Here is a 98,259-nt window from a genome sequence, read left to right on the forward strand (position 1 = left end):
AATGTGGTATTGAACATGGGCGGTTTGCATAATGTTGAAAATGTAACAGCCGCTATTGCCATCGCCCATCGCCTGGGAATTGACAACGAAAAGATCAAAGCAGCGGTAGAGGCTTTTAAAGGTGTGAAGAGGAGATTTGAGTATGTAGTTAAAACGCCTGCCGTCACTTTTGTTGATGACTATGCGCACCACCCCGAAGAGTTGCGCGCATTGATCAGCGGTGCAAAAGGATTGTTTACAAACATGCATTGTACGGTGATTTTTCAGCCGCACCTGTTTACGCGAACAAGAGACCTGGCCACAGAGTTTGCCGAAGTGTTGAATATGGCCGATGAAGTTGTGTTGTTGCCGATTTATCCGGCCCGGGAATTACCCATAGCAGGTGTAACAAGTAACATGATATTGGAACTAATGACAAATGAGCATAAAAGTGTAATGAATAAAGAGGAATTGATACAGTGGATTGGCCCTGTTGCGAAAAGTAAAATGAACGGTGGGAATGGTTGGTTATTAATTACGGCTGGCGCCGGCGATATCGATACGCTTGTGCAGCCCATAAAGAAGATCATTGAATCAAAATAACTAACCCAATTGTGTTCGGGAATTTTTTACCCGGATACCTTGTACCCATCTGACGGTCATATCCAGGGCCGTTGGGTGGGTGCCTCGAAGGAAAAATGGCAATGGGCAATAGGCAATAGACAAAAGCAATGAAGCTTGTTTTCACGTTTGCCGTTTCACTTTTGCCGTTTGCCGTTTCACGATTGACCATTGACCATTCACAATTGACCATGAAAATGAAACGCCATATCAGGAAAATGATTTTAGCATGTATCTGGCTGTCGCTGGCAGCCGGACTCATGGTATTACTGGTAGCGGCGGTGAATTCGCAAAACAATAAGATCTGCAAAGGCTATTCAATAAAATTAAAAGGCAAAGCAGATCAATGGTTCTTAGATAAAAAAGATATAGCGGCATTACTCATAGGCCAGGGGGGCATCAAAGGCCGGTCGATAAAAGCCTTTGATCTGCGCCTGATGGAAAACCAGCTGAAAAATAATGTATGGGTAAAAGATGCCGAACTGTTCTTTGATAACAGCCACATTTTACAGGTGCTTGTTGAAGAACGCATTCCCGTAGCAAGGCTCTTTACAGTTAGTGGTAATAGTTTTTATATCGACAGCAGCGGCGAACGGTTGCCCCTGTCGGATAAGTTTTCGGCCCGGTTACCTGTATTTACCAGCTATCCGAACGAAAAAGATAAACTGATCAGTTCTGATAGTGTTTTGGTACGCGATATCATTCATGTTAGTGATTATCTGGTGCACGATGAATTTTGGATGGCCCAGATTTCACAGATAGATATATTACCCGATCGCACATTTGATATGATACCGGTGGTAGGTAACCATATCATTGAATTTGGCGATGGTACCGATTGCGATAAAAAGTTCAAACGGTTATTGCTGTTCTATCAGCAGGTGTTGAGCAAAACAGGAATGGATATTTACCAGAAGCTGAACGTACAGTACGATAAGCAGGTTATTGGGGTGAAGAAAGGCTGAGAAATATTGAATGATGAATATTGAATGTAGAACGTTGAATGTTGAAGTAGGAAGCAGGAAGGTGTTCATTATTCATAAAGAAAAGATTAACGAATTGAGACTATAGCATAACACGGCATTTGGGAAGTTCGGTAATTATTGCCTATTGCCCACTGCCCATTGCCTATTGATGATAGTACCCCATACAACAACTAAAAACAGGATATTATGTACAATGAACAACAACCCATTATTGTCGGACTGGATATCGGTACGACAAAAATCGCCGCGATTGCCGGTCGTAAAAACGAGTTCGGCAAGCTGGAGATACTTGGCTTCGGCCGGGCTAACTCAAACGGCGTAAAGCACGGACAGGTGCTCAACATCGACGAAACAATCAAGGCCATTGCTATGGCGCTTGAAAATTGCTATGCATCAAACCCTGGTTTGGAGATCAGCGAAGTGTACGTGGGTATTGCAGGCCATCACATCAAAAGCTTACAAACCCGGGGCGATATAGTACGCCATCAAACCGAAGAAGAGATTACACAACGTGAAATTGATCAGCTTATCGCCGATCAGTATAAAACGTATATCCCTGCCGGTGATCAGATCATCGACGTTATACCCCAGGAGTTTACCGTAGATAACTTTCAGAACATTCCCAACCCCATTGGGTACGGTGGTGTGAAAGTGGGCGCTAACTTCCATATCATAACAGGCGATAAAAATGCCATCCGCAATATCAACCGCGCTGTTGAAAAAAGCGGACTAAAAACAAAGGATCTCGTATTGCAGCCATTGGCTTCTGCTTCGGCCGTTATGGGTACCGAAGACCTCGAAGCGGGTGTAGCCATTGTTGATATCGGTGGTGGTACTACCGACCTCGCTGTTTTTTATGAAGGTATTTTAAAACACACAGCGGTTATTCCGTTTGGCGGCGAAAACATCACCAACGACATCAAAACCGGTTTGGGCGTGTTGAAAACACAGGCCGAGCAAATGAAAGTACAGTTTGGCAGCGCCCTGGCCAATGAGGCTCGCGGCAATGCCTTTATTACTATTCCGGGTTTGCGTGGTATGCCTGCCAAAGAGATCAGTGTAAAAAATCTGGCCAACATCATACAGGCACGTATGAGCGAGATCATGGATTTCGTTACCTATCATTTAAAACAGGTAGGACTCGATAGCCGCATGCTCAATGGCGGTATTGTATTAACCGGTGGCGGTTCACAATTAAAACATCTGATTCAGTTAACAGAATATGTAACCGGCTTGAATGCCCGCATCGGTTATCCTACCGAGCACCTCGCTGCCGGCCATATCGAAGAACTGGCACGACCAACTTATTCAACCTGTATCGGTCTTATTTTAAAAGGCTACAGCGATTACGAACACAATCGCAAACAGTTCGAAAACCGGTTCAGTAAAATTGAAATACCCGAAAACCTGCGTAAAGCAGAAGAGGTAGATGAGGAAGTGCTTGATGATGAAGAACTGCAGGCCCAAAAGGTAAGGAACCGTAAGGGTATTAAAGATTTCTGGGGCAAGTTCAAAGACGGAATTATTGAACTGTTCAAGGAAGAAGAAGACCACGCCCTGTAAGTTCCAGGTAATAAGTTTTAAGTTCGAAGTCTCGTATAATCATGAACTCAGAACTTATAACTCAGAACCTACAACTTATAACTATTTAATAACAGACCACAGATACAATCAACCTTTTGAAAAGAAAATCCGGGGAATATGAAAAAAACCAGCATGAAGATGGAACGTATGTTTGCAAACAGCATTTCATCGATATGCAAAATTGTTACACTAACCCGTTATTCTTAATCTGGTCTCAGCAGCGAGTGAGGGTAGGCTGGTGGGGCTGTTAAACAGTAAGCTATGATTCATTTCGATTTACCGAAGGAAAAATCATCTATCATCAAAGTAATTGGTGTAGGTGGCGGAGGCAGCAATGCGGTTAACCACATGTACAGCCAGAATATTGAAGGTGTGAACTTTATTATTTGTAACACCGATGCACAGGCGATTGCTCAAAGCCGTGTGCCCAATAAAGTGCAGTTGGGCCCCCACTTAACCCAGGGATTAGGCGCAGGCGCCAATCCCGAAATCGGCCGCCAGGCAACAGAGGAAAGCCTGGAAGAGATTAAGCGCATATTGGAAGTAAATACAAAGATGGCTTTTATTACCGCTGGTATGGGCGGTGGCACCGGAACCGGTGGCGCACCTATTCTTGCCAAAATATGTAAAGAGCTTGATATACTTACAGTAGGTATTGTAACCACTCCTTTTACATATGAAGGAAAAAAACGACAGTTGCAGGCCGAATATGGTATTAAAGAACTGAAGCAATCTGTAGATACATTGCTGGTGATCAGTAACGATAAACTGCGTCACCAGTTTGGTAACCTTAAAATGAAAGAGGCGTTTGCCAAAGCCGATAACGTGCTGGCAACGGCCGCCAAATGTATTACCGATGTAATTAACAGCACCGGACAAATCAACGTTGACTTTGCCGATGTATGCACTGTAATGCGCAATGGTGGTGTGGCTATTTTGGGAAGCGCTTCCTGTGGTGGTGAAGGCAGAGCTTTACGCACCATTGAAGAAGCATTGAATTCGCCATTGCTGAACGATAACGACATCCGCGGCGCCAAATGGATATTAATTAATATTAATTCAGCCGAAGGCGAGCACGAGTTTACAATGGATGAGGTTGAGATCATTCAAAACTATTTATTAAACCAGGCCGGCGAAGGTACCGATGTAATTCTCGGTATGGGGTACGATAACTCACTGGGCGACCAGCTGGGTATAACCCTTATTGCCACTGGTTTTGAACATAAGGACCCATTTAAAAAAACGGCTAAGAAAACCGAGCCGAAAAAAGACGATAAGATTCTTCTTACACTTAATCAGCAGGAAAAACAACCTAAGAAAGAACAACCGCAGGCTGAAAAGAAGGAAGAAAAACCAGAGGAGCAGGTTATAAAGCCCGAACTGGCGCCGAAGCTGGTTGATACTGATAATACAGCATCATCAGTTCCGCTGGAGCTTTTTACGAGTGATGAGTTTGGTAAAAGTACTGTGGACAATAGCGTGGAAAAAAATAACGTACCGGAAAAAATTGAATGGGTACTTTCGCAGCCATCTGATCCCGTTGAGAATATTTCCACGAAGTCAATAACCCAGCAACAACAGCAACCACAAAAACATCAAAATAATTCTTCGATGTCTGCAGCATCCGGAGGATACTTGGCCAAGCCTTCCAATATTTATGCAGAACCAAAAGCAGAAGAATCCAAACCTGAACACCCCCCTGTGAAGGAACCCGTCCGTAATGCCAATGCAAACTCAAATCAGGACGATGATCCGAATGAACTGCATCTGGTATTCAAAGATGATATTCCAGCGGCGGATGTGCCTGGGGCCCATCACACTCTACCCCCTGTTAGTAGCGGCAATATTTCTGCTGAGGATCTTGCGATGCTTGACGAAGCAGAAGAACAAAAACGCCGTGCAGCTGAACGAATACAGAAATTGCGCAATCTTTCGTTCAACATTAATGGAGCTGACCCTAACAATGAGTTTGAAACTGTGCCGGCCTACATCCGCCGCAATTTGGAATTGTACAATACAATCTCAAGCGTAGAAAACTTCTACAGTAAGTATGAAGTAAGGACCGACGAAAATAATAACACCCAGATTTCCACGCTGAACACGTTTTTAGATGGAAAGAAACCTGATTAATAATTGTTGTTTTGTACCCTGTCCCTCCCTGTGTGCGGTAAAATGCACCGGGAATAAATCGATTGTTTAAACACAGCGATTGTTGTTTTTAGTTGTAGTCCCCCCGACTTATCGGGGGGATTTTTATTATAATATCGAATATTGAATGTCGAATGAAGAATGTTGAAATGAAATACAGGTTTTGACTTCGAAATTCAACATTCAAAATTCGATATTCAATATTGTACCTTTGCTTCATGGCAACCATCCTAATCACCGGCGGAACAGGTTTAATCGGAACTGCGCTGAGCAGCTTTTTAACCGGTAAACAACACGATGTAATTATTCTCACCCGCCATCTCCCGCGCGAGCGAGGGACCGGCAAACCGAATGTTTCATATGCCGCCTGGGACCCTGCCCAACAAACTATCGATGCAGAAGCTATACAAAAAGCTGATTATATAATTAACCTGGCGGGCGCCGGCGTGGCCGATAAACGCTGGACAAAAAAGCGAAAAGAAGAGATGTTGAATAGCCGGGTGCAAAGCGGACAGCTGCTGTCGAAAGCATTACAGGAAATTCCCAATAAAGTGAAAGCCGTAATCAGCATTTCAGGTATTGGCTGGTATGGCGATGATGATAAAAGAGCCCCCAACCAACCGTTTTTTAAAGAACAGGACCCTGCCGATACCGGATACCTGGGCGCCACCTGCGTGCAGTGGGAAAATGCCGTACAACCTGTAACAGCTTTGGATAAACGATTAGTGATCTTTCGTTGCGGGGTTGCATTAAGCAAAAAGGGTGGGGCCTTTACAGAATTTGCAAAGCCGGTGCGTTTGGGCCTGGCCACCATTTTTGGAAGCGGTCGTCAGGTGATGAGCTGGATACATATCGACGATGTGTGCCGCCTTTTTTTGTATGCCATTGAAAATGAAAAAATGCAGGGCGTATACAACGTAGTAGCCCCCGAACCGGTAACCAATAAAAACTTTATGCTTGCCCTTGCTAAAAAAATGAAGGGCAGCTTCTTCATACCACTTTATGTGCCTTCTTTTATGCTGAAAATAGTATTGGGCGAACTAAGTGTTGAAATATTGAAAAGCGCCACCGTAAGCTGCGAAAAGATCAGTGCAGCCGGTTTTCAGTTTTTATATCCTTCGCTCGATGTGGCATTGAATGATCTGGTAAAAAAATAATCAACCTACAGATCATCCGTTTCGAACTTTCGGGTAACAAAGAATAAATATGCTGCCAGATAAACCAGTGCAACGATAAACATCAGGTTATAATCGGGTGGCGTTGAAGTTATCTTATTTACAATTTCTTTAATACGGGGAAAGGGAACTAAAATATCGGTTGTTTCGAGCGGCATAAAGCGGCCGGCATAATTCAGGTATCTGTTCATCAGCAATACAAGAATTTGTTCAAGCACCAACGCATAGCTAAAGAAAACACCAATGGCCAGTCCGCCCCTTTTAAACAGCACTGCCATTAATAAAGCAACCATAATATAACTCATGGTTTGTAAAAAAGAGAAACCGATATAATAAAAACCTTCAAGGCTAAACGAACTACTGCCATCCATAAAACCAAAAATCATGGCAGTAATGGCTACTACAATCACCGTTACCACCGACAAAAGGGCCGCCATCATTATTTTGGCGCTTATAAACTGCCGGCGTGTTAAGCCATCGATGATATTCTGACGATGGGTTTTAAAGCTGTATTCGTTGGTTACTGCAATGATCATAATTAAACCCGGAATAAATAACAGGTAACTGCTTACATGCGCCGTTGCCTGCCATACGCTGGGAAACGAGTAGGGGGGATTGCCCAGTATCAGGCTCGCCATGCCTTTTGCCTGTTCTTTTGAGTATATCTGTTGCTGTATGTGAAATACAATGTAGTTAGCTCCGAAAATAGTAGCAACATACAGGCAAATCAAAATCCAGAATGCCCGGTAGTTTTTCAGCTTCATCCATTCGATATGTAACAACCTGCCCATATTTATTTGCCGTTTGTAAGTTCAAAGAATTTGGTTTCAAGACTTTTTTTGCGAAGCCGCAAGTGGTTCAGCGCTATGCCGTTTTCGAAACAAAAGCGGTTCAGCGAATCGAGCGTGGCGGTGCCGGGTGCAAATGATAATTCAACATGATGCTCATTCAGTTTTACCTGCAGGGCGCCGGGGTATTGATGAAGCACTTTTTGCAATTGCTGCACATTAGCAGCGCCGGCTTCCACCACATCTTCGGTTACCAGAATTTCATCAACATGGCCGTGGGTTATCAGCGTTCCTTTTTGCAGAATGGCCACATGCGTACACACTTTCTCTACTTCATCGAGCAGGTGACTGGCCATGATAATCGTTTTCCCTTCTTTGTTCAGCTTTTTGATCAGTTCTCTGGTTTCGGCAATGCCCACCGGATCGAGGCCATTGGTGGGTTCGTCAAATACCAGCACTTCGGGGTTGCCCAGCAGGCTCGATGCGATGGCCAGCCGCTGTTTCATACCCAGCGAATACGTGCTGAATTTTGAGAATTTGCGTTGTTCGAGATTAACCATTTTCAGTACATGGTCAATGTTTTCAGTACCGCGTTGCTTAATGGCTGCCGCGATTTTTAAATTCTGTACTGCATTCAGGTAATGATAAAAGTTAGGTGTTTCGAGCAGGGTACCTATCTGGCTGCGGTGCAAATGAGTGGGTGTTTCATCGAACAGTTTATAGGAACCTGCTGTGGGCTTCAGAATGTCCATGACAATGCCCAGTAATGTCGTTTTGCCGCTTCCGTTAGGGCCTAAAATGCCAAATACCGAGCCCCGGGGTACAGTAAAGGAAACTCCTTTTAATGCGTTTACCGGGCCATAGTTTTTATAAAGATTATCTACGGTAAGAATAGCCATAATTTATATGTCGTGACAGTAAGGTAATTGTTACATAATAGAAGAAGTTAAGAAAATTTGGTTCTAAAAGGCACTAATGTTTGTTGTTTGAGGTTTGTTGTTTGAGGTTCTTTCGGTGAATCTTGCCCTGCAATTTTGATCCTGTTAAACAGTAAGGTGTTTGATCTTAATAATGAAACCCCAAAGCGCGGTAGCAACTACAAACCATAAACCTCAAACCACAAACAAACAAATTTGTGGCTTGCGTGATTATTTCGTAACCACCGGTGTATGTTTTTCGTGGTAAAGGCTCGAAAAATCGCCTAAAACGGCCCTGCCATTGGTAAAAAGCAACCGGTGCAGTTTCAGTTCCTGAATATCGGCGGACAGCACTTTGCGGTGAAACGGATTTAAGGTACCGCCTTTGTCGCCGGCTCTTGCCTGCGGATCGTATTGAAAAACCGGATCGCACAGGGTGCCGCGTGGGTACATGATGCCGGGTGCATCCTTTCCCCTGATATCGAGGTTTTGCGGATGGTCGAGCCCAATGGTATGTCCGTACTCATGGGCCGCGGTGGTGGAAGTTTGCAATAAATTGTCAAGCATAAAATAACCGGTATTGCTTCCAATGCCATCTACAAAAGAAATATTACCCGTTGCAAATTCTTCGATGCGAAAAAAATTAAACCGGGGATTATCGTTGTACCATACTTTTTCGGGATCAAGATCGGGTTCATAAATGCCGTCGATATCAAATAACACATCGAACCATTTGTCCTTAATTTGAATGGTTGCATTCGGTTCATTCCAGTGGGTGCTGATGTCGTTGGCAACTTTCCACGACAGTTCGCGGGTAGCCGCATCTCCGTAAAAGAAGATCACCGAGTGAATGACAAGCTTGTGCGAAATGATCTGTAATTCGGCTTCACCCATGGCATAGCGTTGTTTGGGGTTGGGAGTTGCGATTGCTTCGCAACCATGTGTAAATTAATTAAAAATCAGTTACCGGTTACCAGTTACCAGTTACCGGGATCCGGAAACCGGTAACAAATAAAAAGGCGTAGCATTTCTGCCACGCCCGTCTGCTTTCTCATGTGACGCCTATTGTTCTTTAATTGCGGATAGGCTTACCGCCCTTTAAAACACTTTGAATTCTTTCGAGGGTTTTCTTTTCACCGCAAAGCGATAAGAAGGCTTCCCTTTCAAGATCCAGTAAATATTGTTCAGATACCATTGTTGGTTCGCTCAAATCGCCGCCGCACATTACATAGCTCAGTTTTTTAGCTACCACCACATCGTGATCGGTTGCATAACCTGCGCGCCACATGCCATTGATGCCGGCGTATAAAGCACCCAACGCCGAACGGCCTAATACTTTTATGTCGTTGCGTTGTATGGGAGTAACATATCCGCTTTCAAAAAGTTCAATAACACTCTTTTTTGCTTCGGCAATTCTGCGACCCTGGTTCAACACTACTTCATCTTTTCCTTTACGTAATATACCCAGCTCAAATGCTTCGTGTGCCGATGTGGCTACTTTGGCTGTGGCAATGGTAAGAAAACGATTCTTTAAAGTAATGGTTTCCGGTTCATCTTCATGCATTTCATCTGCCGCGCGCAACACAAATTCCTTGGTGCCGCCGCCACCGGGTATCAATCCAACACCCAGCTCAACCAGGCCAATGTAGCTTTCTGCAGCCGCACAAACTTTATCAGAGTGCAGGCTCAGCTCACAAGCGCCGCCCAATGTAAGCGCATGTGGCGCCACTACTACCGGAACAGCCGAATAACGGGCCCGCATCATGGTGTTCTGGAACATGCGTACGGCCATATCCAGTTCGTCGTACTCCTGTTCAATGGCCAGCATGAATATCATACCTACGTTGGCGCCCGCACTAAAGTTGGGGCCTTCGTTGGCGATAACCAACCCTTTATATTTTTCTTCGGCCAGTGCAATAGATTTTTGTATCCCTTCAAGCACTTCGCCGCCGATACTTCCCATTTTTGTATACCACTCAAGCCCCAGCACATCATCGCCCAGGTTATAGAGGCGGCAACCGCTGTTTTTCCACACGGTCTGGTTCTCAAAATTTTTCATCACTATAAATGCATCACCACCGGGTAATGATTTATATGACTTTGACGCCACATCGTAATAAAGCCTTTTGCCGTTCTCGACTTTATAAAAACTTTTTACACCGGCTTCGAGCATATCGCTCACCCAGGGAGCCACTGCGTAACCGGCTTCCTTCATTTTCTTTACCGTTGATTCAACACCCAGCACATCCCAGCTTTCAAAAGCGCCGATTTCCCAGCCAAAGCCGGCCATCATGGCGTCATCAACCCGGTAAATTTCGTCGGATATTTCAGGTATACGGTGCGATATATAGGAAAACAACCCAAAATGAAAGTGGCGGTAAAATTCACCGGCCTTATCGGTACCGGCGCATAACGCCTTTAACCTTGTTTTAAGGTCATCGATGGGTTTGGCAGTTTCTACAGTTGCGAACTTTGCCTTTTTGCGTGGTTCGTAATCAAAGGTTTTAAGATTTAAGGTGAAGATTTCCTTCTCCCCTTTATCGCTTTTCTTTTTTGCAAAGAAACCCTGACCTGTTTTATCGCCCAGCCAGTTACTGGTTACCATTTTATCGAGCCAGGCAGGTATGATAAATGTATCGCGATGTTCATCGTTCGAACAATTATCATAAACTCCCTTTGCCACTTTTACCAGCGTATCGATACCTACCACATCGGCTGTGCGGAACGTAGCCGATTTGGGCCGGCCGATGATTGGACCTGTTAATGCATCTACTTCATCAATGGTTAAACCCAGCGTATCAACCAGTTTAAAAATAGCCATAATGCCATATACTCCTATGCGGTTGGCAATAAAAGCTGGTGTATCCTTACACAATACAGTGGTTTTGCCTAAATACAAATCGCCGTACTGCATCAGAAAATCTACAATGGCAGCATCGGTATATGGCGTTGGAATTATTTCGAGTAAACGTAAGTACCTCGGCGGGTTGAAAAAGTGTGTACCGCAGAAGTGTTTTTTAAAATCATCGCTTCTTCCTTCGGTCATCAGGTGAATGGGAATACCCGATGTATTGGAAGTGATAAGGGTGCCGGGTTTGCGGTATTTTTCAACCTCGGTAAATATTTGTTGCTTGATATCAAGACGTTCCACAACTACTTCAATGATCCAGTCGTACGCGGCAATTTCCTTCATGTTATCGGTAAAATTGCCGGTAGTGATCTTCTTCACTACGTCTTTAGTGTAAACAGGAGAAGGGTTACTTTTTATGGCAGCCTGCAGGGCATCGTTAACCAGCTTGTTACGGGCTGTTTTATTGGTACTGTCTACGGCGTCTTTTGGCACCATGTCGAGCAACAACACCTGTACCCCTATGCCGGCAAAGTGACAGGCAATACGGGACCCCATAACTCCGCTTCCCAACACAGCTACTTTTTTAATGATTCGCTTAGTCATAAAAAATAGTTAGCTAAACAACTATTTTCAAAGATAACACAAAATCGGCAGCCTCCAAGAGCTTTTTATATTTTAGCATAAATAAAACAGGGGCCACGGATTTTGAAATTCTGCCTTCGGCAGAATGAATCAAATTTGCCGCAGATGCCAGCGTGGCGCCACAGGCGTAACGATTAAAGAATACAAGTTGCCACGGATCCTTTCCCGCTGATTGCGGGACTCAGGACACGAATGGACATGGATATTTTTCGGCGCAAACACCAAAACATATATCAGTCATTCTCAAATTTTTGAGAAGTACCTGTACAGAATTGCACGGATGAACACAGCTATTTTTCGATACAAACACCAGGACTTATATCAATCGTAATCAAACTTTTGAAATGTACCTGTACAGAATTGCCCGGATGAACACAGATGTTTTTCGATTCGAACATCAGAATATAATTCAATCGTTATCAAAGTTTTGTCATATTTGTACAGCATTCTTCCTCCTGACTCGTGAGGTAAAAAGTGAACCGTGCTTTGTATGAATCAATATCATTTACGATTAGGAATAAATGAAAAATCGCTATTAATTTGGAATTCGGGAACTGAAGTACATCTGTGTTAATCCGTGCAATCTCCCGATCCCGCATTAGCGGGAGGACAGGCTGTGGCGATATTATCGCCGAAGGCGAGTCCCCTTAAATCTGAGGCAAAAAAACACTACCACCTATGCGCGAACATGCCCTGCAAATATTTTCTGCCGCTGTAAAGTCGGTACAACCTTATTACCTGCTGCCAAAGCATATGCGATGGCAACAAAACGATCTGTGCCTCGGTGAGCAGGTTTTTAAACAGGGGGCATTCGGCAAGTTGTTTGTAATCGGGGCCGGCAAAGCCAGTGCTGCCATGGCCCGCGAAGCCGAGATCATTCTGGCCAATCATATTCACGACGGAATTATTGTAACCAAATACGATCATGTATTTCCGCTGAAAAAAATACGCTGTATTGAAGCAGGGCATCCTGTACCTGATGAAAACAGTTTGCAGGGTGGCCGCGAAATTGTTCGTTTGTTGAAAACAGCCGGTGAAAATGATGTGGTGATAGCGCTGATCAGCGGAGGAGCTTCGGCTTTAATGATCGATTGTCCGCCCGGAATTTTGTTGCCCGAACTGCAACAGGTTTTTAACCAGCTGCTGCAATGCGGCGCCACCATTCAGGAAATGAACACGGTGCGTAAGCATTTGTCGGCCGGCATCAAAGGCGGACAACTGATGCGAACAGCCTGGCCGGCTACAGTGATCAGTTTTATATTGAGTGATGTGATCGGCGATCCGCTTGATAGTATTGCCAGCGGGCCTACGGTTCCCGATTCGTCGACTTTTGCCGATGCATGGGAAATTTTGCGCAGGTACCAGCTGATTGATAAACTACCGGTGAGTATTATCCGCTGGCTGCAGCTGGGAATGAATAAACAGATTGATGAAACACCCAAACCCGGCGATTTGATTTTTGGCAGAAGTTTCAATTACCTCATCGGCACCAATTGCATTGCGTTGGAAGCAGCTGCGGGTGCGGCCCGTTCGCTGGGATATTCGCCGGAAATCATCACCCATACATTAGAAGGAGAAGCCGGCGATAAAGCCCGCGAACTGGCGCTTCAGATAAAAAACTATAATGGTCCGCGCCCTGCCTGTTTGTTGCTGGGTGGCGAAACTACGGTAACTATAAAAGGCAATGGCAAAGGAGGCCGTAACCAGCATTTTGCATTGGCTGTGTTATCGGCATTTGAAAAAGAAAATCTTTCTGCTGATAATATCCCTGTGATTGTATGTGCCGGCACAGATGGCACCGACGGACCAACCGATGCGGCCGGTGCTATTGTGGATGATGCTGTACTGCAAACGGCGAAAAAGAAAGGTCTTGACCCCGATGCATTTCTTGCTCAAAACGATTCATGGCATTTTTTTCATGAAACCGGAGGACATGTTATAACCGGACCTACGCATACGAACGTGATGGATGTGGTTGTAGTGCTGGTGAAGTAAGAAGCAGGGAGTAAGTAGTAAGTAGGGGCGTAAGAAGTCGGATGTCGGAAGTCAGAGGTCCGAAGTGAATTGCAAAAAACAAGGAATTACGAATGATGAAGTAAATTCAACTTCCACCCATAATTCCTTGTTCATTATTCAAAGTAACACTAATAAAGTACGAATTGATACTGTCAGCGTATCGACAGGAAACATGGCTACTTTCCCGATGATAATAACCTCCTGAAGCGGATGATTGGGTCAGTTGTTTTTCCCTTTTGCTGTTGTTCTTTAACCGCCGGCATGCAAGACGTTAATGAATACGTTGTGTAATAATAGCGTTTACAGGCACCGGTTAAAGATGAAGCAAAAAGGTGTGCGGAGGTTGTTTGTAGCTTTCAGAAGAAGGTTGTTATGCGGGGCTTCTAAAAACAACAAAAGAAAGTTAAGAACAAAGTTTGGGACGGCAAAAAAAATCAATTGGCAACAGACAATTGACAATTGACAATAAAACCTGGCAGTTTTTGCAAATTGCCAATTGCTCATTGCCTATTGCTCATTGGCCTGGGCAACTGCGCTCCAGTCAATAGCTGCACCCTTTTTTTCGATCATCTGCTGCATATTATGCTGCAGCAAATTTGCCAGGGGCATTTTTTGATGAACCTGCGCGGCCTGTTGTAACACCAGGTTTATATCTTTCAACCCCAGTTGCATCGTAAAGGCTGCCGGTTCAAAACGGCGATTCACAATTATGTTGCTGTAGTTTTGATACACAGGATTGTTGAAAATGCTTTGAGTAAAAAACTCCCACATTTTTTTGGCGTCAACACCGCTGCGGGCGGCCAGTGCAGCGCTTTCGCCAATGGCTTCCAGAGCAGCAGCAATGGTAAAGTTGCCGCATAGTTTAATGGTATTGGCAGCAGTGATCAAATCGCCGAAATCCCATACACCCACGCCGCCTGCATCTTTAAGTATGGGTGTTGCCTGCTGACGTATTTTTTCTTCGCCACTCAAAACAAAATTCAGTTTACGCGCACGGGCTGCCTCGGGCCGTCCGAATACCGGTGAAGCGAGGTAATGCAATCCTTTTTGCGTATGCTGTGCCGCCAGTGCTGAGGCAGTCTGGGGCAGTATAGTGCTCAAAGATATATGTACACTACCCGGAGCAAGATGCGCTATCAGTCCTTCATCGCCCTCTGAAATACTCTTCAGCGCTTTATCGTCGGATACTATACTTAAAACAATCGTGCACTCCTTTGCCAACGCCTGAATGGTAGGGCAGGCAGTGGCCCCTTTATCGGTTAATGCTTTTGTTTTGGATATTGTGCGATTATATACGAATAACTGATGACCGCTTTCAATTATATTTTCGGCAATGGGTGTACCCAGATTACCGAGGCCAATGAATCCGAGTTTCATAAAAATAGTTTTAATGCCACAGATTTAAGTTTGCCGCCTTCGGCGGCAACAATACACAATGCTATTAGTTAAGAAAATATCTCGCGAAGGCGTCCCGCCATGGCGGGAGCGCCTCTGCGAGAAACTTAAAAGCTTAACACATTAACTCACCGATGATCCGTTATCAATAGCATCAACAGGATTTATAAAATGCAGTTTGCCTGTTTTATCTTCTGCCATTAAGATCATGCCATTACTTTCAATACCGCGCATTTTGCGGGGAGCCAGGTTGGCCACCACCACCACCTGTTTGCCGGTTATTTCTTCGGGTTTAAAATGTTCGGCAATTCCCGATACAATAGTGCGGGTTTCAAAACCCAGATCAACCTGCAGCTTTAACAGCTTATCGGCTTTCTGTACTTTTTCGGCAGTAACTATAGTGCCTACGCGAAGATCGAGCTTTGCAAAATCATCGTATTGTATCTGCTCTTTAAGTGCTGCAGCCTGAGGTTCTTCCGACTTCTGACTTCCGACTTCCGATTGCTGATTTTCGGCTTCAGCTTTCGGTTTTATTAATCCTGCTTTTAATTTTGCTATCTGCGCCTCTATCTCTTCATTTTCTATTTTTCTGAATAACAATTCCGGTGCGCGTAAACTATAGCCTATGCTTAACAGCTTTGTTTTACCGGCATTTTCCCAATCCAGCATTTTTTCAACCACCTTCATCAGATGAATCATTTTTTTTGCTGTGAACGGCAAAAACGGGTTGATAAGAATAGCCAGGTTGGCCGTGAGTTGCAAACAAACATGCAAACAGTTATCGATCAGCTTTTGTGCTGAAGGATCTTCTGCCAGTCGTTTTGCTACAATCCAGGGCTCTTTTTCCTGCATGTATTTATTGCCTTTTCTGGAAAGGTCAATCACTTCAAACAAGGCATCGCGGAATTTAAAATTCTCCAGATGTTCTTCAACTCTTTTTCTGGTTGCCTCAAATTCGGCCAGGGTGTTTTTATCAGCTTCATCCAGCACATCTGCATGCAGGTTAGGCACTTTACCTCCGCACAACTTGTGCATGAGCACAAATGCGCGGTTTACAAAATTGCCGAAGATCGAAACCAGTTCGCTGTTATTGCGATCCTGAAAATCTTTCCAGGTAAAATCGTTGTCCTTTGTTTCAGGTGCATTGCTGCACAGTACATACCGCAATACATCTTCGCATCCCGGAAAATCTTTTATGTATTCATGCACCCACACGGCCCAGTTACGGCTGGTAGATACTTTGTCGCCTTCGATATTCAAAAATTCGTTGGCCGGCACGTTGTCGGGCAATACAAAGCCACCGTGCGCTTTCAACATCGCCGGGAAAATGATGCAATGGAAAACGATATTGTCTTTTCCGATGAAGTGTACCAGCTTTGTATCTTCTTTACACCAGTAATCGGCCCATTTATCGGTTAATTCTTTGGTGGCTGAAATATATCCAATCGGCGCATCAAACCAAACATACAATACTTTGCCTTCGGTATTTGGCAGGGGCACTTTTACACCCCAACTGCTATCGCGGGTCATGGCGCGACTTACCAAACCGCTATCGAGCCAGCTTTTGCACTGGCCGTATACGTTATTTTTCCATTCTTTATGTCCTTCCAGTATCCATTCTTTCAGCCACGGCTCGTAGTTCTGCAAGGGGAAATACCAGTGCTTTGTTTTTCGTTTTACGGGAATCGCATCGCTCAGCGTACTGCGCGGATTGATCAGTTGTTCGGGGCTGAGTGTTGAACCGCAGCGTTCGCACTGATCGCCGTACGCATTAGGATTGCCGCAAATGGGGCAGGTGCCGGTGATATAGCGGTCGGCCAAAAACGTATTTGTTTTTTCATCATAAAACTGCTCGGTTTCTTTTTCTTCAAATAAACCGTCGTCGTACAGCTTTTTAAAGAAAGCGGCAGCGGTTTCGTGATGAACTTTGTTCGATGTACGGGAGTAGATATCGAATGAAATGCCCATTTGCTCAAAACTTTCTTTGATCAGGGCATGGTATTTATCTACAATTTGTTGCGGGCTTACGCCTTCCTTCATGGCGCGGATGGTAATAGGCACCCCATGCTCGTCACTGCCTCCGATAAACTGAACATCTCTTTTTTGGGCACGCTGGTAACGCACATATATATCGGCCGGTAAATAGCAGCCGGCCAGGTGGCCGATGTGTACCGGTCCGTTCGCGTATGGTAATGCCGCTGTAACTAAATAACGCTTAAAATCTTTCATTTTGTAATCCTCTTTTGTAATTCTACTCATCGTCCCTTGCGACGCTCCCTTGTGCTGTATATCAATATGCAGCAGAGGCAAACACGAAAGGGCAGTTTGCAAAAGTAACTATTCGGCGCCAAGGGATAAAATCGGTCTGGTTAGCGGTAGGTACCGGGTTGCGTACCTGGTTTAAGCGGAGCATTCCGGCTCATTTGGTAGAAATGGCTTTCCAGTTGCTGTTTGAATTGTTCAGGTGTTATGGGATCAAATGCCAGGTTGTTGATTTCATCAGGCGAAGCATTGACCGACCGCGAACAGCATACCAGCTTACCATCTTTTACAGCGGTGAGAATGATTTGCACCGGCTCATTGGCCGGAATATTATTGAACCGGATGATATGACCGGTTTGTGCACCATATACTATGGACGGAAATCGGCTGAATACCAGCTGCGAAAAAACAGGTGCATCAAAGCCTTCGCCTACATTCACTATTACTGAAAAAGTGGTTCCCGGATGATCATAATAGCGATCACAATTGATCCATCCCAAACTATCGATGGTGAAGAGGTAGGTTGACCTGGGTATTTTTTTGAAGGTGATAAAACCGCTGATCAATTGCAACGCATCAGCAGTCGATAGCATATTCGGATCTTTGTTCGCCGGCGGTTCCGGCGCAGGCGGCTGCCTGTCATCACCTGGCTGAACAGGCTGTAGTTTCGTAATGTTGTATAAAGACCGGTATTTTTGTTGAATTTTTTGTATCACTGATTTATTCGTCGAAAGAATTTGTATCACTGATTTGTTGGTCGTAATAATTTCATTAGAAGAAAGGATTTTTGTAACATATTTATTATACTGCATATCGGTTGCCTGCTGTGGTTGCATGTCGGGGCCCTGCATTTGACCCATGGGTATCCAGTTTACCTGTGAACGGTCTTCGTGCCACACACCAGAGAACAGCATCATTTGTTCATCGTATTGAAAGGCAGGCATACTTATTCGTATTGTTTTTTGCGGAGTCATTACCAGGTCTTCGCCATCAGCCGTTGCTTTCAAATGCAGCATCCCGCCTGTTACCAGTTGCCGGTTACCCGATGCAGTGCTGAGCCTGGCTGCTATAATATCAGGATAGGTGTAATATTCCTGCAGGGTGATCTGTACAGTTCCTTTCACAATGCCGTTTTTGTTGCTGAAACAGTCGGCCGGTATGTTCAAACGGGTGCCTTCTTTGGCTACCAGTACGGCAACCTGTTCTGCATTCACGGTAAATACCTGCTCTTCTTTATCAAGCTGGTTAAAAAAATTCTTCAGCAGTTGTGTTGCCTGCATGACTTTCAATTGCTGCCAGTGTGCAGACAAATTGCTGGTATCAGGCATAAAAGCCTGTTCCTTTGTGCGGAAGAACTCATCGATATGTTGATTGTCAGATTTCATTGTAATAGGTTTCTTTTTTCAACAAAATTTCGAGTTTGCTTTTCAGTAAACGGCGTGCTTCATTCAGATGCCACTTTGATGTACCGGCTGAAATGCCCAGCAGATGCCCGATCTCTTCGTGTTTAAAGCCTTCCAGTACAAACAGGTTAAATACCAGCGCTGTATTGCGGGGCAATTCGTGCAGTAGCTTAATTACATCATTGACCGAAAGCCGGTCGTATATTTCGGGGTTTATCGAAATGGTGACATCGGCCACTTCTTCTACAGGGCATTTAATGAAATTTGTTTGCCGCCGGCAATGATCTATACAGGTATTTACTACAATGCGCCGTATCCAGCCCATAAATTCGCCCCGGGCTTCGTATTGATGTATTGTATTAAAAACTTTCAGCATGGCATCGTTGTATAGCGCTGCTGCTTCATGCAGGTCGGTGGCATACCGCATACACAACTTCATCATACCGGTATAGCAAATGCGATACAATTGTTCCTGGCTTTGTGCATCTTGTTGTTTACAACCTTCTATGATATTATTCCACTGTACCAAAAGGAAACGGTTTTTAAATAGTTACAGGCATTATTCTTTTACCGGCGCCATACTATTGACGAAGGGAAATAGCATAAGGGTTGGGAAAAACGAATATTTATATAAATCACCGTAAAAGGCGTGCGGTTACGCAGGAGGGAGGGAACGGCTTAATTCATCAGCCAGTAAAATATGCCCAGCCATACGCCTATAAAAAAAACGATGGCTACCACATCATTACTGATTTCTGTAAATTTCTTTTTGCGAATAACAAGCTGGTATACAATCCAGCCGGCAAAGGCTATAGAAATGAGCAATGCCTGAAACATGCGAATGAACATACCTTAAAAATAAACAAATGTTTTAATTTTTCTATCTCTTTGGGGTATATTGGAAGATATTGTATCGACATGAACCGAAAACGATTTTTATCCTCTTTTGTAGTTGCGGGCATTCCGGTGGCCGGGTTCCCTTCTTTCTTTATAAAAAATGAAGACGATGCCCCGGCGCCCATTGTTCCCCGGTACCTGAAACCGGGAGATACCATTGGTATTACCTGTCCGGCTGGTACTATAACTCCCGAAGAAATTCAACCAGCCATGGTGCAGATGGTTGAATGGGGGTTTAATATAAAAGTGGGCGAAACAGTAGGTAAAAAAGATTTTACATTTGGCGGTACCGATGAAGAGCGCGCCCGCGATTTTCAGCAAATGATCGATGACCCCAAAGTAAAAGCCATCATGTGCGCCCGCGGGGGCTACGGTTTTGTACGTATTATTGATAAAATTGATTTCACCAGGCTCGTTACCAAACCCAAATGGATCATTGGCTTCAGCGATGTTACTGTGCTGCACGCTCATCTTAACCGTAATTATGGCATTGCTTCCATTCATTCAAAAATGTGCAACAGTTTCCCCGACGACTGGAACAAGGCCGAACCTATACAAATTGAAACCATTCTTTCTATAAAGCAGGCATTAACCGGGCAAAAGATGAAGTATACCGTGCCTGCCAACACGCAAAATAAACAGGGCAGTGCCGAAGGTGTGTTGATTGGCGGTAATTTAAAAATGATCGAAACGCTGGCAGGAACGAAGTCGGATATCAGAACCACCAATAAAATTTTGTTTGTGGAAGATACGGGTGAATATCTGTATAGCATCGACCGGATGTTCTGGAACCTGAAACGCACCGGTAAACTCGAAAAGCTGGCCGGATTAATTGTAGGTGGTTTTAAAGTAAAACCTGATGATCCCGGCGAAGATTTTGGTCGTACCGTGCAGGACATTGTACTGGAAAAAGTGAAAAACTATCGTTATCCTGTTTGTTTTGATTTTCCGGTGGGACATCAAAAAAATAATTATGCGTTAAAATGCGGGGCCAGGCACCGGCTGGTTGTTGGCGCCGAAGAAGCAACGCTGAAAGAAGTTTAACGGGTTTGTGCCCGCCCGAACTACGTTCAGTCAGGCGGGGTTTGATGGTTTCATGGTTTTTTGGATATTCGTTTTATTGAACTAACAAAAACAACATGGTAAAAATTCCTCCCTATTTGCAGCCCGGTAATACGATTGGTTTGGTTTGTCCGGCCGGTTTTATGGCAATGGAAAAAGCGCAAACATGTATTGATGTTTTACAGCAATGGGGATATAAAGTAAAGGTTGGCGCTACGGTAGGCAGTGCATCAACCACCTATTTTTCGGGTACCGATGAAGAGCGGCTGAACGATTTTCAGCAGCTGCTCGACGACGATTCGGTGCATGCCGTTTTATGCGCCAGAGGCGGTTATGGCGTTAGCCGTATTATTGACCGCATCAGTTTTAAAAAATTTAAAAAGCAGCCCAAATGGATCATCGGGTTCAGTGATATTACTTTGCTTCATGGACATATTTATTCCAATTACGGCATCAGTACTTTGCATGCACCCATGGCCGGTGCATTTAATGACGAAGGATACAAAAATGAATTTGTACAGTCATTAAAGAATACGCTCGAAGGAAAAAAGATCCGGTACGAATGCGAAGCACATGCGTTTAATAAAAAAGGCGAAGCGGTAGGCGAACTTGTAGGAGGTAACCTGGCATTGCTGGCTCACATGATAGGAACGCCATCGGATATTAAAACAAAAGGCAGAATTCTTTTTTTAGAAGATATAGGCGAATACCTGTATAATATCGACCGCATGTTGCGTCAGTTAAAAAGAAGCGGTAAGCTTGAAAAACTGGCCGCACTGATCATTGGCGGTTTTACCGATAACAAGGACACCGAACGGCCATTTGGACAAAACGCCTATGAAATCATTAATAATATCGTGAAAGAATACGACTACCCCGTATGTTATGGTTTTCCCGTGAGCCACGAGAAGGAAAACTATGCATTGAAAGTGGGAGCGGGATATAAGTTGAAGGTGGGGAAGTCGAAGGTAACTCTTGAAGAGTAGCAAGTGGTAAGTGGCAGGTAGGGAGTGGGAAGTAAGATGTAAGAAGTAGGAAGTTGGCAAGTTGACCAGTTGATAAGTTAACAGGAAGCAGAACGATTTGCCGTTTGCCGGTTCACGTTTGCCGTTTCACAACCACGTTTCACGTTGCTTTCTCATGTTTCACCCCTGATATTCACCATTGACCATTGACCATTCACGATTCACCACGTTCCACGCTCCTTAACAATTTGGTAATACATCGATGCTTGCGCGGTTGATAAACTCCGTTATACCTTTGTATAACCAAAGACAGAAAATATGAAAATTGAAGAACACAGTAGCCTTTGGAGTGCAATTCAACAATTTCCCCTCGATGACCCGAATGCAGAAATTACCTTCTCCCGAAAATTATCTGCAAAGCAAAACTGGTCGCCCACCTTTACTGAACGGGTTGTTGAGGAATACCGGAAATTTCTCTTCTTATGTTGTATCTCTCCCAAAGGCGCTTCGCCTTCACAGGTTGTTGACGAAGCATGGCATTTACACCTTACTTACACACAATCGTACTGGATTGATTTGTGTAAGAACACATTAGGCAAAGACGTTCACCACCATCCATCGCGGGGAGGAGATGATGAGGATCACAGGCACATTGAGTGGTATAAAGACACGCTCGCTTTATACCAGTCGGTGTTTGAATCACCTCCGCCCGATGACATCTGGCCGCAACCGAAAGAAGATTTGTTTATTCCCGAACCGGCCTGGAAAATCAGAAATGAAATTAAAGCTCTTATCATCCTGTTGTTACTGCTTCCTCTTGTTATTAGTGCTTACCTGCACCAAACACTTTCTCCTTACTCACTTACAGGTCTGCAGTTCTTAAGCTTCTTCCCATTACTTGCTATCAGTTGTATCATTTGTTTTGTTTTACTGCAACACGAAAAAGGCCGAACGTTAAAAAGCCTTGTTACAGAACATTTTCCTGCAGAGGCCTCCATTTTTCAAATCGCTCAGTTTTTATACGGAAAACACCGCGCCATACAGGCGGGGATCGTAGACCTGATGCGAAGAAATCTGATCGGGCTAACTGCTGAAAAAAGGTTCATCTTTCACAAAAACCGGTACAGTCAATCTGCCAATGAACAAAATCCGCTTATCACCGGATTTTTAAATGAGCAATATGATAGTATCAATTATGAAGGAATTGTCAGTGACTGGTATAACGAAGAAACCGCCCAACATCCAAATCTGCAAAAGTTGTACTGGCTGGCTTATTACAAAGAGTCGTTGTTAAAAAGATACCATATGCTCATTGTTCCCCTGATTGCCGGTATTGCCCGGATTTTTCAGGGACTTGCAAACGGAAAAGCAATTAGTTTTCTTTTGTTTGAGTTGATAGCTTTAATAATAATAGCTCAGATTGTTGAAAGTATGTATTCACGAAAAAACATCGTGATTAAAGCAACAAAGGAGTTATCAGAATTGCACAACGAAATGAGTTCACCGTACAACGATCATGTGGTTTCGGAGTTTGCCACAAACGGAGAGCAGGCCATACAATGGTTTTCGGATGGGTTGGTGCTGGCAACGGTGTTTAGCGCTTACCCTGTAATCAATCATACCAAAATCATCAATGCAAACGGGGCATGCAGCAGTTGCAGTGGTTGTAGCGGTGGAGGTGGTTGCAGCGGAGGTGGTGGTTGTGGAGGCGGATGCGGAGGTGGTTGCGGTGGTTGTGGAAGTTGATATAAGTAGTAAGAAATAAGTAATAAGTTGTAAGTAAGAAGAAGCCCATTGCCCGCTGCCTATTCGCTTCAGATGACCGCAAAAGATTTTTGCGGTTTTGTGTTTATAGGGGGTAATAAAAAAATAAGGTGGCCCTCACTTGGAAAAGTACAGCACACCTTACACTTTAAACCTAAAACTATAATTTACTCATGTGACCTGTTTATGAAAATGATGCCTATCTTTTTTATTTTTTACTAACGTCGATACCTTTCATTGAATCTCCATTTTGCTCACTTATTCATAATCAGTACCCAGGCGGTAACGATGTGCATCAGAATAGGATAAAATACGGCCCTTAACATTTTATCGGGTGAGTAACTGATACCATCTACCACGTGGGCGGGTGCAAAGGCAGCCTTTTCCGCCTCAGCAAAGAACTTCCTGAGATTTTCATTCAATTCCATCACACCTGCATCAAACAGCGGAAAATCTTTCCGGCCCGGGGTTTAGGTTTAATCAAAAGGATTCCTGATGTATTCATTTCAAAGGGTAAAGATTGTTTCCATGGCAAAACTTCAATTATTTTGATTATAAATCAAATTGATTAATTTTATAGAATTATAGACAAAATCTATTTATGACTTTTGTACAATTAGAGTATGTGGTGGCTGTTGATACTTACCGGCATTTTGCCACGGCCGCCGAAAATTGTTTTGTTACCCAGCCCACCCTCAGCATGCAGGTGCAAAAGCTTGAGGAAGAACTGGGTGTTAAGATATTCGACCGCAGTAAACAACCCGTGGTACCTACCGAAGTAGGTATCGAGATCATTGAACAGGCCCGTCGTATTTTATCGGAAAAAAATGTGATCTCCGAGCTGGTGCAAACAAAAAAAGGCATAATTACCGGCGAGCTGCGCATCGGCATTATTCCAACCCTGGCGCCTTATTTATTGCCCCTGTTTGTTCAGAGCTTTGCCAAAAAATATCCGCATATTAAGCTCATCGTACAGGAAATGATGACCGAATACCTTATAACCCGTTTGCGCGAAGGTCGAATTGATGTGGGCATACTGGTAACTCCTTTGCAGGAAAATGGTATCAAGGAACACGTTTTGTTTTATGAAGAGTTACTGGCATATGTATCGAAAAAAAATTCGGCATACAAAAAAACGTATGTACTGGCGCAGGATATTGATCCCGAAAAATTGTGGCTGATGGAAGAAGGGCATTGCTTTCGCTCGCAGATCGTAAACCTGTGCGAATTGCGCAGGGCCAGTGAAATGGGTACCCATTTTGAATATGAGGCGGGCAGTATTGAAACATTGCGGCGTATGGTTGATATGAATGATGGCATCACCATTTTGCCCGAACTGACCACTCTTGATATGACCGCCCGGCAATTACAGCTGATCAGACATTTTAAAAAACCGGCGCCCATGCGGGAAGTGAGCATTGTAGTGCACCGCGATTTTGTAAAGAAGCGCCTGATCGAAGCCCTCAAAGAAGAAATCATTGCGGCGATACCGGAAAAGATTAAGATGAATAAGGATCAGTATGTAGTTCCTATTTAGAAATGAGAAATTAAAAATGAAAAATGTGAAATTAAAAAGTAAAACAGCTTACTTTCTCATTTCTGATTTTTCATTCCACATTTTTCATTTCAGGAGAGAATCCAGCGTCTGCTTATACTGCTTAAAATCTGTAAGATCATTATGATGTCCGCCATCGATGGTAATAAATTCATCGTGCGGCTTTAAATACGGTTGTAATTGTTTGCAGTTACCGTAGGGGATGGTAATATCACTGGTGCCATGAAAAATAATCACCGGGTTGGTAACTTCCTGCAGATACTGCCAGGTAGGAATTTTAAAATGGATCATTTTATTAACCGGGTATATGGGCAGGCGGCTGCCTACAAGCGAAGGAAAACTGTAATAAGGCGCTTCGAGCACCAGGGCTTTGCAATCGCGTAGGGTTGCCAGTTGGGAGGCAATACCGGTACCCATCGATTTTCCGTAAATGATAATGCTGTCGGGCGAAAAATGGGTGCGCGCCAGTTTATAAAATACCAGCGACCAGTTGTACAATTGCTGCTCGGTAAATTCGCCGGTGCTTTTTCCGAATCCCGGATAGTCGATCATCCACACTTCGTAACCACGACTGGTAAAATCGGGGGCGAAAGGCGCGTATCTTCCTATATTTTTTTTATTGCCATGAAAATACAGTACCAGGCCTTTAGGCTGTGGCCGATTGGCCGCAAACTGAATGATGTTGATGTTGGCGTTTTGTGAATAAGGAAGATTCACTTCTTTATACGGAACCGAAAAATTGTATTTGTAATCGGCCGGTAGTGGTTCAGGATGAAACAAAAATTTATCCTGCAGGTAATATATGACGATACCGATAATACAGTATATAAGGATGATAACCTTTAACCAGCGGAAAATAATTTTTTTCATAACAGGGGTGCAAGATAAGACGTCCTGAGCGAAGTCGAAGGATTAGCATTTACCCTGAGCGTAGTCGAAGGGTGAACCTACGAAAACGTTTCTTCGACTACGCTCAGAAACGCAAGATGACCTCCTTCGACTTCGCTCAGGAACTCAGTACTTCAAAATATCCCGCACAAAATTATGATACTCCGGAAAAGTGGGCAGATTGTTGTGGCGGCCGCCTTCGATGCGAATAAGCGTGATTTTATTGGGGTTCAGCGCCTGCAGTCGCTCGCTGTGGCGAATGGGGATCAGCCGGTCTTTGGTGCCATGAATGATATAGGTATGGCAATTTACATGGCGAATCCATTTATCGGTGCGCAGATGATAGCGTAAAACATATCGTATCGGCAGAATGGGCAAAAAACGTTCTACCACTATGCGAAAATTGTAATACGGCGAGTCGAGAATGAGGTAACGCGGCTTATTATCTGCGGCTATTTTGGCGGCGAATCCGCTGCCGATGCTGCGTCCGTATACGATGATGTGATGCTCAGGGTATTGTTTAATGAGCGTATTGTATACAACCTGCATATCGTTCAGCATATCTTTTTCACTGCGTTTGCCGGTGCTTTTGCCAAAGCCGCGGTAATCTACCAGCACCACATCATAATCATAGCGGTAAAAATCACGGGCGTATTTGGCCCAGCCTTTTATACTCCGGGAATTACCATGAAAATACAGGATCAGTCCTTTGGGTTCTTTTCTGTAAAAATGCAATCCGTTGATGCGAACGCCGGGCGAGATATCAAAATTCAGTTCATGAAAAGGAATATCGTAGCGGAACTGAAAATCGGCTGGTAATTTTTCGGGTTTGAAAATAAAACGGTCCTGAATTAAATAAGCAATGACGCTTAGCAATAGCAGGCTACCGATGATATACCATATGACTGAAGGCAAATTGTTTGTGGTTTATGGTTTGTGGTTTGTAGTTGTTCAGGTTCAAACAAGTTGAGTAATTGCAATCATGCCTGGTTCAAAACAACAGGTTAAATTTAAAAAGAAATTGTAAAGCGAAGCACAGGAAACATTGAATTGCGGCCGGTAAAAAATTACAGAAAAAGAGCAAATCGCGGTAGCAACAATAAACCAAAAACCTCAAACCAGAAACCATAGTGTCGCGGCACCAACTACAAACCAGAAACCACAAACTACAAACCACTCTCTTCCGGGTCAAACACTCTTTTCAAATTCAAATTAGGCACCGGTGCTACAATAAGCGGGAATTTTTCGATGGTAACGTTGCTCACGTCGAGGCCGAAACCGCGTTCTTCAGATAAGCTGTATTCTTTTACCGTGAAGTAAAGGCGCATGATCATTTTTTCGAAGAAGGGCAGTTCAATATCCTGGCTCAGGTATTTTTCCATCACAATAAACTGAAAGTCGCCCACCACATTGTTACGTTCGAGGCTTTCGTACCGGCTGGTTATGTTCACCTCTTTATTGGCAACCAGGTCGGCCACTACCTTACGGAACATCAGGTTGATCTTGGGCTCCATTCTAAAGCCCAGTCTGAATTCTACCCTGATGATATCATTGGGAATAATGTGTTCTACCGTGTATTCGCAGGTATACGGGTCGTCGAGCGTATCAACGTGCACAAACCAATAGATGTCGGCCCGTTTGGGTTTCTTATTCAGGATAGAATAAATGATCTTATGCTCAATTTCCTTGGGGTTATTGGCGCTGGTAAGGTATACCAGGTGTGTGGCGTATTTGGGAACTGTTTTATCGTTGCTCAGTTCCTGAATTTGTGGAATATAATGTTCGAGCCGTACAAATTCAACATAGCGGTTTTTGATCTTGCGGCTGCGGTACCAGATATACATTACAAAGAACAAAACGCCGCCCATGATAAGGGTAACAAAACCACCATGCGGGAATTTTTCGAGATTGGCAAACAGGAAGGATAATTCAATGGTTAAATAAACAATCAGGAATAAATATATCCATATTGGTTTCGCTCTTCGTGATACAAGGAAGTTGGCGAAAAGCATAGTGGTGGCAATCATGCACACAGTTATAGCCAAACCATATGCCGCGCCCATATTGGAAGATTTTTTAAAATACAACACAATACCACAACAGCCCAGGAATAATAACGTATTGATACCCGGAATATACAATTGGCCTCTTTCTTCGGTAGGGTAATTAATTTTCAGCTTCGGCCAAAGGTTCAGGCGCATGGCTTCACTAATAAGCGTAAACGATCCGCTGATAAGGGCCTGGCTGGCAATAATAGCCGCCGCCGTGGCAATTAAGATGCCGGGTATAAGAAACCAGCCGGGCATGAGGTTGTAAAATGGGTTAAAGCCGGCTTCGATCATTTGTTTCGTGATCTTTTCGCCCGAATGAGCCGAAAGCAGATAAGCCCCCTGCCCCAGATAGTTTAGGATAAGACATATCTTAACAAAAATCCACGAGTACCGGATATTTGCCCTGCCGCAATGCCCCAGGTCGGAGTATAGGGCTTCGGCCCCGGTAGTACAAAGGAAAACCGCACCAAGCAACCAGAATCCTTTGGGATAGGTTGTTAATAATTCAATAGCATAGTAAGGACTGAATGCTCTAAAAATATGCAGATCATCCAACAGGTGCGACGAGCCCAGCAGCGCCAGCATAAAGAACCAGCACATCATAATGGGACCAAACATTTTTCCAATAGAGGCTGTTCCAAATTGTTGCAGGAAAAACAACACACTCAAAATAGCAAGAACAATATATACGATAGTTGAATCTTCAATACGTCCCAGCGCCGAAATATTGCGCAAACCTTCAATAGAGGAAGTAACAGAAATTGGCGGGGTGATCATACCATCGGCCAGCAGGGCGGCGCCTCCCAACATGGCCGGCAATACCAGCCATCGTTTTTGGCGGCGAACCAATGCGTATAAGGAAAAAATTCCTCCCTCACCGCGGTTATCGGCCTTTAACGTTAGCACAACATATTTGAGGGTAGTTTGCAGGGTAAGTGTCCAGATGATGCAGGACAGGGAACCCAGAATCAGTTTTTCGTCAATTATCCGGCCGCTGATAATCTCATTCAGAACGTACAATGGAGATGTGCCAATATCGCCATAAATAATTCCTAACGCAATGAGTAAGGTGGCAACGGTAACTTTGTTAATTTGTTTGCCCACGGTAGTGTTGCTTATCCCGTTATCAAAGGGTTTTTTAAGTAAAATAAATGGCACCCCGCTTTAGCGGGGCGCCGGTACAAAGGTATACGTAAAAAAATTAATTATCCATTGTTTTATATTTACATTGTGCCGGCCCGACGTAAATTGTACCTATTTGGTTGCCTGTATATTCATAAAAATGAATGATTAAATTTCTGTCGAAATTTTGGGTAGGCGTTTTACAATCAGTAATTTGGCATATAACATGCATTGCAGCACCATGATGAAATTATGCAAAAAATACCTGCAGCAATTGCTGCTTGTGGCACTGTTGCAGGCCGTTTTTCCTTTTATCATTTCGGCCCAGAAAATCACCTATTCTGAACCGGAAAGGGAAGATAGCCGCCGTACCGATTTCGAGATCATCGGTAAAGTAGGCAGCAACACCCTCATATTTAAAAATAATCGCAATGATAATGCCATTAGTGTGTACAACAGCGAGTTAAAGCTGCTCGACCGCGTGAAGCTGGATTATTTGGACGACCGTTGGATTAATGTGGATTTTGTTCCTTACGCCGATCATGTTTGGATGATTTATCAGTTTCAGCGCCGCAGCATTGTGTACTGCATGGGCGTAAAGCTCGATCCCAACGCCAAACGCATGAGTGACCCAATTGAGCTCGACACTACCCGCATAGGCTGGGCGGCCAGCAATAAGCTGTATACTACCATTTACAGCGACGACAAGCAAAAGGTCATGATCTTTAAGATCAATAACCGCAACCCAAAAAACTTTCTGTTTACCACCCTGCTTTTCAACGCCGAATTGCAACTGCAGTATAAGCACCATATGAGCATGAATATGGAGGAGCGGAATGACTATTTTACCGATTTTTTGTTAGACAATGATGGCGATATGGTGTTTGGCAAATTCGTTCGTAAAAACGGCAGCGATTATATCAGCAACCTTCAACTGATCACCAAAAAAGCCGGCGAAGAAAGATTTTCGGTACGCGATTTAAATAAGCAGGACGAACGGGTGCTTGATGAGGTGAAGGTTAAAATCGATAATACTAACAAACGTTATTTATTTTCGGCCCTTTATTACAAACAAAAACGGGGTAATGTAGAAGGTTTGTATTCGGTAATATGGGATAAGGCCGCCGATTCAATTTATAAAGAAACCCTTCAGGTTTTTAACGACGATTTACGCAAGCAGGCAAAAGGCCCCGATGCCAACCTGCGCATTGCTTTTAATGATTATTTTATCAGCGACATCATTATAAAACGCGATGGGGGGTACCTTCTTACCGCCGAATCGATGTACACCACTTCGCGTGGAGGTACCTTTAACCGGTGGGATTACCTGTACTGGAACAATCCCTGGGCTTCTCCGCTCGATTACTACTACTGGTCGCCGTATTACAGTCCATGGCGATCGCCCTGGAACCGTTACGGAGGATCATCGGCTACCCGCTATCATGCCGAAAATATTATGGTGCTTTCATTCGATAAGGACCAGAACCTTGAATGGAGCAATGTGATTTCAAAAACCCAGTTCGACGATGAAACAGATGCCCTCGTTTCGCATTCTTTAATGAATACCGGAGGCGAATTACACTTTCTATTCAATTTATATGAGCGCCGTACGTTATTACTAAACGACCACAGCATTGGTCCCGATGGTAAAATTACCCGGCATCCTACGCTCAAGAACCTCGAAAGAGGGGTAGAGTTTATGCCGAGGCTGGGTAAGCAGGTAAGCGCAGGCTCTATGATTGTTCCCTGTCAATACCGAAACTATCTTACTTTCGCCAAAATTGATTTTTAAATTACTGTTTGAGTGACAGGAATATTTAAGCAAAAATCCTCCAGTAATATTCTGTTATTGCTGGTTTATGGATTAATATTAAAGTTCAATCGTCTTTTGAATCCTTTGGGTCCGTTACAACAACCCGAAGATCATTTCCTGTATACCTGGCTCATTGGCTTCATGAAGCCTTTGCATATGTCTCCGGTACTGTATGTATTAATGGCTTTTTTATTATTATACAGCCAGGCTTTGTTGTTTAACCGCATTTGCAACGAACAAAAGCTGCTGTCGAGGCCCAGTTACCTGCCGGCCATGGCTCATATGCTGTCGACCTCGCTTTTTGTTGATTGGAACTATTTTTCGGCGCCGCTGCTGGCCAATTCTTTTTTGATCTGGATTTATTACCGCATGACCACCCTGCCGAATATTCAAAAACCGGCTTCCGCCATTTTTAATATCGGGGTACTGATGGGTATTGTAACCCTGTTATACCGGCCGGCGGTTGTTTTTGTTGTGCTGGTATTGCTGGCCCTGTTTATTATGCGGCCCTTCAGGCTGCGCGAATGGGCTATTAATATATTGGGTATTACCATGCCGTATTATTTTCTGGCCCTGTTGTTATACCTCACCAATCAGTGGGACTGGAATAAAATAAAACCGGTTTTTAGCATTTCTTTGCCGGCCATTCCGTCTTCGATTGATATCACCATCAGCATCGTATTACTGATTGTACCGTTTATGATCGGCGGTTATTTTGTTCAGGCCAATCTTAATAAAATGTACATCCATGTACGAAAAAGCTGGAGCCTGCTGCTGTTATACCTCATTATAGCTATGTTGATCATTATGGCCGAAGGCAACAGCATTAATGAAAGATTTTATGTACGTTGGTTGCTGTGCTCGGTTCCCATCACAGCCTTTCATGCGGCTGCTTATTTTTATCCCAACTCGCGCCGTTTTCCCATGATTTTGCACTGGATATTGTTTGGGTATGCTATATACTTAAATTATTGGATAAACTGATATTAGAAGGCAGTGGGCAGCAGGCAATAGGCAGTGCAGGTTTCAGGTCACCGGTTGCCGGTTTCCTGTTCCCCGGTACCCGGAAACTGGTAACAGGTAACATTTGCACCTGTGAAGAACCACAAACCATAAACCACAAACCACAAACAATAACTATCTTTGCCCCTCATCTAAATACCCGCTAAATGAAATTTGGTGTTGTAGTTTTTCCCGGCTCCAATTGTGATCGCGATATGCAGGATTCGCTGCAAAATGATCTGAATCAGGAAGTAATCATGTTATGGCATAAAGAGAAGGATCTCAGTATGTTTTCAACTGATGACTGTATCATATTGCCCGGTGGTTTTTCGTATGGCGACTATTTACGCTGTGGTGCCATTTCAAGGTTCAGTCCGATGATGCAAAGTGTAATAGAATTCGCCCAAAAAGGCGGAAAAGTATTGGGCGTTTGCAACGGGTTCCAGATCCTATGCGAAGCGCATTTATTGCCCGGAGCGTTATTACGCAATGCCAATCAACAGTTTATATGTAAAAATGTGTATTTGAAGGGCGTTGGTTCACCCGATAAAGCGTTAAAAATACCAATTGCACATGGCGAAGGAAGATATTATGCCGATGAAGCAACATTGAATAAGCTGGAAGAAAATAATCAGGTGATATATCGTTATTGCGATGAAAACGGAAATATTACTCCACAGGCCAATCCCAATGGCGCCATTCGCAATATTGCCGGAATCTGTAATGCCCAGCGCAACGTATTTGGTATGATGCCGCACCCCGAACGAGCCACTTCCGAATCGTTGGGAAATACCGACGGTCGCATCATCATGCAAAACCTGATCATGAAGGCAACGGCGGGGTTTGTCACTGAAAAAACGGCGTTGATCAATTTTTAAAGAATTATTAGGATTATTTCTTAGACTTTTGAGACAGGAAAACTGTTTTAATAGTTAAACAAAAACAACATGAAGTCAACCCTACTTTCTCTTTTGGTAATGGTGATTGGTGTAGCGGCATTTGCACAATCAAGTAAAGAAGTAAAATGGACGTTTTCGGCCAAAAAAATAGCCGATAAAACGTACGAAGTTCATTTAACCGCAACAGTGAACGGCGACTGGCATATTTATTCGCAAAATGTAGGCGTAGATGGTCCGATTCCTACTTCATTTACGTTTACCAAAAACCCGTTGGTAGTATTTGACGGAAAAGTAGCGGAAAACGGAAAACTGATAAAGAAGAACGAAGAAGTGTGGGGTGGAGAAGTGCATTATTATGAAAAAACAGTTGATTTTGTACAAAAGGTGAAAATAAAAGGTGGCAAAACCAATCTGGCCGGCAAAGTTGAGTTCATGGTATGTAATGATGAAAAATGCCTACCGCCTGCCGAAACCAATTTTTCAGTTGCTATCGGAGGATAATTCCTGCATGAAAGTAAAATATCATAAAACGGGTTCTTGCTGAAAGAACTCGTTTATTTTTTTAAATATATCCAATTCATTAAAGTAGCGTGATGAAGCCGATTTTTACGTTGTTCGCTGTTTTGTTCCTGTTTTTTTCAACAACTGTTTCTGCACAGGACTCAAACGGAGTGAAGTTCTCATATTCGTACCAGCGTTTAAATGATAAAGAAGTTTTGTTAACTATACATGCCCATGTAAACGCGGGTGGTAAATTATATTCTGTAAACAAAGTTTCTGATGATGCTCTTTATTCTACAGTCTCTTTCGATTCAACGGTACACCCGCTGCTGAAAGGAGCACTTACTGAACAGGGATCGGTAAAAACAGAAAAAGATAGCTCTATTGGCGGTATTGAAGTAAAATTTGTTACAGACTCCCTTGTATGGCAGCAAAAAGCATTGTTGCCGGATACTACTAAAAAAAGTTTTGAAGGAAAGGTTACTTATCTCGTTAAATCGGGTAATGATTATAAATCAGGTGAAGAGGAATTTACCATAACGGTTATGCCAGGCAGCGGGGCTTCGAAAGATGGCGCCTATAAAGATGCAGATGATAAAAAGAAGATGTCAATGTGGTCTTTCTTTTTGGGTGGCTTACTGGCCGGGTTTGGCGCATTCATTATGCCTTGTATTTACGCTATGGTTCCTGTAACCGTAAGCTTTTTCACCAAACGAAGCACCAGTCGCCGGCAGGGAATTAAAAATGCGTTGATATATTCATTATCGATCATTTCAATTTTTACAGGAGCAGGCTTTTTAATAACTCTTTTGTTCGGGCCCGGCGCTTTAAATGCATTGGCCAGCAGCGCCTTTTTCAATGTATTCGTATTTCTGATGTTTGTGCTGTTTGGTATTTCGTTTTTGGGTGCCTTTGAAATAACGCTGCCTGCCTCGTGGAGCAATAAAATGGATTCAAAAGCGAACTTCAGCAGCTTTTCAGGTATTTTCTTTATGGCGCTTACGCTGGTGATCGTTTCGTTTTCGTGTACGGTACCGTTTATTGGCTTATTAACGGTATGGACTTCGAAAGGCGGTATGCTGGCGCCTTTGATCGGTTTTCTGGGCTTTTCTTTAGCCTTATCGTTGCCTTTTGCATTGTTTGCATTTTTTCCGGCGCTCTTAAATAAAATGGCCAAATCGGGTGGCTGGTTAAATACAGTTAAAGTAGCGTTGGGATTTGTTGAACTGGCTTTGGCCTTGAAGTTTTTATCAAGCGCCGACCTGGCCTATCACTGGCGTTTGTTAGACCGTGAAGTTTACCTGAGCTTATGGATCGTGATTTTTGGATTACTCGGTTTATACCTGTTGGGTAAACTGAAGTTTCATCACGATGATAATTTGCCAAAGAACGATTATGGTCATCCGTATTTAACGGTGACCCGGTTGTTTTTTGCTATTGCAGCATTAACATTTACCGTTTACCTGGTGCCGGGTTTATGGGGTGCGCCGCTTAAAGGCATCAGCGCCTGGTTACCCGAAATGCGCACGCAGGATTTTAATCTGAACAAAACGGTGGTACGTGAAGCAGAACCTGCAACCGGTGATCCGGCTATTCAACCGAAAAAATATACGGATATACTTGAGTCGGAAGTACCGGGTGTAAAGGCATTTTTCGATTATGAAGAAGCAGTGGCGGCTGCAAAGCAGCTGAAGAAGCCTTTAATGATCGATTTTACAGGGCATAGCTGTGCCAATTGTCGTAAAATGGAGCAGGAAGTATTAAGCGATCCTGAGATAATGAAACGCCTGCAGCAGAATTTTGTAGTGGTATCGCTTTATGTTGATGATAAGTATAAGCTTCCGGAAAATGAATGGTATAAATCGAAAGACGGATCGATGATAAAGAATCTGGGAACAAAGAACCTCGATTTTGAAGTGAACCTCACACAAAACGGCGCACAGCCGCAATATGTTTTTGTTGATGGAAATGGGATCCTCATTAAAAATGCAGGTGGCTATGTATCGGATATTCCCAGGTTTATTAAAATACTGGATGAAGTAAAAGGGGCTTATAAGCCGTAAAAAATATTTTTCAATAAAACAAAAGGGTGGACGCTTTTCAAAAAGGTGCCCACCCTTTTAGCTTTTTTACTGGCAATCGTAATAGTAATAACGGGCGTATCTGCTCGAATCTGTAGTGGGAGTATATGGCATCCAGGTAAAAACACTCTGTGCTACTCTGCCTGAATCTAATTTGTAAGTAATATAGTATCCCTCTCCGTCATATCCACCCGGATTGGTGGATGTTCTCTTTTTAAGCATGTTTTTATTGAAGGGAATGGTTTCCTCAAATAAACCCAGGGGTACAGTCCATTGGCTTATCAATGACAAGGTGATATTTATATTGGGAATAGTGTCGTATTCGTATGTTATTTTATTTTTCGAAATACCGCCCACGAAAATTTCTTTTGCAGTTATGTTGCCATTTTGAACCGTGTAGCGATACTCCACACTATCCCATTGACCATTCCAATAGGAACGTTGATACTCTATACATTTTTCGGGAATAGAAGTTGAGCCATATACATACCGTCTGCGTATTGAATCGGCAAATTTGAAACTGTACATGTTACTAACAAGACCATTGCCCGTGTATGTATAGGTTGCAGGAGCCCCGGGAGACGTTACCTGTATTAAACGGCCGGAATCATCATAGTTTAATAAATAGTCGTCATTCTCATTCCAATAAGGAATTTGAGCATTCACTTTTGTTAGTTTACCCGAAGCATCATATGAAAACGTAAAAATGGTGTCGGTGCCGGTTCCATTATGTATGCCCTGGATCATTTTAACCAGCTTGCATTTTTTGTTGACTTCAGTTGGCGTGTTTTCCGGGTCAGTCAGGGAATTATCATCACGCTGACAGGAAATAATAAAAAGCAATACCGAAAAGTACAGAAACTTTTTGTGCATATAATAGCATTGATTATGATTAATTCGCCTGTACTTTTTTCTGGTAATACTTTCTGGTTTATGCGCAGCAGGGAATGTAAAAATGCTGGTTATACTATGGTGGAAATTGAGAGGATAGTGGAATAGGCGGGCAAAGGTAAATAATAGTTGATATGTTTTAATGGAAATCAGGAAGCCAACGCTATTTCTTCAGCAATGATTAACGGGCCAGGTTAAAAATCATCGACACTGCATATTGGTGAACCTGCAGGCTGCATTAAGTTGTATGCACAGTGAGCTCAGGTTTCGGCTCGTTGAGTTGATGCTTTAATAACCTGAATTATTATTACTGCAATGCAAGTGTTAGCTGTTACCATTTGATTTAACCTCACTGCAACGCGCGTTTGGGGTGTGGTAAAGCTAATTGTAATTGCTGCATCTTGAAATGAGGATAGTGCATGTCAGTTAATAGCCATTGTATGGCGTGTTATAACCTCTGTCTTATCCTGCAGGAGGTAACACCCGGCGGGTTATTGGTACTAACGGCCTGGCCATATGAAAGGCCCGGCAGGTAAGGGGTATTACGCAGCTGGCTGTATGAAAAAAACAGCTGGTTGAATGATACAACCCGCCTGGCGAATGAAACACCCGGCGGGTTATTGGTACTACCGGCCTGGCCATATGAAAGGCCCGGCAGGTAAGGGATATTACTCAGCTGGCTGTATGAAAAAAACAGCTGGTTGAATGGTACAACCCGTTTGCGGAATGAAATACCCGGCGGGTTATTGGTACTACCAGCCTGGCCATATGAAAGGCCCGGCAGGTGAAGGGTACTACTCAGCTTGCTGATTCAAACACCCGGTGGGTCATAGTTAAAACTCAACATGCGGTATGAAAAAACAAACAGGTGAAATGATCAACCGGGCTTACAGTATGAAAAACCAGACAGGCGTAGGGTACAATTAAATTTGCGGTATAAAAATCAGGCAGGATGATTCAAACACCCCATCAGCAGGCGGGGACGGGCGTGTGGGGCGGGCATAAAAAAATCCCGCTCGGCCCGAGCGGGATTTCAATTAGGCGTCATTCTGTTCCAGCCTTCCGGCAAGCAAGCAATTCAGGAAAATGGGCCCGGATGGAGGGCCAGAATGACAATATTTTTTACTTGGTTTGTCAAATTTAATCAGCTTACCGTTCCCTTTTTTCGATGTGCTGTTAAATTTTTTCACAAAACACAACGTAAGTACCCAAAGTAAAAAAACTACAATGCGATCTTCTTTTGTAACATCATTTTGCGTAAGTTAATCAGGCCGTAACGCATTCTGCCTAAAGCAGTGTTAATGCTGCAATTGGTGAGCGCTGCGATTTCTTTAAAACTTAAATCGGCATAATGACGCAAAATTATCACCTCCCGTTGATCATCGGGTAACAGATCGAGCATCTGACGAACGCGGTCATAGCTTTGACGTTTCATCATTTTCTGATCTGCACCGTCTTCTGTGAAATTAATCACTTCAAATATATCCCTGTCGTCGCTGGTTTTAATGGCAGGGGTACGTTTTACTTTACGAAAGTGATCAACACACAGGTTGTGAGCAATACGCATTGCCCAGGGAAGGAACTTTCCTTCCTCGGTGTACCGGCCTCCGCGAATGGTGTCAATAATCTTGATAAGTACATCCTGGAAAATATCTTCTGCGAGATATTTGTCTTTCACAAGGAACAAAATGGAAGTGTACATTTTTTCTTTGTGGCGCAGGATTAATGTTTCAAGAGCATACAAGTCTCCATCCTGGAAGTCCTGGATTAATTCATGGTCTGTTTTTTTACGTAGTGAACTCATAAACTTCTACGGTTTTTGAAGGTGATAGGATATTTATTAAATGGATTTTTATTTTGAATGGTTTTTCTGAGTAGAAGTGTCCGTGTCGATAGGCGGTGTGATTTAGTTTTCAGTTTCGTTGTACAAATTACCAACTAAAGATAGAGACTTTTTTGAAAAAAGCAAACTTTATAGAATATTTAGATTTTTTTACCCAATAACCGCTAAAGAAACTATTTATTAAAAGCCCCCATAATGCAATAAATTTGTAGTCTTTTATTTTTTATGGCAGTTACAACAAGTAAAAACCCGGTAGCAGGCCCTGCGCCGAAAGCTTTAGATAATATATATATAAAGGGAGCGCGGGTGCATAACTTAAAAAATATATCGGTCGAAATACCGCGCAATAAATTAATAGTGGTAACGGGAGTGTCGGGGTCGGGGAAATCTTCTCTTACTATCGACACCTTATTTGCCGAAGGTCAGCGCCGTTATGCCGAAAGTTTGAGTGCGTATGCCCGTCAGTTCATGGCCCGCATGGTAAAACCCGATGTGGATTATATCAAGGGACTTTGCCCGGCTATTGCGATCGAACAAAAGGTAATTACCCGAACACCCCGAAGCACTGTAGGTAGCATGACGGAAATTTACGATTACCTGCGTTTGTTATACGCACGTACGGGTAAAACCATTTCCCCTGTTTCAGGACGTGAGGTAAAAAAAGATGATGTAAATGATGTAATAGGGGCCATCGCAGCTTTAAATACGGGCGATAAAGTGCTCATTCTGATACCGTTTAAACAGCACAAAAACCGGAAAGCGCAGGAAGAATTAAGCATTTTGATGCAGAAAGGCTTTTCCCGATTGTATAACGGCGAAATACTACGCATTGAAGAGTTGATGGATCCTTCGACTTCGCTCAGGACTGAATTTAAGCCTTCGGCCAATACCTATGTGCTTATCGACCGGCTGGTAGTAAAAGATTTTGATGAAGACGACCGCCATCGCATGGCCGATTCAATCGGCACCGCATTTTATGAAGGCGAAGGTGAATTGCAGCTCGAAGTGAACGGCAGCAAAAAATTACAATTCAGCAACCGCTTCGAGCTCGATGGAATGCAGTTTGAAGAACCGGTGCCCAATTTATTTTCGTTTAATAACCCCTTCGGCGCTTGTCCTACCTGTGAAGGTTTCAGCCAGGTGCTGGGCATCGACGAAGACCTTGTTATTCCCGATAAACGTTTAAGCGTTTATGAAGGAGCGGTAGCACCCTGGAAAGGCGAAAAGCTGGGGGCGTGGAAAGACCAGTTTATACGTGGTTCGCGTAAATTTAATTTCCCGGTTCATAAAGCGATCATCGATCTTACCAAAGAACAGTACAAAGTATTGTGGCAGGGCAATGAGTTTGTAAATGGCATCAACGACTTTTTTAAAGAGGTTGAACAGAATTTGTATAAAGTACAATATAGGGTTTTGCTATCGCGCTACCGGGGTAGAACATTGTGTCCTGATTGCAATGGGTATCGTTTACGCAAAGAAGCTTTGTATGTAAAAGTAGCTGATCGTCATATTGGCGAGTTATGCGAAATGCCGGTATCGGAGCTTACCCAATGGTTTGCATCGCTGCAGCTGAGCGATTACGACAAAAAAGTAGCCAAACGTATTTTAATAGAAATACATCACCGGTTAAAAACCCTGCTCGATGTGGGCCTGGGATATCTTACGCTGAACCGCCTGGCCAATTCGTTAAGCGGCGGCGAAAGTCAGCGTATACAGTTAACCCGCTCGCTGGGCAGTAACCTTACCAATTCATTGTATATTCTGGATGAACCTTCAATAGGCCTGCATTCGCGCGATACACAACGGCTGATACGGGTATTAAAAGAACTGCGCGATCTGGGCAATACGGTAGTGGTGGTTGAGCACGACGAAATGATGATGCGCGAAGCCGATTATATTATTGATATGGGCCCGCTGGCATCGCACCTCGGTGGTGAAGTGGTAGCACAGGGTAATTATGATGCTATTATTAAGAACGAAAAAAGTTTAACCGGCAAGTACCTGCGCGGCGATCTGCAAATTGAAGTGCCCCGAATAGTGCGTAAATGGAACCGGTCGGTAACTGTGGAAGGCGCCCGTCAAAATAATCTGAAAGATATTAACGTACAATTTCCGCTGAACCTGTTGTGTGTAGTAAGCGGCGTGAGTGGAAGCGGCAAAACAACGCTGGTAAAACAAATATTATATCCTGCGCTGAAAAAACTGAAAGGCGAACCTGTTGATAAATCCGGTTTGCACAAAGCTATCAGCGGCGATGTGGATTACATATCGCAGATTGAAATGGTTGACCAGAACCCCATCGGTAAATCGAGCCGCAGCAACCCGGTAACTTATATTAAGGCATGGGATGAAGTAAGGGACCTGTTTTCAAAACAACCCCTTGCCAAAATGCGCGGATTTCAACCCAAGCATTTTTCGTTTAATGTTGACGGTGGCCGCTGCGATACCTGTAAAGGCGAAGGCGAACAGATTGTTGAAATGCAGTTTCTGGCCGATGTGCATTTAACCTGTGAAGTATGTGGTGGTAAAAAATTCAAGGAAGAAGTGCTGGAGGTGACCTACAAAGAAAAGAACGTGTATGAAGTGCTGGAGATGAGCGTTGATGAAGCGCTTGAATTTTTTAAAGATGAAAAAGACATTGTTTCCAAAATAAAACCGCTGAGCGATGTAGGTTTAGGTTATGTGAAACTGGGGCAATCGTCCGATACTTTATCGGGCGGTGAAGCGCAGCGTGTAAAGCTGGCATCTTTCCTTGGCAAAGGCCGTTCGCAAGGTCACATTCTTTTCATATTCGACGAACCAACTACCGGTTTGCATTTTCATGATATTAAAAAGCTGCTTGCTTCTTTCAATGCATTGATCGAGCAGGGCCACTCCATTTTAGTGATCGAGCACAATACCGATGTGATCAAAAGCGCCGACTACATCATCGACTTAGGTCCCGAGGCCGGCGATGGCGGCGGCAGCCTGGTATATGCCGGCGTACCTGAGGGATTGAAGAAAGTGAAGGAGAGTTATACGGGGAGGTTTTTGGCGTAGCAGGAAGTAAGAAGCAGGAAGTAAAAAGTAAGATAATCGATAAGGGTGAGTTATTCGTTGAATGGCGGATGGCTCACCCTTAACTGTTTATTAATGTATGCATAACAGATAGGTAACATACTTAAGCGTTTAAGAACGTGTATGTTTATGCGGTACATATCCTACAAATTTAACAAGCACCTCAGGAGATAGAATAGTCGTTAGTGATATATTATGGATATATAAATTTTTTTTAATCCGAAAGCTGCACGTCTATTGCCAAAATCTACACGGTTATGGGCAAAATCAACACGCTTATAAAATTTATTGTATGAATTATTTTTTAATCGGGATTTAATTCTAAATTCAACATGCCTAACTGCTTAAACCTTGATCGCCAAAACAACCATAACCTTAACAGTAACCTTTCTTATTAACCTTACTTATAGTAAGGCATTCTCTCAAACGGAGAACAATGTACCTCACATTGATACTACGGTTACAAAAAGCAATCACCTCATTCACGGTGTAGACAGTATTGCCAAAGGCAAAATCAATAATTACAAGAGTTCTATAAAGGATGTGTTCACCCTAAGAACACCTGGTATAAAATCAGATACTACGCCCACTCGCTTATTGGCTCCTTATTTTCAGATGAAGAACAGCGTACTTTCTAATTTGCAGGCACAACAGCGAAAACTCACCGACATGACCAGGGTAAATAACCTGTTGCCTTTGTCGGCCATAAATAAGAATCCTATCGCATTGAACCATACTGCTGCAGAATATAACAGAACCGATAACGAAGGCTCATATGTTACTCCCTCTGGCCGTACCTGGTACGGCGATTTTGAAGTAAGCAGCAGCTGGTCGATTGCCACCATACCTTTTGATGTTCATTTTAATAACCAAACCTGGAACGATGTTTCAAACAATAATTTTTCTAACCTCGCTGTTCAATTCAATAAAGAGGACTATTTGCAGCAGCTAAAGAAAAATCTGAAAGATAAATTCAATCCTGAAGAATTTTTAGCAACTGATATACGCAACCAGATTAACGGCATGAAACAACAGGCAGAGCAGTCGTTAAAAAAAGACCTCGAAAAAATAAACGAGGGCTTTGGCGATCAGCTGAAAGATAAGATCGGTGAGCTCGGCGACTTAAAAACAATGATGTCGAAAGATGTTCATTCTGTGCGTGAGCAATTGCTGAATAGCCAGTATATACAATCTGTTGCCGACAAAGAAAAGCTGCTGGCCGAATTGCAAAACAAAAAAAATACAGGCCAGCCCGTTAATGAAAATGAACTGCAGCAATTACAACAGGATGTAGCAAAAGTAAAAGGTGTAAATGCGTTGGTTCAAAAGGTAGAAGAGTATAAAAGCAAATGGGAATCATCGGGCGTAACGAAAAAGATGAAGCAACTGGAGTTGCTTGATAAAAAGCAACTCGATAAAATTGCAAAAGACCCTGCTACTACAGTTAAACTGGCCAAAGAACATTTACAGCTCAACGGTTTACAAAAGCTTTTTTTGAAGCTCAACACACTTAATATCGGTCAAAATACTTTATCTGAAAGCCGGTTATCGGTGCAGCATTTGCTGAACAAAGGCATCAATACCGAAATCTTTGATAAGAACCGGTTTATGATGCTGGGAATGGGTAAGCTCAAAACCTTTAATTCGATACTCGATCAGCCATTTAGCAACAGCGTGCTTTCGAACGATGGTAATGCCAAAATGATCAGTGTGGGAATAGGCAGTAGTTCGGCCGCCAACTCACGCGTTTCGATAATGACCTATAACCAGTCGCTTGGTTCGTTAAACAATTTTGCTTCGCTGAGTGGCTTAACGGCTACCAACAGTTTTCGCAGCACAGTAGTTACCACCATCAGCAACGAAATGCCTGTTGGTGAAAGAGGTAGCATCACCGCTGAGCTATCGCGCTCGGCCACTACATACAACCAAACGGTTGAATCTGACAGCACCTTGCCTGGCAAAACTGCCACACAACGTATGTTGAATTCAGACAATTTATTGAACAGCATGGCCTTTGCCCTGAAGTACGAAGATGAACTGGTTGATCAGGATTTATCGTACGGAGTGCATGCGAATATGACTGCACCAGGATATACCAATCCCGGTAATTCGTTCTTAACCTCGGGTGGTAAGGAGTTTGGATTAAATGTTAAGAAGTCGTTCTGGAAAAGAAAACTTCAGGCATCGGTAAAAAGCGATATGCGCGAATATAACTTTAGCGATGAAGGCGATAAAGTGTGGCGAAATTATTATACGGTGATGGATGTGCGTATGAAATTAAGGAAGGGGCAGTCTGTTGGCCTCCGCTACATGCCCAATAAAATGATCAGGGTACAGGATGGTCAAAAGAGTACCGTGACCTCATTGGAAAGATTAAGTGCCGATGGTACTGTGGCGCAAAGGATTGCAGGCATTTATTATCGTAACAATGTTACCCTTGCCTGGCAAAAAAATAAGTATGTATTGGGAAATGATCCGGTGTTGAATACTTCTTTAACCATGTCGAGCTTTCAAAACATAACACTCAACAGCAAATTGCTTTACCTGAATACGCAGTACGACTATGTTAATAATCATTCGCAGTACGTGTATTTCAATTCCTCTTTTTTAACAGAGGCCGGAATGACTTATCTGTTATTGAAAAAGATCAGTTTATCATCATCGCTTTCATATAACAGTGTAAAAGGCTGGTACAGCCAGGTAGGCATTAAACAATCTGTTTCTGGCCATCTGAATGACCGGTTTAATTTCAATATCTATGTTGATGCCAGAAAGAATTTGAAATTATATCAGCCATTGTTATATGGCTTGTTCCGTACCGATATCAGCATTAATTATTTGATTAAGAAATGAAATGTTGTAAAAATATAGTAGCGTTTTTTGTTTCCTTCCTGCTGTTGCTGGCAACGCAGGGGGTACGGGCACAGATTGCTGTTAATTTTTCACCGGCGATATATGGTCAATCGCTCGATGGGTTGGCTTATGCACAGATCATCAGCACATCACCCACTGATCTGCATGCAAACCTGACCATCAGGGTACGGCAGGGCCGGATGAATGTAGTTACTGTGAAAACGGGCTCGTTATTAATTCATCCCGGCGCCAATGAAATAAACAAATCCGCATTTGCTACAGCACGCTTTGCGTTTGGCAATAATAATTTTGGATTAACAGCCAGTCAAACCGGAAAGTTTCTGGAAGGCGAGTATGAATATTGTTATGAGTTAGATATTTCTGATGCAAAAGATCCGCGTTTGCCGCCTGTATTCGAAAATTGCTTTGTGCAACAGTTGCAGGCGCGAACACCTTTGTTGCTGATAAATCCTGTTGATGGCGATGAAATTTGTAACAGACGGCCGCAATTCATATGGCAGCCTCCTGTGCCATTGCCCGTAGATGCGCGCTTTCGGCTGGTATTAACCGAAGTAAAAGATAAGCAGGATATTGTAGAAGCCATCACCTTTAACCCACCTGTTGTTAACCAGGCAAATATTGCAGGTAATACTTTGTTTTATCCTACCAATGCTCCCGAATTAAAAGAAGGGCAAAAGTATGCATGGCAGGTTGTGGTATATGCTGCGCAGGCTATACTGGCTCGTTCAGAGGTTTGGACTTTTACTTATAAATGTCAGGATAAGGGGAGAGATGTAACAAAGGATAGTTATCGCGAATTAAAAGAAACCGAAGGAGGTGACTTTTATATTGCCGATACCTGGTTGCGTTTTTCGCTGAACAATCCGTATGCTGCAGGGGAGCTTAATTATTCTATTGCCGCTATGGATGATCCGGGTAAACCTGTTAAAGGGTTACCAAACCTGAAACTGATGCCGGGTCTGAATAAGTATGATATTGATCTGTCGGAGAAAAAAGATTTTAAAACAGGCAAAGAATATATACTGATCGTTCACCTGCCTAATAACAGGGACCTGCGATTACGGTTTATTTATAAAAACGAATAAATGCTTTTAAAGAGGATTATCGGTTATTTTTTGAGTACGCTTATTATCAGTTGTACACACCGGTCGCCTCAGCAACGGCTGGCCGATTTTATCAATGACCCTGACAACAAAATAGTGCAGTCGATAAAAGTTGGCGATGTAAAAGTAATTGCCAAATGGCTGCCTGATCAATATCGCAACAACCAATTGGCAACAGGCAATAGTCAATTGGCAAATAACAATCCGCAACCCGATATCCATCCATCCCATGAAGACTACTGTTATTTTAACGTAAGGTTTGAAAAAACGACAGTTAAAAAAACGGCAAACGACAAAGTGTTGTACCTGAATTTCGATATGCAAAACGACTTTAGGTTGGTGTGTGCAGGTGATTCATTAAGCCCGGTAATATGCCAGAAAATTGAAAATGGCATTTCTGGTAGCTATGAATATATGGTAGCATTTCAAAACGACGACACCCGGTTGCAAAAGAGTGATTTTACTCTTTACTACAAGGATAAAATTTTTGGCCTGGGGGATATAGCGTTTGTGTACAGCCAGAAAGATATCCAAAAAATTCCTGGTCTTTAAATCCTGAGCGAATCCGGTAGCTATCGGATGAGCGAAGTGAATCCTGCGATAGTTTAAAAACCATCGTAACAGGATGCAGGGAGCCTATTGTCTAAAAACTAAGCTGAGTGGCTCCGTGATGAATGGAGTCGAAGCGTTGCAAGACTATAAAAAGCACTGAGCGAAGCCTGCCCGACTGCCGGCGGGTCGATGTGCCCATCAATATTTTTCTAATGAAACTAATTGCAAAATACCAGAAACCAATTGCTGCATTTCTATTGCTGGTTATGACCCTTGAACTGATAACACCGGCAACAGTATATGGATTAACCTCAGGTCCTTCACAGCCCGAAATGCATGGCTTTGAACCAATAGGCAATTCCGACATGGTGGATCTTTTCACCGGCGACTTTTCGTATAACATTCCGTTACTCGATGTAGGAGGGTATCCGGTAAACCTGGCCTATCATTCCGGCTCCGGCATGGATGATGAAGCCAGCTGGGTAGGAACAGGCTGGAGTCTTAATACCGGTTCGGTAAACCGACAACTAAGAGGGTTACCCGATGACTTTAACGGCAGCGACAAACAGGAACGCGAATTGTCGATGAAAGATCATATTACTAAAGGTGGAAGATTTTCTGTATCACTCGACCTTTTAGGAATACCGGTTTCAAAAGTTAATAAGAAAAAGAAAAAGAAGAAGCTCAATTTAACGCTTACATTAAGCGCGGGCGTTAAGATTGATAATTACAGGGGGGTAGGAGCCGAAATAGGCGCAAACGCGGGTGCATCGCTTACTGATTACGTAGCGGGTGAGTACACGCAGAAAAAAGAAGATTCTGCGGCCTCAAAACCGCTTGGCTTGCCTTCTGTAGGGGTGAACCTGAGCTCATTCGATGGCGCCAGCGTTTCATTAAATGCGAACATTCTGAAAAAAAGTTTTGACCAGAACGATAAAACACATAGCGTATCAAAGTCTATTGGATTCGGTTATAACTCGAGGTCGGGTTTAACCGGTATGACGCTAAGCTCTTCCTTTAGCTCAGCCAAAGAGATAACAACTGATAAGGGCGTTAAAAAAATGGTCAACACTTACGAGCAGGGCAGTAACGCATTTATTTCCTTCAACAGCGATTCCTATACACCTACTATCGATCATGATATGAAAAACACCTCCTACACTTTATCGGTGAATGGAGGCGGTGAGTTATTTTTTGCATATCTGGGAGCAGGTGTTACCGGTTTTTATTCAAAGCAGGAAGTGGCAAATCACACAAAAAGTTCTGCTGCCTACGGTTATTTAAACAGCGAAAAGGGCGCCAATGATAATTATTCGCTGATGGATTTCAACCGGGAAAAAGATATTCCGTATAACAATCAGGTAAAGTATTTACCTATACCCATACCTACCTATGATTTATTCAGCGCTTCGAGCCAGGATGGGGGAGGGCAGTACCGGTTGTATCGCGGAAGTTCAGGTGTGTATTTTGATCCGCGTGCCGAAAATAAGAGCAATGATTTTACCGTAGGTATTGAAATAGGAGGTGGCGCCTACTTTGATGTAGGAGCCGATCTGTATTTTCAACATATAGAAACCGTATCGCGCAAATGGAAAGACCGGAATAATTTTCTGGGTAAGGGAGATTTTCTGGGCCGGTCAACAGCTTCTCCATTGTTTGAGCCGGCATATTTCAAAAGAATAGGTGAGCCGGTTCCATACGACAACGGTTTCATCAACAAAATAAAAGGCACCGATCCGGTGGCGGTCAACCTTCCCGCTAAAGTATCTGATGCTATCAATGGTCCGGCAGCTTCTGATCTGCTCAGAACAAAAAAATCACCAAACGGCGAAAACACCGAAGTGCTGAAAAGAGATAAACGCGAAGTGCGCAATACTGATTTCAGTTATTTAACGGCTGCAGAAGCAACCAACCATGCACTGGATAAAACCATTAAAGATTATCATCCCGATTCATTGGTGCTGAACGATTGCAATACCAGTGGCATCAAAAATACTTTTTCAAGAGTAGGCGATTATCGTAAAGCCAATCATTTTTCAGAGATCACTATTACCGGCGATGATGGCAAACGATCGGTATTCGGTATTCCGGTGTATAATACCTATCAGGAAGAAGTATCGTTCAGCATAGATCAAAACCTGTCGATGCGTAATAAAGGGCTGATTCAATACAACGATGGTTCTGATAATACTACCGGTAATTCAAAAGGACTGGAGCATTATTACAGTAAAGAAAAAACGCCGTCTTATGCAACGTCTTATTTGCTTACTGCTATCCTTTCGCCCGATTATGTAGATAAAACGGGCAATGGGGTAACCGATGATGACCTGGGTACTGCCGTAAAGTTCAACTATTCAAGGTTAGATAATCTGTATAACTGGCGCACGCCCTTTGCTTTTGGGCAGGACACGGCTAATTATAACGAAGGTTTCATGAGTGATCCTATGGACGACAAAGCCAATTATGTGTATGGCCAAAAAGAAATCTGGTATTTACATTCCATTGAATCAAAAACCATGGTGGCGCATTTTATAATGGGCGATCGTGATGATGCTTTGGGGGTACAAAATAGTCGTGGAGCTGTAGATGTCACACACAAATTAAAATATTTAAAAGAGATCAGGTTGTATTCGAAATCTGATCTGCGGTTGAACAATAATAACCCGGCTATAACAATACCTATAAAGGTGGTTCATTTTGAATATGATTATTCGCTGTACAGAGGTTTGCCCAACAGTGTTAATCATAACGGTAAACTAACGCTAAAGAAGGTATATTTCACATTTGGCGTGAACCAAAAGGGAAAGCTCAATCCTTACGAGTTTACATATGATACAACGGCCTACAATCATTACGATTACCGTCAATACGATCGCTGGGGCACTTTTAAAAATGCTGCCGATAACCCGGGTGGTTTAAACAACTCTGAATTTCCTTACACACTGCAGGATACGGGGCTCACTAATAAATATGTTTCAGCCTGGCAAATGACCGATATAACATTGCCATCGGGTGGAAAGATCCATGTTGCCTACGAATCCGACGATTATGCCTGGGTGCAGGATCGGCGCGCTTCGCAAATGTGCATGCTGCAGGGCGTTGGTACACAGGGTTCATCCACAGGTCTTGCCAATGCAGATTATATATATGTTACGCTGCCTAAAACTGTTAACAGTCAAAGCGAAATGCTGGAGCGATATTTTGAAGGAATTGAAAATTTGTATTACAAGTTTCTGCTCGACCTTGATAACAAGGGCCACAAGGAGTTCGTTCCAGGCTATGCGAAAATTATAGGTACGCCTCAGTTGATCGGCAATAATATTGCAAAAATACAGGTTGAAAAAAAGAGTGGTACAAACACCATTGCCAAATCGGGCTGGCAGTTTGTGCGTATGAGTTTGCCAAAATATGCTTACCCCGGTTCTGATAATTATTTAGATGATGGTTCAAACCTGAAGAAAGCGGTAAAAGCCCTGGTAACAGCGTTTGGCACCATCAAGGAATTGATTTATGGTTTTGACAAAAGAGCTAAGAAAAATCATTATTCCGATAATGTTGATCTGTCTAAGTCATGGGTTCGCTTGTGTTCGCCTGAGTGGAAAAAACTGGGAGGTGGCAGCAGGGTAAAAAGAATAGATATTTCTGATGACTGGGCTGCCATGTCGGGTGCCAGCGGGGCAAAAACAGCAACCTATAGCCAGATATATGATTACACCACTGTGGATAGTAAAGGAAGAACTATTTCAAGTGGCGTTGCTTCGTACGAACCATTGCTGGGTAATGATGAAAACCCCTTCCGTCAGCCCATTCGCTATAAGCAAAAGGAGTTTCTGGGGCTTGATAATTATTATTACATCGAAGAACCTTTCGGCGAATCGTTCTTCCCTGCAGCCAGTGTGGGATATAGCAGAGTATCTGTAAAATCAATAGGGGCCGGTGATGCAGAAACGGTGAATCGAACCGGGGTTACTGTAAGTGAATTTTTTACTGCCAAAGAATATCCTACTCAGGTTAACATAACAAGTTTACAGCAACGCAATCCCGGCACCGGTAAATTGTTTAAGCTCATCAGCAATAAAGAAGTTGAAAACACCGGGCTATCGCAGGGGTATTCTATCGAATTGAATGATATGCATGGAAAGCCCAAATCGGTGAAGGTATTTAACAAGTCGGGCGAGAATATTTCAAGCATGGAATATTTTTATCAAACCGAGAATGAGCTGGCAGAAAAGAAAAAACTCCGGAACAATGTAAAAGTGATCGGCAGCAATGGAGTTGTATCCGACGGCACCATTGGCATGGATGTGGAAATGTTTAACGATATGCGCCAGCAAACCACCGATAACCTGGGGATTAGTGTAAAAGTGAGTGGTGGCTCAGGCATGATCCTTATTTTCCCCCTGCCTTTCTTTTTCCCTGGTATTGGCGTGAACTACGACAGGCGCTGCTACCGGGCTGCTTCAACCGTAAAAATTATACAGCGGTTTGCCATTCAATACAAAACCCGCAAAATGGAGAATGGTTCTTCCATTACCAGCGAAAATTTATTGTGGGATGCCGAAACCGGCAATGTTTTACTTACCAAAACACAAAATGAATTTGACGATCCGGTGTATTCCATGGCTTACCCGGCGCATTGGGTATATGATGGAATGGGGCAGGCATATCAAAACCTCGGAACCATATTCAGTAACTTTTCTACGGGCAGCAATGGCGAAATAACCAATTCGGCTTATAGTTCCATATTAGTGCCCGGCGATGAACTGATTGATATCGATGCAGGTGCGAAGTATTGGGTAATAAACTCACCTGTCAGCAGCGTATACAGCAAACGGTTAATCGACAAAGACGGCAACCTGCAACAGATCAGCAATCAAACGTTAAAGGTGCTTCGTTCGGGCCGCAGGAATATGGCCAATGCAGGTATTGCTACTATTACTTCATTGAATAATCCCATTGTTGGCGACAGGCTTGATGTAAGCCAGCTTACCAAAGTGCTGGATGCAAAAGCTACCGTGTTTAATGAAGAGTGGAGCGTGCCTTTTTATTGCGTTACCTGTCCTGATGGATACCAGAAGTCTGCTGATGGAAGTTATTGCTATATAGAAACACATCCTGATTCAACAGCAGGTTGCTTTACTGTATGCCAGGGTAGTCACGACGGCAGTTACTCATCTCAGGGAACCTTTATATATGCTCCCGGATATAATACCAACGGTACAGGTACAGTAGTTGACTCCGTTACAAATCCTTATAATGAGATTTGGGTGGGTGGTTCATGTAGCAGAGGTAATGCTTCATTTGCAGCCAGGATGGCTGTACAACAACCGGCAACAACCGGTACAGATTCTTCGCAAATGACCCTGATGACCGCCCGCTCTGCGGTTACTACTGCTGATGCCAGTATCGCTGCAGCGCCTACAGGTTGTTTGGGTGATCCTGATACAGCCTGGAACACAAGTTACTGTGGTCCTTTACACCGCAGCGGTATCTGGACCTGCCAGAGTTATGTTTCTTCATCTAACCGCACTCCAACCGGCCAATGGCTTGGTTTCTCGAGGTGCGTTACTGTTAATGCCACTAAAACATATTATGTAGGGATTGCCGGTGATAATATGATTAAGTTTACTGTAGACGGAAAAGTGATGTTGGATATTGAAACGTGTAGTAGCCAGAGTCCTTTTAACAGATGGCGTATTTATCCAATTGAATTAACTGCAGGACAGCCTCATATCATTGAATTAATGGGTTATAACTGTGGAGGCCCTGCTTCTTTTGGCGCTGAAATATATGATAATACAGTTTCGGAACTGGTTAATGCAACAAGTGTTGATGCATTGAACCTTGTTTTCAGCAGCCGGCAAATGGTGGGGCATAATTTAGATATAGGATTATATACCTGTCCCAGTGGTTATGCGCTGAATGCATGCACATCACCCTTTACCTGCCGGCTAATTCTGCCGATCAATAAAACAATAAACCCCTACTATACCGGATTAAAAGGTAACTGGCGTCCACAGTCCCAATATGCTTATCAGGTAGCCCGCGAAAACATAACCGGTAACACGAATGTTTTTGGCAGCACGAATATCAGGAAATCAGGCGCCTATAGCATATTCAATCCATTCTGGCAATATAATTATACATCCTCCGCATGGCAAAGCAATCCGGCCAGTGATCAGCGCTGGATAGCTGCGAATGAAGTCACCTATTTTAATACAAAAGGGCTGGAAGTTGAAAATAAGGATGCATTGAACCGGTACAGTTCTGCTTTGTTCGGATATCTTGAATCGTTACCTGTAGCGGTGGCATCAAATGCACAATACCGCGAGATTGGGTATGACGGATTTGAAGATTATGGGTTTACGTTGGATTGTTCGCAACAAAGCTGTGATTCGGGTCACTTCTCTTTCCGTAAACTGTTAAACGGCTCAACGATAACTACTACAACCACCAATGCACATAGTGGTAAATATAGTTTGCAATTGAATGGTTCTGTAACCTTAACCAAATCAGTGTACACCGCTTCTACTGATCCGCTGTATGCTTTTGATAATGGCAAATATGTTTACAAGACGAACGAACTGGCAAAAGGCTTTTCACCCATTCCCGGCAAAAAATACGTACTGAGCTTTTGGGTGAAAGATGGCAGCCCCCGCGATGCAACTACCCAGGTGCAGGCGATAGTAAACGGAACCAATCTGGTTAATAGTTCTGCCAAATGGCCCATCGTAGAAGGCTGGAAGCGCATAGAGGCGTCGTTTGTATTGCCATCGATGGCAACCGGTTTTTCGTTGCAGTTACAGGGTAGCGGCACCATTTATATCGATGATATACGTATACATCCGTTCGACGGACAGCTGAAATCATTTGCGTATGACCCATCGAGCCAGCGCCTGTGGGCCGAACTGGATGAAAACAACTTTGCTACTTTTTATGAATATGATGATGAAGGCATTTTGATACGGGTGAAAAAAGAAACCGAGCGCGGCATTATGACGATACGCGAAACGCGGTCGTCGTACAGGAAGAGGTAATAGAGCTCCGGCCTTCAGGCCGGAGAAACAAAAATTAAAAACATGCAAACAGGAAACAAAATATTGAAAACAGCAGGCTGGATAGCAGGCATCGGCGCGCTGGTGTTGATTTGCTCGGTGGCCGTTACGCAATATCAGAAAAAGTATGCAGCACAGAAAAACCAGCCGGTTGCTGTTAACAATGCCAAAGAACCCGAAAGGTCTGCTGTGCAGGACGAAGACAGCGTTGAAATAGTGGGTACGCCAACAGGCGATGATCCGTGGAAGGAAGTGGCCAAACTGGTAGATGCCTATTACTTAAAAACCGGTATGGAATACAAAGGGTCTATTAAAGTAATTGACGATAATGGCGATAAGGAAAAGGTGCTCGAAGTACAACCTTTTGAATACACCATACTGAACCAGGATTATTATTACCGCCTGGCGCACATGGAAGTGGTAAATAAGAAGAACCTGCTGATGGCCGTGGATAATGAAAATAAAACGGTAAGCATTGCTAAAAGCACGGTATTGCATAAAACCAATAAGATGTTCGATATGCGGGCCTTTAAAAAAGTAATGGAAAAAGGAAAAGCGCATGCACTGGTTACCCGCTACGGAGATGAAAAGATACTGACCATTGATAATATTGGCGATGCCGACATACAGGGTTATCGTATTTATTATTCTCCACAAACCTATCGTGTTCATAAAATGCTCATAGGCATGGTTCGGTTAAGCCCCATTGATGATGACGAAAGCAGCGATCAGGATGCGGACAATGAGAGTATACAAAAAGCTCCTGCTGAACCCAAACAAAACAGTGAAGAGGAGGCAGAGATCACAAGCTATTATTATTATCTGGAGGTGCTGTTCACACAGGTGCAGCCATTGGCATTGAAGGAAAAAGATTTTAATCCTGAAAATAAATTTATACAGGTGCAAAATGGCGGTATAACATTAACGCCTGCTTTTAAAGAATACCAGTTATTAAATACCATTGAACCCTAACTTATGTTATCTGGCTACGTAAAAAAATATTACCTGCTTCAGGCAAAAACCTTACTGGTTATTGTTGCAGGCCTTTTATTGACCATAAAAGCCCGTGCTACTGAGGAGCCCTATATGAATGAATTAAGAGGTGCTCAGGTAGCAGTGAATAATTCTTTTACAGTTGCAGATGAAAAATACGGGAATGCAACCGCATGGGGAGCAATCAGTCAAACTATTTCTGTAAATAATATTGTTTCCTTTGAGATAAATTTTGATACCTCTATTTACTTTTATAATCAGCCTTTTGACTGTACGGTTAATTTTAAAATCTATATTTATGGTAATTCAGCCGATACCAGCCTCATAACCGATTCGGTTACCCACTCCAATATATCGTTACAGGTACGTTACGATACAACAACCGGTAAACCTTATAAGGGTATTGCCATGTACAAGTTTACCGGCGCTTATAAATACAAAGTAAAGATACTTAGCATAACGTCTCCGCAGCTGAGTCCTATACTGGCTATCTTCCGGTTGAAAGGACAGATCATAGTTGGCAGGCAGTATACCTTTGCTGATAATAGTTCGGATGTAACCCGGTATTCCATTGTAAATGGTAATCAGTTGAAGCTTGAATGGACGCCTTCTGCTTACCCGGGGTCTGAGCAATTCGACCTTGAATATACGCATATAGATGGCGCCAGTATGATAGCCGCATCTATCAGAATTTACAGTGGTAGTGGTGGATATACCGTACCGGTAGATTCACTGAATAAATGGTTTTTAAACAACAACACAAGGATTACCACAGCTGCATCAAATTATTTATTCAATATTCCGTACGACAGCGGATTTATTTTGTTCAGGATCCGCGGGGTGCAGATCCATTATCCCGATGGGGTTCGCTGGGAAGGCAACTGGAATTACCTGGCCCATGAAGCATCGGCCGCCTGTACGGCGCCTGCCTGCCCTTCGGGAGTGGTGTTTTTCAATCCGCATGAAGCCAATCTCAACTGGCAGTATACCGTAGCTTTTGCCGAAGAAGGAAAGAAAAAGGAAGTGATTAGTTATTTCGACGGAAGTTTGCGCAATCGCCAAACAGTTACTATAAATAATACTGATAATAAAAATGTTGTTCAGGAAACCATTTATGATGCCCTGGGCCGGTCTGCTGTAAACATTCTACCAGCGCCTACCGACGACAGCACCATTCATTATTTCAGAGGATTTAACAAAAACAAAAATGGTGAACCCTACAGTTATACCGATCTGTTATATGGGACTAATTGTTCAACCGCTGTTGATTCTGTCACCAATGTGTCAGGGGCGGGGCGTTATTATTCAGCTAACAATCCGTTTTTAAACACCTACTATTATGCGAAATATATTCCGGCGGCTGATGGGTACCCGCTCGCCGCTACCGAATATATGGCCGACAATACCGGAAGAATAAAAGCACAGGGTGGGGTGGGCCCAACTTTTCAATTGAACTCAGGCCACGAAACAAAATATTTTTACGGTAAACCCTCTCAACCTGAATTAGACAGATTATTTGGCACCGAGGCAGGTAACGCCAGCCATTACCTGAAAAACATGGTAATTGACCCCAACGGGCAGGTTACTGTAAGCTATGTGAATGCGGAAGGTGAAACAGTTGCCACAGCGCTGGCCGGTGGTGCACCACCGAATCTGCACGCTTTACCGTCTACTGCCGGAGCCAGCACCCAGGTATCGAGTGACATGATGCAGCCGGAAGATTTTGTACGAAATGCCGAAGATCATTCTGTGGCAGCTACCTCTACTTTTCTGGCACCGGTTACCGGTACCTATGCATTGAACTACCGCGTTGACCCGTTGCGCATGGAAAAATTATACGGTCCCAATAAGGATAGTATTATTTGCAGTAACTGCTATTACGACCTGGTTATAACGGTAAAAGACAATTGTAATAATATCGTTGACTCTGTAATGCGTGGAGCAGGCTTTGTGTTTGATACCGCCTGTTCCAACCCCCCCGGCTCCGTTCAGGGAACCCTTAATGTGGCCATCAATTCCATTGGGGAATATTATGTTACCTACAGGCTGGTAGTAAGCCCCGATGCATTGGATTTTTACGACAGCGTACACCTCGTAAAGAATTCAGATATTAAAAAACTGAATTATTTCTTACTCGAAGAATTAAAGAATACTGATTTTTATGGCTGCTACAGCCAGTGCGAAACCTGCCTCGATGCGCTGGGGACCAAAGATGAGTTTACACAACGCTTTAAAGTATTTTATACTACCGACTCACTGGCCTTTACACCAGACGATTCATTATTTGTTTTGAACTTATATGATTCGTTGTACAACCATTGTGTTTCAATACAGGGTCAATGTGCTACCAGTATATGCGATGAAAAGCTGGCGCTGTTGAAAATGGATGTAAGTCCGGGCGGACAATATGCTTTGTACGACAGCAGTAACAACTCTTTATTGGAAACTTCCATTAATGTTATTGCAAAACGCAGCCAGATAGCCTTCTTTACCGATGCTTATGGTAACCGCGACTCAGTGCAGTTACATGATATCAACGGTGAAGATTCGGTAAAGCTCGATGTAAAGGACCTGAGCGATTCGCTGTTCATTGCACATTGGCAGGACAACTGGGCCGATTCACTGGTGCGGTTGCACCCTGAATACTGTCATTACCTGTGGTGTATTACCAATTCTAACAGTTATGAATTTGATAGAAAGATCGAAGACTGGCAGGATGCAGATTCCGCTATGGCACTGGGATGGTTCAACCCCAAAGTATACGACACCATTCTGGCGCACGATCCCTTCTTTTTACCGGGTGGTAACGGGTATGCATTGCGTAGTAAAATGAGCGATGCCCTGCGGCAGTTTTCGCGCACCTATGCCGGTACCTCAAAACCCGACAAAAATATTTTACAGTTTATTGATATCATATTGTATTGTAATAATCAGTACAATGGATGGGAAGCCTGCAATCCCGATAGCGCCTGCCGCAGCCGCAATCGCGAGTGGTTCTTATATCAACAACTATACCTGAACCTGAAGCAGAAATTTTATGAAGAGGCGCGGCGTACCAGCACCAATCCGGTATTTGCCAACTGCGTGAATTGTTATATTGGTAAGGATGTAGCTCATTTTTCAGACACTTGTGATGCCCCCCCGGTGTCTCAATTCTCCATGGAACATTGTGAGGGATATCCGATCGGAGAACTTGACTGTGTAAATTTTGTTTATAACGGTAGTACACCAATCACCAAAACGCTTTATCTGAAATACAGGTTAAGCAGTAGCGGGTTTATGCTTTGTTTTGACGAACACGGAAACCAACAACCATGCCCGCCAACCTATGATTATGTGACTTTTAGTCCTGGTGCAACCAGCGTTCAGTTGAGTTATTCTGTTATTTCTAATAATCCCGATCTAATTATATCTGTAGGTTGCCAACGGGATCCAACATATGTTCCTTTTACCGATTCTTCTACCTGCAACTATCATTGTCCGGGCGGTATATATGATCCTTATGACAAGAATAATATTTCGCTGTACGTAGAATACGGCAATCCAAATACTGCTCCAACAGGAACACCTGCGGGATACGGAAACTGCCGGTTCTATAGTAATTATCTTTTACAAAAGGCCGCCAATAGCTACTGCCAGTTGTATAATGTATGGGTATGTACCTACGATTCAACCTGTGGTGGCGTGTGTGCGCCTGCTACGGTGTATCCGTCGCAATGTCCTGATAATCCCAATGCTTCGCTGTACCAGAACAAAGTACGCCGTTATCCGGAATATGTAAATGCCGATGAATTTGTGAATAGTGTATTGAGCAGTAACCCGCAGAAGAACTCGGCTGATAATGCGCAACAGGTTATCAGCGAATGCCAGAGCAACTGCGAAGCGCAGGCCGATATCTGGATCAACCAGTTAAAACGTTGTACAACCGATGACGGTAAGCTCGCGCAGTTAAAACAGGCATTGATCAATATCTGTTCAGCAGGTTGCAGCGTCGACCGGCCGTTTGGTTCTTCAACAATTCCGTCTACAACAACGGGACTTTACCACAGCTTTGAAGAAGCCATTATTGGTATACTGGGCCCCGGATCTGTAAATGATTCGTGTACCGCTGAACTGCTGTCTAATCCATATCCCTACGACAAACAACCGGCGTATAACCAACGCACCATTGTGCAAACCACGTATGAAATATGCCAAAAAATAGGGCAGTATAAAAAAGCCTGGCAAACAAGCGGCTTTAGCGGTTCATTCCATCGCTACCTGCAGCAGGCGCTGGGTACAGGCTATGACCTCGATTCAACCGAATTAAACGACCTGCTCAACAGCTGCAGCAATTGCAATGGTATCTTACAAAACGATGTGGAATTGCCGTTGGCTTTTGAACCCAATGCACCGGTATGCCTGTTGTGCGATTCGGTGCAAACTGCCCTAACCGCGTTCAAAGCCAAATTTCCCACGATCGATACAACCCGTGATGATTATGAACAAATATTTGCGAACTTCTTTAATCACCGGTTTGGTTATTCGCTTACATATGACGATTACCGGTCTTATCTCGACAGTTGTTCGGCCCATCCGTTGTATACGGTAAGCTTGTGCAACAAACCGGCAACGCAGGAAGCAACCATAGATAATAACAACGATGGTTGCATGGCCGATCTGTTTGCTACGGCGCTCACCAATGCCAATAATACCTATATCGCTTATATCGATTCGGTGCGCCGTGATTTCCGCGAGGCCTATATGACTCGCTGTTTGAATGTGCAGCCGGCATTGACCATGACGGCAGAGTTATTTGAATATCATTATACACTGTATTATTACGACCAAAGCGGCAGCCTGGTAAAGACCATACCACCCGAAGGCGTAGTGCTGCTCGATAATAATGGACTTGATCTGGTAAAACAATACCGCCGGTTACAGAATGAAGGCTGTTACCAGTATTCGGATAGTATTCATTTTAATAACAACGGACAGATCACCTGGGCGGTAGCCGATACGTTTGAAGCAAGACCGTACACCGGCGAAATGATGCTGAACCTCGATGCTTATGCCAACCAGGTGCTGATATCAAAACTCAGTGAGTACACATATGACACCACCGGTGGCGTAAGCTTCTTCTATCGCCATGCTGGTTTTGTAGTAAAGGTCGAAAACAATAAACTGGTGGTAGATGTAATGGGAATTGGCGCCGATACCGTGCAACGAAAGGCAACGGCTGTATCTGTTTTAGATATTCCGGCTATTGTTCCCTTGCATCAATGGACGCATGTGGTGGTCCAGCGAACAGGTTACTCCAATGCCCCAATTCTGGTATGGGTGAATGGTAACCCAATAGCGTTGCAATTTACTATAAATGACCTTGATAGTGCATCCAGATTAGCCGGCAGTGCATCACTGATGGTAGGTTCGCATAATGCCGCACATTTAACGGTGCCTGGCAAATTGCAGGGAACCATAAAGAACCTGCGGATCTATAATCGCCTGTTGTTGCCATCAGAGATACGGCAAAACACATACAACTATTGCCAAACGCCTGCCAGCACAAACGGCTTATTGTTTTGGAGCGCCATGAACAATGCCACAAATAATCTGGTGCGTGATTTAATAACGCAGCAGGATGGAACTCTGACAGGCTTTACATGGCAACCGTTTAATGGGGTATTCCCGGCACATAGGTTGCCGACGGTGTATGCGTATAATTCATTAGGTGGGCTATTGCAACAATACTACCCCGATGGAGATACCACTCAATTCTTTTATGACCGACTGGGACGAATAATTGCTTCCCAGAATAAAGAACAAAAGGATAATGCCTCTTATAGTGGTGCCGCCAATCGTTTCAGTTATACGAAATATGATGCATTGGGACGTATTATTGAAGTGGGTGAAAAATCAGGGGCGACTACAAATATTCGCACTATTAACCTGCTTGATAGCACAGCTGTAAATAGCTGGCTATCTTCAGGTACCGACAGGCAGATAACCAGAACAATGTATGATGATCCGGTGAATCTTACCTTGCAATCTTCCACTACTTCCCGAAAAAGGGTAGTGGCTAGTGTGTACCTCGAAAACAGAACAGATGCAGAGGCTGATTCCACTCTATATAGTTATGATATCTTAGGCAATGTGAAAACACTGGTGCATCACTTAAAAGCCCTCGTAGCGGTAGATGCCACTAATGGTAAAAAACGAATTGATTATGATTATGATTTAGTGAGTGGTAAAGTAAATATGATAAGTTATCAGGCAGGTAAAGGCGACCAGTTTTTTTATAAATACCAATATGATGCTGAAAACCGAAATACAAGGGCTTATACTGGCCGTGATAAGCTTATCTGGAATGAAGATGCCAGCTATAAATATTATCTCCACGGTCCCTTGGCTCGCACTGAATTGGGGCAATTAAAAGTACAGGGTATTGACTATGCATATACACTTCAGGGCTGGATGAAAGGGATAAATGGAGATGCATTAGATGCAACAAAGGAAATAGCAAATGACGGGCAAGTCAATACTATGTTTAGTCGCGTATCACGTGATGTGTTCAGTTTGCAATTGGGTTATTATAACAATGACTATAAACCTGTAGGAGGAAATAATGCACAAGCTTTTAGCCAGCATGTTTATCAGTCGCCTTCATCATTAAATGCATCAGGTAATCAGTTGTACAATGGAAATATTAGTTACTCCACATTGGCTTTATCAAAAATAAATAATGGAACAACTACTGGTTATACATATGGCTACGATCAGTTAAACCGGCTTACGGGGATGCGACAGCATACCACAGGCAGCACCTGGAGTAACAGTAATATCATTAATGCATATAGCGAATCCATTGCGTATGATGCAAATGGGAACATTCTCAAATATTTGAGAAGAGGTACCGACGCTATGGGTATGCCTTTGGATATGGATAGCTTGACGTACGGTTATAACCGTGATGTCAATGGCAATATTGTAAACAATAGATTGAACTATGTCAGGGACCAGATTAACGCTACTAATTATAATGTAGATATAGACAATCAGGCGGTTAATAATTACCAGTATGATAAAATTGGAAATCTGGTTAAAGATGTGGCAGGAGGCCTCGATACAATCAGGTGGACGGTTTACGGAAAAATAAATCGCATCGAAAAGACCACCACTGCAACAACGATTAACTATAGTTATGATCCTGGAGGTTATCGAACAGTAAAGCAGGTTGCTACTCATGATACCGTCAACAGCACGTATTATATTCGTGATCCAAAAGGTAACGTACTAGGGATATATGTTTATACCTCTTCTCCTTCGGAAGGCGCTGCATTAAAATGGGCCGAGCAATATATATATGGAAGCGGCAGGATTGGTATGTGGCAGTGGGACACCATAGTACCAGGCTCTCCTCCTGTAGTACAAAATAATAATTCCATTTATGATAGCTTTCTGCTTGGCAGTAGAACATATGAGCTAAATAACCATTTGGGAAATGTACTGGCTACCATTAATGATGCTAAGACTGGTATTCCTGGAAGTGGTGGTAATACTATTGATTACTATGTGGCTAATGTATTGACGGCTAGTGATTATTATCCTTTTGGCATGCAAATGCCAGGACGTATCTTTAACAGCGGAAAATACCGATATGGCTTCAATGGAAAGGAGAAAGATAAAGACATTAGTACGGATGATTATGATTTTGAAGCAAGGATATATGATGCAAGGATTGGGCGATTTTTGAGTAGAGATCCATTGGAAGAGGAATATGAAGATATAAGTCCTTACGCTTTTGCTTCAAATAATCCTGTATATTTTGTTGATGAAGATGGTGAATTTCCCAAGCCTTCAGAAGTGTTAGCAAAGTTTGGAATAAGTTTATCACCTTTTCAGGCGGGTTTCATAGATGGGTTTGTAGGAAAGCTTACTATTTGGGATACTCTTAAATTTATTGGAGATTTATATGAAAACGAAGATGGATTTAGAGGCAAGGTTTGGGAAGGTTTAAAACAAATTGCTGCACATCCGATTGAAACAGTAAAACAGATTGTTACCGATAAAATTGAGGCTTATACAGCAGTATTTAATGGCTCAGGTACAGATGACCAGGAATATGAAGTAGGAAATGACGTAGGGGGATTCGTTGGAGGTGTGTTTAGTGGGGGTACGATTGTCACAGTAATGCAAACCCTTGAAAAAAATACTGCAAAGAAAATAGAGAAAGTTGCTGAGAAAGCCGCTGAGAAAACAGTTCAAAGTACGGCCAGTGCTACTAAAACTGCGGAAAAAGCAGCCGAAAAAGTAGTTCAATGTAGCGGAAAGAAATGTTTTGTTGCGGGTACCAGGGTATTAACTGTAAACGGATTAAAAAGTATTGAAGATATCAGAATTGGGGATTTTGTTTGGGCTTACGATTCTGCGACAAATACTAATAGAAGAAAAGTTGTAATTGAAACACCGATAAGAACCACTAATCAGCTGGTAAAACTTATCATAGCCAACGATACTCTTCTCGCTACAGATGAGCATCCGTTTTGGGTAAACAATGGTTGGCTATTTGCAATCAATATAAAAAGAGGTGATAGTGTATACCTTTATAATCATAGAAAGATAGTTGTATCAAATGTAGAATTAAAAGATACTTCTGCAATTGTTTATAACTTAACGGTTAGTGACTTACATAATTATTTTGTTGGAAAACAAAATATCCTTGTTCATAATACTGGCTATGGAAGCTTAGATAAAATTGAAGGGGCAGCTAAGCGGAGGAGGATAAAAAATATACTCGATGATATTGACAACGGGAGGAATCCGGGGTCGGTTTTTAAGAATAAAGATAAGGCTCTCCCAACTGTTGGGAAGGGTGGGAAAAAAATTACTTATACGGAACATGATTTTGATAAAGTGCCTACTGCAGCACAAAAAGTTAATGGAGCAACTAGAGGACAGAGGAGAGTTGTTGTGGGGAGTGACGGTAGAGCATACTATACAAATAGTCACTACCACCCTAAATCATTTAAAAGAGTACGATGAAATCAAGTGAAACCAAAAATGGCAGAATATATTTCGTTACCACAGTAAATGCGCTTAAGTGTATTACTGTAAAAGGGCTATTAAAAGAGTTTGCAAATTGTTTCGATTTTCCAGATTATTTTGGTTATAATCTGGATGCGCTTGATGAATGCATGATGGATTTGGATTGGCTTCAGGAAAAGAATTATAAAATAATAGTGCGGAATATGTCAGTTCTCAAAAAAAAGGATATTAGACAAGCCGATCAATTAGAAGAATACTTAAACGATTATAAGGATTATTGGGATGAAAAAAAGAAAAGACTGAAAAGCAACCTTGAGTACGACTTTATTGTCGAATATGAGTAATTTTTGTACTCCAGAATAAAAACTGCATTTTCAGTTTGACAAACCCATTGGCGTAATACTAAATTGTTTTAAGTACCTGGTTCTGCTTTACTGATTTTTAATACCCTTTATTTTTGAGTCGTTGTGCAATAAGTTCAGCCGATTGTTTACCAAACTCATTGCTTGCGGTATAGATTTGTTCTTTGACTATGGGCTTAAACCTAGGTATCCTGCCGGGTTTAGCGTTGTTTGCAAGTTCAAGAAGATGTTTAATCTCAGCTTGTGTATAGTTGTTATCAAATATTGAAGCAACTTTGCTTAAATACGGGCAGTAATCAATTGAGCTTAAAATCTCATTCCAGACTTGCTGTGGTACAGCCGGCTTCTGTTTTTTATAAAATTCAATGCCGCTGCCAGCCATGGTTTGAATATTATTTTTTATTTGCAAAACTTCAATAAGTTTTTGTACGTCCTGTGTTTTTGTTGTTTGCGCAAAAAGAGTAATCGGAAAAAGCAAAAAGAGAATAAAAACAGTCTTTTTCATAAAAAACGATGGCTTTTGTTTTGATTAAATTTAGAATGCAAGCTCGTAATACTTAACAATATTGTTAATAGCTTTTAGCAAAAATAGCTTTTAAAGATATCAAATACCAGGATTGAAAATTATTATCAATAGAATGTTTAATGCAGTGTAATCCAATAAATAATTAGAGATGTAATATCCGGCTTCTGGCGCATATTAATAATTGTTGCTACAAACTTATTTGATAGCACGTGGACTCTTTTTGCGATGTGGATGGGCGCAGATGTGGAGGTTTAGTTTACTAATGCAGTGAAGTTATATTTTAATTCAGGAATAAAAATCAAATACAGGGTATAGGCTATACGAAATGATGGGCATAATCTGACATTAATAACAATCAAACTTTAATAAAACATTTTCCCTATCGTAACCGGCATTATATGAAACGAATAGTTCTTCTACTGACCATGGCCTTTATGCTGCACGTGGCCCATGCACAATTTGTATACAAGCTCAAAGCCGACAGCGTACTCATCACCAATGATTCCTGCACGGCGGAATTAAACCTTGAGAACAGTACCAAAAATGTAAAAGGCTTTCTTTATAATAAAGGCAATGGACGTACGGAGTTTAGAAAAGTGGTGAAGCTAAATGATTCAACCCTGGTCATAGGCAGTGATACGCTCACTATACAGGGGGCCTCTGGCAATTACATACGAAACCAAAATGCTATTGCTCAACCCGCCAATTTTCGCATTCAGGGAAATGGTGTTATTAGCGGATTTAGTAATTATAAGGGGCTGTTGGCAAATAACCTTCCTGCGCAGGCGTATATTGCACATGGGGATAATAATTGGGGGCTAACGATACAACGGGCAAGTAATAACACAGGTACTGCCAGTTTAACGTTTTTTAAGAACAGGAATAATGATTTTTCTACATTGAAGCCATCCCCTTTTTATGACCGTATCGGGCAAATCAACTTCATGGGGGTATCCGGTGATAGCGCCACCATAAGTTTGGGCGCTAATATTTCAACCTTCATTGAAAAAGTAGCTAACGATTACATATCATCCGGTGTTGAAGTGTGGACAAGAGATACCAATGGCGTATTCAAATCATCAGCCTATGTAAGTGCTAATGGAAATTTTCGAATAGGAGGTATCGCCGCTGTTACCCGAAAACTGGAAGTTCAGAGTGGTGATGTAATGTTCAATTCGTTATCTGCTTCAGGAAATGTACTGGCAGGGGCAGATAATAATGGTGTTTTTAAAAAGATAAAGCTCGGCCCTTCTCTTATATTCAGTAATGATACATTGAATACAGCCACAGGAAATGGCTGGTCTCTTTCAGGCAATACAGGCACAAATCCAACAGGCAATTTTATTGGTACTATCGATAGCCAGGCGTTATCCATTCGTACTAATGGCGTCGAAAGGATGTATGTGGGAACTAATGGCAAAGTAGGGATTAATGCGATTCCTACAAAGGCCAACCTGCATTTGAACGTTGCCGGAGGAACTATTACACCCAGTTTGATTCCTGGTAGTAATGTTGCCGGTATGCTGATAAGTACCGATCATTACATAGCAGGATGTTGCAGTTCAGAATACGCTATCCTCACTGCTGGTGATGCAAACATTTTAGGACGTTTTATAGGAGCAAAAAACCGTGGTTCGTTTACTGCTCCCTCAGCAGTGCAAAATGGCGACTATGTTACTCAATTTGCCGGTAGTGCATATGATGGAACAAGCATGTTAACAAGAGCATCAATCGACGTGCTGGTAGATGGAACTGTTTCAACCAGCTCTGTTCCTATGACTATTCGGTTTAGAACGGGTGCAGGATCATTAACAGAACGCATGCGCATTACATCTGCAGGCAATATTGGCATTGGTACTACAAACCCTGCTTACCTGTTAGATGTAAACGGTAAATTAGGCGTACGTACAATTGATAGTTCAGCTTCTGCTGCAAACATGCTTTACCAGGATGCGGCTACTGGAGAAATTAAGAAGGCAGCGGTAAGCAACGGTCCAAAGATATTATTAAGCGATTCAGCAACCAACGTTGCCCAGGTTGATATTATCTTAAACACTTCAACATTAGGGCGCGCATACGATCGCATCGAAATACAAATAAATAAATGCCGGCCTGCTACCGATAATACTGATTTTCTTGTACGGTTTTCGAACGACAATGGTGCTACATTTAATAACGGAGCATCAGATTACGAATGGACAAGTAACTGGAAAATTTCAGGTGCAGGAAGCGGTTCTATTGGTGTTAATTCCCAACATACAGATGATAAGATCAGCATAGTACAAAATGCTGGAAACAATAGCGGATATAGCTGTAATGGTTCTATTATACTCTATAACATTTTTGATAATGATTATCAAACGCTATACGACGGGCATTTTATAACTAATTCAAGCGCATCCGGTGATATAATAAGAAGTGATATAGGAGGACGCCGTAGGGCAACGCAGGTTACTAATGCAGTCAGGTTATACTTCAGTTCAGGCAATATCGCAAAAATAAAATACAGGGTTATAGCTTATGCAAATTGACAAGCAATAATCTGACACTGGACGAAAATTTACAGTAATACTCTAAATAAAATATTATCCCTATAGCAAACCGGCAATAAATGAAAAGAATAGTTCTGTTACTGACCATGGCCTTTATGCTGCATGCCGCGCATGCGCAATTTGTATACAAGATCAAAGCCGACAGTGTACTGATCACCAATGATTCCTGCACGGCTGAATTAAATCTGGAAAATAGCACCAAAAATGTTAAAGGTTTTCTCTATAATAAAGGTAATGGACGTACGGAGTTTAGAAAAGTGGTGAAGCTAAATGATTCAACCCTGGTCATAGGCAGTGATACGCTCACTATACAGGGGGCCTCCGGCAATTACATACAAAACCAGAATTCAACTGCACAAAACGCCAATTTTCGCATTCAGGGAAATGGTATTATTGGCAACTTTGGTAATTATAGAAGTTTGCTTGAAGGTGGATTGCCTGCCCAGGCATATATCACACAAGGTAGTAGTAATTGGGGGCTATCAGTGCAAAGAGCAAGTATTAACACTGCAACCGCCTATCTTACTTTTTTTAAAAACCGGTATAGTGATTTTTCCGTATTAAGGCCTTCTAACTTTGCTGACCGTATTGGACAAATTAACTTTATGGCGGTATCGGGTGACAGTGCAACGATAAGTAATGGCGCCTATATTTCTTCATTCATTGAAAAAGTAGGCAGTAATTATGTTTCATCCGGTGTTGAAGTATGGACAAGAGACACCAATGGCGTATTAAAATCAACAGCCTATATAAGTGCAAATGGAAATTTTCGCATAGGAGGTTATGCCACAATAACCCGAAAGCTGGAAGTTCAGAGTGGTGATGTAATGTTCAACTCCTTATCGGCTTCGGGAAATGTATTGGCTGGTGCCGATAATAATGGCGTATTTAAAAAGATAAAGCTCGGCCCTTCTCTTATATTCAGTAATGATACATTGAATATAGCCACAGGAAATGGCTGGTCGCTTACCGGTAATGCAGGCACTGACACGGCTACTAATTTTATTGGTACTACCGATAACAAGGCCCTGGTATTTCGCACCAATAATACACAGAGAATGCGATTGTCTGAAGATGGTAGTTTATTGATAGGAAAAACTACCAGTAATGGATTGGGTAAACTGCAGGTACAGGGAAGTTCTTATATAACAGATAGTTTATTTGTTGGCATTAATTTTAATGGTGTAAGAGCATTGTTATTCGGATATCCGTCTGATGTGTGGCCGGGCTGGTGGTGTGATGTGGGATTGAGCACTTCTCCAATTTTCAATAATCAGACCTCAACGGCGATAGCAGGGAGAGGTAATGCAGGTGTACGTACTAATCGACGTATCAGTGATATCACTTTTGGTCAGATATCTCCTACGAGGCCGGCAATTCATATAAATCCTGGTAATATTTCAGGTTATGAAACGCATATAACAGGAAAGACCGTTATTGGTGGCGATTCGGCAATTGGAACCAAAATACAATTAATAGGTACAACAGGCATAAGCGATACGCTTAAAATGCCCAATATCGTTTCAAAATCAGATACCACCGCTTATAAACCGGTAGTAATCGATGGCAGCGGGAATGTTTTTAAATTAAGCGCCTGGCCTGCCAAACAAACATTCGCCCAAACAGCTACCGGTACTGTTACCGGTACGGATGTAGAAACAACGCTGATTGCTGCCGGAACAGGCAACCTTACCATCCCGGCCGCCTCATGGTTTGTGGGAAAATCATTTAGAATAATCGTTCAGGGGTTGTATTCAACTGATGCTTCTAACCCGGCCAATGTAACCTTTAAAATAAAACTGGGCTCAACGGTAGTAGCGCAATCTTCACAACTCTTTCTCGGTTCAGGAAAGAGTAATATAGCGTACGAATTGCGGGCAGTACTTACATGCCGGTCAACCGGTAGTTCAGGCACGGTGTATACTATGGGAATGCTCAATAGTGATGATGTTGTTGTGAGTAAAATAAATAATGGAACAAGTGCTACAACAGTTAACTTATCTGCCGACCAAACGCTTAATATAACAGTAACGCCCAGTGATTCGGCGTTGGGAAATTCGGTGTCGGCGATCATTGTAACGTTTGAAGCAGTGAATTAAGCAACGATCAGGAATAGGCAATAATGGAATTCTATATAAATATCTTATCCATTTTATAAATCGTGCATCACATGAAGAAGATATTCCTGTTCCTGATGCTTGCATTTTCGTTTACACAAACGTATGCCCAGTTTATATACAAGATCAAAGCCGATAGTGTTTTGATCACCAATGATTCCTGCACGGCGGAATTAAATCTGGAAAACAGTACAAAGAATGTAAAAGGCTTTTTGTATAATAAAGGCAATGGACGTACGGAGTTTAGAAAGGTTACAAAGCTGAATGACTCAACATTTATAATGGGTAGCGATACCTTAGTGATAGGAGGTAATTCAAAAAATCTGGCAACCGCACCACTTACAGCGAATGGGAATTATACACATAACTGGAATAATAAACAGCTGTTCATTGATAGCTTGTCCCAGCTAAGAATGCTGGGCACAGGTATAGGAGTGTTTGGAACAAGAAAACAAAATTTGAACTTTAAATGGTTTGGGGGATGGTATGGAGGTCCGTTCGGACGGTTTGAAGTCATGCAAACATTGCGGAATGTTGCAGATACTTATGATTCATTGGGCATGGGAATGTTATCTGCAAATTCAGTAATTCAGTTTGGTGCGCTTAATTTAGGCGCATCAAATACACCTAATGTTACATCCGCAGGTGTGAGTGCCGGATTTTCGGGCGTAAGTTTATGGTCTATGTACGCGGGATATAAAATAAGCCGGGTAACTGTTGAGCCAGGTAAGGTAAGACTGGAGGCTAACGATTCGATTATGGTTCAGGGAGTTCCGTCTGCCTCAACTGTTGATGCTATTTTAGCATTGGGACCAACGTTAGGAGTAACCAGTACAGATCTTAATTTTCAGAAAGTATTAAAAATATCTCCTTCAGCTATTGTCGGTAATTTTGGCTGGTCGCTTACAGGTAATGCAGGCACTAACCCAACAAGTAATTTTATCGGTACTACCGATAGCCAGGCGCTGGTTATACGAACCAACAATATTGAAAAAATGCGTGTTGCCGCCAATGGCAATGTGGGTATTGGTACTGCCACACCGAATTCGAGATTGAATGTTCAGGTACCTGATACAATCGCTTCCAATTCTGCTTATTCCTATTTCCATTATCCTGCTATGCAGGGATTACGATTGGGAACTACTGATGCATCGATACCGTCGATTAATACAAATGCTTTAATCAGTTTTGGCAGACATACAGGCCCCGGCATAATGGTTTACGATAATTTAAATACCAAATCCGATTGCGCCGGACTTGGCATTGCGCCAGGTGCGCTGCAAATCTATATTGGTAATGGGGGCTTTTTTAGCTGGAATATTAAAGGCTATCAACCCGTAAACGGCACCAATGAAATCATGCGATTAATGTATAACGGTAATCTGCTTATAGGCACTACAACCGATGAAGGATATAAGTTACAGGTAAATGGTACCGCTAAAATAAGCACATTACCATTTATAAGTGGTCGCGATACGGTGCTCACCTACGATCCTTCAACAAAACAATTGATGGCCACATCAAAAATGGCGCCTTCATTCGCCCAAACCGCTACCGGCACCGTTACCGGAACAGACGTTGAATCAACGCTCATCTCTTCCGGAATCGGATATCTCACCATACCTGCATCGACTTTAACGGTGGGTAAAAGCTATAAAGTGACCGTATATGGGGTTTATTCTACAGATGTCGATAATCCGGCCAATATAACACTCCGGTTAAAATTCGGGTCGGTTACAATAGCATCAAGCTCCATATTTCTTGGTTCGGGAAAATCGAATGTACCCTTTACGGTGCAGGCTACTATTACATGCAGGTCTGCTGGCTCATCTGGAACCATTTATACTTTTGGAAATGTGTTCCGTGATGGAAATGTTGATCCCATTACCAATGGCACAAGTGCATCAACAATCAATACAACAACCAGTCAAACACTCGATGTAACGGTTCAGTTAAGTGATTCTTCATCGGGAAATGCTATCTCGACATATATCGTAACCCTTGAGGCCATTAATTAGTATTCAAAAAAAACTGCATTACATGAGAAAAATATTCCTTTTCCTGGTAGTAGCTTTTGCTTTTACCCGAACCCATGCCCAGTTTGTATACAAAATTAAAGCCGATAGTGTACTCATCACTAACGATTCGTGTACTGCTGAGCTAAATCTCGAGAACAGCACCAAAAATGTAAAAGGGTTTCTGTATAATAAAGGCAACGGGCGTACCGAATTCAGAAAGATGGTGAAGCTGAACGACTCAACATTTATAATGGGAGCAGATACATTGGTGATTGGCGGAACTCCAAAAAATCTGGCAACGGCACCACTTACGGCTAATGGTAATTATCAACACGAATGGGAAGGAAAACAGTTAGCTATTGACAGTATAGGTTTTTTAAACCTCGTAAGTAGTGGTATTGGTTCGGGTATTCAACAGAAAGTTACAATAGCAGCAAGGCCAACAAATCTTTCGCAACCTTTTGATATAAGAGGTATAATAAGAAATAATGCCAATACTTCGGATTCAATTATAAATAGTTTACAATTTATAACCGGCGTTATGAATTTAAGAACAGATGCTGATTATAAAATGGCAGGTTTTGCTTCAGGTGTTTCGGGAGGTAATGGCGTAAATGCCTTGATGAGTGCCTCAGATTTATTGATTGCAAGATTAAGTAATGTAAAAGTTGCTCCAGGATATGTTGAATTAGCCGGATTTGATAGTATTATAGTAAGTAAGCTTGCAAGTGTTTCAAGTTCAGATAGTGTGCTTGTGCCAATTTTCTCAAGTACTGATTTGATACATAGAAAATTTAAATTGGGCAAAGCTCCTGTTTCAGGCATTAGTCAGAATATTGCAAATACATCATTAAGCCCAACTGCTGATTTAGTTCATAACTGGAACCAGCATTGGTTTAACATTAATAATATTAATCTTTTTTCTGTAAGTGGTTCTGCAATGGTTTCAGGTTTAAATCAGACTGTTGTCTTTCAACATCAGGCAAATACTTCAGTACAACCAATATGGTTTGGTGTTAGAACTAAAAACGTTGCAAATACATTAGATTCTATTGCCAATGAATTTCGGGTACTTGGCAGGACATCCGAGATTAGTTATAGAAATCATATGTTAAATATAGATGGAATTATTGCTACAGATATAACAGCTGCTGACCTAATGCATCAAGCTAATAATCGCTCTTCAAGAGTAAGTGTTACCACGACTTCTGTAAATTTATATCCTGCAGATAGTTTAATTTTAAGTGAGTTAGGAAGTGTGTCAAGTGCTGATACTTTGCTTGCTGTTATACCTTCAACAACTATTCAATGGATGGATGTAAATCCTACTTACAGAAATACCAATAAAGTAAAGAAAATTCCGGTCAGTTCCATAGTTAGCAAGCAATCTTTCGCCCAAACCGCTACAGCTACCATTACAGGTACAGACGTTGAAGCAACCCTCATATCCTCAGGAACCGGAAGCCTTACCATTCCCGCCTCAGCCTGGGTGCCAGGTAAATCTTTTAAAATTGTGATACGGGGTGTGTATTCAACAGATGCTTCTAATCCGGCGAATATAAATTTTAAAATAAAGTTGGGGTCAACCGTTATCGCGCAGTCTTCAGGAATATTTCTGGGTTCTGATAAGAACAATATACCTTATGAATTGCGGGCAGAGTTTACCTGCCGGTCAACCGGCGCATCGGGCACTATATTCACCATGGGTATGATTTATAGCGATGACGATTTTATAACCAGATTAGATAATGGCACAGGCGCTACTACCGTTAATTTAACTGCGAATCAAACACTGGATGTAACGGCAACCCTCAGTGACGATTCGGCCGGAAATTCAATTTCATCATTTATTGTACTATTCGAAGCCGTTAATTAAGCGGCATCAATAGGAACCAGTAACCTTTTTCGAGATGAATGGGTATAAAATCAAAAAATCCCGCTGTTTCAGCGGGATTTTTTCATGGAATAGCGCTACTTTATAGTAACAGAAAACGGTCTCGAATTTTAATTCTTAATCAGCTTAAAACGTTGCTCTTTCACCTGAAGGATATATACTCCTTTGGGTGCACTTGCATCGATGCTGATGGCATTAGCGCCTGTGAGGCGATGGTTCACCAGTTGACCTGATAAGGTAAATACTTTTACATTGCCGGGAGCAAGGTCAGATGAAGTGGCTCCGATTAATTGTATTTCGCTGGTAAACGGATTGGGGAATATTTTAGATATTGTACCAGCTCCTGCTTTACCATTTACATATATTACTTTCGAATACTCAACGAAACCATCAATGTCAATCTGCTTCAACCGGTAAAAATAAGCGCCGGCAGTTGGCAACTTATCCATATACGAATATTTTAAGGTGGTTAGTGAATTACCGGCGGCATTAAGTGTTCCTACTTTCGAATAATTTCTACCGTCAACGCTTCTTTCCACTTCGTATTGAGAACTCTCCAGCTCAAGCGCAGAACTCCAATCCAGCACTACGGTATTGCTACTTTGTAAACGGCCGCTGAACGAGGTTAACTTAACAGGCAGGGAGGCTTGAGAAAGATCAGTAACATCTGCCTTGCAAAAACTACCCGATCCGTTACTGGTAATTATATAGCTGATTTGCGTATTACAATCAAAGCTAAATACTTTTGAACCGGTGGAATCAATTGTTACACCGTTCGAAGGGATGGTATCGAGCGATGCATTCAGAAAAACCATCGCGGAATTAGGCCATGCGCCTGTAATTAATATAAAGCATCCGCCACCACTCGGAAATCTTGCTTTTACCGCACGGGATGTGCCCCCGTTTGGACATTGGGCCATTGAAGTAATAGTTAAACACACGAACGCCACAATTAAGAGGTAAAACTTTTTCATACATACATTTATTAGGTTCAGAAAATAGAAAACAATTCCATGTCGCCTGCTAAAGAGCATGCGAATAACGGTCAGCGACCAACGATAAATGATCGCCTGGTTTTTAAACAGGTAATGGAATAAATACGGGAGATATCAAAACCTAAATCCGGGTGGGAATTCAAACAGGATATGGATCAAAAACAAATTGTTCTGAAAAGGGAATTATGCAACAGGTAGGAAATTCTAACAGATATTGGAAACATTCTACGACGGAAATACAAACCACTGGGGTTTAACGGGTATCGTTATACTTTTTTCTACGGGGATGGGATGCGAAGTCGAAGGTAATAAAAATAGTTAAATTTCAAAATCATTTACAACATTAAAATTGTGATATTGAATGCTTTACAAAAATTACTAATACGTTCACCCGAAAATTCGCTTCACGCCACGCCTTTTAACACAATAAAAGCATTTGCTATTATTACTTTGCAGTTATTATAGCAGTTTACATGAATAAAATCGTAATTTTTTGTTTGTTGATAATCACATCTGTTGGTGCATTTTCGCAGCAAATGTCTGTTCCACAATTAATAAATATGCTCGACTGGAACGCTAAACAAATAGATACCACCCTGAAAAAAGACGGGTACCTGCTGATGAAAAAAGATATCGACTCAACCAGCGCCCTGTACCAGTATTCGTGGTTCGATAAACAGGAGGATGGCCAGGCAGTCGTACGCTCATTAAACTATATGGACGCATCTGTTAGAAACCTCAAAAGCCGGCTGATCACCTATCGTACCTATAATAAAGAAGAATACCAGCAAATCGCTTCATGGCTGATGGAAAATAATTACCATTCAACCGCCCAATACGATTTTAAAGAAGCCAAACATACCCTGTACAGCAATGGGCAGCAAACCATTCGCGTAAAAGTGATCACTGTTGACCTGAAGGATAGGAAGAAATATGTTGCCTATGAGCTGGAAATCGGAAAGTAATGGTGGTCAATGGTGAATGGTCAATGGTGAATAGTGACCAGGCGATAGTAAATGAAATGTATATAAATTGCAAATGGTGAATGGAATGGCCGGGAATTTATTGACCATTGACCATTCACCATTCACGAATATCATCTCAGTCTGTCGAGGCTCTTTACCAGTTTTTCATCTTTTCTGATGCCACGCATAGCCAATATTAAAAATATGGGAACAACGATGGCAAAAATGGCGGTCAGATTGTAGTTGCCCTGACCTGGTAAGAACTTTTGCGTTTGCATAAAGAACAGCACCAGGTTAATGATTGATACCAGCAGTGCAATCAATGCAATGCGTGATTGCAGTTTTCGGTTCTTATATAAAAAGATAGCTATCAGCGATGCCAAACCTACGCCTGCAGATAATATAAGCAACAGCAAATTACTTTGTGCGGTTACATATAACAGGGGCTTTCCGGCCTCGATAAGACCATTATAAAACGGAAACTGCAAACTGGCAAATGCTGCTGCAGCAGCCAGCAATAACCAAACTGATTGAATACGTTGAATCATCTGTAGATTATTTTCATCAATAGTGAATCGCAAAATGTTGCAGTACATTCACCATTGACCATTCACCATTCACTATCCTAATTCGGGGTAAAGCGGAAACTGTTTCATAAATGCCGACACATCATTTTTTACACCAGCGATGGTTGCATCATTGTCGGTATCCATTAATACTTTATCAATAAAGCTCACCACCGTTTCCATATGGTTTTCATTCATACCACGGGTAGTAACGGCAGGAACACCTACACGTATACCGCTGGTTACAAAAGGACTTTTATCATCAAAAGGCACGGCATTTTTATTCAGTGTAATGTGCGCCTTATCGAGTGTTTCCTGTGCTTTTTTACCGGTAAGGTTTTTATTGCGCAGATCGATCAGCATTAAATGGTTATCGGTTCCATTGCTGATGAGGTTATAACCGCGTTTTACAAAAGCGGCTGCCATGGCCTGCGCATTTTTAATAATCTGCTCGCCATAAGTTTTAAACTCGTCGGTGAGTATTTCGCCAAAGGCCACAGCTTTTGCTGCAATAACATGCTCCAGCGGTCCACCCTGCATACCAGGGAAAACAGCCAGGTCGAGCAGCGCGCTCATTGGCCTGATATTTCCTTTGGGATCTTTAATACCCATGGGGTTATCGAAATCATGGCGCATCATGATAATGCCGCCACGGGGACCGCGCAATGTTTTATGTGTGGTAGAAGTTACAATATGACAATGATCAAAAGGATCATTTAGTAAGCCTTTTGCAATTAAGCCGGCGGGGTGGGCAATATCTGCCATCACCAGGGCGCCGATTTCATCGGCCACTGCACGAATACGTTTATAATCCCAGTCGCGGCTATAGGCCGATGCACCGCAAATGATCATTTTGGGTTTTTCTTTTTTGGCAGTAGCCTCAAGCTGGTCGTAATCAACCAGGCCTGTTTCTTTATGTACGCCATAAAATAATGCCTGGTAGTTTTTACCGCTGAAATTAGCAGGGCTGCCGTGAGTAAGGTGACCACCCATGCTCAGGTCGAGGCCCAGTATTTTATCGCCCGGCTTTAAGCAGGCCAGAAATACAGCTACATTGGCCTGTGCGCCTGCATGCGGTTGCACGTTGGCCCAGCTGGCATTGAATATCTTTTTTAACCGGTCGATGGCAAGGGTTTCGATCTCATCTACTACTTCACAACCACCATAATACCGTTTACCGGGGTATCCTTCGGCATATTTGTTGGTAGGCACGCTGCCCATGGACTGCATTACCTGATATGAAGTAAAGTTTTCAGAAGCAATGAGTTCTATACCATTTCGTTGACGTTCCAGTTCTTTTTTAAGAAGGTCAAAAACAAGCGTATCTTTTTGCATGGCGCAAATATAAGGCAGAAGTCTGAAGTCTGATGTCTGAAGTCTGATGTCTGATGTTGGAAAAATGGAGGAAAAGATGCGCTCAGAGGGGCTTTCCGACTTCCGACTTCTGACTTCCGACTTCTGATTCCCGGCTTCCGGTCTTTCCGACTTTTTTACTAACAAACATTGGTACAATATTTTTCACTATTTTCACGGCTTTGAAAAAACACAAACGGATTGTTTTTCAGGAAATAACCTGGTTGAACAACAGCAGTAATATGTAAAAGACACATAGGGATAGAGGAATTGCACAACATAAGAACTGCGGCAGCCATGGATGTTTCTGCACAAAAGGCGCAGAAGGATGAAAAACAAATATTTTTCAAATGAAAGCAATTATTCCCGTAGCGGGTGCAGGCACAAAGTTGCGACCGCATACGTACACGCAACCAAAGGCACTTATACCCCTGGCAGGTAGAACCATACTTAGTATCATTGTTGACCAGTTACGCGATGGAGGTATTAATGAATTTGTTTTTATTGTAGGATACCTGGGCGATAAGATACAGGATTATGTAAAGGAAAAATATCCCGACCTTAAAGCATGGTTCGTAACCCAAAGCGAGCGCCATGGTATTGGCCATGCTATTCAACTTACCAAAGACATTGTGGGCGAAGATGAAATGTTCATCGTGCTGGGCGATACCATTTGCGAATATGATATAAAGGAGATACTCGATATGCCCTGCTCGGCACTGGGCGTAAAACGTGTTGACGATCCGCGCGATTTTGGTGTAGTGGAAATCGCGGAAGACGGATTTATTAACCGCGTGGTTGAAAAGCCTCAGATCCCCAAATCGAATATGGCCCTGGTGGGCATTTATCGTATTAAAGAAACTTCTTTTTTATTTAATTGTCTCGAAAGCAACATACGCAACCAGGTAATGGTCCGTGGCGAGTTTAGCATTACCGATGCACTGGAATGCATGATACAGCATGGCGCCAGGTTTCAGCCCTATAAAGTGCAAAACTGGTTCGATTGCGGTAAAAAAGATACGTTACTTGAATCGAACGCAACCCTGCTAAAGAAATTTGGCGGTATTATTTCGCCCGATCACAATTTTGAAAATACGATCATCATTCCCCCCGTTAGTGTAGCCGAGGGATGCGATATAAAAAATTCTATCGTTGGGCCGAATGTTACCATCGGTGAAAAAACCACCATCAGTTATTCAATAATTAAAGATTCTATTATTGGCTCATTTGCAGACCTCTACGATATTGTTCTAACCAATTCACTCATTGGAAGCGATACAGAAGTGAAAGGCGAAAGCCGTAGTTTGAATATCGGTGATAATACCGAGATCGACCTGGGCGAATCGTGAGTAACTTTTCCTTATTAATTAGCAGCTTTAGCAGGGTAAATTCTTTATATTTTGTTTACCTTCAGGTGAGGAATGCAACATTCTGTATGAACTGCGTGTCTTTACGATTGTCCCTGTTGAAAATAATGGCAGCTCATGTTTGGTATTGCCAACCTTTTAAACACTAATTTTTATGAGAGGTATAAAAAAATACCTGTTGATTGCAGCGTTATTGCCTCTTTCTTTGTTAGCCAAAGCTAATGGTGAAAACGGTAATCGTAAATCATCGGATCCTGCATTACAAGGCAATGTTGCGGATGCCGCTACAAAAAAGCCGGTTCAGGGCGTAACCGTTTCTATTTCCACACCGAAAGGTCAGGAAAAAAAGGAATTTACTACCGATGCTGCGGGTAACTTTAAAGTTCCCCAGATGCCGGTAGGCGAGGTGATTATCATATTAGAAAAAAAGGGATATAAAACTACCCGCCGCGAAGGAATAATTATTAAAGAAGGCGTTTCATTAAAAATGAATTTTGATATTTCTAATATGCAACAGCTCGAAGATGAGAGCGACGCTTTCCATCCGTTTTTGCGCCTGATGGAAGGGTGAATGCACGAATAAAAATATTTAATATATAAAGAGGCTGTCTCAATTCGAGGCGGCCTTTTTTTTGTTACCGGTTACCGGGTATCCGGCAACCGGCAACCGGTAACTGGCAACCGGTAACTACTAATATCCTGGAAAAAATAGCGGAGCTGAAAGCAGCCCCGCGTTACATGAGAAAATCACTAATCTAAATGTGTATCCGAATTGTTATGATGGCGGATTTGCATTTCGCCATTTTGTTTTTTTATGGCTATCTTATTTTTCTTAAAATACTTTTTGTACTTATCGGTTACCTCTGTGGGTTGTTTTTTATCATTGATGTATATATCACCGCCCTTATATTCAATAGAGTAATCTTCTTTTGTGTTCAGCAAACCGTCTTTTTCCATATCATAGATCATTTGCTGGTAGCCCTTTAGTTCATCTTTTGCTTTATCAATATCTTCTCTTGCTTTATCCAGTTCTTTTTTCATGTCGAACTTTTGCTGCTTCATTTCATCCTTTACCTTTTCCAGCTCTTTTTTAACATTGGCCATTTCTTTATCCAGCTCTTCCTTTTTTATCATTTGGGCCTTCTTAAGGTCTTCTTTCCAATCTTCTTTGTCAAGCGCTTCTTTCACCTGCTTCTCGGCCTGCTCAAGTTGTTTATTAATTTCTTCCCTATCAATTTTGCTTATTGCTTCGAGCGACTTATCGAGCTGCAGCCTGACCTTTTCAAAATTTATTTTTTGTAAAGATTCCTGTATCTGGCTGTTGATTTTTTCAAAGTCGATTTTTTGTACAGCGTCTGCTGCCTGCTGATGTATCTTTTCAATATCAATATTGTGAATCGATTCTTCTATATCGCGCTGCATTTTATCCCAGTCTTTCTGTTTCAGTTTTTCCAATTGGTCCTGGGCTTCATCTAATTGTTTAAGTTGTTTATCCAGATCGCGGTTTAATTGTTCTTCACGGGTTATTTTGTTTCTTTTTTCGGTTGGAATGGTATCCTGATGATGGTTAGCAATGGCCGGGTTTTGATGAGGGCCGCCTGTCCAGGCAACAAGCGCAAAAGTACATCCCAGTACAATGGCGCCGGGCAATGCCCAACGGGTAACTGTTTGCATTTTCATGGTTGTTATTTTATGTGGTAATGATTTACGATATCCTTCGTATAAAACTACGATAAATTTCGTAAAATGTTGCATGGGGAGGTGTGTTTTGAGAAAATTAACATTCGGGGAGAGAAGCTATAGTGGTTACCGCTTGCCAATGAACGAACGGTTTCGGGTTTGAGGTTTGTGGTTTGTGGTTCTTTCGATTCGAACATGCTGAGTGTATGTTGGCTGACCAACATTCGAACTGCTTGTAATTACTTCAGGGAATTAAATCGCGGCAGCAACTACAAACCACAAACCATAAACCACAAACTGACTTTTATGGTGGTTACAGGGGCAAACTTTCTGCTACTTCCCATTTCTTTTGTTCGTTATGCCGCAACAGTGATATATTATCGGCAGTGAAAGTTGTTTCGTACACCAGGGAATTAAAATGCTGCCAGGCTTTGGGAAAGTCTTCTTTTTGCAGATCGCGGTTGGCAATGGTGATATGCGGATGAAATGGGCGTTCTTCTTTTTTGATGCGAAAGCCCCCGTCTTTTAGTATTTCTTCTTCTAAATCAATTTTCAATTGCTGTAACGGCGAATTGGATTGTATAGCTGCATAAATTACCCGGGGCTTAAAAGCAGCGAAATTTTTTATATGAATAGTGAAGCTGTGCTGATGTTGCGCGAATTGTTTCAATAGTTCTGTAAGTGTCTGTTGTTCGGTACCGGGCATGTTAAATGGCGGGATCAGCGTAATATGCGCAGGCGATTTTAATGCCACCTTACAATTAAACTGTTGCAGCATATAGTTCTTCCATTCCAGCACCTGCCGGTTGATGTTATCGGGGGCTAATATAGCAATGAAATGTAAAGACAATTGGCAATTGGCAATGGGCAATAGGCAAAGATAAACATTAGCAGGATCTATTGCTTATTGTCAATTGTCTATTGCCTATTGACTGTAGGAACTACCGGCAAGCTTTCATTTCCATCGTCGCTAACCGATTGTACGGCGAAAAAATAATTGTCTTTTGAATAGGGCAATTGTATGCTGGTTTGGGTGGTAAAGATCTTTTTTTGCCAGAAGGGCCAGTTGGTTTCGCGCATCAATAAATAATAACCTTTGGGCTTGCCATACTTTGGCGCTTTCCACATTAAATTGGTATAGTTGGATAATTGTTTTACCTCAATCTGTACTTCCTGCGGCATGCCGGTTGATTTGGCCAGGTTGGCAAGATTGCACAGGTTTAATGCCGTGTTCTTACGCAGGTATTCAAAATCCATGAACTCGGGTAAGTCGCCATACTGAATGCCGTTTTCAACCCGTACATCCTGGTGCTGATGATAATAATTTTCATTCATCTCGGTGATGCGTACGGCCGCATATCCTCTTTGAACATATGGCGTATGGTCGCCGCCCCGTAAAAAGCGGTCGTTCCGGTAAATGAGCACAACTTCAAGATTATCTACATATCGCTCACCGGTTTCTTTTACATAACGCGCCAGCTGGCGGGCTTTGCCATCATTCTCCAGCCCCAGGTTACGAATGTTGGTTGTATTTTTATCCAGCTCATAAGCGGGTAACCCTTCGCTGAACACCCTGATCTTTGTGTTATTGATAATATTGGTTTGACTGGTATTGTTGCTGCCCATAATATCGTTGTTCAGCACGGCTTCAACATTCCGGTTTTCCTTTTTTAATTTTTCTGCCATGAAAGTTGCGCCCAGCAGTCCCTGCTCTTCTCCGCTTACGGCTATGAATATAATGGTGGCAGGAAATGATTGCCGGCTCATAATGCGGGCGCATTCCAGCACGGCTGCCACACCGCTGGCATCGTCGTTGGCGCCGGGTGCGTCTTTTTCGCGGTCCATAACGTTGGTGCGCATGTTATCGAGGTGACCGCTGATGATAAACAGGCGATCGTCGTTAGGGTCGGTACCTTTTAAGGTGGCCACCACATTACCCAACAAAAGATTTACATCTACACGTTTGCCGTCGGGTGGCAGGGTAGTGGTATCGATAACAGCGCTTAAGCGGCCGCCCGATGTTTTGGCATAATCATTAAACTTCGAAAGCACCCATTGCCGGGCTACACCAATACCGCGTTTGGGATCGGTTTGTGTGCTAAGGGTATTGCGGGTGCCGAAGCTAACCAGTTTGAGTATATACGATTTCAGGCTGTCGGCATTTACTTCCGCTACCATTTTTTCAATGGCCGGATCTTTTTGAATAATTGTTTGCGCATATACAGCAGTGCAAATGCTAAAGCTGATGAGCAGTAGTATAATTCTCATGTAGTGTAATTGTTGAAGAATTAAAGATAATGCTAAAAGCGGTTTGTAGTTACGTTGCCGGTTGCCAGTTACCAGTTACCAGATACCAGATACCGGGAACTGGTATCCGGTAACAGGAGACCGTTATAAGCCCGTGCGCTTATAATCATAAAATATAAGTCTTTAAGCTTATATCGCTTTTACAATAAAGTTCCCTTCAAAATAACCGCTGCGATAGTGAAGTATATAACAAGCCCTGTTACATCGACCAGGGTAGCTACAAAGGGAGCTGAAGATGTAGCCGGATCAAGTTTCAGCCGTTTTAAAACAATCGGCACCATTGAACCGCTCAGCGTTCCCCAGGTTACTATTCCGATCAATGAAAAGAAAATGGTGATGGCTATTTTTGCCCAGTGCACGCCATAGTTAAACCAGTGAAAGTTTTGCCATATCGAAATTCTCAGAAAACCGATAGTGCCAAGAATGAGCCCGAGGGTAAGGCCCGATAATATTTCGCGGCGCATTACATACCACCAGTCTTTAACGCTCAATTCCTTTACGGCCATGGCGCGTATGATTAAGGTGGCGGCCTGTGAGCCACTGTTGCCACCACTTGAAATGATCAGCGGTACAAAAAGTGCGAGCACTACTGCTTTTGATATTTCCACATCGAAATAGCCCATGGCAGTGGCGGTAAGCATTTCGCTTAAAAACAATATGATCAGCCAGCCGGCTCTTTTTTTAATCAGTGAATAGAACGGGGTTTTTACATAGGGATAATCGAGGCTTTCCAAACCACCAAATTGCTGCATTTCCTTGGTATCTCTTGCTTCCACAACGTCCAGCACATCATCTACCGTAAGCACGCCCAATAAAATATTATTCGAGTTAATTACCGGCAATACTACGCGATCGTACTCCTTAAACATGGCCACCGCCTTTTCTTTGGTATCGGCAATATGCAAGGTGGCGCAAAAGCCATCGAGTATGCTTTCTATCTTTTTTTGCGGATCATTCAACACCAGCCGGCGCACGGGTATATCGTCAATAAGTTTTCCGTTTTCATCTACCACATAAATATCATTGGCTGCTTCTGAATCTTTATGGTGTTTGCGCAGGTGTTCATTGGCTTCTGCGATCGTCATATCTTTTTCAATAGTGGCAAAATCGGTATTGATCAATCTTGCAACACTATTGTCGGGATAGCCCAGCAGGTCGTGCGTGGTATCTTTATTAGCTTCATTCAGGAACTCAATGAAATAAGATAGCTCCATCCCTTTTAAAGAAGAATAAAAAGCCAGGCGGTCGTCGGAACTTAGTTCGTTCAATATCTGGGCCGCCTTTTCCTGCCCCAGTTGGCGGATGATCTTTTTTTGTGTAAGCTTATCGAGATAGGGGAATATGCGTTCCTGGTTTTTAGCCGGGAAAGACTGAAATGCCTGAAAGGTAGCGTCAAAGGGAATACTCGTTAATACCCTGGCTACTTCGGCCGGATGAACATTGCTTTTGTTACGGTTAAATCCAAACAAACCTGCAAAATCACCTTTCAGCAATTTACCCGTTACATCTTTCAGCGTGGATTGAAAACCTTTTGGCATTTATCAATGAATTACCGGTTAGCTATAAATTGTAAAAATACAATTTGCATACTGGCTAACCCGGTTTTCACCCATCGGTTAACGGGTGGTTAACGAGTTGTTATCCTTCGACTCCGCTCAGGACCATTAACTATTAACAGAACTTTTTAACTCTTCCTGAACGCCCATTTGATCATTTCCTTCCAGGTTACTTTTTTGCCATACAGTAATATTCCGGTGCGGTAAATTTTGCCGGTTAACCAGGCAAAGAATACAATGCTTAATACCAGTAATACCATCGAGGTAATTAACTGTGTTACCGGAACATTGAACATGATGCGTCCCATCATTACTATAGGAGAAGTAAGGGGGAACAAACTGCCAAAAATAGCGAGCGGACTATTGGGTTCCGAAATGGCTTTGGTCATGATAACAAAGGCCAGAATGATAGGCATCATTACGGGAAATACCATTTGCTGCGCCTCCTGCTGGTCTTCACTCACCACGCTTCCGATAGCTGCAAATACCGAAGCATACAACAGATATCCTCCCAAAAAATAAAAGATAAAGAAGAAAAGGATAGAACCCCATTGAACCGATTGCAGACCAATACTCAAATTGGCCATCATGCTGCTGCTTTCGCCGCCCTGCATTTGACTGGCCTGTTGCTGAATCGTATGCGGATCGAACGAGGGAATGATCAGGGGCAACACGAATTGCAGGGTTACTATAAGGCCAATCCATATTGCAAACTGTGTAAGGCCTACAGCGCCGATACCGATGATTTTACCCATCATCAGCTGAAATGGTTTAACTGAACTTACCACCACTTCGGCAATACGGTTTATTTTTTCTTCCATTACACCGCGCATTACCATGGTGCCATAAATAAGCAGAATAACATAAATGAGCATGCCACAGGCAAAAGCAACACTCGAGGCAACACCGGCAACGCTTTTCTTTTCCTGTTTGCCATTGATTAATTTGTTTTCGATAGATACATCTGAATTAATGGAGCGGTATTGCTCAGGTGTAATGTTCACCGATTGCAGCCGTTTTAATTCGATGGCTTTATTTACCGTTCTTTCAATTTTACTTTTCTGGCTTAATCCAACCGGCGACTGGCTGAACAACTGAATGCTGTCGGTATTTTTGGTAACATCCATGGGCGGTATGTATAAAAAGAAATCGTAGCCCATTTTCTTATAACTTGTCTTTAAAGCATCGGGCGCCTGGTTGGTTATAATGGTGTATTGCGATGCGTCGCCTTTGGTATTTTCAATTTTTCCATTAAACAGGTTGGTCTGGTCTATCACTGCTATTTTACTGGTTTCGTTATTGCCGCTGATGCCAATGGCAATGATGGCCGCATAAAAGCCCATAATGATAATGGGCACCAGGATAGTTGAATATAAAAAAGATCTTTTTTTAACGCGTACGAGGTATTCACGTTGTATAATGAGTAATATCTTGTTCATACAAAAGCGTATTATGCAGTTACGGTTTCAAACTGGCGGGCGAGGGGAGTGCCATGCACCAGTTTTATAAATATATCGTTCAGCGAAGGCAGTATTTCATGAAATGCATTGATGCCCACCTGCTGTTGTAAAAAATAATGCAATACATCGTTGGGTTTATGCCCTTCGGTTATTCTTATTACGAGCTGGTTATTTTGTTTTTTGATCACTTCAAACGCAGATGCGTTGATTTCGGCAGGTACATTTTCGAGACCGATGGCAAAGATGTTTTCTTTGAATTGCTGTTTAACGGCGTTCACGGTGCCATCGAGAATTTTTTGTCCTTTATTTACCAGAATGATATGGTCGCATATTTCTTCAACCTGTTCCATACGATGGGTGCTGAAAATAATGCTGCTGCCATTTTTCGCCATCTGATAAATTTCATCTTTGATGAGGTTGGTATTTACAGGATCGAGTCCGCTGAAGGGTTCATCGAGAATGACGAGTTTGGGATCGTGCAATACGGTAGTTACAAACTGTAATTTTTGTCCCATGCCTTTACTCAGGTCTTCGACTTTTTTGTTCCACCAGCTTTGCATTTCGAATTTTATAAACCAGCGTTTTACCCGTTCGGTGGCTTCGGCTTTACTGAGTCCTTTTAATTGCGCCAGGTAAATAGCCTGATCGCCTATTTTCATCTTTTTATAAAGTCCTCTTTCTTCGGGCATATAACCTATATAGGCTATGTCTTTTTCGGGATTGAATTTTTCACCGTTGAAAATAATCTCGCCGTCATCGGGGAATAAAATGCCGGTAATCATTCGTATAAGGGTGGTTTTACCGGCCCCGTTCGGGCCCAGTAAACCGAAAACGCTACCGGGCGCCAGTGAAAAACCAATATCATCTACCGCCTTCTGCGTAGCATAATATTTTTTCAGATGTTTTACTTCGAGTAAGTTCATGGTATTGTTTTAGTCCGAAAGTCGGAAAAGCCTGCCCGACTGCCGGCGGGTCTGAAAGCCTGAAAGAATTTGCAATGGGTGATGATACTTTCGGACTTTCTGACTTCCGGACTTCCCGGACTTTTAATTAAAAGGTAACGAAACTGTTAATTAGTAGCAAGAAAAAAAGATTTGTTACAGTTATATAGTCCGAAAGTCGGAAAAGATTGAAAGTCCGGAAGAAATTCCAACGGCAGAATGATGCTTTCGGACTTACGGACTTGCAGACTTTCAGACTTTTTACGCACCTTCGCATCAAAATAAAACTCTATGAAAAGAATAATTGCAACGGGGGTAGTTGCACTGTTGGTTATTATTTGTAGCAGCTGGGGTTTTTTAGTACACCGTACCATTCATCAACTGGCTATATATGAATTGCCCGAAGGGATGCAATATTTTTTTCATCGTAATATGAATTATATCGTAAAAAACTCAGTGCGGCCCGATCAGCGAAGAAATGAAGACCGTAGTGAGGCTCCCAAACATTTTATCGATCTGGAGTTGTTTGGTGATTCTGCCGCCTGGAAGATGCCATTGAAGTGGAATGATGCCGTTAAGAAATATGGTAAAGACAGTTTGCAAAGATGCGGATACGTACCCTATTATGTTGTTACGATGAAAGACCAGTTAACAGAGGCTTTCCGCAGCGGTAATAAAGACAGCATTCTTTTTTATGCAACCGACTTAGGCCATTATATAAGCGATGCACATGTGCCCTTACATGTTACAGAAAATTACGACGGGCAATTAACCAATCAAAAAGGATTGCATAGTTTGTGGGAGTCAACCATTCCTGAAATAGAAATTCAGCAATACGATTTGCGCACACATCATAAAGCCCGTTACCTGAAGCATCCTGAAAGAGCTATATGGGCGGCCGTAAGACAATCGCAAAAATTATTGGGTGATGTGTTTGCGCAGGAAAAATCGGCCACACAATCATTTGCCGACACCACAAAGTACAGGGTGCAAATGCGCAACGGTAAAGAATACAAAAGTTATACATCGGCATTTGCCAAAGCATACAGTGCCCGGTTAGGCAAAACCATCAATGAGCAATTGATACGCTCGGCCAACCTCGTAGCCGACTTCTGGTATACCAGCTGGGTAGATGCCGGCTGCCCCGATTTAAATAAGCATATAGAATCTTTTGTAAAGAAAGATGAGAAGCAAAGTTTGCAGGAGGAGCAGGATGCTTATAAACAGAATAAACTAATTGAGAAAAAGTTGCTTATTGCAAAGCAGGGAAAAGAAAGCAACGATTGATAAATTTCTGATTTTGCGATTTAGAGATTTTGAGATTTCCTGATACGGCATCACCGAAACAAATCTCTAAATCTCTAAATCCCGAAATCTCAAAATGCATTACCCAAAATACCGATGATGTTGTGAGCAACACGTTCACCATCCATCGCTGCACTAACAATGCCACCGGCATAACCTGCGCCTTCGCCGCAGGGAAATAATTTTTTTATTTGCGGATGTTGTGTTGTTTCGGCATCGCGGGATATACGTACCGGTGATGAGGTGCGTGATTCTGTTGCAACTACAACAGCTTCATTGGTAAAATAGCCTTTCATCTTCTTACCAAATTCAATAAATGCCTGTTGCAGTGATGAAAAAATAAATGAGGGTAATACTTCCTGCAAAGGAGCTGATGTTATACCTGGTAAATAAGAGCAATCGGGTAATGAGGAAGATGTTTTCTTTTGAGTTAAATCGGCCATGCGTTGCGCAGGCGCCACAAATTTACCGCCGCCATATTCATATGCCTTTTTTTCAACAGCCTGCTGAAAATACATGCCTGCCAAAGGAGAATGCTTCTTCTGATAATTTATAACATCTTTTACTTCAACCGAAGTTACAATACCCGAATTGGCAAAGGGATTATTACGTTTTGAAGGCGACCATCCGTTCACTACCAGTTCGCCGGGGCTGGTTGCGGCCGGTGCAATAATGCCACCGGGACACATACAAAAAGAGAATACGCCTCTTTCGTGTACCTGCTGCACTAAACTATACGATGCAGGAGGAAGATATTCATCGCGCATGCTACAATGATATTGCATACTGTCGATAATACTTTGCGGATGTTCAACACGAACGCCAAGAGCGAAAGGCTTGCATTCGATCAATATATTTTTATTGTGTAACAGTTCAAATATATCTCTTGCCGAGTGACCGGTAGCCAGTATCACTGCATCGGCTGTAAATGAGTCACCAGCGGCCGTTTTTACGCCTTTAACGGTATCGTTCTGCAAAATGAGATCGGTTACTTTTTGCTCAAATAAGAATAGTCCGCCGCAAAGCAGGATATGTTCACGAATGGCAGTGATGATTTCAGGAAGTTTATTGGTGCCTATATGCGGATGCGCTTCGTACAATATTCTTTCATGTGCACCAAACTGAGCCAGTATATTTAATATACGTTCCACATCGCCACGTTTGGTGCTTCGGGTATATAGCTTACCATCGCTATATGTACCTGCTCCTCCTTCGCCAAAACAATAATTGCTTTCGGGATTTACAATGCCCTGTTTATTTAAAATAGCAAGATCTCTTCTACGCGATCTTACATCTTTCCCTCTTTCGAGCAGTATAGGTCGAATACCGGCTTCAATTAATTTCAATGCTGCAAACAATCCTGCCGGTCCGGCTCCTATGATAATTACCTCCCGGGCAGCTTTTGAAACATTCTGCAAGTGCAGCTGTTTGATATCGCGGGTATGAAAAGGTTCATTGACAAAAACCTGTATGGTTAGCATTACCCAGGGTTGTTTTCCCCTTGCATCTATTGATTGTTTTATTATATGATATCCGGTAATGGCCGATGGAGAAAGTGCAAGGTGTTGCGCTGCGTATTGTTGAACTATAGCTTCTGCAGCGGCTTCGGAAGGAAGCAGCTTTAAAGTGATTCGTTGTTGCATATGTTAGGTAGTTAACCTAAAAAATATTGAGTAACAAAGATACGTAATGTATAATACAGCTTGCCGGTTTGTCAATTAAGGTTGACAATGCTCAATTTTTTGTATTATTCAGGTAAATAAGTAAGTTAAAAACGTTCCACGTGTTTCACGAACAAAAAAGTGTAACGTAGTATATAGTGCGCTGTTTTTATTTACCGGTTAATATATTTTTGCCGGCCGAATAAAGGAGTAATATCAAAAGTGGTTGCTAATGAAGTGCAACCATTTAGCTTTTTGTAATTGCAAAAACCGGCAAATTTTATTTTAAATCATTTGGGACTCGATAGTGGTATAAGCGTTTAGTAATGAACAAACTCGTATTAATAATGTAACAATTCAGCCGGCAAAAAATACCTGAATGCCCCTATAACTAAATGTAAAACTTACAACTGTTAACCGGGTATAGGTGATTTTATGGCAAATGCTGTAAAAAAATAATCTATAACTTTTTTTCAATTAATACAATGTTGTCAATTCAAAATTTTATTTTGATAAGGAAATAAAAAAAAGAGGGATTTATATTTTCTGCATTTCAAAAAATATGTATCTTCAATAGCATCCAATAAATAATATGAAGAAGGAATTATTTGATACTACCTCGTTGTTTTCTTTCTTCATCAGCATTCCCGGCAAAACCAACAAAAGAGAATCCGTTCGATGTAAACCAAATGCTTCCTGGTCGGCAAGCCCGCTCGCAAATTTTTTCCGGGCATTTATTGTTACAAAGAGACCTGCTCTGATTAGTAGTGAACCTGGCATCAACGCATGTTGTTTTGTTCTACAAAAATTGAACTTTGAACATATTGCTTTTTACAATTCATTGCATAAGTCGAACAGCGGTCACAAAATAAAATAATAACAATTCTGTGCATTAAACCTGCCGGATTATTGTTATTGATTGGAATTATTTTGACAATAAAAAATGGAAAAAAAATATTTCTAACATGGACTGTGGAAATGTCAAAAACTAGTGAATAAAAAATTTTTTTTTCAGCAAAAAATTTTGATATTCGTCGCCCTTTTAAACTTTTTGAGGTTCCCCCATTGTCCTGTGAAAGTGATACTGTGAGCAAAGCATGAAACACTACTTAACTCAACATAATAAAACTGCTTCTTGTATAATGGCTAAAACGTCAGATAAAGTTTGGAGTAATTGTTTGGAAATAATAAAGGATATTGTTGAGTGGCAACATTTCAAGACCTGGTTTGAACCTATTAAACCCGTAGAGCTAAGAGACAATATACTTATCATTCAGGTTCCGAGTCAATTCTTTTATGAATATCTCGAAGAGCATTATGTTAACCTATTGGCAAAAACATTAAGAAGAGTACTTGGTAAGGACGCCCGACTAGAATATCGGATAATGGTTGATAGTGGTAATCATAACAACAAACCGCTAACTATGGATGTTCCTACACACGGCTACAAAACGTTTTCGAGTAATGAGATGGATTTTCCCCTCATTATTAATAATCCGGTGAAGAATCCTTTCGTGATTCCGGGTTTGAAAAAAATGCAGATTGATCCGCAGCTCAATCCCATTTATACGTTTGATAATTTTATTGAAGGTGATTGTAATCGTGTGGCCCGAAGGGCCGGTAAAACCGTTGCCGAGAAGCCCGGCGCCAGTTCATTCAATCCACTTGTAATATATGGTGGTGTTGGTTTGGGCAAAACCCATCTTGCGCAGGGTATCGGAAACGAAACCAAGCGTCTGCATCCCAATAAGGTGGTATTGTATGTGAGCTCTGAAAAATTCATCAATCAGTTTCAGGACCATAGTCGTAATAATGCTATTAATGATTTTATACATTTTTATCAGTTGATAGATGTATTGATCATTGATGATGTTCAATTTTTCAATCGCGCCGAAAAATCGCAGGATGCCTTCTTTGCTATATTCAATCACCTGCATCAAAGTGGCAAACAGCTGATCTTAACATCCGACAAACCACCCAAAGACCTTGAAGGGGTTCAGGAAAGGTTGTTAAGCCGTTTCCGCTGGGGGTTGAGTGCCGACTTGCAGGTACCGGATTATGAAACCCGGATCGAGATACTGGAAAGGAAGATGAAGAATGATGGTCTTGAAATGCCCAAAGAGGTGGTTAAATACCTTGCTTATAATATTAATAGCAACGTACGGGAGCTTGAAGGGGCCTTGATTTCATTATTGGCACAATCTTCGCTTAACAAGCGGGAAATAGACCTTGACTTGGCAAAAAGAGTCCTCCGTAATTTCGTGAAAACTAGCAGTAAGGAAATCACCATCGAAACCATACAAAAAATGGTATGTGAATACTTCGATGTTCCCTACGATAAACTGCTACAGAAAACCCGCAAACGAGAAATCGTGCAGGCCCGCCAGATTACTATGTACCTGGCCAAAGCATTTACCAAAAATTCATTAAAAACTATCGGTGAGCACTTTGGAGGTCGCGACCATACGACTGTTATCCATTCGTGCCAAACGGTGAAGGATTTAATGGATACTGATAGTACATTCCGCGAAAGCGTGATGGAGTTGCAACAGAAGGTGCAACTGGCAGCTATGTAAACCCATGAAGTTTCAAATTTATTATAGGATCCCGTTCAGCAATGAGCGGGATTTTTTATTGTACGGAGGAGGGGAGTATACACTATCGTAAAAATACTTGCCGGAATAGAACAAAGGAATCCTGCTCAGTAATGGGCAGGATTTTTTTGTGCTTAGAGAAGTTGCCTGCTTCGCCCCCGTTTCCCCGAAAGAGGTGTCTTATTTCTCTGACAGCATGTGTTGTATTTTTTCGGAATAGTATGTCAGAGATAGTAAGGATACCTTTGTTTTATCATTAGGCTTTATGAGAAGGATAATACGACGATAGTTTGGTTTCGTTGACGGTAAATGGGTAAAATACGAACATCAGGGATAAGTGCCTTTAGGAGGCTTTTCACTATACAAAATAGTTTTTTAAAAGATGAGTAAATGCCCTTTTAGGGGATTGGACAAATAATCTAAAGATTTTCATCAGTTTATTGGTTCATATTTGGGAATTTCCTCTTAATTTTGCCGTCCCGTTAGAAACGGAGAGGTGCCTGAGTGGCCGAAAGGGCCGGTTTGCTAAACCGTTGTACGAGCTTAAACTTGTACCGAGGGTTCGAATCCCTCCCTCTCCGCAGATTTCCGCCGAATCTGCCGATTGGTAGCAAAGGCGGATTTTTTTAGAAGTTTACCGGTACTTTAGCGTACATTGGTGACTGATAAACGGGAGGTAGTTCAGCCCGGTAGAATATCCCGCTTTAGAGCGGGAGGGTCGCAGGTTCTTAATTGAAATTAAAATAGCTACAGTGTAGCAAACATTTCGGGAGGTAGTTCAGCCCGGTAGAATATCCCGCTTTAGAGCGGGAGGGTCGCAGGTTCTTAATTGAAATTAAAATAGCTACAGTGTAGCAAACATTTCGGGAGGTAGTTCAGCCCGGTAGAATATCCCGCTTTAGAGCGGGAGGGTCGCAGGTTCTTAATTGAAATTAAAATAGCTACAGTGTAGCAAACATTTCGGGAGGTAGTTCAGCCCGGTAGAATACGTGGTTTGGGACCACGGGGTCGCAGGTTCGAATCCTGTCCTCCCGACTGGGTAAGGCTCTGATGAAAATCAGAGCCTTTTTTTATGTATTATGTGTATATATTATTTAGTGATTGCATTGGAGAATATTATTGCGGGCAAACAAATAATATAGAAAGCAGATTGATAAGGCATAACTCTGGCGAAACACAAAGTATCAAACATGGAATACCCTGGAGATTGATAGGGTATATAACAACATCTACAAGAAAGGAATCAACACATTTGGAAAAACAGATTAAGAAAAGAGGAATAAGGCGTTGGTTATTAGTAAACGAAAATCGATTAGTTCAGCCCGGTTAGAATATCCCGCTTAGGGCGGGAGGGTCGCAGGTTCGAATCCTGTCCTACCGACTGTTAAAGAAATGCAAAAGCCTGCTCTTGAAGCTGGCTTTTGCATATGGTTTCCCAAGTAACTTTTTAATATCAGCCCGATCCATAAAATTTTACAGCAAGACTAGCCAGGCAAAAACCGAGATCGGCGTTAATGTTCCTCTTTTTCTCCTGCCCTGGCCATACTGGAAAAATATACCCTACGTAAAGAACCACCATGGTCCGGTATCTACAATGATATGTTGTTCCCACGAGTAACCAACCAGGAAATGAACCGCAGCCTGAAAATAAATTGGTGAAATCTGCGGTATTTTTAAAAATCTTTCTTTTCACCTGCATGCCACACTTTTGCCACTGCTGTTACATTAATGAAGGGAGTGCCGATTGAAACGATCAGCAAAATGCTGGAGCACATGAAGCTAAGTACAACTATGATTTATGCCAGGGTAACTAATTCAAAGATTGGGATGGATATGGGCTTGTTGCAAAGTAAGTTGGATGATGTTGGGAGGAATAATCCTATGGGTATAAAGAAATAATAGCGGGGTTATATTTGAATTTGAAGCCACTTAGTAATGAGTGGGTTTTTATGGTTATGGCTTATTGCTGGTTAGAATTCTTTTTACTGATATCATAGTATTTACAAATTTGACGTGCTTCTAATTCTTTTATATTCTCATTATAATCAAATACAAAAGTAACCCCTCCGGCTGTATCAATGAAATGATGGTCGCAGTTTGAATGTCCAATAAAGCAGCCTGCTGCTGTTTCGAAAGTATCCACCGGCTTTGATACAACGTATTTTTTATATGCTATGTTTTTAGAATTGAGGTTTTTTTCAACAAGAGATATTTTTCTATTCTTAAAAATCCAGGGCATAGATACACCTTTAAAGTCCTTTTTAGGAAAGGTAATATCAGGCCTGTAACTTACTCCATTGAGTTTTTCGTCGTATATATGAAACTCAATAAAGCCAACTTTAATTATCCCATAAATCAGCCCATTATTTTCTATTTCCTTTACATACCAATAGTCATCTCCAAATTTGCTCAACAATACTTTCATTGAAGTTCCAGGCGCAAGCCCTTCAATATGTCCATTTCTTAAAAAATGATCAAAGTCGTTATCTGCTATCATAAATATCTTTGCTTAATGTAACAAACCAGCACTGTGAATTTGCTCACTTGTCCGCTTTTATTAACTTAATATATTTTGTTCTTCTTGCCCTGGCAAAGTCGTGGGGCTTTTCATACATGGTAAGTAAACCAAACTTATTGTCTATGGTATATTTAAGTTCGATCAGAACTTTTTTGATTTCACTTTCAAAATATTCATCGTAGTCTTTTCTGTCTGGAATTTTTAATAATGTGTTGTGGTTTTCCAAAATATCTAAATAAAGATTCTTTGTCTTAGAAGGTGAATGGTATTTAGCCGGTGACAGGGGATGCCAAAAAAAGTTGTCTACGATTGTGCCACCAATAATTAATTCTTTTAAACTGTCATTTAAATCCTCGTTATATTGTTTAGCGCCGATTAAAAAGCAGGTCGAGAAGAAAGACTTATATGATTTAAGTGATGGTGTCTTGTTGAATATTTTTTTAATTAATGATGTACTTTTCAGATTTGAAAGAAAATTCTGATAATCATTTTCATCAATAGATGATATGAAAACTAAGTATGCCATTTAAATTCAATGTCTTTAACTATCACATAATTGTGCTTCATACAAGTTAAACTGTGTCTGCCCGTCAATCGTTTCAACACCCCACGGTTTTGCTGTGTCAACGGTAAATATTTTTCTCCCATTTGTATCTTTCCACTCTTTCACAATTTCGCAAGCGATTATTCCTTCTTGTGGATATTCACTGTTTGGATCTAAAGGCTTTTCTGTTACAATTGGAACTTTATCCTGAACAATATGTTCTTTGCCAAACGCGTCATAAAATCTGCATTCAACAAACCCTGGTTGGTGCTCACTAATGAATTTTATGATTTGTATTTTGATTGCTTTCATACGCTACTTGTTCCAAATAAAAATTTATGTAAATTATTATTTTTAAGCTATTTAGCAAAAAGGAGCGGATGATTTGTGAAGAATGAATTTCAGTGGATCAGGTAGAAGAGTTTGGGGATCATTCGATCCTTTCGCCTATTTCGTTTGCTTTAGCGTCCACGGTTTTTATCAATTCATATTCAAATATTTTAGAGCCCTTAATCTCTTTAAACGCTTCAATACTAAAAGTAAACCTTTGATTCTTAAATTTGCATGGTAGTTTTGCCAGTCTTTCATCAATCATTTTATCCGTAAAAGTTGTGGGGATTTTCCAGGTAATACCGTTTTCTATTTCTGGTTTGTAATATGTAAGGTTTAATCTCTGAAGACATCGCCTTGCCTCTATCCTGTTATTGATTATGATAATTATGAGATCATGCGGCCCGTCAAGTAGTCCAAGTTCGTAACCTGTCAGCCATTTTTCGATACTGAGCCCACTTCCGGGTTGATATAAATCACCATGTACTTTTCCTACGATGAAGCCATACCGAGCACCAACAGGCGTTTTCAGGAAATTTGGATGTAAATCCCTAAAAGGGATGTACCAGGCAAAGTCAGTCTCAATTATTCCGTTATCATCAATTTCATATTCACTGTCATAGATTGGTTTTTCTTTGATAGCCTGTCTTACTTTGTCTTTTGCTTCTTCTAAATTCATAGTTGTTAGATTGTGTACTACAGTTGACCATGTTCTGCTGCCATCACTTGCTTTATGTGTTTTACCCATGGCTGGGGTCATATTTGTTAATTATTTGAAAGATTCGCTCTTCTAAGTCAGCAATATAATCTTCAGGATCATATTGCCTTCTTTCCTCATTGAGCTTTCTTGCTTCACGAAATAAAGTTTCATGACTTAAATGCAAAGACAATAAAACATCTTTCCAAAATAAAATCCGCTCCTTCGGAGAATGGCAGGGACCATCGTGATCATTTTTGAAGCGATCAGGGTCCAGAATGAACAATTCTGTTGTGTCGAGCCCCAATTCTTCAGCCTTTGCCTCCAATGGTTTCCTCAAGTCCCAGTTATCAAACCAATGCTCTCCAAAGTCATTATCCATAGAAAAAAAGCGACCAATCCAAACCACTTCGTTCCATTCTGTCAATCCAAGGGAATCAGCAATTTTTTTATAGTCAGGATTTACTACAAAGCAATCTAATTCCTGAAGATATTTAAATATTCTAATCATGGCATTGTTTAGAGCTGGTTACTAATATAACTATTAGCAGATTTTAGTTTTTAATATATACGTAAATTGTTGAAATTCCAATAAATCCTTTAATAACAGGTTCGAAATTCGTCCAGTTGTCCCGGACTGTTAAGAAAATGTAAAAGCTCGCTTGAATAGCGAGCGCTCCTGGTATTGCGTTGAAAAGGGATTTTCTTTTTAGTTTGACCCGAACAGCCAAACAATTTGAATTTTGCTGAAAGCATTGTCAATATTATTAAAGGATGAAGCCGTTTCATAAGAATAAAATTGAGATTATTATTCAAACGCTTATAGCTTCTCGCTGTTACTGACCTAACGGCCTTGTGATCTCAAAAACTACTGTGTCGTCTATGAATCTTAATGTATTGTTGTTAAGGATGGCACGTTTTCCGAGCGCAAAGTCCAGTTTGATATCTAAATCGATAGTGTCTTTTATAATGGTATACGAGCCTCTATAAGTAGTAAATAGCCAGTGGTCGCTCCTTTCCGCCATCAGATAACCGTTTTCTTTAAAATAAAAACTGGATCCACCATCGCTGCCAATATTAAAATTGCTGGCGGTGAATATTGTTGGAGATTTATCCAGTTTTTCAAAGTGCTTGTAATGCCATACAATGAATCCCAGACAAATAGCCGCAACAACCAGAGATGCCAGTATCGTCCTGGCAGCATTAGTTCTATAATATAGAAATAGTCTAACCAGCTGAATGGCAAATAGCACGCAAAGAACAGTCAGGGGAATATAGTCGATAAAATCAAAGTAGATTGTTTTCTGTGTTATTGACCTGTTCTTAATGCAAATTGCGACAGTTCCAAATATCAGTATGAGTATGAATAATGAAGATCGCAGCCAGCGAGCGGGACTTGTTCTTGTTATGTTTTGTCCCCAAATCTTCTCCATCAGGTTATTGTTGTGAATGTATTCAGTTGTGACAGCACCTCCTTCAATAACCAGTCCAGTCTTGTTGTTTATTATAACTTGACGCTTGCGTACTATGTTCTTATTTAGTTTAAATTGATCAGCGCTTAAATCAAGCTCCTTTAATTTATTGTCGGCATCTATAACTTTGATGCTTCTTATTGTATTTAATTTATTCAGGAACGCAAAGCTCTGGTCTATTACACTCGAAGGACTTAAAATGGAGAATCGTAGTGAGAAATTTGTCACAACCCTTTTTTCTGGAGCCAATAGAATATATAGTTCTGTCAGACCGAGATCCGATCTTATTTCAAAATAGAAATTTCGATATGTGTCAATTGGTTCAGTATTGGATTTTCCGACGAGAAAACTAGCTCCTGCGCTCTCAATAATGTCTTTTATGTCTGTTTGGGGAACAGGGTTTTTAAAACAGACTTCTAGTAAATATGATTCAAGTCCCATTATAAGTTATCTTTTATCCTTCCAATTCCACCATTTCAATTGCTCGCTGTCCTGTTCATTCGCCGGTGTTTCTGCAAAATACACAGCACAGCGAAAAACATACAGTACGCACCTGAACTCAATCAGCATATTGGTTTGACCTGTCATATAATTGTTGCGGGTCTTTGCCTTTTAAGTCGTCAATACACCTGATGCCAATGTTGTACAGGTCGGTTGCAATAGATTGTCCAACACCTGATATTCGTGTTAATTCTTTTGTGCGATTGTCGTTGCTGCAAAATTGCTGTTGCATGCGTTATCATTTTATGAATTGCCAGTCATTAATTTCGAGATTTGTTCAGCATTTACTATTCCCATTTTCTCAAGTGTGTGTCGAATCCTAAATTCAAAATTTCTTTGTTGTTCTCGAGCTTTTCTTAATTCGGTCTCTAGCTCCAATTGAGAAACTCTAATTAGTATTTCATTTTCTTTAAAGTCTTCAGGATTTGATTCAGTGTAGTTAGAAAATTCAATAATTTTGTTGTCTTTTCTATAGTAGATCCAAGGATGTCCTATCCATAGTTGATTCCATTTAGTTAACTCACTTTCGAAAATACTTTCCCATTCTTTAATATTACCAATATCTCCACAGCAACTTGGCTCTATGTATATCGTGTTATTCTCTTCTAAAACTAGTCCACCACACATTCCACTAACTTGTTCATCATAATCCGATAATTCGACGTCTTTAAGCTCACTCTTTAAAATTTCAACAAGCTCATTGTCATTGACTGTTCTAATATCAACCAAATAAGAACCTTTTCTAATTGACTCTAAACGTCCTAAATTTTTATCTGAAATGCACTTTTTCCAAAATTGATTCCACTCGTCCGGAAATTTAATCGAACTACCATTAGGATAATCATATTCTTTGTTAGAGAAATCATACGGGCTTATCTCAATTGTATTTATTAGTTGCATTTCTTCGTGACTTGGTTTAATTCTACCAGTTTTCGAGATTACAAAAATTTGATGAAACAATAGTGAGTATTTTTCACAAATTTTAATTTGGGGGCATTGAAAATGCCGAATCGAATAATATTAAATTTATACAATAAGAATTGCGTTTCACCGGATTACATTCCTGTTTGCCATATTGGCAGCTCATTTAACATTTCATTTCCTAATTGTACATTCCTTCATTGAAATTTACAAACTCCCTTAATGCTTTCAAATCCTTTATTAGCAGGTTCGAAATTCCTATGTAAAGGTTTTGGCTGCACCAAAGCAGAAAATTTAT

General features: G+C 42.0%; 68 protein-coding genes and 3 tRNA genes (1 of these 71 running past the window's edge). 36 read left to right on the forward strand and 35 right to left on the reverse strand.

Annotated features, from left to right (window positions below):
• The 5 genes from murC to AC59IL_RS20175 all read left to right on the forward strand — a co-directional run.
• Positions 1-582: the end of a UDP-N-acetylmuramate--L-alanine ligase gene (gene murC / locus AC59IL_RS20155; RefSeq protein WP_496553992.1), read on the forward strand. 804 nt of this gene lie to the left of the window's left edge; the window shows 582 of its 1,386 coding nt (coding positions 805-1,386); its start codon lies off the left edge, out of view; it ends in the stop codon at positions 580-582.
• A 128-nt stretch (positions 583-710) separates the two neighbouring features.
• The gene (locus tag AC59IL_RS20160) at positions 711-1,565 is read left to right on the forward strand and encodes a cell division protein FtsQ/DivIB (protein ID WP_496553993.1); all 855 of its coding nucleotides are present in this window, start codon (positions 711-713) and stop codon (positions 1,563-1,565) included.
• A gap of 207 nt (positions 1,566-1,772) precedes the next feature.
• Positions 1,773-3,149, forward strand: a complete 1,377-nt coding sequence (ftsA, locus tag AC59IL_RS20165; protein WP_496553994.1) for a cell division protein FtsA — start codon at positions 1,773-1,775, stop codon at positions 3,147-3,149.
• Positions 3,150-3,431: 282 nt separating this feature from the next.
• Entirely contained in the window at positions 3,432-5,300 is a 1,869-nt protein-coding gene (gene ftsZ / locus AC59IL_RS20170; protein ID WP_496553995.1) for a cell division protein FtsZ, read from the forward strand.
• A gap of 236 nt (positions 5,301-5,536) precedes the next feature.
• Positions 5,537-6,475 carry a TIGR01777 family oxidoreductase gene (locus AC59IL_RS20175; RefSeq protein WP_496553996.1) on the forward strand — a complete coding sequence of 313 codons (939 nt, stop codon included), beginning with the start codon at positions 5,537-5,539 and terminating at the stop codon, positions 6,473-6,475.
• Between the two features lie 5 nt (positions 6,476-6,480).
• Here AC59IL_RS20175 and AC59IL_RS20180 read toward each other — a convergent pair whose 3' ends face one another.
• From AC59IL_RS20180 to AC59IL_RS20195, 4 genes are all read right to left on the reverse strand, one after another.
• Entirely contained in the window at positions 6,481-7,284 is an 804-nt protein-coding gene (locus tag AC59IL_RS20180) for an ABC transporter permease (RefSeq protein WP_496553997.1), read from the reverse strand.
• Between the two features lie 2 nt (positions 7,285-7,286).
• A complete protein-coding gene (locus AC59IL_RS20185; protein WP_496553998.1) occupies positions 7,287-8,180 on the reverse strand; it encodes an ABC transporter ATP-binding protein in 894 nt (297 codons plus the stop codon).
• 249 nt (positions 8,181-8,429) lie between these two features.
• Entirely contained in the window at positions 8,430-9,092 is a 663-nt protein-coding gene (locus tag AC59IL_RS20190; protein ID WP_496553999.1) for a zinc metalloprotease, read from the reverse strand.
• A gap of 178 nt (positions 9,093-9,270) precedes the next feature.
• Positions 9,271-11,652 (reverse strand): 3-hydroxyacyl-CoA dehydrogenase/enoyl-CoA hydratase family protein, encoded by a 2,382-nt coding sequence (locus AC59IL_RS20195; protein ID WP_496554000.1) that lies wholly within the window; start codon positions 11,650-11,652, stop codon positions 9,271-9,273.
• Positions 11,653-12,369: 717 nt separating this feature from the next.
• Here AC59IL_RS20195 and AC59IL_RS20200 point away from each other — a divergent pair.
• Complete coding sequence (locus tag AC59IL_RS20200; protein WP_496554001.1) at positions 12,370-13,686, forward strand: glycerate kinase type-2 family protein; 1,317 nt, start codon at positions 12,370-12,372, stop codon at positions 13,684-13,686.
• Between the two features lie 528 nt (positions 13,687-14,214).
• Here the strand turns inward: AC59IL_RS20200 and AC59IL_RS20205 are convergent.
• The 5 genes from AC59IL_RS20205 to AC59IL_RS20225 all read right to left on the reverse strand — a co-directional run bounded on the left by AC59IL_RS20205 (position 14,215) and on the right by AC59IL_RS20225 (position 19,616).
• Entirely contained in the window at positions 14,215-15,084 is an 870-nt protein-coding gene (locus tag AC59IL_RS20205) for an NAD(P)-dependent oxidoreductase (RefSeq protein WP_496554002.1), read from the reverse strand.
• A 141-nt stretch (positions 15,085-15,225) separates the two neighbouring features.
• Complete coding sequence (gene metG / locus AC59IL_RS20210; protein WP_496554003.1) at positions 15,226-17,331, reverse strand: methionine--tRNA ligase; 2,106 nt, start codon at positions 17,329-17,331, stop codon at positions 15,226-15,228.
• Positions 17,332-17,471: 140 nt separating this feature from the next.
• Complete coding sequence (locus tag AC59IL_RS20215; RefSeq protein ID WP_496554004.1) at positions 17,472-18,749, reverse strand: hypothetical protein; 1,278 nt, start codon at positions 18,747-18,749, stop codon at positions 17,472-17,474.
• Positions 18,739-19,296 (reverse strand): RNA polymerase sigma factor, encoded by a 558-nt coding sequence (locus AC59IL_RS20220; RefSeq protein ID WP_496554005.1) that lies wholly within the window; start codon positions 19,294-19,296, stop codon positions 18,739-18,741. Before AC59IL_RS20220 ends, AC59IL_RS20215 begins: the two co-directional genes overlap by 11 nt.
• A 149-nt stretch (positions 19,297-19,445) precedes the next feature.
• Entirely contained in the window at positions 19,446-19,616 is a 171-nt protein-coding gene (locus tag AC59IL_RS20225; protein WP_496554006.1) for a hypothetical protein, read from the reverse strand.
• 69 nt (positions 19,617-19,685) lie between these two features.
• Between AC59IL_RS20225 and AC59IL_RS20230 the strand changes: the two genes are divergently transcribed.
• The 3 genes from AC59IL_RS20230 to AC59IL_RS20240 all read left to right on the forward strand — a co-directional run bounded on the left by AC59IL_RS20230 (position 19,686) and on the right by AC59IL_RS20240 (position 23,437).
• On the forward strand, positions 19,686-20,708 hold the full coding sequence (locus AC59IL_RS20230; RefSeq protein ID WP_496554007.1) for a S66 peptidase family protein: 1,023 nt from the start codon (positions 19,686-19,688) through the stop codon (positions 20,706-20,708).
• A gap of 95 nt (positions 20,709-20,803) precedes the next feature.
• On the forward strand, positions 20,804-21,712 hold the full coding sequence (locus tag AC59IL_RS20235; RefSeq protein WP_496554008.1) for a S66 peptidase family protein: 909 nt from the start codon (positions 20,804-20,806) through the stop codon (positions 21,710-21,712).
• A gap of 297 nt (positions 21,713-22,009) precedes the next feature.
• Positions 22,010-23,437 carry a UCP032817 domain-containing protein gene (locus AC59IL_RS20240; protein ID WP_496554009.1) on the forward strand — a complete coding sequence of 476 codons (1,428 nt, stop codon included), beginning with the start codon at positions 22,010-22,012 and terminating at the stop codon, positions 23,435-23,437.
• Between the two features lie 272 nt (positions 23,438-23,709).
• Here the strand turns inward: AC59IL_RS20240 and AC59IL_RS20245 are convergent, their stop codons facing one another.
• Entirely contained in the window at positions 23,710-23,883 is a 174-nt protein-coding gene (locus tag AC59IL_RS20245; protein WP_496554010.1) for a catalase, read from the reverse strand.
• Between the two features lie 173 nt (positions 23,884-24,056).
• On the opposite strand from AC59IL_RS20245, the gene AC59IL_RS20250 reads away from it, so the two are divergent.
• Positions 24,057-24,992 carry a hydrogen peroxide-inducible genes activator gene (locus AC59IL_RS20250; RefSeq protein WP_496554011.1) on the forward strand — a complete coding sequence of 312 codons (936 nt, stop codon included), beginning with the start codon at positions 24,057-24,059 and terminating at the stop codon, positions 24,990-24,992.
• A gap of 84 nt (positions 24,993-25,076) precedes the next feature.
• On the opposite strand, the gene AC59IL_RS20255 is transcribed toward AC59IL_RS20250, so the two are convergent.
• The 3 genes from AC59IL_RS20255 to AC59IL_RS20265 form a co-directional block, all read right to left on the reverse strand.
• A complete protein-coding gene (locus AC59IL_RS20255; protein WP_496554012.1) occupies positions 25,077-25,880 on the reverse strand; it encodes an alpha/beta hydrolase in 804 nt (267 codons plus the stop codon).
• A 144-nt stretch (positions 25,881-26,024) separates the two neighbouring features.
• Positions 26,025-26,813, reverse strand: coding sequence for an alpha/beta hydrolase (locus AC59IL_RS20260; RefSeq protein ID WP_496554013.1), 789 nt, complete (start codon positions 26,811-26,813; stop codon positions 26,025-26,027).
• Between the two features lie 251 nt (positions 26,814-27,064).
• A complete protein-coding gene (locus tag AC59IL_RS20265; RefSeq protein ID WP_496554014.1) occupies positions 27,065-29,053 on the reverse strand; it encodes a KUP/HAK/KT family potassium transporter in 1,989 nt (662 codons plus the stop codon).
• A 259-nt stretch (positions 29,054-29,312) separates the two neighbouring features.
• Between AC59IL_RS20265 and AC59IL_RS20270 the strand changes: the two genes are divergently transcribed.
• The 5 genes from AC59IL_RS20270 to AC59IL_RS20290 all read left to right on the forward strand — a co-directional run bounded on the left by AC59IL_RS20270 (position 29,313) and on the right by AC59IL_RS20290 (position 35,349).
• The gene (locus AC59IL_RS20270) at positions 29,313-30,863 is read left to right on the forward strand and encodes a hypothetical protein (protein ID WP_496554015.1); all 1,551 of its coding nucleotides are present in this window, start codon (positions 29,313-29,315) and stop codon (positions 30,861-30,863) included.
• A 12-nt stretch (positions 30,864-30,875) separates the two neighbouring features.
• Positions 30,876-31,868 (forward strand): DUF6427 family protein, encoded by a 993-nt coding sequence (locus AC59IL_RS20275; protein ID WP_496554016.1) that lies wholly within the window; start codon positions 30,876-30,878, stop codon positions 31,866-31,868.
• 185 nt (positions 31,869-32,053) lie between these two features.
• On the forward strand, positions 32,054-32,764 hold the full coding sequence (gene purQ, locus AC59IL_RS20280) for a phosphoribosylformylglycinamidine synthase subunit PurQ (protein ID WP_496554017.1): 711 nt from the start codon (positions 32,054-32,056) through the stop codon (positions 32,762-32,764).
• A gap of 69 nt (positions 32,765-32,833) precedes the next feature.
• Positions 32,834-33,286, forward strand: a complete 453-nt coding sequence (locus tag AC59IL_RS20285) for a protein-disulfide reductase DsbD domain-containing protein (protein WP_496554018.1) — start codon at positions 32,834-32,836, stop codon at positions 33,284-33,286.
• 92 nt (positions 33,287-33,378) lie between these two features.
• On the forward strand, positions 33,379-35,349 hold the full coding sequence (locus tag AC59IL_RS20290; RefSeq protein ID WP_496554019.1) for a protein-disulfide reductase DsbD family protein: 1,971 nt from the start codon (positions 33,379-33,381) through the stop codon (positions 35,347-35,349).
• Between the two features lie 66 nt (positions 35,350-35,415).
• Here the strand turns inward: AC59IL_RS20290 and AC59IL_RS20295 are convergent, their stop codons facing one another.
• Together AC59IL_RS20295 and AC59IL_RS20300 are read right to left on the reverse strand one after the other, a co-directional pair.
• Positions 35,416-36,240, reverse strand: coding sequence for a hypothetical protein (locus tag AC59IL_RS20295; RefSeq protein ID WP_496554020.1), 825 nt, complete (start codon positions 36,238-36,240; stop codon positions 35,416-35,418).
• 1,240 nt (positions 36,241-37,480) lie between these two features.
• Entirely contained in the window at positions 37,481-38,062 is a 582-nt protein-coding gene (locus AC59IL_RS20300) for an RNA polymerase sigma factor (RefSeq protein ID WP_014223477.1), read from the reverse strand.
• Positions 38,063-38,326: 264 nt separating this feature from the next.
• Between AC59IL_RS20300 and uvrA the strand changes: the two genes are divergently transcribed.
• The 8 genes from uvrA (at position 38,327) to AC59IL_RS20340 (ending at position 63,103) form a co-directional block, all read left to right on the forward strand.
• On the forward strand, positions 38,327-41,140 hold the full coding sequence (gene uvrA, locus AC59IL_RS20305) for an excinuclease ABC subunit UvrA (protein WP_496554021.1): 2,814 nt from the start codon (positions 38,327-38,329) through the stop codon (positions 41,138-41,140).
• A gap of 369 nt (positions 41,141-41,509) precedes the next feature.
• On the forward strand, positions 41,510-44,011 hold the full coding sequence (locus AC59IL_RS20310; RefSeq protein WP_496554022.1) for a hypothetical protein: 2,502 nt from the start codon (positions 41,510-41,512) through the stop codon (positions 44,009-44,011).
• Positions 44,008-45,117, forward strand: a complete 1,110-nt coding sequence (locus AC59IL_RS20315; RefSeq protein WP_496554023.1) for a hypothetical protein — start codon at positions 44,008-44,010, stop codon at positions 45,115-45,117. The genes AC59IL_RS20310 and AC59IL_RS20315 overlap by 4 nt, the downstream gene beginning before the upstream one ends.
• Positions 45,118-45,687 (forward strand): hypothetical protein, encoded by a 570-nt coding sequence (locus AC59IL_RS20320; RefSeq protein ID WP_496554024.1) that lies wholly within the window; start codon positions 45,118-45,120, stop codon positions 45,685-45,687. It abuts the gene before it with no gap.
• A 212-nt stretch (positions 45,688-45,899) separates the two neighbouring features.
• Positions 45,900-52,724: a carbohydrate binding domain-containing protein gene (locus AC59IL_RS20325; protein ID WP_496554025.1), complete on the forward strand. Its 6,825-nt coding sequence runs from the start codon at positions 45,900-45,902 to the stop codon at positions 52,722-52,724.
• A 42-nt stretch (positions 52,725-52,766) separates the two neighbouring features.
• Positions 52,767-53,714, forward strand: a complete 948-nt coding sequence (locus AC59IL_RS20330; protein ID WP_496554026.1) for a hypothetical protein — start codon at positions 52,767-52,769, stop codon at positions 53,712-53,714.
• Between the two features lie 3 nt (positions 53,715-53,717).
• Positions 53,718-62,756, forward strand: a complete 9,039-nt coding sequence (locus tag AC59IL_RS20335) for a polymorphic toxin-type HINT domain-containing protein (protein ID WP_496554027.1) — start codon at positions 53,718-53,720, stop codon at positions 62,754-62,756.
• On the forward strand, positions 62,753-63,103 hold the full coding sequence (locus AC59IL_RS20340; RefSeq protein WP_496554028.1) for a barstar family protein: 351 nt from the start codon (positions 62,753-62,755) through the stop codon (positions 63,101-63,103). Before AC59IL_RS20335 ends, AC59IL_RS20340 begins: the two co-directional genes overlap by 4 nt.
• Positions 63,104-63,200: 97 nt before the next feature.
• On the opposite strand, the gene AC59IL_RS20345 is transcribed toward AC59IL_RS20340, so the two are convergent.
• Positions 63,201-63,626 carry a hypothetical protein gene (locus AC59IL_RS20345; RefSeq protein WP_496554029.1) on the reverse strand — a complete coding sequence of 142 codons (426 nt, stop codon included), beginning with the start codon at positions 63,624-63,626 and terminating at the stop codon, positions 63,201-63,203.
• Positions 63,627-64,045: 419 nt separating this feature from the next.
• On the opposite strand from AC59IL_RS20345, the gene AC59IL_RS20350 reads away from it, so the two are divergent.
• The 4 genes from AC59IL_RS20350 (at position 64,046) to AC59IL_RS20365 (ending at position 72,210) form a co-directional block, all read left to right on the forward strand.
• Positions 64,046-66,178 (forward strand): hypothetical protein, encoded by a 2,133-nt coding sequence (locus tag AC59IL_RS20350; RefSeq protein ID WP_496554030.1) that lies wholly within the window; start codon positions 64,046-64,048, stop codon positions 66,176-66,178.
• A gap of 80 nt (positions 66,179-66,258) precedes the next feature.
• The gene (locus AC59IL_RS20355) at positions 66,259-68,298 is read left to right on the forward strand and encodes a hypothetical protein (protein ID WP_496554031.1); all 2,040 of its coding nucleotides are present in this window, start codon (positions 66,259-66,261) and stop codon (positions 68,296-68,298) included.
• A gap of 71 nt (positions 68,299-68,369) precedes the next feature.
• Positions 68,370-70,334, forward strand: a complete 1,965-nt coding sequence (locus tag AC59IL_RS20360) for a hypothetical protein (RefSeq protein WP_496554032.1) — start codon at positions 68,370-68,372, stop codon at positions 70,332-70,334.
• 250 nt (positions 70,335-70,584) lie between these two features.
• A complete protein-coding gene (locus tag AC59IL_RS20365; protein ID WP_496554033.1) occupies positions 70,585-72,210 on the forward strand; it encodes a hypothetical protein in 1,626 nt (541 codons plus the stop codon).
• Between the two features lie 128 nt (positions 72,211-72,338).
• Here AC59IL_RS20365 and AC59IL_RS20370 read toward each other — a convergent pair whose 3' ends face one another.
• A complete protein-coding gene (locus AC59IL_RS20370; RefSeq protein ID WP_496554034.1) occupies positions 72,339-73,202 on the reverse strand; it encodes a T9SS type A sorting domain-containing protein in 864 nt (287 codons plus the stop codon).
• A gap of 494 nt (positions 73,203-73,696) precedes the next feature.
• Between AC59IL_RS20370 and AC59IL_RS20375 the strand changes: the two genes are divergently transcribed.
• The gene (locus AC59IL_RS20375) at positions 73,697-74,188 is read left to right on the forward strand and encodes a hypothetical protein (RefSeq protein WP_496554035.1); all 492 of its coding nucleotides are present in this window, start codon (positions 73,697-73,699) and stop codon (positions 74,186-74,188) included.
• A 131-nt stretch (positions 74,189-74,319) separates the two neighbouring features.
• On the opposite strand, the gene AC59IL_RS20380 is transcribed toward AC59IL_RS20375, so the two are convergent.
• Both AC59IL_RS20380 and glyA read right to left on the reverse strand, forming a co-directional pair.
• Positions 74,320-74,736 (reverse strand): DUF4293 domain-containing protein, encoded by a 417-nt coding sequence (locus AC59IL_RS20380; RefSeq protein WP_496554036.1) that lies wholly within the window; start codon positions 74,734-74,736, stop codon positions 74,320-74,322.
• 72 nt (positions 74,737-74,808) lie between these two features.
• Entirely contained in the window at positions 74,809-76,089 is a 1,281-nt protein-coding gene (gene glyA / locus AC59IL_RS20385; RefSeq protein WP_496554037.1) for a serine hydroxymethyltransferase, read from the reverse strand.
• A gap of 368 nt (positions 76,090-76,457) precedes the next feature.
• On the opposite strand from glyA, the gene AC59IL_RS20390 reads away from it, so the two are divergent.
• A complete protein-coding gene (locus AC59IL_RS20390) occupies positions 76,458-77,456 on the forward strand; it encodes a sugar phosphate nucleotidyltransferase (RefSeq protein WP_496554038.1) in 999 nt (332 codons plus the stop codon).
• 172 nt (positions 77,457-77,628) lie between these two features.
• Entirely contained in the window at positions 77,629-78,045 is a 417-nt protein-coding gene (locus AC59IL_RS20395) for a carboxypeptidase-like regulatory domain-containing protein (RefSeq protein WP_496554039.1), read from the forward strand.
• Positions 78,046-78,224: 179 nt separating this feature from the next.
• Here AC59IL_RS20395 and AC59IL_RS20400 read toward each other — a convergent pair whose 3' ends face one another.
• The 6 genes from AC59IL_RS20400 to AC59IL_RS20425 form a co-directional block, all read right to left on the reverse strand.
• A complete protein-coding gene (locus AC59IL_RS20400) occupies positions 78,225-79,229 on the reverse strand; it encodes a hypothetical protein (protein ID WP_496554040.1) in 1,005 nt (334 codons plus the stop codon).
• Positions 79,230-79,467: 238 nt separating this feature from the next.
• The gene (gene thpR / locus AC59IL_RS20405; protein WP_496554041.1) at positions 79,468-80,004 is read right to left on the reverse strand and encodes an RNA 2',3'-cyclic phosphodiesterase; all 537 of its coding nucleotides are present in this window, start codon (positions 80,002-80,004) and stop codon (positions 79,468-79,470) included.
• 68 nt (positions 80,005-80,072) lie between these two features.
• A complete protein-coding gene (locus AC59IL_RS20410; protein ID WP_496554042.1) occupies positions 80,073-81,422 on the reverse strand; it encodes a M20/M25/M40 family metallo-hydrolase in 1,350 nt (449 codons plus the stop codon).
• Between the two features lie 179 nt (positions 81,423-81,601).
• Positions 81,602-82,999, reverse strand: a complete 1,398-nt coding sequence (gene mgtE, locus AC59IL_RS20415) for a magnesium transporter (protein WP_496554043.1) — start codon at positions 82,997-82,999, stop codon at positions 81,602-81,604.
• Positions 83,000-83,145: 146 nt separating this feature from the next.
• Complete coding sequence (locus tag AC59IL_RS20420) at positions 83,146-84,456, reverse strand: ABC transporter permease (RefSeq protein WP_496554044.1); 1,311 nt, start codon at positions 84,454-84,456, stop codon at positions 83,146-83,148.
• Positions 84,457-84,467: 11 nt separating this feature from the next.
• Entirely contained in the window at positions 84,468-85,400 is a 933-nt protein-coding gene (locus AC59IL_RS20425; RefSeq protein ID WP_496554045.1) for an ABC transporter ATP-binding protein, read from the reverse strand.
• Positions 85,401-85,709: 309 nt separating this feature from the next.
• Here AC59IL_RS20425 and AC59IL_RS20430 point away from each other — a divergent pair, with 309 nt between their 5' ends.
• A complete protein-coding gene (locus AC59IL_RS20430) occupies positions 85,710-86,705 on the forward strand; it encodes a zinc dependent phospholipase C family protein (protein WP_496554046.1) in 996 nt (331 codons plus the stop codon).
• A gap of 89 nt (positions 86,706-86,794) precedes the next feature.
• On the opposite strand, the gene AC59IL_RS20435 is transcribed toward AC59IL_RS20430, so the two are convergent.
• Positions 86,795-88,366 carry an NAD(P)/FAD-dependent oxidoreductase gene (locus AC59IL_RS20435; protein WP_496554047.1) on the reverse strand — a complete coding sequence of 524 codons (1,572 nt, stop codon included), beginning with the start codon at positions 88,364-88,366 and terminating at the stop codon, positions 86,795-86,797.
• Positions 88,367-89,526: 1,160 nt separating this feature from the next.
• On the opposite strand from AC59IL_RS20435, the gene dnaA reads away from it, so the two are divergent.
• The 5 genes from dnaA (at position 89,527) to AC59IL_RS20460 (ending at position 92,356) form a co-directional block, all read left to right on the forward strand.
• Positions 89,527-90,960 carry a chromosomal replication initiator protein DnaA gene (gene dnaA, locus AC59IL_RS20440; protein WP_496554048.1) on the forward strand — a complete coding sequence of 478 codons (1,434 nt, stop codon included), beginning with the start codon at positions 89,527-89,529 and terminating at the stop codon, positions 90,958-90,960.
• Positions 90,961-91,468: 508 nt separating this feature from the next.
• Positions 91,469-91,559 (forward strand) — tRNA-Ser (locus AC59IL_RS20445).
• 380 nt (positions 91,560-91,939) lie between these two features.
• Positions 91,940-92,013, forward strand: a tRNA-Pro gene (locus AC59IL_RS20450).
• 37 nt (positions 92,014-92,050) lie between these two features.
• Positions 92,051-92,308: a GIY-YIG nuclease family protein gene (locus tag AC59IL_RS20455; RefSeq protein ID WP_496554049.1), complete on the forward strand. Its 258-nt coding sequence runs from the start codon at positions 92,051-92,053 to the stop codon at positions 92,306-92,308.
• A tRNA-Leu gene (locus AC59IL_RS20460) sits at positions 92,293-92,356 on the forward strand. Before AC59IL_RS20455 ends, AC59IL_RS20460 begins: the two co-directional genes overlap by 16 nt.
• Before the next feature lie 582 nt (positions 92,357-92,938).
• Here the strand turns inward: AC59IL_RS20460 and AC59IL_RS20465 are convergent.
• The 9 genes from AC59IL_RS20465 to AC59IL_RS20505 form a co-directional block, all read right to left on the reverse strand.
• Positions 92,939-93,475 carry a hypothetical protein gene (locus AC59IL_RS20465; RefSeq protein ID WP_496554050.1) on the reverse strand — a complete coding sequence of 179 codons (537 nt, stop codon included), beginning with the start codon at positions 93,473-93,475 and terminating at the stop codon, positions 92,939-92,941.
• A gap of 43 nt (positions 93,476-93,518) precedes the next feature.
• Complete coding sequence (locus AC59IL_RS20470) at positions 93,519-94,022, reverse strand: hypothetical protein (protein WP_496554051.1); 504 nt, start codon at positions 94,020-94,022, stop codon at positions 93,519-93,521.
• Positions 94,023-94,037: 15 nt separating this feature from the next.
• Positions 94,038-94,352, reverse strand: a complete 315-nt coding sequence (locus AC59IL_RS20475) for a hypothetical protein (protein WP_496554052.1) — start codon at positions 94,350-94,352, stop codon at positions 94,038-94,040.
• Between the two features lie 118 nt (positions 94,353-94,470).
• Positions 94,471-95,130 carry a hypothetical protein gene (locus AC59IL_RS20480; protein WP_496554053.1) on the reverse strand — a complete coding sequence of 220 codons (660 nt, stop codon included), beginning with the start codon at positions 95,128-95,130 and terminating at the stop codon, positions 94,471-94,473.
• Positions 95,111-95,578 carry a hypothetical protein gene (locus AC59IL_RS20485; RefSeq protein ID WP_496554054.1) on the reverse strand — a complete coding sequence of 156 codons (468 nt, stop codon included), beginning with the start codon at positions 95,576-95,578 and terminating at the stop codon, positions 95,111-95,113. Before AC59IL_RS20485 ends, AC59IL_RS20480 begins: the two co-directional genes overlap by 20 nt.
• 325 nt (positions 95,579-95,903) lie before the next feature.
• On the reverse strand, positions 95,904-96,980 hold the full coding sequence (locus tag AC59IL_RS20490) for a hypothetical protein (RefSeq protein ID WP_496554055.1): 1,077 nt from the start codon (positions 96,978-96,980) through the stop codon (positions 95,904-95,906).
• A 6-nt stretch (positions 96,981-96,986) separates the two neighbouring features.
• Positions 96,987-97,127 carry a helix-hairpin-helix domain-containing protein gene (locus AC59IL_RS20495; protein WP_496554056.1) on the reverse strand — a complete coding sequence of 47 codons (141 nt, stop codon included), beginning with the start codon at positions 97,125-97,127 and terminating at the stop codon, positions 96,987-96,989.
• Positions 97,099-97,272, reverse strand: a complete 174-nt coding sequence (locus AC59IL_RS20500; RefSeq protein ID WP_496554057.1) for a helix-hairpin-helix domain-containing protein — start codon at positions 97,270-97,272, stop codon at positions 97,099-97,101. Before AC59IL_RS20500 ends, AC59IL_RS20495 begins: the two co-directional genes overlap by 29 nt.
• An 11-nt stretch (positions 97,273-97,283) precedes the next feature.
• Positions 97,284-97,940: a hypothetical protein gene (locus AC59IL_RS20505; protein ID WP_496554058.1), complete on the reverse strand. Its 657-nt coding sequence runs from the start codon at positions 97,938-97,940 to the stop codon at positions 97,284-97,286.
• Positions 97,941-98,259: the final 319 nt, after the last annotated feature.

This window comes from Niastella sp. sgz303648, assembly GCF_059587045.1.

Bases quoted from the DNA above. Each gene is read 5' to 3' on its own strand.
- AC59IL_RS20160 (WP_496553993.1), top strand. From the start codon at position 711: ATGAAGCTTGTTTTCACGTTTGCCGTTTCACTTTTGCCGTTTGCCGTT.
- ftsA (WP_496553994.1), top strand. From the start codon at position 1,773: ATGTACAATGAACAACAACCCATTATTGTCGGACTGGATATCGGTACG.
- ftsZ (WP_496553995.1), top strand. From the start codon at position 3,432: ATGATTCATTTCGATTTACCGAAGGAAAAATCATCTATCATCAAAGTA.
- AC59IL_RS20175 (WP_496553996.1), top strand. From the start codon at position 5,537: ATGGCAACCATCCTAATCACCGGCGGAACAGGTTTAATCGGAACTGCG.
- AC59IL_RS20180 (WP_496553997.1), bottom strand. From the start codon at position 7,284: ATGGGCAGGTTGTTACATATCGAATGGATGAAGCTGAAAAACTACCGG.
- AC59IL_RS20185 (WP_496553998.1), bottom strand. From the start codon at position 8,180: ATGGCTATTCTTACCGTAGATAATCTTTATAAAAACTATGGCCCGGTA.
- AC59IL_RS20190 (WP_496553999.1), bottom strand. From the start codon at position 9,092: ATGGGTGAAGCCGAATTACAGATCATTTCGCACAAGCTTGTCATTCAC.
- AC59IL_RS20195 (WP_496554000.1), bottom strand. From the start codon at position 11,652: ATGACTAAGCGAATCATTAAAAAAGTAGCTGTGTTGGGAAGCGGAGTT.
- AC59IL_RS20200 (WP_496554001.1), top strand. From the start codon at position 12,370: ATGCGCGAACATGCCCTGCAAATATTTTCTGCCGCTGTAAAGTCGGTA.
- AC59IL_RS20205 (WP_496554002.1), bottom strand. From the start codon at position 15,084: ATGAAACTCGGATTCATTGGCCTCGGTAATCTGGGTACACCCATTGCC.
- metG (WP_496554003.1), bottom strand. From the start codon at position 17,331: ATGAAAGATTTTAAGCGTTATTTAGTTACAGCGGCATTACCATACGCG.
- AC59IL_RS20215 (WP_496554004.1), bottom strand. From the start codon at position 18,749: ATGAAATCTGACAATCAACATATCGATGAGTTCTTCCGCACAAAGGAA.
- AC59IL_RS20225 (WP_496554006.1), bottom strand. From the start codon at position 19,616: ATGTTCATTCGCATGTTTCAGGCATTGCTCATTTCTATAGCCTTTGCC.
- AC59IL_RS20230 (WP_496554007.1), top strand. From the start codon at position 19,686: ATGAACCGAAAACGATTTTTATCCTCTTTTGTAGTTGCGGGCATTCCG.
- AC59IL_RS20235 (WP_496554008.1), top strand. From the start codon at position 20,804: ATGGTAAAAATTCCTCCCTATTTGCAGCCCGGTAATACGATTGGTTTG.
- AC59IL_RS20240 (WP_496554009.1), top strand. From the start codon at position 22,010: ATGAAAATTGAAGAACACAGTAGCCTTTGGAGTGCAATTCAACAATTT.
- AC59IL_RS20245 (WP_496554010.1), bottom strand. From the start codon at position 23,883: ATGGAATTGAATGAAAATCTCAGGAAGTTCTTTGCTGAGGCGGAAAAG.
- AC59IL_RS20250 (WP_496554011.1), top strand. From the start codon at position 24,057: ATGACTTTTGTACAATTAGAGTATGTGGTGGCTGTTGATACTTACCGG.
- AC59IL_RS20255 (WP_496554012.1), bottom strand. From the start codon at position 25,880: ATGAAAAAAATTATTTTCCGCTGGTTAAAGGTTATCATCCTTATATAC.
- AC59IL_RS20270 (WP_496554015.1), top strand. From the start codon at position 29,313: ATGATGAAATTATGCAAAAAATACCTGCAGCAATTGCTGCTTGTGGCA.
- purQ (WP_496554017.1), top strand. From the start codon at position 32,054: ATGAAATTTGGTGTTGTAGTTTTTCCCGGCTCCAATTGTGATCGCGAT.
- AC59IL_RS20285 (WP_496554018.1), top strand. From the start codon at position 32,834: ATGAAGTCAACCCTACTTTCTCTTTTGGTAATGGTGATTGGTGTAGCG.
- AC59IL_RS20290 (WP_496554019.1), top strand. From the start codon at position 33,379: ATGAAGCCGATTTTTACGTTGTTCGCTGTTTTGTTCCTGTTTTTTTCA.
- AC59IL_RS20295 (WP_496554020.1), bottom strand. From the start codon at position 36,240: ATGCACAAAAAGTTTCTGTACTTTTCGGTATTGCTTTTTATTATTTCC.
- AC59IL_RS20300 (WP_014223477.1), bottom strand. From the start codon at position 38,062: ATGAGTTCACTACGTAAAAAAACAGACCATGAATTAATCCAGGACTTC.
- uvrA (WP_496554021.1), top strand. From the start codon at position 38,327: ATGGCAGTTACAACAAGTAAAAACCCGGTAGCAGGCCCTGCGCCGAAA.
- AC59IL_RS20315 (WP_496554023.1), top strand. From the start codon at position 44,008: ATGAAATGTTGTAAAAATATAGTAGCGTTTTTTGTTTCCTTCCTGCTG.
- AC59IL_RS20320 (WP_496554024.1), top strand. From the start codon at position 45,118: ATGCTTTTAAAGAGGATTATCGGTTATTTTTTGAGTACGCTTATTATC.
- AC59IL_RS20325 (WP_496554025.1), top strand. From the start codon at position 45,900: ATGAAACTAATTGCAAAATACCAGAAACCAATTGCTGCATTTCTATTG.
- AC59IL_RS20330 (WP_496554026.1), top strand. From the start codon at position 52,767: ATGCAAACAGGAAACAAAATATTGAAAACAGCAGGCTGGATAGCAGGC.
- AC59IL_RS20335 (WP_496554027.1), top strand. From the start codon at position 53,718: ATGTTATCTGGCTACGTAAAAAAATATTACCTGCTTCAGGCAAAAACC.
- AC59IL_RS20340 (WP_496554028.1), top strand. From the start codon at position 62,753: ATGAAATCAAGTGAAACCAAAAATGGCAGAATATATTTCGTTACCACA.
- AC59IL_RS20345 (WP_496554029.1), bottom strand. From the start codon at position 63,626: ATGAAAAAGACTGTTTTTATTCTCTTTTTGCTTTTTCCGATTACTCTT.
- AC59IL_RS20350 (WP_496554030.1), top strand. From the start codon at position 64,046: ATGAAACGAATAGTTCTTCTACTGACCATGGCCTTTATGCTGCACGTG.
- AC59IL_RS20355 (WP_496554031.1), top strand. From the start codon at position 66,259: ATGAAAAGAATAGTTCTGTTACTGACCATGGCCTTTATGCTGCATGCC.
- AC59IL_RS20360 (WP_496554032.1), top strand. From the start codon at position 68,370: ATGAAGAAGATATTCCTGTTCCTGATGCTTGCATTTTCGTTTACACAA.
- AC59IL_RS20365 (WP_496554033.1), top strand. From the start codon at position 70,585: ATGGGAGCAGATACATTGGTGATTGGCGGAACTCCAAAAAATCTGGCA.
- AC59IL_RS20370 (WP_496554034.1), bottom strand. From the start codon at position 73,202: ATGAAAAAGTTTTACCTCTTAATTGTGGCGTTCGTGTGTTTAACTATT.
- AC59IL_RS20375 (WP_496554035.1), top strand. From the start codon at position 73,697: ATGAATAAAATCGTAATTTTTTGTTTGTTGATAATCACATCTGTTGGT.
- AC59IL_RS20380 (WP_496554036.1), bottom strand. From the start codon at position 74,736: ATGATTCAACGTATTCAATCAGTTTGGTTATTGCTGGCTGCTGCAGCA.
- glyA (WP_496554037.1), bottom strand. From the start codon at position 76,089: ATGCAAAAAGATACGCTTGTTTTTGACCTTCTTAAAAAAGAACTGGAA.
- AC59IL_RS20390 (WP_496554038.1), top strand. From the start codon at position 76,458: ATGAAAGCAATTATTCCCGTAGCGGGTGCAGGCACAAAGTTGCGACCG.
- AC59IL_RS20395 (WP_496554039.1), top strand. From the start codon at position 77,629: ATGAGAGGTATAAAAAAATACCTGTTGATTGCAGCGTTATTGCCTCTT.
- AC59IL_RS20400 (WP_496554040.1), bottom strand. From the start codon at position 79,229: ATGCAACATTTTACGAAATTTATCGTAGTTTTATACGAAGGATATCGT.
- AC59IL_RS20410 (WP_496554042.1), bottom strand. From the start codon at position 81,422: ATGAGAATTATACTACTGCTCATCAGCTTTAGCATTTGCACTGCTGTA.
- mgtE (WP_496554043.1), bottom strand. From the start codon at position 82,999: ATGCCAAAAGGTTTTCAATCCACGCTGAAAGATGTAACGGGTAAATTG.
- AC59IL_RS20420 (WP_496554044.1), bottom strand. From the start codon at position 84,456: ATGAACAAGATATTACTCATTATACAACGTGAATACCTCGTACGCGTT.
- AC59IL_RS20425 (WP_496554045.1), bottom strand. From the start codon at position 85,400: ATGAACTTACTCGAAGTAAAACATCTGAAAAAATATTATGCTACGCAG.
- AC59IL_RS20430 (WP_496554046.1), top strand. From the start codon at position 85,710: ATGAAAAGAATAATTGCAACGGGGGTAGTTGCACTGTTGGTTATTATT.
- AC59IL_RS20435 (WP_496554047.1), bottom strand. From the start codon at position 88,366: ATGCAACAACGAATCACTTTAAAGCTGCTTCCTTCCGAAGCCGCTGCA.
- dnaA (WP_496554048.1), top strand. From the start codon at position 89,527: ATGGCTAAAACGTCAGATAAAGTTTGGAGTAATTGTTTGGAAATAATA.
- AC59IL_RS20455 (WP_496554049.1), top strand. From the start codon at position 92,051: ATGTATTATGTGTATATATTATTTAGTGATTGCATTGGAGAATATTAT.
- AC59IL_RS20465 (WP_496554050.1), bottom strand. From the start codon at position 93,475: ATGATAGCAGATAACGACTTTGATCATTTTTTAAGAAATGGACATATT.
- AC59IL_RS20470 (WP_496554051.1), bottom strand. From the start codon at position 94,022: ATGGCATACTTAGTTTTCATATCATCTATTGATGAAAATGATTATCAG.
- AC59IL_RS20475 (WP_496554052.1), bottom strand. From the start codon at position 94,352: ATGAAAGCAATCAAAATACAAATCATAAAATTCATTAGTGAGCACCAA.
- AC59IL_RS20480 (WP_496554053.1), bottom strand. From the start codon at position 95,130: ATGACCCCAGCCATGGGTAAAACACATAAAGCAAGTGATGGCAGCAGA.
- AC59IL_RS20485 (WP_496554054.1), bottom strand. From the start codon at position 95,578: ATGATTAGAATATTTAAATATCTTCAGGAATTAGATTGCTTTGTAGTA.
- AC59IL_RS20490 (WP_496554055.1), bottom strand. From the start codon at position 96,980: ATGGGACTTGAATCATATTTACTAGAAGTCTGTTTTAAAAACCCTGTT.
- AC59IL_RS20495 (WP_496554056.1), bottom strand. From the start codon at position 97,127: ATGACAGGTCAAACCAATATGCTGATTGAGTTCAGGTGCGTACTGTAT.
- AC59IL_RS20500 (WP_496554057.1), bottom strand. From the start codon at position 97,272: ATGCAACAGCAATTTTGCAGCAACGACAATCGCACAAAAGAATTAACA.
- AC59IL_RS20505 (WP_496554058.1), bottom strand. From the start codon at position 97,940: ATGCAACTAATAAATACAATTGAGATAAGCCCGTATGATTTCTCTAAC.